Genomic DNA, 113141 nt, shown 5'->3' on the forward strand with positions numbered 1-113141 from the left:
GAAGGTAAGCTTCGTACCTCTCCACGGGGTGATGCCAATTCCGTGATAGCCACCCCCTTTCTCTATGCCGGGATTGATGCTCCAATTTTCAGGCCACGCTGTCGAAAAAGCCAGGCGTTGCGCCATCACTTCTCGCACGTCATTCATCGCAGCCTCGATATCGAGCGCCGCCCCTATTGACCGGCCCCCTGCGTCACAGATCGCGTCGATCAAATCGCCCTTTTGTGACATTGGCATCCCTTCCGACAGTATCGTTCGACGGCAGTAGGCCGCGAGATCGAAGAGCGTCGATCGCACCTTCTCGGGTCGCGCGATCTGGGCACACGCTTCCAGCCACGACACCACTTCGTGGTAGCCGACGCCAACGATCTCGTTAGGGCAAGCGTCGTTCCCAGCGTGCTGGCGCCAATGCTCCTTAACTGACGCGGATGCATCGGCAGCACCACCCACGAGTGCAACGACGATCCCTCTCCGGTCACGTCGGCCCAAATCCTCCCAATAGCGCCCCAACTGCCGTGCCTGCCACCCTGCCCAAGGCTTGTTCTCGATCACGATGCTAAAGCCGTCGAGGCGATCGAAAAGCAGATCTATACGACCCGTCGAACAAATCGTCGGAACTTCACATCGAGTCACCGCACCAGTCCAGTCGCCAAGCAGATGCTCGCGTTGGTCCCGCAGAACATGCTCGAAGAACGCCTGGCGAAACCGGCCCCCTTGGCCATGGGTTCCGCAGTCGTCCAGCAGCCAGCAAAAAGCTCGGGACAATGTTGTTTCGCCCGGCCGGTAAATATCGTCGGCGGCATTGAACGCCGGAGCGTGATTAACCGCATGAAACGCATCCGCCCGCTCGCGGGCGACACGCAGCGTCGCCACCTCATCCAAGAGCTTGGCGGCGTCGCTTCCCATATCGGCCTCCAGCTTCGAGGAAATCCAACTGTCTTCTCAACTCTCCTCCTCGCGATCAAGCTCTAGGCTCCCTCTTGCGACGGCCGCAAGCCACAAGCCGGTTTCATGAAGGGCGCGGAGCCTCTATCCCGTTCCCGATGGCGACAAAGGTCAAAGAAGCGGCATCCGCGCCGACGCCCATGATGGCGCAATATCTGGCGCTGAAGGCCGAGGTGGCGGATTGCCTGCTCTTCTACCGGATGGGCGACTTCTTTGAGATGTTCTTCGAGGACGCCCGCGCCGCCGCCTTATGCCTCGACATCGCGCTGACCGCGCGGGGCGAGCATGAAGGCGAGCCGATTCCGATGTGCGGCGTGCCGATCCACGCCGCCGAAGCCTATCTCGCGCGGCTCATCAAGGCCGGGCACCGCGTCGCCATCGCCGAGCAGACCGAGAGCCCGGCCGAGGCGAAGAAGCGCGGTTCGAAGTCGGTCGTCGCCCGCGCCATCGTGAGGGTGGTGACCGCCGGCACGCTGACCGAGGAGGCCTTGCTCGATTCGCGCGCCGCCAACTGGCTGGTCGCGGTGGCCAGAGCGGGCGAGCTTTACGGCCTCGCCGCCGCCGACGTCTCGACCGGCCGCTTCGAGCTGACCTCCGTGGCGGCGCCCGCGCTGGACGCGGAACTCGCCCGGCTGTCGGCGGCCGAGATCGTCGCGCCCGAGCCGTTCGACGCGCTCCAAGGCCAGCCGCTGCGGCAGCGGTGCGACGGTTTCGACAGCCTCTCGGCGGAACGGAGACTTAAGGAGCGCTTCGGCGTGGCGACCCTCGACGGCTTCGGCGGGTTCGACCGCGCCGCCCTCGCCGCCGCCGGTGGCCTCCTCGCTTATCTCGACGAGGTCGCGCGCGAGACCTTGCCGTTCCTCCAGCCGCCGCTCGGCCGCGCCGCCGACGGCCACATGATGATCGACGCGGCGACCCGCGAGAGCCTGGAGCTCAGCGTCTCGGCGTCGGGCACACGCGCGGGGAGCCTGCTCGCCGCCGTCGACCGCACCGTCACCGGGGCCGGCGCCCGCCTGCTCGCCGCCGACATAGGCGCGCCTTTGCTCGGCCGGCCGCTCATCGAGGCGCGGCTCGACCTGGTGTCGCTGTTCGCCGGCGACGCCGGCCTGCGGGACGGGCTCAGGCGGCAGCTCAAGGCCCTGCCCGACATCGGCCGCGCGCTCGGGCGGCTGGCGGCGGGCCGGGGGACTCCGCGCGACCTCGGCCAGCTGCGCGACGGACTCGACGAGGCCCGCCGCCTGCACGATCGGCTCGCTGCGCGGGCCGATCCGCCCATGCTCTTCGCCGAACTCCTCCCCACCCTCGTCGGCCATGGCGCGCTGGTCGATCTCCTCTCCCGCGCGCTCGTCCCGTCGCCGCCGATCGACACCGCGCAGGGCGGCTACATCGCCGAAGGCTATGATTCCGCTTTGGACGATCTTCGTGCCACCGGCGGCGAAGGGCGGCGGGCGATCGCGGGACTGGAAGCGCGCTTCCGGCAGCAGACCGGCATCCCCACATTGAAGATCCGCCACAATGGGGTGCTCGGCTACCATATCGAAGTGCCGGCCAAACATGCCGACCGGCTGATGGCGGCGGATTCGGGCTTCACCCATCGCCAGACCCTCGCCGGCGTCGTCCGCTTCAACGCGCCGGACCTGCACGAGCAGGCGCTGCGGGTCGGGCAGGCCGGCGCCCACGCGCTCGCCGCCGAGGCCGCTCACCTGGAGGAGCTGGTCGCCGCCGCGCTGGCGCGCGCCCATGCCATCGCCGCGGCCGCCGACGCGCTGGCCCGGCTCGACGTGGCGGCGGCGCTGGCCGAGCGGGCGGCGGAGGGCGGCTGGTGCCGGCCGCATTTCGTCGACCATAATTGCTTCGAGATCGAGGCCGGGCGCCATCCGGTGGTCGAGGATGCGCTGCGGGCGAGCGGCGAACGCTTCGTCGCTAACGATTGCGGACTTTCCGAGGACGGGCGGCTCTGGCTGGTCACCGGACCCAATATGGGCGGCAAGTCCACCTTCCTCCGTCAGAACGCCCTGATTGCCCTGCTCGCCCAGGCCGGGTCGTTCGTGCCCGCGGCGAAGGCGACGCTCGGTTTGGTAGACCGCCTGTTCAGCCGGGTCGGCGCGTCGGACAATCTGGCGCGCGGCCGCTCGACATTCATGGTCGAGATGGTCGAGACCGCCGCCATCATCGCCCAGGCGACGGAGCGCAGCTTCGTCATATTGGACGAGGTCGGGCGCGGCACCTCCACTTATGACGGCCTCGCCATCGCCTGGGCGGTGGTCGAGGCGATCCACGACCGCAACCGCTGCCGCTGTCTGTTCGCGACGCACTATCACGAGCTGACGCGGCTGGCCGAGCGGCTCGACGCCCTCTCCCTCCACCACGTCCGCGCGCGCGAATGGAAGGGCGAGCTGGTGTTCCTCCACGAGGTCGCGACCGGCCCCGCCGACCGCAGCTACGGTCTCGCCGTCGCCAAGCTCGCCGGCCTGCCGCCGCCGGTCCTCGCCCGCGCCCGCTCGGTGCTGGCCAAGCTGGAAGAAGGCCGCGCCGCCACCGGCGGTATCGCCGCCGGCCTCGACGACCTGCCCCTGTTCGCCGCCGCCTTGACGCAGGAGGAAGCCGCGCCCGACCCCCTGCTCGCGGCGCTGGCGGAGATCGACGCCGATGCGCTCAGCCCGCGCGAGGCGCTCGACGCGGTCTACCGGCTGAAACGGCTGGCGGCCGAGCAAAGCGGGCCCTAGGCGAGCCCATGGCGGAGCGCCTCTCTTCCGTTCCGAACCGACGCGCCATCGTCGATCGCCGCGCTCTGGCCGACGCGATCGAGGCGCTGCGCGAAATCTCCAATCCGCCGCGCAGGAAGCAGGCCGCCACCGGATTGCTGAAACAGGCGCTCGGCGACGGCCGCGCCGAGATCGCCCGCCGCCTCGCCGAAAAGCCCTGGCAGGGCAGCGAGACCGCGTCCGCTTACGCCTTCCTGACCGACCAGATCATGCGGCTTGCCTATGATTTCGTCACCGGCCAGCTCTATCCGCTCGGCAATCCGACGGCCGGGCAGCGGCTGACCCTGGCGGCGGTGGGCGGCTATGGACGCGGCGAGATGGCGCTCCACTCCGATGTCGACATCGCCTTCGTCTGCCCCTGGAAGCCGACCGGATGGACCGAGCAGGTCATCGAGGCGATGCTCTATCTGCTGTGGGACCTGGGGCTGAAGGTCGGCCACTCCGTCCGCTCGGTCGACGACATGGTCCGCATCGCTGCTTCCGACCACACGGTGCGGACCGCGATACTGGAATCGCGCTATTTGTGGGGCGACGAGCGGCTTTACGACGAAGCGCAGGCCCGCTTCTTCAACGACGTCGTCGCCGGCAACGCCAAGGCCTTCGTCACCGAGAAACTGGAGGAGAGGAACGAGCGCCACGAACGGATGGGCGACAGCCGCTACCTCGTCGAGCCCAATGTCAAGGAGGGCAAGGGCGGCCTTCGCGATCTCCACACGCTCTTCTGGATCGGCAAATATGCCTATCGTGTGCGGTCGCTCCCCGAACTGGTCGAAAAGGGCCTGCTCACCCAGCCCGAGCTCAGGCAGTTCCAGAAGGCGGAACGGTTCCTGTGGGCGGTCCGCTGCCACCTCCACCTCATCACCGACCGCGCGGAGGACCGGCTGACCTTCGATTACCAGCGCGAGATAGCCGCCCGGATGAACTATGCCGACCGGCCGGGCAAATCGCCGGTCGAGCGGTTCATGCAGCATTATTTCCTGCACGCCAAATCGGTCGGCGACCTGACCGGAGTCTTCCTCGCCCATCTCGACGAGCAGTTCGCGCGGAGCGGACGGCGGTTCGGGCTTCCCGCGCTCCGCCGCCGCCCGCGCCGGCTTGAGGGCTTCGTCCTCGACCGCGGGCGGCTGGCGCTCCCGAGCGACGATTTCTTCCACGAAGACCCGATCCGGCTCATCCAGATCTTCGCGCTCGCCGACAAATATGAGCTGGAAATCCATCCCCTCGCGATACGGGCGGCGAGCCGCGATTCGAAGCTGATCGACAACGACATCCGCGACGATCCGCGCGCCAACGCGCTGTTCCTCGACGTGCTGGCATCCCCGCGCGATCCGGAGACGGTGCTGAGATGGATGAACGAGGCCGGCATCTTCGGCCGTTTCGTTCCCGATTTCGGCCGCGTCGTCGCGCAGATGCAGTTCGACATGTACCATCATTATACGGTCGACGAGCATTCGATCCGGGCGATCGGCCTGCTCGCGAAGATCGAGCGCGGCGAGCTTCGCGAGGATCATCCCATCTCATCCGCGATCATCCATCAGATCTCGTCCAGGCGCGTGCTCTACGCCGCCGTGCTGCTGCACGACATCGCCAAGGGTCGGGGCGGCGATCACAGCGTGCTGGGGGCGGAGGTGGCGCACGATCTGTGCCCGCGCCTCGGCCTGACCGATGCCGAGACCGAGACCGTGGCCTGGCTGGTGCGCTGGCACCTGCTGATGTCGGCGACCGCGTTCAAGCGCGACTTGAGCGACATCAAGACGATCGCGGATTTCGTCGGCCGGGTGAAGAGCCTGGAGCGGCTGCGCCTGCTCCTGATGCTCACCGTCGTCGATATCCGCGCCGTCGGCCCGGGCGTCTGGAACAGCTGGAAGCGGCAACTGCTCCGCGACCTCTTCGAATCGGCGGAGGAGATGCTCCGCCTCGGCCACAAGCAGAAGGGACGGCGGCAGCGTATCGAGGCGACCCAGGGAGAGCTGGCGGGCCGCCTCGGCTGGGACGAGAGCCGCTTCGCGCGCCTCGCCTGGCGGCTTCCCGATTCCTACTGGCTGGCCGAACCGATCGAGGTGCTGCTCTGCAACGCCCGCTTCGTCGACACCGCCGATCGCAAGCCGGCCGCGACCGCGCCGCTCTGGACCGGCGTCCAGGAGGAGCGCGGCGGCACCCTCGTCACCGTCTATGCCAGGGACCAGCCGGGCCTGTTCTACAGGGTGGCGGGCGCGATCAGCCTCGCCGGCGGCAACATCATCGACGCGCGCATCCACACCACCAACGACGGCATGGCGCTCGACAATTTCCTGGTCCAGGACGCCGCCGGCGCCCCCTTCGACGATCCGCACCAGCTGGAGCGGCTGGAACAAGCGGTGAAGGGCGCCGCCGCCGGACAGGAACCGCAGATCGCGCGGCTCGAGGCGAAAGCGCTGCCGCTCGCGCGCGCCGAGGCGTTCCGGATTCGCCCCGCCGTGTTCATCGATAACAAGGCGTCGAACCGCTATACCGTCATCGAGGTCAACGCCCGCGACCGGGCGGCCTTGCTGAGCGGCCTCGCTCAGGCTCTGTCCCAGTCGAAGACGACCATCCATTCGGCGCACGTCGCCACTTATGGCGAGCGCGCGGTGGACGTCTTCTACCTGACCGACCTCCATGGCGCCAAGATCGAGCGCCCGGCGCGGCTGAAGGCGATCCGCGACCGGCTGCTCAAGGCCGCGGACTATTCCGGCGAGGCCGGGCGCTCCGCCGCCTGAACGGCCTTCTTGTCGCGCCGCGTCATCGCGGCCTCCGGCGGCGCGTAGCTGATGACGACGTCGCCCGCCTCGGTGACCGGGCGGGCGTCCGTCGAGAAGAAGAGCAATCGGTTGTCGGGCTTCAGCACCGCCAGGCTCTCGGCATCGTCGGGACGCGAGGCCAGATGGTCCTTCAGGCTATATTCCTCGGTGATCCTGGTCCGGCTGAACTGCCAGCCGGCGAGCTGGCGGGTCACCAATTCCTCGATCGACGGGCCGCCCGGCATCAGCACCCGTCCCCTGACCGGCGCGCGCTCCCGATCGGCGCCGATCTGGCTGACCGATTCATAGCCGATCTCGGGGCCGAGGTCGGCGCAGACGAGCGCGTTGTAGGCATCATTGTCGGTCGCGGCGACGAGCTGCTGGAAATCCTTCAGGTCGAGCCGGTCGTGGGTGACCTCGTCCAATATGTCGCCCCGATAGATTTCGAGCTCGCGCTTGCGGGCGGCGCGGAGCGCGAGCTTGCTCGAATCGGCGACGGTGACCGGGAGGTCGAGGGACTTGAGCAATGCGCCGAAATCGATCGTCCAGTTGTTGGCGCCGATCAGCAGGATGCCGCGGCCGGGCCCCTTGTCGAGCCCGAGCCGCTCCGAGAGCCTCTGGGCGGTGAAGCCGTGCGCGAAGATGGTCGCGACGACGACGCCGAAGGAGAGCGGGATCAGCGCGTCGGCGTCGGGCACGCCATTTTCGGTTAGGCGAAGCGCGAACAGGCCGGTGATGGCGACGGCGACCACGCCTCGCGGCGCGATCCAGGCGATGAACAGCCGCTCCTTCCATGGCACCTTGGAGAGGAACAGGCTGACGAGCACGGTCAGCGGCCGGACGACGAACAGCAGCAGCAGCAGGAAGATGATGAATCGCGCCTCGAAGGCCCGTATCGTCTCCCAGTCGAGCGTCGCCGGCAGGATGATGAACACGCCCGAGACCAGCAGCACGCCCAGATCCTCCTTGAACCGCCTGAGCGCCTGGAAGGAGTAGAATGGCCGGTTGGCCAGGGTGATCCCCATCACGGTGACGGTGACGAGACCGGTTTCGTGCTGGATGAAGTCGGCGATGATGAAGCCGGAGATGACGAAGACGAGAAGGACCGGCGCCTTCAGGAATTCGGGCACCAGGCCGCGCGGGAAGAGCCAAGTGATGGCATAGCCGAGGCCGAAGCCGAGGAAGCCGGCGAGCAGCGAGGAGAGGAGCACGTCGAGGCCGATGGCGGCGACGCTCACCTGCTGGCCTTCATAGGTGATGTAGGCGAAGATGAACACGGCGAGCAAAGCGCCGATGGGATCGTTGACGATGCCTTCCCATTTGAGGATGTGCGCCGGTCGCTGGCCGATGCGCAAGGTGCGCAGCATCGGCCCGATCACCGTCGGACCGGTCACCACCATGATGCCGCCGAACAGCGCGGAGACGGGAAGCGACAGACCGGCGCCGTAATAAGCGGCGGCGGTGCCGAGCGCCCAGCCGATCGGCACGCCCAGGATGACCAGCCGCAAGACCGCCGGGCCGGCGTGGCGAAGCTCGCGGAAGTTGAGGCTGAGACCGCCGTCGAACAGGATGACGGCCACGGCGAGCTTGATGATGGGCTCCTGCAGAGCGCCGAAGTCGCGTTCCGGATCGATGATGCCCAGCACCGGGCCGGCGATAAGGCCGGTCAGCAGCATCAGCGCGATGGCCGGCTTGCCGGTGCGCCACGCGATCCACTGCGCGCCGACGCCGAGCACGCCGATCAAAGCGATCTTCACCATCAGCGAGTCGACGAATATCATTCCGCCTTCATGCCGGGCGGACGCGGCGAGGGCAAACAAGAAGGGCCCCCGCCGTCGCCGGCGGAGGCCCTCTTTTTCACCGGTCCGCCGATCAGAAGCGGGTGCGGACGGTCACGCCGTAGGTGCGCGGCTCGGCCAGGAACGAGCCGAACAGCTGGTTGGCCCGCGGGTAGAAACCCTGCTGGATGCCGCGGATCGTGCCCGAGCCCTGGATCGGGGCGTCGAACGCGATCTGCTGGTAATCCTCGTCGAGCAGATTCTGCGCCCAGAGCTCGATGCCCCAGCGGTCGTCGCGGCCGCGCACGCCTACGCGGGCGTTCATGACGAAATATTCGTCCTGCAGCTTCTCCAGATCGAGGTCGGAGCCGGTGTTGAGCTGGCTCTGATATCGGGCATCGACGTAGAAGAGGCCGGTCAGGCCGCTGTCGCCCAGAGGCGGCGTGTAGGTGAGCGATCCGGTGAGCGTCCACAGCGACGAGTTGGAAAGGCGGCGGCCGGGCAGCTGGAACAGGGCGTTGGACAGCGGCTGTCCGTCGATCCCCACCAGGTTGCGGCGATATTTGGTATCGACCACGGTCGCGCCGAGATTGACGCCGAGATTGTCGATCGGGCGCATGAACGCCTCGACCTCGACGCCCTTGCTCTTGACGCCACCCTTGACGCCGCCCGGGCACGCGCCGGTCGCCGGGTCGTTATCCGTATCGGCGCCGCCCAGATCGTCCTTGCAGGCGTTCACGTTCGCGACCTCGAAAAACAGGCCGTTGAAGGTGTTGAGCTGGAAATCGTCGAACACCTGGTGGAAGGCGGTGACGTTGAGGTCGAAGCCGGGCCCGTTATATTTCGCGCCGATCTCGAAGGCGTCGACATTCTCGGGCTCGAAGATCAAGCCTTCGAGGCTCGCCGTGCCGGTCACCGGGCCTATTCCGCCCTGCCGCATCAGCGCCGACCTGTCGAGGTTGAAGCCGCCGGCCTTATAGCCGCGCGAGTAGCTGATATAGGTCAGCAGATCGTCGTTCGGCTTGAAGCTCAGCACGGCGGTGCCGCTGAGCGCGTCCTCCTTGTTGCGCACATTCTCCTGCGTGAAGCTGCCGCCGGGCACACTCGGGACGACGCAGGGCAGTTGCGCCAGCGCCGCGAACGGCGACGCCGCCAAAACCCGGCAGAAGAGGTTGTTGTCGGTGAGCGTCGCGTCGAGAGTCTTGCGCTCGTTGGTGTAGCGCAGGCCCAATGTCAGATCGACGCGATCGGTGATCTCGATGATATTGTGGGTGAAGAAGGCGAAGTTGCGGCTCTTCTGGTCGTAGCGGTCGTTCGCGCCGACATTGTTGATGGTGAGCGGCGGCAGGCCGAGCCCGGCGCCGAGCACCGCGCCGACGGCGTCGAAGCCGCCCAGCGGCACGCCCGGCACGAGGCCACCGAGCAGCGCCAGCAATCCGCGCCGCGGATCCTCGGCCGGGATGAGCGGGAGGAGGCCGCCGATCGTCGCCTGGTTGAAGCAGCCGACGCCGCCGACCGGCTGGACGAGGTTGATCGGCGTGCCGAACGCGGCGCTCAATTGCTGGCTGAGGCCGCCCGCCAGCACGCAATTGGCGTAGCGCTGATAATCGTTGCCGAAGCTCAGATTGTCGATGACGGTGAGCTTCTCATGGGCGTAATAGCCGCCGACCAACCAGTCGAGCCGGCCGTCGAACGCCTCGCCCTGGAGCCGCAGTTCCTGGGTGAAGGTCCGGAACCGTTGCTGCGATCCGCCGTCGTCATCGCGGAAGAGGATGTCGAGATTGTTGTAGTCGGCGTCTTGGCCGCGCACATAATCGTTGCTTCGATAGGCGCTGATCGAGGTGAGTTCGGCACCTCCGAAATCGTAGACGGCCTCGGCCGACACGCCCCAATCCTCGACGTCCTGGCGATAGTTGCGGCCGGGTGTGATAGCGACATCGCGCTCGAATGGATCATCGAGGATAGTGGCCCCGAGCGCGCGCTCGAGCGCGGCGATCGAGGACGGCTCGAACAGGACGCCGCCGCTGCCGTCCGACACGGAATCGCGCGCGGGAAGGTAGACGGCGCCGCAGCATTCTTCGTCGCGCTTGGCGTAATCGCCGATCAGCCGCACCGACAGGGCGTCGCTCGGCTCGAACAGGAGCTGGCCGCGGATGAGATAGCGATCACGGTCGTTGACTCGGCGTTCGGAAATGACGTCCTTGAGATAGCCGTCGCGCTCCAGATAGACGCCGTCGAGGCGATAGGCGACGCTCTCCGAGATCGGCCCGGTGACGCCGAGTTCGGCGCGCATGAAGTCGTAATTGCCGTAGGTGAACTCGGCGCGCCCTTCGTGCTCGAACTTGGGACGGGCGGTGATGACCGAGATGATGCCGGCCGACGCGTTGCGGCCGAACAGGGTGCCCTGCGGCCCGCGCAGCACCTCGACCCGCTCGACCGGACCGAGCTCGGTCAGCGCGGTGCCGTTGCGCGACCGGTAGACGCCGTCGATGAACACGGCGACCGAGCTTTCCAGGCCCGGATTGTCGCCCACCGTGCCGACGCCACGGATGCGCGCGCTGCTGGCGCCGGCTTCCGACTGGGTGGAGGAGACGAGGAGGGAGGGCGACAATTGCTGGAGCTGGCGGATGTCGGCGGCGCCGGAATTCTGCATCGACTCGCCGCTGACCGCCGAGACGGCGAGGGGCACGTCCGACAGCGCCTGATTGCGGCGGGTGGCGGTGACGATGATGTCGCCATCGTCCCGGACGGCCGTCTCGGTCTGCGCGATGCCGGTGTCGTCGACGGCGCCGGACTGGGCGGTGGGGCTGACTTCATCCTCGGCGGGCTGCGCATAAGCGGGCGACGCGAGCGCGAGGACACCGGCCGAGACCAACCAAAAGGACTTCCGCATAATAACCCTCCCCGTTTTTTGGATTACGTTTGCGTCAAGCTACCCAAAAGGAACAGCCGCCTCCAGCCCAAAAACCGCAGTTTCCCGGTAGTTTCCACAGGTCATTGCATTAAGGCAACAAACCCGTTGCGGTTTGAAACGGAGGCTGGGGCGCGGCTGGTCGATGCCGTTACGGAATGCTGACTTCAGGGAAGCGGGCCGCAAGCCGAGCTTGACCGACGTTTGGCCCGGAGGGCGGAGAGCAGGCGACGTCCACGCGTCGATTTGAACCGAATCGGCTCGCCGCCGGCGCCGGCGCCTTATTTGGGCGCCAGCACCATCAGCATCTGCCGCCCTTCCATGCGCGGATGCTGTTCGACCTTGGCGGTCTCGGCGACATCCTCTTGGACGCGCTGGAGCAGGTTCATGCCGAGCTGGCCGTGGGCGAGCTCGCGGCCGCGGAAGCGCAGGGTGACCTTCACCTTGTCGCCCTCCTCGATGAAGGCGAAAACCTTCTTCATCTTGGTGTCGTAATCATGGTCGTCGATGTTGGGACGCATCTTGATCTCCTTGATCTCCTGCGTCTTCTGCGACTTCCGCGCGAGGTTCGCCTTTTTCTGCGCCTCATATTTATATTTGCCGACATCGAGATATTTGGCGACCGGCGGATCGGCGTTCGGGGACACCTCGACCAGGTCGAGCCCCACTTCGGCGGCCTGTTCGATCGCTTCGGCGGTCAGCATGACGCCCAGATTCTCGCCATTCTCATCGATCACCCGCACCTTCGGCGAGGAGATGAATTCGTTGAAGCGGGGGCCGTTCATCGGCGGCGTCTGAGGGCGCCGGGTCATAGGGGGACGTATAACAGCTTCTCCTTGAGTGCCTGATTGCGCCCTTCACCTAGTGAATCGCGGGCGCAATTGAAAGACGGGCCGGCGACGAAGCGCCGCTTTTCGGAACTCTGTTGCGGATCGGACGCGCGACTTAGGAAATAAGCGCGAGCGCCGCCGCCCCTTCGGTGGTCAGCCGCCGGTCGAACGTGGCGAACTGGCCGCCTCGAAAGACGGCCAAAGCAAGCAGATAGGTGTCGGTCACCTGCGCCGAAGCGGCGATCGCGTCGGCACGCGCCGGATCGCTTCGTCGCCCAGCTCGTTGATGAGTTCGAGCGTGACCACCACCCCTCGGCGAGGCAAAACCGCGAAGTCGCTAAGGGATTTAACGGTAGGAAACTGGCTCTTCATTCCCTTTCTCGCGAGTTCGGACACGACCTGCCCGACCGAGCGCCGCTCCGCGCTCCGCTATGGCTCGCGCCGCCGCGAGAATGTCGTCGTCTATCGCCAAGGTTGTGCGCATATGCGGCAAAATAAGGCATCAGGCATCAAGCATCAAATCCGGCGGCGTCGCTTCCCGTTTCAGCCGTTCGACCAGGGCATCAAGGCCCAGCACCTCCTGCCGCGCGTCGCCGCCGAGCGGGCGCAGGGCAACCGTCCGTTCCTCCGCCTCGCGCTTGCCGAGCACGAGCAAATTGGGGACCTTGGCGAGGCTGTGCTCGCGCACCTTGTAGTTGATCTTCTCGTTCCTGAGGTCGGCCTCGACCCGGATGCCGGCGGCCTTCAACGCCTCGACGACCTCATGCGCATAATCGTCGGCGTCCGAGACGATCGTCGCCACCACCGCTTGCACCGGCGCCAGCCACAAGGGAAAGCGGCCGGCATGATGCTCGATCAATATGCCGATGAAGCGCTCGAACGTGCCCAATATCGCGCGGTGGAGCATCACCGGCCGGTGGCGCGCGCCGTCCTCGCCGACATAGGATGCGTCGAGCCGCTCCGGCAGCACCGTGTCGGCCTGGATCGTGCCCACCTGCCAGGTCCGGCCGATCGCGTCGGTCAGATGGAATTCCAGCTTGGGCGCATAGAAGGCGCCTTCTCCCGGCAGCTCCTCCCAGCCGAATTCGGCCGTGGCGCGCCCGGCCGCGGCCACCGCCTCGCGCAATATCTGTTCCGACCGGTCCCATTCGGCGTCCGACCCGAAACGCTGCTCGGGCCGCAGCGCCAGCTTGATCGCATAGGTGTCAAAGCCGAGGTCGCGATAGACCGTGTCGAGCAGGTCGCAAAAGGCGACGATCTCGTCGACCAGCTGGTCCTCGCGGCAGAAGATATGGGCGTCGTCCTGGGTGAATTGCCGGACCCGCATGATGCCGTGCAGCGCCCCGTGCGGCTCGTTGCGGTGGCAGCAGCCGAATTCCGCCATCCGGATCGGCAGCTCGCGATAGGAAGTGATGCCCTGCTTGAAGATGAGGACGTGCGCCGGGCAGTTCATCGGCTTCAGCGCCATCAGGTCGCCCGTGCCCGAAAGCACCGGCGCGTCGTCGTCGGTCGACGGGATCTCGTCCGGCACGACGAACATATTCTCGCGATATTTGCCCCAATGACCCGAGCGCTCCCACTGGCGCGCGTCCATCAATTGCGGCGTCTTCACCTCGTCATAGCCAGCCGCGTCCAGGCGCCGGCGCATATAGGATTCGAGCTGGCGCCAGACGAGGAAGCCCTTGGGGTGCCAGAAGACGCTCCCCTGCGCCTCGCTCTGCAGGTGGAACAGGTCCATGTCCTGGCCGATCCGCCGATGGTCGCGCTTGGCGGCTTCCTCCAGCCGCACGAGATGGGCGTCGAGCTGCTTCCTGTTGAGCCAGCCGGTGCCGTAGATGCGGCTCAGCATCGCGTTCTTCTGGTCGCCGCGCCAGTAAGCGCCGGACACGCGCGTCAGCTTGAACGCGTTGGGATCGAGCTTCCCGGTCGAGGCGAGGTGCGGCCCGCGGCACAAATCCATCCAGCCGCCGGAACGGTACATCGTGATCGGCTCGCCCTCCGGCAGCTCCATCACCCATTCGGCCTTGAACGTCTCGCCGTGCTTCTCGAAGAAGGCGCGGACGTCGTCGCGGCTCCAGACTTCGCGCACCAGCGGCTCGTCGCGCGCGATCACGCGGCGCATCTCCTCCTCGATCGCGGGAAGATCCTCGTCGGTGAACGGCCCGCGCTCGGCGGCCGGCGCGAAATCGTAATAGAAACCGTCGTCGGTCGCCGGGCCGAACGTGATCTGCGTGCCGGGAAACAGATTCTGCACGGCTTCCGCCAGCACATGGGCATAATCGTGCCGCACCAGCTCGAGCGCGTCCGCTTCGTCGCGGCTGGTGATCAAGGCGAGCTCCGCATCGCCCTCGAACGGCCGCATGATGTCGCGCACTTCGCCATTGACCCGCGCCGCCATCGCCGCCTTGGCGAGCCCCGGCCCGATCGCCGCCGCGACATCGGCCGGCGTCGTCCCCGGCGCCACCTCGCGCACCGAGCCGTCGGGAAGGGCGATCTTGAAATGCTGCGTCATGGAACGCGCATGTAGCGAGCGAGGACGCCAATCTCCAGCCCCCGCGCGCGCTCCGCCGTAGTGCGAGGCTGAAGGGGTGAAGACGCGCCCGGATCGTCGCCGGGCTGCATGGAGGCCTCGATCAGGCCGCGGCCGTCGCTCACGGCGGGGAGCCCCCCCCTTCGGAGATCGTCGCGCGGCTGGTGGCGCTCAACGCGTCGCGCGCCGCCGAGGAAGCCGCCGGCACGATCCGCTGGCTCCGTCCCAATTATCAGCGCCCACGCTTTGGCGACTGATCCACCATTTTCCTACAGGCCCTTCGCCATGCTAGGGGGCGCTGCATGATCCTGGACCCGCCAAAAGCGCCGCGCGCGCACCGACCCACCCTCGCCCGGCGCAAGATGCGCATGAGTGCGAACATTGGGACCTTTGCCCGCTCATGACCGCCATTGCCCATCTCGAAATCGGCGAGGATCTCCGCCTCGCTTATCGCCACCGCCCCGGGCGCGGGCCGACCATCCTGTTCCTGCCGGGCTATGCGTCCGATATGGAAGGGACCAAGGCGGTCGCGCTCGACGCCTGGGCGGAGTGCGAAGGGCGGGCGATGCTGCGCTTCGATTATGCCGGCTGCGGGGCGAGCGACGGCGCCTTCGAAGCGCAGACCCTCGCCACATGGCGCGGCGACGTGCTGGCGATGATCGACGAGGTGATCGAGGGGCCGGTGCTGCTGGTCGGTTCGTCGATGGGCGGCTGGCTGATGCTGCTCGCCGCGCTCGCCCGGCCGGACCGGGTGGCGGGGCTGGTCGGGATCGCGGCCGCGCCCGATTTCACCTTCTGGGGCTTCAGCCAGGATCAGAAGATGGAGATATTGCGCGAGGGCCGGATCGAGGAGCCCTCGCCTTATGGCGACCCCGTGGTCACCACCCGCGCCTTCTGGGAAAGCGGCGAGGCCCTGCGCCTGCTCCACGGGCCGATCGCGATCGACTGCCCCGTCCGCCTTCTCCACGGCCAGGCCGATGCCGACGTGCCCTGGCAATATTCGCTGGAACTGATGAAGCTGCTGCGTTCAGCCGACGTGCAGACGGCGTTCGTCAAGGACGGCGACCACCGCCTGTCGCGCGGGCGCGACGTCGCGCTCCTGATCGCGGCCGTCAACGGACTGCTGGAGGAATCGTGATCGCATTGCTGATGGCGCTCGCCGCCGCTCAGGTCGGGCCATTCCCCACGCCGAATGCCGATGCGCCCATTCCCGAGCTGGAGAAACGCCCGCCGGCGCCGTCGGCCGAACCTCGGGCGACGCCGGTGTCGGACCAGGACGGCTATGCCCAATGCGCGGCCCTGGTGCGGAGCGACGCCGAGCGGGCCTTGACCGTCGCCAACGAATGGCTGGTGCGCGGCGGGGGCATATTCGCGCGCCAGTGCGCCGGCTTGGCTTATGTCGAACTGGGCCGCTGGGACGCGGCCGCCGCCGCTTTCGCGCAGGCCGCGGAACAAGCCGAGACGACGGTCGATCCGCGCCGCGCCGATTTCTGGGTGCAGGCCGGCAATAGCTGGCTGGCCGCCGGCGACGCCCTCCAGGCGCGCCGGGCGTTCGATTCGGCGCTGGCCACCGCCTTGCTGGCGCCGCAGCTGCGCGGCGAGGTCCATCTCGACCGCGCTCGCGCCGGAGTCGCGCTCGACGACTTGGCCGGCGCCCGCGTCGATCTCGACAAGGGGCTGGAGCTGGTTCCGCAAGATCCGTTCGGCTGGTATCTCTCCTCGGCGCTGGCGCTCAAGGAGAAGGATCTGGCGCGCGCCCAGGACGACATCGCCGAGGCGGTGCGACTGGCCCCGGACGATGCCAACCTGCTGGTCCATGCCGGCAACGTCGCCGGCATCTCCGGCGAGGTCGAAGCGGCGAAAGGCCTCTATACGAGGGCGATCAGGCTCGCCCCCGGCACCGACGCGGCCAAGGCGGCTGAAGCGGCGCTCGCCGCGAATCGATAGGCAGGATGTGAATGATACCGCTCATCCTGAGGAGGGATTGAGCTTGGCGAAGGCCCGTCTCGAAGGACCGGCCCCAGTGCGTCCTTCGAGACGCCGCTTCGACAAGCTCAGCGGCTCCTCAGGATGAGCGGGGAGGAGTGCATCAGATGCTCAGCTCTTCTCGGCCTGGCCAACCCCGCTCAATCGAGGTAGAAATCGATCGTCGTCACCACCCGCACCTTCTGGAACGGCGAATCGTTGCCCGATCCGCTATCCTCGCCGTCGCGGGCGCCGATCGAGAAATAGCCCTGGGTCGCCTGCTTGATGCCGCCGACATCCGCGCCCGAATCCTCGGCGAATTGTTCGGCACCCTTGCGGGCATCCTTGGTCGCCTCGGCGATCATCGCCGGTTTGACGTCGTTCAATTTGGTGAAGTTGTAGGTCATCCCCGATCCTTCCTCGACCGCGACGCCGTCGCGGATGAGGTCGAACTGCCGGGCATAGGCCTGGCGGGCTTTCATCACGTCGTTGGTGCGAAGCAGCAGGCGGCGGCGGACCGTGACGCTGTCGACGCCGCGGTTGCTGTCATAATATTGGCTGACGCTGACCCCGGCCGTGCTGACCTCCTCATCCTTGAAGCCGGCGGCCCGAAGGAAGTCGGTGATGGCGCGCGTATCCTGGTCGATCGCGGTCTGGACGGGGCCGAGCTCGGTGCCCTGCTCGGTATAGGCGATCGACCAGGTGGCGAGATCGGCGGTGACGTCGCGCTCGGCGAGTCCGCGCACCGTCACCGACCGGTCCGCCATGCGGGCGCGGCGGAGGCCGTCGCCGAGCAGATAGCCGCCGATGATGATGCCGAGCGCGACGATGCCCGCGGCGATGAAGCTGTTCCGGTCCCACGTCATGAAAACACCCCCCAACGAGGTGGCGGGAACGCCGCCTCGCCCCCATAATAAGCGCATCGGGAGCCGCCGCATAGAATGATTGAGGAAGCGTTATGAAATATTTGCACACGATGGTCCGCGTCTCGGATCCGGCCGAGAGCCTGCGCTTCTTCGAGCTGCTCGGCCTCCGCGAATTGCGGCGCCACGATCATGAACAGGGCCGCTTCACGCTCATCTTCCTCGCCGCTCCGGGGGATGAGGACGCGCAGGTCGAGCTTACCCACAATTGGGACCATGAGGGCGGCTATGAAGGCGGCCGCAATTTCGGCCATCTCGCCTATCGCGTCGGCGACATATATGAAGTCTGCCGGCGGCTGATGGACCAGGGCGTCACCATCAACCGCCCGCCGCGCGACGGCCGCATGGCCTTCGTCCGATCGCCCGACGGCATCTCGGTCGAACTGCTCCAGGAGGGCGAGGCGCTGCCGCCGGCCGAGCCGTGGGCGTCGATGGAGAATGTCGGCACATGGTAGAGATCGTCCGCATCCCCGCCTTGAGCGACAATTATATCTGGCTGGTCCACGAGCCGGGCTCCGGCGAGACATTGGTGATCGACCCCGCCGTCGCCGACCCCGTCCTCGCCGAGGCGGACGCGCGGGGCTGGCGGATCACCCAGGTCTGGAACACGCATTGGCATCCCGATCACACCGGTGGCAACGGAGCGATAAAGGCGGCGACCAGCTGCCGAATCACCGGCCCCGCCGCCGAAGCGGAGCGGATCCCAACGCTGGATCGATGGGTGGCGGAGGGCGACAGGGTGGCGCTCGGCGCGATCGAGGCAATCGTGATGGAGACTCCCGCCCATACCGCCGGGCACATTTCCTATCATCTCCCGTCGGAAGGGCTGATCTTCGTCGGCGACACATTGTTCGCGATGGGCTGCGGCCGCCTGTTCGAAGGTGAGGCCGACCAGATGCACGCCAACCTCCAGCGTTTCGCCGCCCTCCCGCCGGAGACCTTTGTCTATTGCGCCCACGAATATACGCTCGCCAACGGCCGCTTCGCATTGTCGGTCGAGCCGGACAACCGGGCGCTGGTCGAACGGATGGAGCAAGTCGAGGTAATGCGAGCGGCGGGCGAGGCGACCTTGCCCACCACGATCGCCCTCGAACGGGCGACCAATCCGTTCATGCGCGCCCCCTCCGCCGAAGAACTGGCCGAAAGGCGGCGCGCCAAGGATGCATTTCGGGGCTGAAGCGTTTATGATCCGCAAGCGGGGCGCCAAATGATGGAGGCGATCATGCCGAAAATGGTTCTGGTTCCGCTCGTCGCGCTGGCCGCCGGCTGCGCGGCCTATGCCGGCGGCCCGGCGAGCGCCGAAGACTCCGCCGAGACGCAGGCCAAGATGGAGGCGGCGCTCAGCGGCAGAGTGGCCGGCCCGCCGGTCAATTGCGTGCCCTCGCGTGAGATCGAAGGGAACACGCCGCTCGGCTCGGACCTCATCCTGTTCAAGGCGCGCGGGAATCTCGTCTACCTCAACCAGACGCGCGGCGCGTGCAACCTCAAGCCGTGGGCGGCCTACAAAAGGCAGACGATCAGCTCCAACATGTGCCGGGGCGAGATTATCGACGTCTTCGATCCGCGCAGCGGCGTGCCGCTCGGCAGCTGCTCGCTCGGCGACTTCACGCCCTACCGGCGCGCCGATTAGCGCTTGTAGAGCGCGTCGAGGCGGGCGCCGTATTTTTCCTTGAGCACGTGGCGCCGGATCTTGATCGATGGCGTCAATTGCTGATTCTCGACCGTGAACGGCTCGTCGGCGACGATGAAGCGGCGCACCTTCTCGATCACCGAGAGGTCCGCATTGACCCGGTCGACGGCGGCCGACAAAGCGCGCAGATATTCCGGATCGCGGCCGAGCTCGACGAAATCGACCCTCTTGCCGTTGGCCAGCGCCCATTCGGCGGTCCAGTCGCAATCCGGCACCAGCAGGCCGACGAGATAGGGCCTTTTGTCTCCCGCTACCATCGCCTGGACGATTTCGGGCTGGAGGGTGAGCATTCCCTCCACCTTCTGGGGCGCGACATTGTCGCCCTTGTCGTTGACGATGATGTCCTTCTTGCGATCGGTGATGACGATCCGGCCCTTGTCGTCGAGATGCCCGACATCCCCGGTGTGGAGCCAGCCGTCGACCACGGTCCGTTCGCTGAGCGCCGGGTTGCGCCAATAGCCCTTCATCACCAGCTCGCCGCGCACCAATATTTCGCCATCCCCGGCGATGCGTACCTCGGTATTCATCATCGGCGGCCCGACCGTGTCCATCCTGATGCCGGCGCTGGGCCGGTTGCAGCTGATCACCGGCGCCGCCTCGGTCTGGCCGTAACCCTGGAGCAGGGTGAGGCCGATCGAATGGAAGAAGATGCCGACCTCGGGATTGAGCGGTGCCCCGCCCGACACCATCGCCTTGATCCGGCCGCCGAAGCGCGCGCTGATCTTGGGCCGCAGCGTCCGGCCCAGCAGGAGGTCCATCGGCCGATCCCACAAGGGCACCGATCCCGCATAATCCTTGGCGCCGATGTCGAGGGCGCGGCGCATCAGGTAGTTAGTGACCTTGCCCTGCTTCTCGACATTCTTGAGGATGCGCTGGCGGAGCACCTCGAACAGGCGCGGGACCACGACCATGATGGTCGGCCGCACCTCCTCGATATTGGAGGCGAGCTTCTCCAGCCCTTCGGAATAATAGATTTGCGCGCCGAGGCCGATCGGGAAAAACTGCCCGCCGCTATGTTCGTAGGCGTGGCTGGCGGGGAGGAAGGAGAGGAATATTTCGTCGTCCCAGCCAAAATCCTCCGAGATGATGTCGGTGCATCCCTCGACATTGTGGAGGATGGCGCCGTGATGCTGCATCACGCCGCGCGGCGCACCGCCGGTGCCCGACGTGTAGATGATGCAGGCGAGGTCATCGCGGCCGAACGCGGCGCCGGCCGCGCAGGCCTCGACGTCGGCGGCTTCCGATCCGATCAGCCCTTGCCAATCGTGGAATCGCACGGTGCCGCTCTGGCCGACCGGGATCGGCTCGATGCCGATGACATGTTCGCAGGCCGAGCTGCGCAGCACCGCCGGCAGCAGCGGCTTCGCGAGCTTGTTGGTGGAGACGATGACCGCGCGGGCGCCGCTGTCGTCGAGGATATGCTGGTGGTCGCGCTCGCTGTTGGTGACGTAGGTGGGCACTGTGACGCAACCCGCCGCCATGATGGCGAGATCGGCGATGCACCATTCCGGCCGGTTCTCCGACACCAGCATCACCGTGTCGCCGGGATTGAGCCCAATCCGCTTCAGCGCCGCCGCCAGCGCGGCCACGGTCTCGGCGGCCTCGCGCCAGCTGGTCGAGCGCCACTCTCCGTCCTTTTTCGCCCACAGGAACGGCGCGTCGCCCTTCTCCGCCGCGCGCGCGAAGAACATCGCGACCAGGTTCGGGAAATGTTCGAGCTGCCGGGCCATGGCTATTCCTTCAGCGCCACGCCTTCGCTACGCGGATCGGCCGCGCCGCGCCAGCCGTTCGGCGTCCATTCGATGGCATTGGCCTTGAACCCGGCGGGCCGGGCAATGGGCTTGAGACCCAGAGCGGCCAGCTCCGGGATCATGGCTTCGAGCCAGCTGCCCTGCTCCACCGACACCCGGTCGCCCATGCCGATGATCTGCGGGAGGGCGATCGCCTCCTGGGCCGTCAGCTTCCAGTCGATGACACCGATCAGCGCCTTCGCCACCTGGGCGATGATGGTGACGCCGCCCGCCGCGCCGATGGCGATGCGGATCTCGCCGTCGGGGCCATAGACGATAGTCGGCGCCATCGAGCTGCGCGGTCTCTTGCCGCCTTCGACGCGGTTCCCGACCGGCCGGCCGTCCACCTCGGGCACGATCGTGAAGTCGGTGAGCTCGTTGTTGAGGAAATAGCCGTTCGACGTGAGCCCGGAGCCGAACGCCCCCTCGATCGTCGAGGTGACGTTGGCGACGTTCCCTTCACCATCGGCCGCCACCATGTGCGATGTCGAAGGCACCTCCCCGTCCGCGACGGCCGGCATCGGCCTGGCGCCCGGGGGGTGGCCCGCGGTGACGTGCGGGATCGAGCCTTCGGGCAAGATCAGCCGCGCGCGCTCGGAAAGATAGCCGGGGTCGATCAGGCCGCCGACCGGCACGTCCACATAATCGGCATCGGCCTGATAGGCTTCGCGGTCGGCGTAAGCGAGCCGCATCGATTCGGCGATGAGGTGCCAGGCGACCGGATTGTTCTTGCCGAGCGCGGAAAGGTCGAAGCCTTCCAATTGCTTCAGGATCGCGAACACGGTCGTCCCTCCCGAAGACGGCGGGCCCATGCCGCAGATCCGATACTCGCGGTACATGCCGCAGACCGGCGCGCGCTCCTTCGCGTCGTAGGTGGCGAGATCGCCCAAGGTCATCGGTGAAGGGTTATGCGAGGCGGTGCGGACGGTCTGGACCAGATCCTGGGCAGGAGGTCCCACGTAGAAATGATCCGCCCCGTGTGCCGCCAGCGCGTCCAGAAGGCTCGCCAGCTCGGGATTCTTGAGCATGGTCCCGACCGGCTTGGGCGCACCATTGGCGTCGAAGAACTGCCCGCGCGCCCAAGGCGAGGCGATATGGCCGCTCCGCGCCAGCGAATTGTGAAGCCGGGGCGTGATCGCGAAGCCGTCGCGGGCGAGGCGGATCGCCGGCTCGAACAGCTTCGCCCAGGGCAGCTTCCCCTGCTCTTCATGGACGAGCGCCATCATGCGAAGATTTCCGGGCACGCCGACGCTCTTGCCGCCCGGCACCGCCTCCGAACGGGACATCGGCTCGCCATTCTCGAAGAAATAGGTCGGCGTGGCGGCCGCCGGCGCGGTCTCGCGCCCGTCATAGGTTTCGAATTCGCCGCTCCCCGCGTCGTGATGGACGAAGAAGCCGCCGCCGCCGATGCCCGAGGATTGCGGTTCGACCACGGTCAGCGCCAGCATCATCGCGATGGCGGCGTCTGCCGCGCTTCCGCCCGCCCGCAATATCTCGCGGCCCGCCTCGCTGGCGCGCGGATCGGCGGACGAAACGGCGCCGCGCTGGTCGGAAGACGTTTCCGGCGAACGGATCGCGGCCGAAGGCGCGGCGCAGGCCGAAAGAAGCAACAGCGGCAGCGCCAGCCGAGTCAGGACGTTGAGCATGGACGGCGACACTAGCCAGCTTTGCCCCGCCCGCAAGCGTCAAGCGCCGACGGCGTCCGCCAACCGCGCGAAGCCGTCGCGCCTCAGCAGCCGTTTCAGCTCGCTGGCGATCGAGCGGGCCAGGCCCGGCCCCTGATAGACAAGGGCCGAATAGACCTGGACGAGACTCGCCCCCGCGCGGATGCGGTCATAGGCGTCGACGCCATTCTCGATGCCGCCGGCGGCGATGAGCGGCATGGACGGCCCGGAGGCGGCGCGGAAATCCTTGAGCCGCTGCAACGCCAGCGCCTTCAGCGGCGCGCCGGACAGGCCGCCGCCCTCGCCTCGGAATTTCGAGCGCAGATGCGGCCGCGAGATCGTGGTGTTGGAGACGATCAGCGCGTCGATCTTCCGCCGCGTCGCCACGGCGACGATGTCGTCGATCTCCGCCGGCTCGAGGTCCGGCGCGACCTTCAAGAAGATGGGCGGCCCGGCGCCGCGCGCCTCGGCCACCGCCGCCAGCAATTCGTCGAGCGCCGCCTTGTCCTGCAGCGCGCGCAGCCCCGGCGTGTTGGGCGACGAGATGTTGACGGTGAGATAGTCCGCAACTCCCGTCATCGCGGCGACGCCGGCCGAATAGTCGACGATCCGGTTTGCGCTGTCCTTATTGGCGCCGATATTGACGCCGACGATCCCATTCCGCGCGCGCCGCTGGAGCCGGACGAGCGCCGCCTGCTGGCCTTCATTGTTGAAGCCCATCCGGTTGATTACGGCCCGGTCTTCGACAAGGCGGAAGAGGCGCGGTTTGGGATTGCCCACCTGGGGCAGTGGAGTCAGGGTGCCGACCTCGGCGAAGCCGAAGCCCAGGCGCAAAACTTGCGCGAACACTTCGGCATTCTTGTCGAAACCGGCGGCGAGGCCGACCGGGTTGGGGAAATCGAGCCCCGCCACCTTGATCGCCAGCGCCGGGTCGGGACCCGCCGCCTTGCCGGCCGGGAGCGCCTTCAACGCCCTGAGGGTCAAACCGTGCGCGCGCTCGGCGTCGAGGCCGAAGACGAGCGGGCGAAGCAGAGGGTAGAGCGCCATGGCGGCGCTATGGCACCGGTCGCAAGGGTGGTCAAAGCGGGGTTCGTTTCCTTAAGGGTGGCCCCATAACGATTCCCGGAACAGGATGCCTTGCCTCATGACCCGACTGATTTTGCTCGCCTCCACCGCCCTCGTCGCCGCCTGCGCGACGGTGCCGCAAGCTCCTCCGGCCGAAGCCGCGCCGGCCGCCGCACCGGCCGCGCCCGCCCAGGACAGCGCCGAGCTCGCCGCTTTCTTCGAAGCCTATGACCAGGCCCAGCTGGAGCTGTCGCCGCTGTCCAAGGCCTATCGAGGCATCGTCGACGAGGATTACGGCATTTGGGGCGACTTCACCGACGCCGCCGCCATCGCGGAGCATGACCTGGACGGGCGCACACTCGCCGCGATGAAGAGCCAGTTCGACCGCGCCGACCTTTCCGCTGCCGACCAGCTTTCCTACGACCTGTTTGAGAATATGGTGATGCGCGGCGAAGGCGCCTTCACCTTCCGCAAGAACGGCTACATCTTCGACCAGATGAATGGGGCGCAGTCGCAGCTGCCGGCCTTCCTGATCAATATCCATCGCGTGACCGACCTCGCCACCGCCGAGGCCTATGTCAGCCGCCTCGAGGGCATCGACGACGTGATGGACCAGCTGCTCGTCCAGGCCAGGGAGCGGCAGGCGATGGGCGTTCTGCCCCCCAAATGGGTCTATCCGTACGTCATCAGCGACGCGCGCAACGTCATCACCGGCGCGCCCTTCGGCCCGGGCAAGGATTCCGCCTTGTTCGAGGATCTGAAGAAGAAGGTGAACGCGGCGCCGATCACGGAGGCCGACAAGACGCGCCTGATCGCGCAGGGCGGCAAGGCCCTGGTCGAGCAGATGAAGCCCGCCTACGAGCGCGTCATCGCCCTGATGGAAGCGCAGCAGAAGATCGCTCCCACCGACGACGGCATCTGGCGCTTCGCCGACGGCGCCGATTATTACAACGAGCGCCTCGGCTATTACACGACCACCGACTACACGGCCGAGCAGATCCACGACATCGGCTTGCGCGAGGTCGAGCGCATCCACGGCGAGATGCGCGGGATCATGAAGCGGGTCGGCTTCGAAGGCACCCTCCAGGACTTCTTCGAGCATCTGCGCACCGAGGATCGTTATTATTACGACACGCGCGAAGCCTATCTCGCCGAGGTGCAGATCAAGGTGGACGCGATGGAGAAGGCACTTCCGCGCTACTTCAACACGCTTCCCAAGGCGGCGCTGGTGGTGAAGCCGGTCGAGCCCTTCCGCGAGAAGTCCGCCGGCAAGGCTTTCTACAACAGCCCCGCGCCGGACGGCTCGCGCCCCGGCACTTATTATGTGAACCTCTACAATTTGCGCGACATGTCGAAGACCGAGCTGGAGGCTTTGGTCTACCACGAAGGCATTCCCGGCCACCATCTCCAGCGCACGATCCAGACCGAATTGGGTGGCAAGGTCCCGCCCTTCCGCCAGTTCGGCGGCGTCACCGCTTACACCGAAGGCTGGGGCCTCTATGCCGAGGAACTGGGCAAGGACATGGGCTTCTACCAGGATCCCTATTCCGATTTCGGCCGGCTCGGCATGGAGCTGTGGCGCGCCGCGCGGCTGGTGGTCGATACCGGCATCCACCACAAGCGCTGGAGCCGCGAGCAGGCGATCGAATGGCTGAAGCAGAACACGCCCAACCCCATCGGCGACATCGAAAAGGGCATCGAGCGCTACATCGTCTATCCCGGCCAGGCGACCGCCTACATGATCGGCAAATTGAAGATCATGGAGCTGCGCGAGGAGGCGCGGGCGAAGCTGGGCGACCGGTTCGACATCAAGGCGTTCCACGACGCGGTGCTGCTGAGCGGACCCGTCCCGCTGGATGTGCTGGAGGCGAACATTGACGCATGGGTCGAGACGCAGACGTAAACGGGGAGAGCCGCTCAGTCCGTCATGCTGAACTTGTTTCAGCATCCATCTTCGCCCCGCCGCGAATGTGTCGATATGGACCCTGAAACAAGTTCAGAGTGACTGCGGAGGGTTGATTCCTTTGGCGCCGCGGCCCACATGCCCAATCGGAACGAATCAGTCCGATTGGAGCTTATGCGCCTTACGTCTCTCGCCGATTATGCCGTCGTCATGATGGCCGCCGCCGCCCGGCATACCGAGGCGGGGGGCGGCGAGGCGCGGCTGTCGGCGGCGCTGCTGGCGGAGGAGACGGGCGTGCCCCTCCCCACCGCGCAGAAATTGATGGGACGGCTCGCCGGCGCGGGCCTGCTCAGCTCCGCGCGCGGCACCGGCGGCGGCTTCCGCCTCGCGCGCGGCGCGGGCGGGATTACGCTTGCGGACATCATCGAGGCGGTCGAAGGGCCGATCGCCATGACCAACTGCATCGACGGCGGCGGCCACGAATGCGCCATCGAAGGACATTGCCAGGTGAAGCCGCATCTCCACGCCGTGAACGGCGCCGTGCGCGGCGCGCTCGCAGGTGTGAGCCTCGCCAGCCTCGCCTCTTCCCCCGCTCACCCTGAGCCTGTCGAAGGGCTGCCCTTTTCTTCCCGACCCGAAAGGGAAGGTCAGGGCTTCGACAAGCTCAGCCTGAGCGGTGTGGGTACAGAACGGATTTCGTCATGACCGACGTGCGTAACAAGGAAGCCCATGAGGCCGCCGAGCGCGCCTCCAAGTATGAATGGGGCTTCTCCTCCGACATCGAGCAGGATTTCGCGCCCAAGGGCCTCAATGAGGACACGGTCCGCTTCATCTCGGCCAAGAAGAATGAGCCGGAGTGGATGCTGGAATGGCGGCTCAAGGCCTATCGCGCCTGGCTGACGATGGAGGAGGTGACATGGGCTAAGCTCGACATTCCGCCCATCGATTTCCAGGACGCTTATTATTACGCCGAGCCCAGGGCGAAGGAGAAACTGGGCTCGCTGGACGAGGTCGATCCCGAGATTTTGCGCGTCTATGAAAAGCTCGGCATCCCGATCGAGGAGCAGAAGGTGCTCGCCGGCGTCGAGGGCGCGCGCAAGGTGGCGGTGGACGCCGTGTTCGACAGCGTCTCGGTCGCGACCACCTTCCGCGAGGAGCTGAAGAAGGCCGGCGTCATCTTCCTCTCGATCTCGGAGGCCATTCGCGAGCATCCCGAGCTGGTCCGAAAATATCTCGGCTCCGTGGTGCCGCAGCGCGACAATTATTTCGCCTGCCTCAACGCCGCGGTCTTCTCCGACGGCACCTTCGTCTACATCCCCGAGGGCGTGCGCTGCCCGATGGAATTGTCGACCTATTTCCGCATCAACGCCGAGAATACCGGCCAGTTCGAGCGGACGCTCATTGTGGCCGATAAGGGCGCTTACGTATCCTATCTGGAGGGCTGCACCGCGCCGATGCGCGACGAAAACCAGCTCCACGCCGCCGTGGTCGAGCTGGTCGCGCTGGACGATGCCGAGATCAAGTACAGCACCGTCCAGAACTGGTATCCGGGCGATGCCGAGGGCAAGGGCGGCATCTACAATTTCGTTACCAAGCGCGGCATCTGCAAAGGCGACCGCTCCAAGATATCGTGGACGCAGGTCGAGACCGGCTCCGCCATCACCTGGAAATACCCGTCCTGCATCCTGAAGGGCGAGGGCAGCGTCGGCGAATTCTATTCGGTCGCGCTCACCAACAACCGCCAGCAGGCCGATACCGGCACCAAGATGATCCACATCGGCGCGGGCAGCACGTCGACCATCGTCTCCAAGGGCATCAGCGCCGGCAAGTCCAACAACACCTATCGCGGCCTCGTCCGGGTCAACGCCGGCGCCGAGAATGTCCGCAATTTCACCCAGTGCGACAGCCTGCTCTTGGGCGACCAATGCGGCGCCCACACCGTCCCCTATATCGAGGTCAGGAACCCCTCCGCCCAGATCGAGCATGAGGCCACCACGTCGAAGATCAGCGACGACCAGATGTTCTACGCCCAGCAGCGCGGCCTCAACGCCGAGGACGCCGTCGCCCTCATCGTCAACGGCTTCGCCAAGGAAGTGCTGCAGCAACTCCCGATGGAGTTCGCGGTAGAGGCGCAGAAGCTTTTGGGGATCAGTCTGGAGGGTTCCGTTGGCTAGATACCCTCACTCCGTTCGTCCCGAGCGAAGTCGAGGGGCGCCCACACGAACTCATCACATACGCCCCTCGACTACGCTCGGGACGAACGAATTCTGGAATGGCATTGATGCTCAAGATTGAAAACCTCCACGCCGAAGTCGACGGCAAGCCCATCCTGAAGGGCTTGAGCCTCACCGTGAACGCGGGCGAGGTGCATGCGATCATGGGTCCGAACGGCGCCGGCAAGTCGACGCTTGGCTATGTGCTGGGCGGGCGGCCCGGCTATGAGGTGACCGAGGGTTCGGTCAGCTTCAACGCAAACCCCGTTCGGGCTGAGCCTGTCGAAGCCCTTTGTTCCTCTTCCGGCATGGATGAAGGGAAGGAAAGCCCTTCGACAAGCTCAGGGCGAACGGAGGAGGGGTGGACCGACCTCCTCGCTCTGGCCCCCGACGAGCGCGCTGCCGCCGGCCTGTTCCTCGGCTTCCAGTATCCGGTCGAGATTCCCGGCGTCTCCAACGTCCAGTTCCTGCGCACCGCCCTCAACGCCCAGCGCCGCGCGCGGGGCGAGGCGGAGATTTCGGCCGGCGATTTCCTCCGCCTCGCCCGCGAGCAGGCGGATGCGCTCGACATCTCGATGGACATGATGAAGCGCAACGTGAACGTCGGCTTTTCGGGCGGCGAGAAGAAGCGCAACGAGATGGTCCAGATGGGCATTATCGGCCCGCGCCTCGCCGTCCTCGACGAGACCGACTCCGGCCTCGACATCGACGCGCTGCGCATCGTCGGCGACGGCATCAACCGCATCATGCGCGCGCCCGACAAGGCGGTTTTGCTCATCACCCACTATCAGCGCCTGCTCGACATCGTCGAGCCGGACCAGGTCCATGTCCTCGCCGACGGCCGCATCGTGAAGTCGGGCGGCCCCGAGCTCGCGCTTGAGCTCGAACGTGAGGGCTATGCGCAGGTGGCGGCATGATGCGCACTGGCCTGCCCTTTTCATTGGCGCTGCTGCTGGCGGCGTGCGGAGAGACCGCCGCACCGCCGGCCGACACGGCCGAGGAGCCCGCGGCGGAGACTGCTGCGGTGGCGCCTTCAGCACCCGCCTCCGCGCCGGCCGCTAACGAGACCGTCGCCATGCCGCCCTTCGCCGAAGTCGAAGGCGCGCATCCTTATGGTCCTCCCGAACCGGCGCCCATCCCTGCGGCGTTCCGCGGCACCTGGGCCGAGAGCAAGGCGCTGTGCGGCGATCTCGATCACCAGAACAGGCTCGGCATTTCCGGCGCCACCGTGCGTTTTCCCGATTTCATCGTGCGGACGGATGACGTCAGGACGCTCGGACAGCGCGAGATCGAGATCAAGGGCGTCATCGAAGGCACGAACCGGCCGTCCGACCATCATTTCTTCATCGATACGGCGGGTGACACGCTGACCGATGGCGGCGGCGGCGGCATGGTGCGCGTCCGGTGCTCGGGATGAGTCTCCTCTCCCTCCCGTCCGCCCGCGACGAAGCCTGGCGCTGGAGCGATCTTTCGGGGCTCCCCGATCTTGCCGCGCGCCAGCCCTCGGGCGCGGTCCCCGACGCCCTGCCGTGGATCGACTGCGTAAGCGACAGCCCGCGGCTTCTGTTCGTGGACGGCCAGCTCGACGCGGAGCGCAGCAGCCTGGGCGCCGTCACCCTTGGTCATGTCCACGCCGAAGCAGGAGACCACGCTCTGGCCCGCCTCGCCGGGCACGAGGGCTGGAGCCTGAAGCTCGGCCGCGATCATGCGCCGGCCGGGCTGGTCCAGATCGTCCACGTCTCGACCGGCGCCGCCGACCATCTCGCCGCCGAGGTCGTGCTCGATGTCGATGCGCAGGCCTCCATCGTCGAAACCTATGTCGGAGAGGGCTGGGCCAACCGCCTGACCCAGATGTCGCTCGCCAAGGGCGCCCGGCTGATGCTCGCCCGGCGCCTCGTCGGCGCCGGCGGCCCTTCGGCGTCGCTCAGGACAGGCTTCGTCAGCCTCACCGACCGGGCCGAGGTCGGCGAAGGCGCGAGCCTCATCATCACGACGCTGGCCGCCGGAGGCGCCGACAGCCGCCTCGACGCGGAGATCGCCATCACCGGCGAAGCGGCCTTCGTCGAAGCGGGCGGCGCCCTGCTCGCCCGCGAACGGCAGCGTCATGACGCCAACCTCGTCCTCCGCCACGACGCGGTGGGGGGCGTGAGCCGCCAGCTCTGGCGCTCGGTCGCCGACGACAGGGCCACCTGCTCGGTCGCGGCCCGCGTCGAGGTGGCGCGCGGCGCGCAGAAGATCGATGGCGAACAGTCGCTGAAGGGCCTCCTTCTTGCCCGCACCGCCACCGTGAACGCCAAGCCCGAGCTCGAAATCTTCGCCGACGACGTCAAATGCGCCCACGGCGCGACCGTCGGCGAGCTCGACAAGGCCGCCCTCTTCTATCTGGCCAGCCGCGGCGTTCCGGAAGCGGAAGCCAAAGCCCTCCTCACCCGCGCCTTCATCGCCGACGCGATCGACCGCATCGGGGAGGAAGTGGTGCGAGAAGCCTTCCAGGCGGATGCGGAAGCATGGTTCACCCAAACCTCGTTCGTCCCGAGCGAATTCGAGGGGCGCTCATGATGATTCTGTGCCAGCGCGTCTCGACTTCCCTCGGCACGAACGGAGACCCGTGATGGATATCGCCGTCTCCACTCGCCCGCTCGACCGCGTCGCCGACTTTCCGGCGATCCCCTCGGGCTGGTCCTACCTCGACACCGCCGCCACCGCGCAGAAGCCGATGCCGGTGATCGATGCGATGACCCGCGCCTATGCGGAGACCTACGCGACCGTGCATCGCGGCGTCTATCAGCGTTCGGCCGAGATGACGGTGGCGTTCGAGGCTTCGCGGCGGCGCGTGGCGGATTTCATCGGCGCGGCGGCGCCGGAGGAGATCATATTCGTGCGCGGCGCGACCGAGGGCATCAACCTCGTCGCCAACAGCTGGGGCGGGACGAACCTCAAGCCCGGCGACCGCATCATGCTCTCGGTGCTGGAGCATCACAGCAACATCGTCCCCTGGCAGCTCATCGCCGAGCGCACCGGCGCCGAGATCGACGTGGCGCCGCTCACCGAAGACGGCCGCATCGACCTGGACGCGATGGCAGGCATGCTCACCGAGCGGCACAAGCTGGTCGCGCTCGCCCATGTCTCCAACGTCCTCGGTTCGGTCCTCGACGCCCGCCGCGCCGCCGCGCTGGCGCACGATGTGGGCGCGAAGCTATTACTCGACGGCTGCCAGGCCGTGCCGCGCATGCCGGTCGACGTCGCCGCCATCGGCTGCGACTTCTACGTCTTCTCCGGCCACAAGCTTTACGGTCCGACCGGCATCGGCGTGCTCTGGGCGCGGGGCGACATCCTCGGGGCGATGCCGCCCTGGCACGGCGGTGGCGCGATGATCGACAAGGTGACGTTCGAGCGCACCACCTACGCCCCGCCCCCCGCCCGTTTCGAGGCCGGAACGCCGCATGTCGTCGGCGTGATCGGCCTCCACGCCGCCATCGACTATGTCGAGACGATCGGGCTTGATGCGATCCACGCCCACGAAACGGCTTTGGTCCGCGAGACGCGCGATGCCCTTTCTTCGTTGAACAGCCTCAGGCTGTTCGGGCCGGAGGATTCGGCCGGCATCGTCAGCTTCGCGATCGAGGGGGTGCATCCGCACGATGTCGGCACCATATTGGACGAGAGCCATGTGGCGATCCGCGCCGGCCATCATTGCGCCCAGCCTTTGATGGCGCAACTCGGCGTAGACGCCACCGCGCGGGCGAGCTTCGGCGTCTATAACGGCAAACAGGATGTCGAGGCCTTGGTCCGCGGCATCGAGCGAGTGACGAGAATTTTTGGATGAACCAGGAACGCAAGATCGAGATCGAGGAAGTGAGCGACGCGGTGAAGCCCCCAAAGGCGCGCGTCGGCGAGACGTTCGAGCGCAAGCGCGACTATCTGTCCGGCTTCCTGGCGCAACAGCCGGCGCAGGAATCGCCCGCCGAGCCGGGGGGCGACCTCTACGAAGCGGTGATCGAAGCGCTGAAGGAGATTTACGACCCGGAAATCCCGGTCAATATCTATGATCTCGGCCTGATCTACGACGTGCAGATCAGCCCGGAGAACCACGCCAAGGTGTTGATGACGCTGACTACGCCGCACTGCCCGGTGGCCGAATCGATGCCCGGCGAGGTGGAACTCCGCGTCGGCGCCGTGCCGGGGGTGGGAGACGCGGAGGTCGAGCTGGTCTGGGATCCGCCCTGGGACCCGCAGAAGATGTCGGATGAGGCGAAGCTTGAGCTGGGAATGCTGTGATGCAGGCTGAATGCCACCCCTCCCGTTCGTCCCGAGCGAAGTCGAGGGGCGCTGGCACAGACTCATCACACACGCCCCTCGACTTCGCTCGGGACGAACGAGCTTTGGATTTGAACCTATGAGCACGACCGAAACAAAGACCCGCGCCCGCCCCGCCGCCGTCACGCTGACGCCGGCCGCCGAGGCGCGCATCGCCGCGCTGATGGCGCGCGCGCCCGACGGGACGATGGGGGTCAAGCTTTCCACGCCACGACGCGGTTGCTCGGGCCTGGCTTATTCGGTTGATTATGTCAGCGAGGCGAAGCCGTTCGACGAAGCGATCGAGACCCCTGCCGGCACCTTCTACATCGACAGCGCCTCGGTGCTCTATTTGATAGGCAGCCGCATGGATTGGGTGGAAGACGATTTCGCCGCCGGCTTCACCTTCGACAATCCCAACGCCAAGGGCGCCTGCGGCTGCGGCGAGAGCTTTACGGTCTGAGCGTCCCCGACGAAGAATCCCGCTCAGCCGTCATTGCGAGGAGCGTCGCGACGAAGCAATCCAGAGGCCGGCGCTGGATTGCCGCGCTTCGCTCGCAATGACGATCGTTCGGCCTTAAGGCGCGCCTCATGCTCCCCGCCCTCGCCCATATCGACTGCTGGATCTTCGATCTCGACAACAGCCTCTATCCGGCCTCGGCCGACCTGTTCGCCCTCATCGACATCCGCATGGGCGAGTATATCCAGCGCCTGCTCGCCTGCGATCCGGTCGAAGCGCGGCGGGTGCAGAAAAGCTATTTCCACGAGCACGGCACCACGCTCGCCGGCCTAATGGCGGGGCACGGAGTCGCGCCGCGCGACTTTCTCGATTACGTGCACGACATCGATCTTGCCCGGCTGACGGCCGATCCGGCTCTCGTGGCGGCGATGGACCGGTTACCGGGGCGCAAGTTCGTCTTCACCAATGGCGACGAGGCTTATGCGAGCCGGGTGCTCGACAAGATCGGCCTCGCCAACGCGTTTGACGGGATGCACGACATCCACGCCATGGATTATGTGCCCAAGCCCAATCCCGCCGCTTATGCCGCCTTGTGCTCGGCCCACGCCATCGCGCCGGAAACCGCCCTCTTCGTCGAGGACATGGCGCGCAATTTGGAACCGGCCAAGGCGCTCGGCATGACCACCGTCTGGGTCGACAACGGTTCGGAGCGCGGCGGCCACGGCGCCGATCCGGCCTTTATCGATTACCGCATCGCCGATATCGGCTTATGGCTCACCGAGATTCTGGGGAACGAAGAATGACGCAGGCGACCATCGAGCAGGCATGGGAAGAGCGCGACTCCATCGGCCCCGGGACAAAGGGCGCGGTGCGGCAGGCGGTCGATTCGGCGCTTGCCGCGCTCGATGCGGGCACCGCGCGGGTCGCCGAGAAAGGCGCGGGCGGCTGGACCGTCAACCAGTGGCTGAAGAAGGCGGTTCTCCTCTCCTTCCGCCTCAACCCGATGGAGACCATCTCCGGCGCGCCGGGCGCGGCCCATTGGTGGGACAAGGTGCCGTCCAAGTTCAGCGGCTGGGACGCATCCGATTTCACCAAGGCGGGCTTTCGCGCGGTTCCGGGCGCCATCGTCCGCCGTGGCGCCTTTATCGGCAAGAACGCTGTGCTGATGCCCAGCTTCGTCAATATCGGCGCTTTTGTCGGCGAGGGGACGATGGTCGACACCTGGGCGACGGTCGGAAGCTGCGCCCAGATCGGTAGCAACGTCCACATTTCGGGCGGCACGGGCATCGGCGGCGTGCTCGAGCCGTTGCAGGCCGGGCCCGTCATCATCGAGGACAATTGCTTTATCGGCGCCCGCTCCGAGGTGGCCGAAGGCGTGGTGATCGAGGAAGGCGCCGTCCTCTCGATGGGCGTATTCCTCGGCGCCTCGACGAAGATCGTCGACCGGGAAAGCGGCGAAATCTTCATCGGCCGCGTCCCCGCTTATTCGGTCGTCGTCCCCGGCACGCTGCCGCCGAGCACCGGCTCCGGCCCGAGCCTCGCCTGCGCGGTGATCGTCAAGCGCGTCGACGCGAAGACGCGGTCCAAGACCAGCATCAACGAGTTGCTGCGGGACTAGATTTGAAGCCCGTGCCGGGGAACACCATCCTCGCGTCACAAGGAGTCCTTGTGACTTTCGCCGCATGTTTCGTGACGCGCCGGCGCTGAAACGGCGTAAGGCGACGCCATGACGGGCCACATGACGAGCATGAGTGGGCGAGACTGGGCGATCCTGCTCATCCTGTCCGTCCTGTGGGGCGGGTCGTTCTTCTTCATCGAGATCGCGGTCGAGACGGTGCGGCCGCTCACTCTGGTGCTGATCCGGGTCAGCATCGCGGCGGCGGCCTTGTGGCTCTTCCTGCTTGCGCGGCGGCAGCGGCTGCCGGTGCCGCCGGGCGCCTTGCTCGCCTTCCTGATTCTGGCTTTGCTCAACAATGTCCTCCCTTTCGTCCTGTTCGCCTGGGCGCAGAAGGAGATTGCAGGCGGCCTCGCCTCGATCCTCAACGCGACCACCCCGATCTGGGGCGTGATCGTCGCTCACCTCTTCACGCGCGACGAGCGGATGACGCCGGCCAAGGTGGCGGGCGTGCTGCTCGGCTTCGGCGGCGTCGCGCTGATGATCGGGCCTGACTTCCTCAAGGAGATCGGCACCGGCGTCTGGGCACAGCTCGCCTGCCTCGTCGCCACCCTCAGCTACGCGCTGGCCGGCGTCTACGCGCGCCGATTCCGCGCCATGGGCATCGCGCCGGTCGCCGTCTCGACCGGCCAGCTCACCGCCTCGGCGCTGGTGATGCTGCCGCTGGTCCTGCTGTTCGAGCCGCCCTGGCAAGGCTCGGCGCCCGCTCCGGAGGCCTGGGTGGCGCTGATCGCGCTGGCGCTCGTCTCCACCAGCCTCGCCTACATCCTCTATTTCCATCTGCTCGCCTCGGCCGGCGCTACCAATTCGCTGCTCGTCACCTTCCTCGTCCCGATCACCGCGATCCTGCTCGGCGCCTTGTTGCTCGGCGAGGTGCTGGAGCCGCGCCATTTCGCCGGCATGGCGCTGATCGGCGTGGGGCTCGCGGCGATCGACGGGCGGCTGCTGCGCGGCCGTTTCAGGCGGCTGGGCTCGCTTCCGCGATAAGCTCCGCCGCGCGCGCGCCCTGCCAATCCTCGATGCCGGTCATCCGCCACACCTCCTTGCCCTCGGAATCGTAGAGGATGGTGGTCGGCAGCGTGTCGACGCCCAGCGCGGTCATCAGCTCCATATTGGGATCGATATAAGGCTGGAGCGTCGAGAATTTCCGCTCGGCGAAGAAGGCGTCGACCTTGGCCTGGCCCTCCAGATCCTGGCTGACGACGAGCACCTGGAGCGTATCCTCGCGCGCCGCCAGCGCATCGAGGGTGGGCATTTCGGCGATGCAGGGGGCGCACCAGGTCGCCCAGAGGTTGACCAGCAGGGGCTTGCCCCGGAAATCGGCCAGCGTCGCCGGCCCGCCTTCCGGGTTCTCGAACGCGGAGGCGGGGGCCGGAGCGCCGGCGTGGGAGCGATCGAGCCGGCCGGCGGACTCGCCCTGCCCGAGGCGCGGCCCGGCCCAGTCGCTGGGCGCGCCGCCGCCTTGCGGGCCGTCGGGCTTTTGCCTATCGCAGCCCGCCAGCAGCAGGCCGAGGCCGAGGAGACAGGCGATCAGCCGCAAGGACAACTCCAATAGCATGTGGGGCGGGCGCTTCGCCGAGGGCCCGTCGGCGTTGATGCGGGAGATAAATGCCTCGATCAGCTTCGACAAGCGACTTTGGCGCCAGGACATACAAGCGTCGAAGGCGCATGTCGCGATGCTGGCGGCGCAACGGATCGTTTCCGGCGAGGACGCGGCCGCCATCGCGGACGGGCTGGACCGCATCGCGGCGGAATATGAAGCGGGCGGCCTATCCGAGGATCCGGCGCTCGAGGACATCCACATGCATGTCGAGCATCGGCTCGCCGAACTGGTCGGGCCGGCCGCGGGGAGGCTCCACACCGCCCGCTCGCGCAACGACCAGGTGGCGACCGACTTCCGTCTGTGGGTCCGCGACGCGATCGACGAGGTGCTGGACGGGCTCAGCGGCCTGCGACGGGCGCTGGTCCGCCGCGCCGGCGACCATGTGGAAACGGTGATGCCCGGCTTCACCCATTTGCAGGTCGCCCAGCCGGTGACGCTCGGTCACCACCTCATGGCCTATTACGAGATGGCCCGGCGCGACATGTCCCGCTTCGCCGATGCACGGGCGCGGATGAACGAATGCCCGCTCGGCGCCGCGGCGCTGGCGGGAACAGGCTTCCCGATCGACCGGCGGGCGACGGCGCAAACGCTCGGCTTCGACCGGCCGACGGCCAATTCGCTCGACAGCGTCTCCGACAGAGACTTCGCGCTCGATTATCTGATGGCCGCGACCCAATGCGCGCTGCATCTGTCGCGGCTGGCCGAGGAGTTCATCCTCTGGGCGAGCCAGCCGTTCGGTTTCGTCACTCTGCCCGACGCTTATTCGACCGGCTCGTCGATCATGCCGCAGAAGCGCAACCCCGACGCGGCCGAGCTGGTGCGCGGCCATTCGGGACGGATCGCGGGGGCGATGGTGGCGCTGGTCATGACGATGAAGGGCCTTCCGCTCGCTTATTCCAAAGACATGCAGGACGACAAACCGCCGGTCTTCGAAGCGCACGACCTTCTCGCGCTGTCGATCGCGGCGATGACGGGCATGGTGGAGAGCGTGACCTTCAACGCGGATCGGATGCGCATCGCGGCGGAAGCCGGCCATTCGACGGCGACCGACCTCGCCGACTGGCTGGTGCAGGTCGCCGGTATCCCGTTCCGCGAGGCGCATCATATTACAGGCCGCGCGGTGCGGCTTGCCGAGGAGCGAAACGTCCGCCTCTGGGAGCTTCCGCTCGACGCGCTGGTCTCGATCGATCCCCGTATCGACGCCTCGATTTTCGATGTCCTCTCGGTCGATGCCTCTGTACAAAGCCGGACGAGCCATGGCGGCACCGCCCCGAGCGCGGTTCGGGAGCGAATAGCAGAAGCACAGAAGGCGCTGGAGATGGATCGGTGAAGCAGATCGCGTTGGCGGCCCTGGCCCTCATCCTCCTCGCCGGCTGCGGCGGGCGCGAGCCGCTTCGTCCGGCGCCTGGCGATACCATGCCCCCCGCGCCCGCGGCGGCGTCGGAGCCGCCGACCACCGACGAGCTTCTGGAGCCGACGCCGATCGCCCGGCCCGAGCGGGTCGACGAGCTCCTCACGCGGTCCGAGGAGCGCGAGGACGACCGCTTCGACCTGCCGCCTCAATAGCCTACCCACCGGAGTCAGAATGAAACCCGTCCGCAAGGCCGTCTTCCCCGTCGCGGGCCTCGGCACCCGCTTCCTCCCCGCCACCAAGGCCTTCGCCAAGGAGATGCTCCCAGTCGTCGATCGGCCGCTCATCCAATATGCGGTCGACGAGGCGCGCGAGGCCGGGATCGAGCAGATGATCTTCGTCACCGGTCGCGGCAAAAGCGCGCTCGAAGACTATTTCGACATCGCCTACGAGCTGGAATCAACGATGCGCGGGCGCGGCAAGTCGCTCGAGCCGCTGGAGTCCACGCGTCTCCCGGCCGGCGCCCTCGTCTCTGTGCGGCAGCAGGAGCCGTTGGGCCTCGGCCACGCCGTCTGGTGCGCGCGCGACATCGTCGGCGACGAGCCCTTCGCCGTTTTGCTCCCCGACGACCTGATGTGGGGGAAGCCCGGCTGCCTTCGCCAGATGGTCGATGCTTACGAGAAAGTCGGCGGCAACATCATCTGCGCGATGGACGTGCCGCGCGAGAAGACGTCGAGCTACGGCATCATCACGCCGGGCGCGGCCGACGGGTCGCTGACGCAAGTCAAGGGAATGGTCGAGAAACCCAAGCCCGAGGATTCGCCCTCCACCCTCGGAATCGTCGGCCGGTACATCCTCCAGCCGGAGGTGATGCGCGTCCTCGATACGCAGGAACGCGGCGCCGGGGGCGAGATCCAGCTGACCGACGCCATGGCGGCATTGATCGGCACCCAGCCCTTCCATGGCCTCACCGTCGACGCGGTTCGCTACGATTGCGGCGACAAGGCCGGCTTCGTCACCGCCAATATCGCGCTCGCCCTGGAGCGGGACGATGTCGGCCCGGCGGTGCGCGCCTTCATCGCCGACCTGTGAGCTGCACCGCCTATCTGGTCGCGGACGGGCCGGTGCGGACGATCGGCCCCGACGAAGCCTTTGCCTATCAGGGGCCGGGTTTCGTCTGGACCCATATCGAAGGACGCGACGAGGTCGAGCTGGCCCGACTCAAGAGTGGCAGGGATCCGGTGCCGGGCGTGGCGGCGAGCGCTCTTGTCGCGCACGAGACCCGTCCCCGCTGCGATCGGATCGGGGATGGAGCGCTCATCAACCTGCGCGGCCCGGCCGCGGCGGAGTTGGACGACAGCGACCGGCTGGTCTCGATCCGCTTCTGGGTGCGCGAACGGCGTGTCGTCTCGGTCTCCCGCCGGCCGCTTCTCGCGACCGCGGACGTGGCCGGCCATGCGGAGGCCGATAGGATTAGAGACCCGGGGGATCTCATCGCCGCCTTCGCCCGCGCCATATCCAAGCAGCTCGATCCGGAAGTCGCCGGCCTCGGCGACGCGCTGGATGAAGTCGAAACCGATCTCGAGCCGCGCACCGTCTACCGCTTCCGGTCCCGGATCGCCGGCATCCGGTCGGACGCCATCGCCTATCGCCGCTTCGTGGCGCCGGATCGGGACGCGCTCGTCACTCTGGCCCATCTGGAGGTCGAATGGCTGCACGAGGATGACCGTCTCCACATACGCGAAGCCGCCGATCGCTTCGCCCGGATGACGGAGGAATTGGAGGCGGTGCGCGAGCGCGCGGCCTTGCTGCACGAGCAGGTTACCGACATGCGCGCCGAGGTCCTCGACCAACGCTCGCTGATGCTGGCCATCGTCGCCCTCATCTTCCTGCCGCTGACCTTCGTCACCGGGCTGCTCGGCATGAACGTCGAAGGCATTCCTTATGCGCAGGAGCCCTGGGCCTTCTGGGCCGTCACCGCTTTCTGCCTCGTCATCGCCCTGACGATCGCCGCCTTCTTCGCCTGGAGGAACTGGCTCAGCCGCTGACGACGAAGGTGCGGCCCTAGCCTTACGCCTCCAGCTCGATGTCCCAATAGAGATAGTCGCGCCAGCTATCGTGCAGGAAATTGGGGGGAAAGGCGCGGCCATGGTCCTGGAGCTGCCAGCTGGTCGGCCGAATCGGGCGCCGATTGAGGTTCATATGCGCCTCGGCCGGCGTGCGGCCGCCTTTTCGCAAGTTGCACGGCGCGCAGGCGGTGGCGACATTCTCCCATGTCGTGCGCCCGCCCTGGGCGCGCGGGACGACATGGTCGAAGGTCAATTCCCTGGGGTCGCCGCAATATTGGCAGACGAAACGGTCGCGCAGGAACAGGTTGAACCGGGTGAAGGCCGGATATTCGGACGGCCGCACATATTGGCGGAGCGCGATCACGCTTGGGATATGCATCGTCCGCGTCGGGCTGTGGACCTCGCGCACATAATTGGCGACGATGTCGACCCGCTCCAGAAACACCGCCTTGACGGCGGTCTGCCACGGCCACAGGCTCAATGGATAATAACTGAGCGGCGTGTAATCGGCGTTCAAAACGAGCGCGGGGCAGCTGTCGGGATGCCGGATGAGATCGGGATGGTACATGAACCGACAGGGCCTTTCGTTTCATGGAGGAAGACCCTCCCGAAACGCGCCCCCGTCGCTGTCGCACCCAGAACGTGGGAGATTCGGGCTACGCCTTCTTCTCCTGTTCGATCACGCCCGTGGCTGATTTGCGTGACGGCGTCATGACACCACAAGTCGCGACTCGCGGTCAAGAGCGCTTTCCAGCAAAAGTGGTTTCCGGTTTTGCGTCCGGAAAGCGCGTCGATCGAATAATCCGGCTTTCATGAAAAATGTCGTCACGCGATTCGCGCCCTCGCCGACGGGCCGGCTGCACCTCGGCCACGCTTATTCGGCGCTGCTGGCGCATGATCATGCGCGGGCGCATGACGGTATCATGCTGCTGAGGATCGAGGACATCGACCCCGGCCGCGCCCGTTCGGCCCATATCGACGGCATCATCGAGGATTTGCTCTGGCTCGGCATCGAGCCCGACGGAGAGATCGCCTACCAGTCGGAACGGCTTGCGCTCTACGCCGAGGCGCTGGGCCGGCTGAAGGGGCTGGGCCTTGTCTACCCATGCTTCTGCACGCGCGCCGGGATAGCGGCCGAGATCGCGGCCAGCGTGTCAGCGCCCCATGGGCCGGACGGGCTGGTCTATCCGGGAACGTGCCGGCGCCTGTCGGTGGAAGAGCGCGAACGCCGGCTGCGCGACGAACCCCATGCCTGGCGGCTCGACGTGGGGAAGGCGCTGGAGTTCCCCGGCGAAAGCCGGGGAGCGCTAAGCTGGCATGACTCCACCGCCGGCGAAATAATTGCCCACCCGGAGCGCTTCGGCGACGTCGTCCTGGCGCGCAAGGACGCGCCGACCAGCTATCATCTCGCGGTCACGGTCGACGACGCGGCGCAGGGCGTGACCGACGTGATCCGGGGAACGGACCTCTTCGCCTCGACCGACATTCATCGGCTGCTCCAGGCGCTGCTCGGCCTGCCGACCCCTCATTACCACCATCATCCCTTGCTGACGGACGGGGAAGGCCGGCGGCTCGCCAAGCGCAACGGCGCGCCAGCGATCGCCGACCTCCGCGGCGCCGGCGCGAATCCGGAAGAACTGGCGGCGAATCTTCGCGCCGGCATTTTGCCCGCTGGATATTCCGTGGCCGGGGCCTAGATAGGGGCCATGCAGACCCTCCTCATCATCCTCATCGTGCTGGCCGCTGGCGCGACCCTTTTCGTCCTTGTGAAGGGCGTCATCGGCATGGCGCAGGGCCGGGACGTGACCGGCCAGCGCAGCCAGGATCTGATGCGCAAGCGGGTGATGTTCCAGGCGCTGGCGATCATCCTGGTCGTTCTGCTGCTCATGTTAGCCGGCACGAGCGGGAACTGAGCGCTGGTCAGGCTCAACAAGATCTACACCCGCACCGGCGATGCCGGCGAAACGGGGCTGGTCGACGGCTCCCGCATTTCCAAGGCGGACGCGCGCATGGCCGCGATCGGTGATGTCGATGAGGCCAACAGCGCCATCGGAATCGCCTTGCTTCATGTCCGCGACGCTGAGCACGGCGCGATGTTGTCGCGCATCCAGAACGAGCTGTTCGATCTCGGCGCGGATATCGCCACGCCGGGCGAAGATTTCGCGCCGAGCGAGATGACGCTGCGCATCATCCAGGACCAGGTCGACCGGCTCGAGCGCGAGATCGACGCGATGAACGCCGGGCTCGACCCGCTGAGGAGCTTCATCCTTCCCGGCGGTGGCGCCGCGGCGGCGCACATCCATCTCGCCCGCGGCATAGTCCGCCGCGCCGAGCGGTCGGCGGTGGCGGCCGCGCGCGAGGTCCCGCTGAACCCGCTCGCGCTGGCCTATATCAATCGCCTGTCGGACCATCTGTTCGTGCTCGCACGCCTCCTCGCCAAATCCGAAGGCGGCGACCTGCTGTGGAAACCGGGCGCGACCAGAGGCGTATAGAAGTGAGCGGCGTCGGGTCGCGAGGAAAAGGCATGGCGACTCAGGCACTCGATGTAGCGGTGGACGATCTGGCGTTGCGCTTTCGCAAGGTGCGGGCGCTGAGCCGCGCCATCGCCGCGCCGCTCTCCGACGCCGACGCTACGATCCAGCCGCATCCCGACGCCTCGCCCGCCAAGTGGCATCTGGCGCACACCTCCTGGTTCTTCGAAACCTTCGTGCTCCGCGACCACATGTCCGGCTACCGCGCCTATGATGAGCGCTGGGGATTCCTGTTCAACAGCTATTATGACGGCGAAGGCGAGCGACATGCCCGTCCCCGGCGTGGAATGCTCAGCCGGCCCTCGCTGGACGACGTGCTGGCGTGGCGCGACCATGTCGATGCGACGCTGGAAAGCGCTTTGCCGGGCCTTTCCGAGCCCGCGCTCCGCCTCGTCGAGCTCGGACTCAATCACGAGGAGCAGCATCAGGAGCTGATGCTCACCGACATCCTCGCGACCTTCGCCGAAAATCCGCTGCTCCCGGCCATGTGGGACGCGACCCCGGCGCCGCCCGCGCCGGTGCCGCCGCCCGTCCGCTGGATCGAGGGAAAGAGCGGGATCGTCCTGACCGGCCATGCTGGCCACGGCTTCGCCTTCGATTGCGAGTCGCCGCGGCACGAGGTGCTGTTGCATCCCCACGCGCTCGCCGATCGGCTCGTCACCAACGGCGAATGGCAGCTTTTCATGGAAGAGGGCGGCTACGCCTCGGCCGCGCACTGGTTGTCGGATGGGTGGACCTGGGTCCGCGAGAACAGGATAGAGGCGCCGCTCTACTGGCGCCGCTCGGAAGGCGGTTGGGAGCGCTTCGGCCTCGATGGTTCGCGCCCGGTCGAGCCTGGCGAGCCGGTCTGCCACATCAGCTATTACGAGGCAGACGCCTTTGCCCGCTGGGCTGGAGCGCGGCTGCCGACCGAGGCGGAATGGGAATCGGCGGCGGACGGGGCGGATGCCGCCGCCGGGCGGCAGCTCGACGAAGCCGGCCCGGTGCGTCCGCTGGGCGGCGCCAGCCTGTTCGGCGACGTCTGGCAATGGACGATGAGCGCTTTCCTTCCCTATCCGGGCTTCGAATCCGCCAGCGGGACGGTCGGCGAGTATAACGGCAAGTTCATGTCGGGGCAGATGGTGTTGAAGGGCGCCAGTTGCGCGACGCCCCGTGGCCATTCGCGCGCCAGCTATCGCAATTTCTTCTATCCTCACCAACGCTGGCAATTCACCGGTCTCAGGCTCGCGCGCAATGGCTGAAATGGAGGTAGACCCCGCCTTCCGAGCCGACGTCCTGTCCGGGCTCGCCGCGCCGATCCGAGCCGTGCCCGCGCGCTGGCTCTACGACCGGCGCGGCTCCGAGCTGTTCGAGCGGATCACCGAGCTTCCCGAATATTATCCGACCCGCGTCGAACGCGGCCTGCTCGAACGCTATAGTGCTGATGTGGCGCGGATCGCCGGCACCGGAGACGCGGTGGTCGAATTCGGCTCCGGCTCCTCGGCCAAGACCCCGATCCTGCTGAGGGCGGTCGCGCCCTCGGCCTATGTGCCGATCGACATATCCGGCAATTTCCTGCGCGATTCGTCGGCCGCCCTGCAAAAGGACTTTCCGGAGCTTCCGATCTACCCGGTGGAAGGCGATTTCATGAAGCCGATCGTCCTGCCGCCCGAAGTGGCGCGGGCGACCAAGCTCGGCTTCTTCCCGGGCTCGACCATCGGCAACATGGTCGCGCGCACCTCCGTCGACCTCCTCCGCGCGATGAAGGACACGCTCGGCGTTGGCGCCTTCCTTCTGATCGGCATGGACAGGTTGAAGGACGTGGACACGCTGATCCGCGCCTATGACGACGCGCAGGGCGTGACGGCCGCGTTCAACATGAACCTTCTTCACCGCATCAACGCCGAGCTGAACGGCGATATTCCGCTCGACGCATTCCGCCACCGCGCGATCTGGAACGACAGGATGGCCCGGATCGAAATGCATCTGGAGGCGGTTCGGAACGTCGCTTTCGCCGTTGAAGGGCAAAGCTTCGCTTTCAAGGCCGGCGAGACCATCCACACCGAGAACAGCCACAAATACGGCCTCCGCGACTCCCGCCTCCTCCTTCGCGCCGCCGGCTGGGGCCTCTGCCGGGAATGGACCGACGAGGACGACCAGTTCGCCCTCATACTCGCCGAGGCCGAGGCCCCGAGGTTCGCGCCTTAGTCGCTCTTCACCACTTCGCCGCCCTTGATCACCACGTCGACATTTTCGAGCTGGCGCACGTCGGCGAGCGGATCGCCATCGACCGCGATGATATCGCCGTAGCGCCCGGCCGCGATGGCTCCGACATCGCGCTCCCGTCCCAGCGCCTGGGCGGCGTTCCGTGTCGCCGCCTGGATGGCTTCCATGGGCGTCATCCCATATTCGGTCATGATCCGGAACTGGCCGCCGGCGGTGCCGTGCGGCATCACGCCGGCGTCGGTGGCGAAGACCATCTTCGCGCCCGCTTCATGCGCCGCGCGGAAATTGTCGCGCTGCAATTGGGCGATCTCGCGGTCCTTGCGGAGATTGTCCTCCATGACGCCGTTCCTCGCGCCCTCGGCTTGCGTATATTCGGTGTTGAAAATGTCCATCGCCAGCCAGGTGCCATGTTCCTTGGCGAGGCGGATGCCTTCGGCGTCGATAAGCGACGCATGCTCGATCGTGTCGATGCCGGCGCGGATGGCCGCCTTGATGCCCGCCGCGCCATGGGCGTGGGCGGCGACCTTGAGCCCCCATTGATGCGCCTCGTCGGCGATGGCGCGCAATTCCTCCTCGGAAAGCTGCTGCTGCCCCGGCTCGGTGTTGCGCGAGAAGACGCCGCCGGTCGCGCAGACCTTGATGACCTCGGCGCCATATTTGCGCTGCTCGCGGACGCGCTTCCTCAATTCCTGCGCCCCGTCGCCCACCGCCTTGCCGACCGCCTCGAAGGACGGGGGAAGATATGTGCTGTCGCAATGGCCGCCGGTGGCCGAAAGGGCGTGGGCGGCCGGCACGATGCGCGGCCCTTCCATCAAGCCCTCCTCGATCGCCTGCTTGTAGGCGACGTCCGAATAGCCTTCGGAGCCGACGTTGCGGACGGTGGTGAAGCCCGCGTGGAGCATGTCACGGGCATTGCCGACGCCTTGGACCGGCCAGAAGAGATCGGTGAACTGGAGGCTCGAATAACCGCCGTAGCGAGGATTGCTGTCGAGATGGACATGCATGTCGATAAGGCCGGGAAGCAAGGTCTTGCCGGGCAGGTCGATGCGCTCGGCGCCTTCCGGCAGCGCCGTCGCCGCGCCCGTCTCGACCTTGGTTATCCGGCCGTCGACGATCGTGACGACCGGCTGCTCGATCACTCGCCCGGCGAGCACGTCGACCATCCTGTCGGCCGTGACGACCACGGTCTCGGCCTGCGCGCCGGCGGCCATCGCGGCTAGCACTGCCGCACCAACATATCGGATCATCATTCCCCCCCCTCGTTCCAACGAAAGCCGGAACCTCATTTCACCTTCCGGAGCGGCAGGGAAGAGAGATTCCGGCCTTCGACCGAATGACGCGGGACGGACGCCTTATTGCGGCGCCTGTTGTGACAACTCCCGCGCCCGGTTGAGGTGCTGCTGGATCGGCCCGGCGACGGCGGTGGCGTGTTGCTGCAGCTCGGGCACATCGCCGCTCTGGGCATAGCCCTGCACCATCGCCAGCGCCTTCTGATGCGCCGCGATCTGCTGCATCAGATAGGTCTGGTCGAACGTCGCGGCCTCGGCCGCCCGGAGCGCCTCCATGTTCGCCTGCTGCTCCGCGCTCATCTCGGGCGTCACCGTGATCGGCGGCTGTGCCTGCTGGGCGGCGGTCATCAGGTCCGCGGTCGCTTTCTCATGGTCGGTGACGATCATCTGGGCCAGCGCATCGATGTCGGCATTCTCCGATCTCTCCATGGCGAGGCGCGCGCTTTCGATCTCGTACAGGTCGCTCGCCGCGGCCATCGCGGCATATTCCTGGCCCGATGCCGGCACGGCCCCGTCGGCGGGCGCCATGTCGTTCATCGCCATATCGTCGGCCATCGCCAGATTGTCGGCGGCCGTCATATTGTCGGACTCCGCGCCACTCCCGCCGCAAGCCGTCAGCGCGAGCGCGGCGCCCGACGCCATCAGGATCGTGAGTTTCATGATCTCTCTCCCTCATCCGTGACGGATGATCCCGGCGACAACGACAAAGCGCCTCACTCCGTTCCGTGCTCGCCGTTCAGGCGGGGCGAGGCGGATCGGTCATCTCCATGAAGGCGCGCGCCGCCTCCCGGTCCGCCCGATCCTCGAATATGGCGTCGAGATCGGGCGCGGCCCCGAGCATGTGGAGCAATGCCCACAGAGCGAACCGGTGCCCTCGATCCGTCTCCAGGCCCAGGTCCACCTGCATCCGCTCGATCCCGGCCGCGAGCGCGGACGACGGCACCGCGGCCAGGTCGACGGTCCCGAAATAGCGGCGCAACTGATCGTCGAAATTCATGTGTCGCAGCCCTTCCGCGGCCTTGCCCCGCCGCCATTCCTTGTCCGCCGGCGAGTTTCAATTGTCGGACCGCTTGCCTGGAAACTCTTTCCCACGTGACTTCTTGCCGTATTATGTATATAATACACTGACATCAGGAGGTAGAAACGATGTTCGAGGATCCCGTTGCCAAACGAACGGCGATCGCGGCCGCGATCGGTGCGGTGATCGCGATTCCGGTCCCATTCGTGGGTCCGATATTCGGCGCGATCGTCGGCGCGGGCGTCGGCTATCTGTCGGCCAAGCGGCGCGGCTGACGCAGGGATCGTGCTTCGAACCGGACAGGCTCCGAGATTCCTTGCCTCAATAATGCAGCGCCCGGCCATAGGCGTCGAGGACGCTCTCGTGCATCATCTCAGAGAGGGTCGGGTGCGGGAAGACGGTGTGCATCAAATCTTCCTCGGTGGTTTCGAGCTGGCGGGCGATGGCGTAGCCCTGGATGAGCTCGGTCACTTCCGCGCCGACCATGTGCGCGCCCAATAGCTCTCCCGTGGTCTCGTCGAACACCGTCTTGATGAAGCCCTCCGCCTCGCCCAGCGCGATCGCCTTGCCGTTGCCGATGAAGGGGAATTTGCCGACCTTCACCTTGCGGCCCTCCTCCTTGGCTTTCGCTTCGGTCAGGCCGATGCTGGCGACCTGCGGGCGGGAATAGGTGCAGCCCGGGATGTTCCAGGTTTCGAACGGGTGCGGCTTGTTGCCGGCAATCGCCTCGACGCAAACCACGCCCTCATGGCTCGCTTTGTGCGCCAGCCAGGGCGGGCCGGTTACGTCGCCGATCGCGTAGATCCCTTCCACATTGGTGCGGGCATAGCCGTCGACGACGATATGGCCGCGCTCCGTCTTCACGCCCAGCGCCTCGAGGCCGATAGCCTCGCTGTTGGGCGCGATGCCGATGGCGACGATGGCGTGGGAGAAGTCGTCAGCCGAGACTTTGCCGTCCTTGCCCTTGATCGAGGCTTTGACGCCCTTGCCCGAAGCCTCCAACTTCTCGACTCCCGCGCCGACATGGATTTTCATGCCCTGCTTGGTGAGCGCCTTGAGCATGAACGCCGAGACCTCCTCGTCCTCCACCGGCAGGATGCGGTCGAGCATTTCGACGATGGTCACCTCCGCGCCCATGTCCGAATAGAAGCTGGCGAACTCGACCCCGATCGCGCCCGAGCCGATGACGAGCAATTTGGTCGGCATCTCCTTCGGCACCATCGCGTGGCGATAGGTCCAGATCCGCTCCCCGTCCGCCTTGGCGAACGGCAGATCCCGCGCCCGCGCGCCGGTGGCGATGATGATATGCTTGGCGGCCAGCTCCGTCGTCTTCCCGTCCTTGACGACGCTCAGCGTCCCCTTGCCCGTGATCTTCCCGTCGCCCTCGACGACGGCGATCTTGTTCTTCTTCATCAGCCCCTTCACGCCCATGTTGAGCTGCCCCGCCACCTTGCGGCTGCGATCGACGATCTTGGCGAGATCGAACCCCGTCTTCTCCGCGCTGAGGCCGTAGGTGGAGGCATGGGTCAGATAATGGTTGATCTCCGAGGTGCGCAGCAGCGCCTTGGTCGGAATGCACCCCCAGTTGAGGCAGATGCCCCCCAGCTTCTCCCGCTCGACGATGGCGACTTTCATGCCAAGCTGCGACGCGCGAATAGCGGCGACATAGCCGCCTGGCCCCGAGCCAAGGACGATGAGGTCGTAAGTGTCAGCCATCTAGTGAGCCTTCCGAGGATGAAGAACAATCAGACGATGCAATGCTGCCCATGCGAGGGCGGTCAAAAGAGCGAAGATGAAGCCGATGAAAGCGAGTTCCAAAATGAGTCCGAATGCGAATAACGTCATCGCAACTCCGAGGGGTGCGGCAACGAAGGCGACGACGCCGTAGTCTGACCAAGTCTCGAACTGAAACCTGGAGAATGTCCAGAATAACGAAAGCAGCACTGATCCGACGAGGGTGAAAGGGAAGGAAACAGCGAAAACAAGGAAGAAGCCTTGGAGAATCCCTTCGATGGCAGCGATAAAAAGTGATCCTGCAAACGAGCCGGCGACCGCAGGCGCAAAACTAAGGAAGAGGAACCATCCAAGCCTCAAGCCAGCATCCCCAACGGGTTCTCCGCCAGCCGCTTGAACGCCTGCATCAGCTTCGCTCCATCCGCCCCGTCGATGGCGCGGTGGTCGAAGCTGCCGGTGGCGCTCATCACGGTGGCGATCTGGAGCGAGTCGTTGACCACGTAGGGCCGCTTCTCGCCGGCGCCGATCGCCATGATCATCGCCTGGGGCGGGTTGATGACGGCGTCAAAGGCCTTGATGCCGAACATGCCCATGTTGGAGATGGACGCGGTGCCGCCCTGATATTCGTGGGGCGCAAGCTTACCCTCCTTGGCGCGGCCGGCGAGGTCCTTCATCTCGGTGGCGATGGCGGACAGCGCCTTGGTGTCGGCCTGCGTGATGATCGGCGTGATGAGGCCGTTCGGGATCGACACGGCGACCGAGATGTCGGCGCGGCTGTATTTCAGGAGCTGGTCGCCGGCGAAGGAGACGTTGCACTCCGGCACTTCCATCAGCGAGACGGCGAGCGCCTTGATCAGCATGTCGTTGACGCTGAGCTTGACGCCGCGGCTCTGAAGGCTCGCGTTCAATTCGCCGCGGAGCTTTAGCAGCGCGTCGAGCTGGATGTCGACCGTCAGATAGATATGCGGGATCTGCTGCTTCGACTCGGTCAGGCGGCGCGCGATCGTCTTGCGCATGTTGGAGAGCTTGACCGCTTCGTGCGGGATTTCAGACAGCCCTTCGACAGGCTCAGGGCGAGCGGGTGCCGGGGCAGGTGTCTTTTCCGGGACCCGCTCAGGCGGAGCTTGTCGAGACGTAGTCGACCGAAGGTCAACCCCTGCCTTTCCTCCGGCCGAGTCGATATCCGCCTTCACGATCCGTCCGCCGGGGCCGGAGCCCGTGAGGCTGGACAAATCCACGCCCTTCTGCTCGGCCAGCCGCCGCGCGAGCGGGCTCGCCTTCACGCGGTCGCCGGTGTCGGCCCTCAGCGCGGCCTTTGCTTCCGCCTGGGAAGCTGCCACGGCTTCTTCCTTGGCAGGCTGACCCGCTCCGGTCTCGCCGCCCTCCTTCGCAACCGGCTCTTTCGCGGCCTTCGGCGCTTCTATCGCCGCGCCGGCGTCTTCGCCCTCGCCGGCGATCAGCGCGATCACTTCGCCGACCTTCACACCATCGGTGCCCTCCGGAACAACGATCTTGGAAATCGTGCCCTCGTCGACCGCTTCAAACTCCATCGTCGCCTTGTCGGTCTCAATTTCGGCGAGGAGATCGCCGGCCGCGACATTGTCGCCCTCCTTCACCAGCCATTTGGCGAGCGTCCCCTCCTCCATCGTGGGGGACAAAGCGGGCATCTTGAGCTCGATGGGCATGGGAAGCGGCTTTCCTCTGCTGTGCTGCGCGCCCGTCCAAACAGCAGGCGCGGGGCCGGGTCAAGGCCTGTCCTCGGCCGAGCACCGGCGGACCCGACGGCCGGGGTTGCGTGACGGGCGGTTCTGGCGCACCGTCTCCTCCAGCAGGAGGGGTTCATGCGCTCGTATCTCGTCGTCATGGACGAAAGCCAGGAATCGCGCGCGGCCTTACGCTACGCGGCCCGGCGCGCGGCGCGAACCGGCGGCGTCATCGAGCTGCTGGCGCTCATCCCGCCGCAGGAATTCGTCCAGTGGGGCGGCGTCCAGGCGGCAATGGAGGAGGAAGCGAAGCTGCGGGCCGAGGCGATGGTCGTCCAGGCCTCGAGCGCGATCGTCGAGGAAGCCGGCCTCACCCCCTCGATCACCGTCCGCCAGGGCGATCCCGTCAAGGCGGTCGCCGAATTGCTGAAGGAACGCGAGGATATCGCCGCTCTGGTGCTCGGCGCCGCGGCCGAGGGCGGACCCGGCCCGCTGGTCACGCATTTTTCCGGCAATGCGGCCAGCACCCTGCCCTGCCCGCTGGTGATCGTGCCGGGCCAGCTCAGCGACGAGATGCTCGACCGGCTGAGCTAACCCCGCTCGCCCCGGATTCTGGGCTTGGCCTTGCGGTATTTCCGCTTGACGGTCCGCTTGGCCGGCGCGGCGACCGGCTCATCGACATAATAGGTATGGGTGGTGACGGTCCCCGGCGTGGTGACGGTGGTCTCGGTGACCGTCATCACTCCCCAGCCATATCCGCAATGGCCGCAGGGCGGCGGCGGCGGCGGGGAGCAGCTATAGGCCTGCTGGCAGCCGCCATAAGAGACGGTCGGCATCGGGTGGCCATAACCTTGCCGATGCTCCTGCGGCCGATAGTCGCCGGCATAAACCTCCTCGTCCCGATACCGATCGTCATAATAATCGTCGGCATAGGTTTCGCCGTCATAGCCCTCGACATAGGCATAATCCTCGTCGCCGGGATGGAAATCGCCGTCGCCGACGTAAGCCGGGATGCCGCGCCCGTCATCGTCCCAGCGCTCGCCATATTCGTCCCAGTCGAGGCCGTAGCGCCCGTCATGGACGCGGCCGTCGCGGTCGATCAGATAGGCATCGTCATAATAACGGACCCAGCGGCGGTCTCCGCCCGGTGGCGGAAAGCCGTAGAGCCCCCAATTCTGGACGTGGAATTGCGGGCCGAACCAGAAAGGCGGGACCACCGTCCCGCGGACGAAGCGATGGCCGCGGCGATGCTCGATACGGTCGCGGTCGTGCCGGACGATCACCCGGTCGCGCCCGTGCCGCATCGCGGCTTGCGGCGCGACGACCGATGGCGGCGGCATCCGCCTTTCGATTCGCGGGGCGACGGGAGCGGGCGCGCGCTGCCGCCAGCTGACCCCAGGGGCGGGCATCGCCGGGCGAGGGCTGCCGGGGACGTTGAGCCGCGCCGCCGGCACGTCCTGCCACGGCACGGGCGGGGTTACGGTCTGCGCCGCGAGACTCGCCGGAATCAGGGCGCTCGCCGCCAGGAAATAGGTCGCCAGCTTCGTCATGGTGCGTCCCCTGCTTGGCCAAAGCCGCCGCCCACGAGGCGCGGGAGACGCTTCAGTCTTTTTTAACCATCCACCGACGCTTTTGCCACCTCCGCCAGCCGCGGCGCGATTATCCGTGCCAGTTTGAGACAGCCGTCTTTGTCCTCCGTGTCGAATCGCGCACGCCGGGGACTGTCCAGATCGAGCACGCCGATCAGCCGGTCCTCGTGGACGATCGGCACGACAAGTTCGGACGCGGACGCGCTGTCGCAGGCGATATGGCCGGGAAAGGCGTCGACGTCCTCGACGAGCTGGGGCTCGAGCGTCGCCGCGGCGGTCCCGCACACGCCCTTGCCGAACGGGATGCGGATGCAGGCGGCGCGGCCCTGGAACGGCCCGAGCACCAGCTCGCCGTCGATGTTGCGGTAGAAGCCGGCCCAATTGAGGTCCGGCAGCGCTTCCCAGAGCAGGGATGCGACGTTCGCCATGTTGGCGATGGCGTCCGGTTCGCCCGCCGTCAGCGCATCCGCCGCGTCGCAGAGCTGACGGTAAAGCTCGGCCTTGTCCTCGGCGGCGATCCTGAAATCGAACATTGACGCATCCTCGTCATCCCAGCGGAAGCCGGGATCTCACTTTTTTGTCTAGGTGGGTAACAGACAAGCGAGATTCCAGCTTTCGCTGGAATGACGGAGCTAATCCAGCCCCGGCTTGCCCCGCGCCGCCTTGACGGCGCCGCGCTTGGTCTTGGTATCGACGCGCCTCGCCTTGGCGGCGCGGCTGGCCTTGGTCTTGATCCGCTTCGGCTGTCGGATGTGGGCCCTGGCGACGAGTTCCGCCAGCCTCGCCCGCGCATCTTCGCGATTGGCTTCCTGCGTACGGTAGCTGCGCGCGGTGATGACGATCTCGCCGCCGGACGTCATCCGGCTCCCCGCCAGCTCCTTCAGGCGCGCATAGACCGGCGGCGCCAGGCCGAGTTTGAGGACGTCGCACCGAAGTTGCACCGCGGTCGCGACCTTGTTGACGTTCTGGCCGCCGGGACCGCTGGACGCGATGAATCTCTCCGAAAGCGCGTCCTCGGGAATGACGAAGGGTTCAGAGCCGGACATCGCCGAAACCGGCCTGGACGAAGGTCGGCGGCAGCGGCGCGGTCGCCTCGACCGGCGGCTTACCGTCGCGCTCCACCCGGATCGACAAAGCGTGGAGCAGCATCGGCCCCCTGCCCGCGCCATAGACGGGATCGCCCGAGATCGGGATGCCGAGCCCCGCCGAAGCGTGGACGCGAATTTGGTGCGTCCGCCCGGTCTCGGGCGAGAAGACGATGACGGCCCGCCCGTCGCGCACGTCGGCCATCTTCCAGTGCGACACCGACGGCCGTCCTCTCGGATCGTGGATCATCCGCCAGCCTTCCTCGGCGGACGAGACCTTGCCGAGCGGCATGTCGATAATGCCCGCTTGCGTCTCCGGCACGCCGTCCAGCACCGCGACATAGGTCTTGCTCACCTTCTTGTCCTCGAAGGCGCGCTGGAAGCGCTTGTGCGCTTTGGGGTTGCGCGCGAGGAGCAGGCAGCCGGACGTGTCGCGATCGAGCCGGTGGACGGGAAGCGGGGTGCGCTGAAAACCGAAACGGAAATGGTGAAGATAATCCTCCAGGCTCTCGCGGGTTCGCGAACCGGGATGGACGGCGAGCCCGGCCGGCTTGTCGATCACGATCGCCTCGCCGTCGATGAACAGGACGTATTTCTCCCACATGGCGCCATTTTCCTGCATGTCCCGGCCCTGCCACGGCTGTTGCAGCGGCGCAACGGACCCGGCCTCGCGGAGCCGCGCAAAGGACGTTTACGCGGAATTAACCTTTTAACTTCATTTATCGCGTGGTTAATCAAGATTACCGGGTTCCGAAGGCCAAGAGGCGGGAGCCGCGACAAGGGGGTTTCACTCATGCGTGTGCTGCTGATCGAAGACGAGCCGACCACCGCCAAGAGCATCGAGCTGATGCTGACGACGGAAGGCTTCAACGTCTATACGACCGATCTGGGCGAAGAGGGCTTGGACCTCGGCAAGCTCTACGATTACGACATCATCTGCCTCGATCTCAACCTGCCGGACATGCATGGCTATGACGTGCTGAAGAAGCTGCGCGTCGCCAAGGTCGGCACGCCGGTGCTGATCCTGTCGGGCATCAGCGAGATGGATTCGAAGGTGCGGGCCCTGGGCTTCGGCGCCGACGATTACGTCACCAAGCCTTTCCACCGCGACGAGCTGGTCGCCCGCATCCACGCCGTCGTGCGCCGCTCGAAGGGCCACAGCCAGTCGGTCATCAAGACCGGCAAGCTGGCCGTCAATCTCGACGCCAAGACGGTCGAGGTCGATGGCAGCCGCGTGCATCTCACCGGCAAGGAATATGCGATGCTGGAGCTCCTGTCGCTCCGCAAGGGCACGACTCTCACAAAGGAAATGTTCCTCAACCACCTTTATGGCGGCATGGACGAGCCCGAATTGAAGATCATCGACGTCTTCATCTGCAAGCTGCGCAAGAAACTGAGCCTCGCCTGCGGCGGCGACAATTATATCGAGACCGTCTGGGGGCGCGGCTATGTGCTGCGCGATCCCGAGGAGGTCGAGCAGGCCCAGGTCGCCTGACCCGAATTCATCGCTGGAGCAGGGACCGGCGCCGCAGCGATGCGGCGCCGGTTTGCTTTGGAGCCCCAGGCCCGTTCATGCATTGATGGCCCGTCGCACATGAACGCGCGGGGAGGCTGGGCATGACCTATTGCATCGGATTGCTGCTCGAGGCGGGCCTGGTGATGATCGCCGACACCCGCACCAATGCGGGCGTCGACAATTTCTCCTGCTACAAGAAGCTGCATCGGCTGGTCGATGGCCCCGACCGCCAGATATTCGCCGCCACTTCGGGAAGCCTGTCGGTCAGCCAGTCGGTCATCGCCCTGCTCCAGGAGGGGCTGCCGCCCGAGGATAGCGACGACACGCCCCGATCCCTTGCCGGCGTCACCTCCATGTTTCGCGCGGCCCAGCTCGTCGGCGAGGCGGTTCAGGCCATCAACCGCAAGGTCGGCGCCGCGCTGGAGGCAGTCAACATCAGCAGCGCGGTCTCGCTGCTCATCGGCGGCCGCATCGGCGCGGAGCGGCCGCACCTCTTCCTCGTCTACGCCGCCGGCAATTTCATCGAATGCCAAGCCGATTCGCCCTTCCTCCAGATCGGCGAGACCAAATATGGCCGACCGATCCTCGACCGGAGCATCGACGTGGCGACGCCCCTCGACGAGGCGGTGAAAATCGGCTTCCTCTCCTTCGATTCGGCGATGCGCTCCAATCTCGGCGTGGCGCGTCCGCTCGACATGATGGTGATGCCCGCCGACCGCGCCGCGCCGCTCCTCACCCGCCGGATCGAGCCGGACGACGATTATTTCAACGAAATGTCGCTGAGCTGGTCCCACATGCTCCACCAGGCGACCCAAACCATCCCCAACCCGCCGTTCATGCAAGGCCATGGGGACAAGCGGCCGGGCCGATAGCTGCGGCACCTCCGCACGCCGCATTACCGGCTGAGCGGTAATTCCTTCTGCTCCGGCTCGAAGCGCCGCCAGCCGTCGGGGCCGAGCCGCTCCAGCGGCCGGAACTTCGCCTTGTAGGCCATGCGTTTCGCATCCTCGACCCAATAGCCGAGATAGACGTAGGGAAGGCCGGCGCGCGCGGCGCGGACGATATGGTCGAGGATGATGTAGGTGCCGAGGCCGGATCGCTCCGAATCGTCGGGCTCGAAGAAGCTGTAGATCATCGACAGGCCGTCGGCCTGCTGGTCCGTCAGGCAGGCGCCGACCAGCTTGCCGGGGCGCCCGTCAAGCGAAGGCTCGCGATACTCGACGACATAGGTCTTGACCGGGCTCTGCTCGACCATGTCGGAAAAGTCGCTCTCGTCCATGTCGGCCATGCCGCCGCCGGGATGCCGGGCGCGCAGATAGCGGCGAAGCAGCTCATATTGCTCCTCCGTCGTCCACGGCTTGCAGGCGGTGACTTCGAGATCGGCGTGGCGGCGGATCATCTTGCGCTGGGAGGCGCTCGGACGGAATTCGCGAGCGACGACCCGCACAGAGACGCAGGCCGAACAATCGGCGCAGCTCGGCCGGTAGGCGACGCCCTGGCTGCGGCGAAACCCTATCCGCCCCAACGCATCGTTGAGGTCGGTGGCATGCTGACCGTTCAGCTCGGTGAAGACCTTCCGCTCCGTCTTGCCCGGAAGATAGGGGCATGGCGACGGCGTCGTCACGAAAAAGCGTGGGAAGCGGAAAGGTGCGCTCACCGAGACTCCAGCCACAAGGAGGGATCAGATGGTAACTGGAATCTTTATGCGCACTCGAAGTTCCGTTGGGAAGAGCGACGCGCGCCGAATTGAAGGTTAATCGGCGAGCCGTGCCGGTGCGGGACGGGCGGCTTAGTGAATCTCTACCGGGTGGACCTGGAAGCCCTCGCCGTGAAGGTCGTCGATCAGCCGCTCGATATGTTCGGCGCCCCGCGCCTCGCACTCGACATCGATGAAGGCGTCCTTGGCGGGCAGCGGCGTGAAGATGCGCTGGTGATAGATTTCGACGATGTTGATGCGGTGCTTCTCGAACAGCTTCACCACCGAGAAGAGCGCGCCCGGCCGGTCCTGGAGCTGGATGCGGAGCCGCGCCATCCGGCCGGAGCGGGCCAGGTCGCGCAGCAATACGGTGGCGAGGAGGCGGGTGTCGATATTGCCTCCGGTGAGGATGAGGCCGACCGTCCGGCCGGCGAATCGCTCCTTGTGGGTGAGGAGGGCGGCGAGGCCGGCCGCGCCGGCGCCCTCGGCGACCGTCTTCTCGATCTGGAGATACAGGCTGACGGCGGTCTCGATGTCGCGCTCGGGCACGAGGAGGATTTCGTCGACCAAAGCCGCGACGATTTCGGCGGTGAGCTTCCCCGGCTCCTTGACGGCAATTCCCTCAGCAATCGTGTCACCGGCCGTCGGCAGATGGCGGCCCGTCGTCTTGCAGTACATCGATGGATAGAGTTCGGCCTGGACGCCGACCAGGTCGATGTCCGGCTTCAGCGCCTTCGCCGCCGTGGCGATACCCGAGATCAGTCCTCCGCCGCCGATCGGAACCACGAGCGTCTCGATCTCCGGGGCATCGGCCAGCATCTCCAGGGCCACGGTTCCCTGGCCGGCGATGATCTCGGGGTCGTCGAACGGATGGACGAAGGTGAGGCCGCGCGCCTCCGCCAACTCCAGGGCGCGGGCATAGGCTTCGTCGAACAGCTCGCCGAGGAGGACCACCGCCGCCCCGTGCCCTTCGGTCTGCATGACCTTGATGGTCGGCGTGCCGGTCGGCATGACGATGGTGACCGGCACGCCGAGCCGGGCACCATGATAAGCGAGCGCCTGGGCGTGATTGCCGGCGGACGCGGCGATCACGCCCCGGGCGCGGGTCGCCTCGTCCATCAGCAGCAATTTGTTGAGCGCGCCGCGCTCCTTGTAGGCGGCGGTGAACTGGAGGTTCTCGAACTTGACGTAGACAACGGCCCCGGTCGCCTCCGACAGGGTGCGGCTGAGCATGGTCGGGGTGCGCACCACCGCACCTTCGATCCGTCGGGCGGCGGCACGGATGTCGTCGAGACTCAAAGGAGGATCGGTCTGTTCCGTACGGGCGGCCATGGCCCCGACTAGACCATCTGGCGCGGCAGGCAAACACGCCTTATGCGCTTGTCGCCATGGCAAGGATCGCATTTATCGGCCTCGGCGTGATGGGCGCCCCCATGGCCCGTCATCTCGCCGCCGCGGGCCACAGCCTCGCCGTCTACAATCGGAGCCCCGGCAAGGCGCGGGAATGGGTGACGCGGCATGGCGGCAGTTTCGCCCCCACGCCCGCGGCGGCGGCCGGCGGCGCCGACGCGATCATCTCCTGCGTCGGCACCGACCGGGACGTGGAGGACATCACCATCGGCCCGGACGGCGTCTTCAGGAACATGAGGGACGGCGCCCTGTTCATCGACCATACGACGGTCTCGGCCAGGATCGCGCGCCGCGTCGCCGAAGAGGGGCGCGCGCGCGGCATCTTCTGTGTCGACGCGCCGGTGTCGGGCGGGCAGGCAGGCGCGGAGAATGGCCAGCTCTCCATCATGTGCGGCGGTACCGAGGCGGCGATGGCGGCGGCCGAGCCGCTGATGCAGGCCTATGCCGCGCGTATCGTCCATGTCGGGCCGGACGGGGCGGGGCAACTCACCAAGATGGTCAACCAGATCGCCATCGCCGGGGTGGTTCAGGGACTGTCGGAGGCGCTGCACTTCGCCAAGACCTCCGGACTCGACACGGAGAAGGTCTTCGAGGCGGTTTCCGGCGGCGCGGCGCAGAGTTGGCAGATGGTCAACCGCTGGAAGACGATGGATTCGGGCGAATTCGATTTCGGCTTCGCGGTCGACTGGATGCGCAAGGATCTCGGGCTCGCGCTCGACGAGGCGCGGGCGAACGGGGCGCGGATTCCGGTGGCGGCGCTGGTCGACCAGTTCTACGCGGACGTGCAGGCGATGGGCGGGCAGCGTCAGGATACATCGTCGCTGATCAGAAGGCTCACCGAATGAAGAAAATGCTGGCCGCCGTCGCGGCCCTGTTCGTGGCACAAGCCGCGCCGGCCGATACGCTCATCGACAACGTCAACGGCTACACGCTCGACGGCGACAGGGACGTCGTCCGTTTCACCGGCATAGTCGTCGGCGACGACGGCCGGGTGAAGGAACTGCTGTCCCGTCGCGAGAAGAGGCCCGAGCGGCCCGATTACCGGCTCGACGGCAAGGGGCGGACGCTCATCCCCGGCCTGATCGACGCTCATGGCCATGTCATGGGCTTGGGCCTCGGCGCGTTGACGCTCGACCTCAGCGATACCAATTCGCTCCAGGAGGCGCAGGCGAAGATCGCCGCCTACGCCGCCGCTAATCCGAGCCCGCGCTGGATCGTCGGGCGCGGCTGGAACCAGGAGAAATGGGGCCTCGGTCGCTTCCCGACCGCCGCCGACATCGACTCCGTCGTCTCAGACCGTCCGGTCTGGCTGGAGCGGGTCGACGGCCATGCCGGCTGGGCCAACAGCCTGGCGATGAAGGAAGCGGGCGTGACCGCCGAAACGCCATCCCCCGCCGGGGGGATCGTCGAGAAGCTGGACGGCCAGCCTTCCGGCATCTTCGTCGACGCGGCCTCGGAGCTTGTCGGCAGGATCGTGCCGCCGCCGCTCCCCGTCGTCCGCGACCGTGCCTTCGCGACGGCGCAGGACATCCTCCTGTCCCACGGCATCACCACCGTCGCCGACATGGGCACCAGCGGCGAAGACTGGACGGTGATCCGCCGCGCCGGGGACAGCGGCCGCCTGCGCCTCCGCATCCTCTCCTACGCTTCCGGGATCGAGCCTCTGCTGGCCGTCGCCGGCACCCAGCCGACCCCCTGGCTCTACGACAGCAAGCTGCGCATGGTGGGGGTCAAGCTCTACAGCGACGGTGCTCTCGGCTCGCGCGGAGCCTGGCTCAAGCAGCCTTATGCCGACGCGGCGGGCGAGCGCGGCCTCGCCTTCCTCAGCGACGCCGAAATCCGCAATCTGATGAGCCGCGCCGCGATGGACGGCTTCCAGGTCGCGGTCCATGCCATCGGCGACGCCGCCAACGCGCAATTGCTCGACGCGATCGACGAACTGTCCGGAACCTATGAGGGCGACCGGCGCTGGCGGGTCGAACATGCCCAGATCGTCGATCCCGCCGACCTGCCGCGCTTCGCCCAGCATGGCACCATCGCCTCGATGCAGCCGGTCCACCAGGCCTCCGACTGGCGAATGGCGGAGGCGCGGATGGGGATCGACAGGCTCGGCGGCGCTTATGCCTGGCGGAGCATGATCGACAATGACGTGCCGCTCGCCTTCGGCTCCGACTTCCCGGTCGAATCGCCCAATCCGTTTCACGGGCTGGCGGTGGCGATCAGCCGCGAGGATGCGCAAGGCCAGCCGCCGGGCGGCTGGATGCCCGAGCAGACCCTGATCCTTGCCGAGGCGCTCGCCGCTTTCACCCAGGGCGCCGCCTTCGCAGGCTTCGCCGAGGATCGTCTGGGAAGCCTCGAAAAGGGCAAGCTCGCCGATTTCATCTTCATCGACCGCGACATCTTCCAGGCCACGCCCGAGCAGATACGCGACACGCAGGTGCTGGAGACCTGGCTCGCCGGCCGCAAGGTGTGGGAGCGCGACTAGGGCGCCAGCCCGACGAGCCGTCCGGTCGTCAGCACCTGCGGCAGGATTTGCGCCGGCTTGCCTGGCGCATAATAAAGGTAAAGCGGCACGCCGCTGCGGCCGTGCTTTTCCAGGAAGCGGCCGATCGCCGCGTCACCGCGCGTCCAGTCGCCGACGAGGACCGCCACATTTCCGCGCGCAAACGCCTCGGCCACGTCGCGGCGGTCGAGCGCGGCTTTCTCGTTGACCTTGCAGGTGACGCACCAGTCGGCGGTGAAATAGACGAAGACCGGCCGCCCCTCGGCGCGCAGTGCCGCCAGCCGCGCCTCGCTGAACGGCTCGGCCTTCAACGCATCCTGCGACCGGGCGACGGCCGGCGCGTTCGCGCTCGGCACGAGCAGCAGCGCCGTCAGGCCCGCCACAGCGGCCGGCGCCAGCGGCAGCCAAGCGCGGCCGGTCCCCTGCCTCCGCCCCAGCGACCAGAGCGCGAGCGCCAGCACCAGCGCCGCGGCCAGGCCCAGGGCCATGCCATCGACTCCGGACTGGCGCCCCAATATCCAGGCGAGGCCGAGCGCGGTCAGGAACATCGGTACCGACAGGATGCGCCGGAAGCTGCCCATCCACGGCCCCGCCTTCGGCAGCCGGCGGCGAAGAGCGGGAACGAATCCGATCGCCAGGAAAGGCAAAGCGAGGCCGAGGCCGAGCCCCCCGAACACCGCCAGCGCGGCGGCGATCGGCAGTACCAGGGCCGCGCCCAGCGCCGCGCCCATGAACGGGCCGGTGCAGGGCGTCGCGACGAAGGCGGCGAGAGCGCCGGTCCAGAAGGAACCCGCATGGCCGCCGCGCGCCGCCAGCCGATTACCCCCGCCGAACGAGGGCAGGTCGAACAGCCCGGCGAGGTTGAGCGCGATCCCCGTCACCAGCAGCAGCAGGAACAGGATGACCCGGGGGTCCTGGAGCTGGAAGGCCCAGCCTATCCCCGCCCCTCCGGCCCGCAGCGCCAGCAGCGCGCCGCCGAGCGCGAGGCAAACGAGAATGGCGCCCGCCGCATAAGCGAGCGCCTCGCGCCTCGCGCCGGATTCGTCGCGGCCCGTTTTGGCGAGGCTCAGCGCCTTCAGGCTCAGGATCGGGAAGACGCAGGGCATGATGTTGAGCAGCAATCCGCCGATCAGCGCGCCGGCGAGCGCGGCGAGGACGGTGCCGCCGCCATAGGCCTCGCTCTGGCGCGCCAGCGGAGCGCCCGCCGCCGGCACCGTGCCCTGCTTGGCCGTCAACGACAGCCCGACGCCGTCGCCGATACCGAGGACCCCCTCGACCGCAACCGGCCCCCCGGATCGCCCGGCCTTGGTTTCGACGATGAGCGTATCGCCGCGTCGCGTCACGTCCTGCGCGGCGGCATAATCCACCGCGCCGTCGGTCAGCGGATAAAAATAGGCCTGCGGCACATCCATCGACGCCGGGATGGGAATGGCGAGGCGGAAGCGCCCGTCCGCCGTCTCGTACCGCCCCTCGGCGCCGAGCGGCCTGGGCAGCGCCTGCCGGTAAAGGTCGAATTCGGCGCGCAGCGCGGGTGCCGTCCCCGCTTGGCCCACCTTCAGGTCGAGCGCGACGTTCGCGGTCTCGGGCACGCAGATCTCATCGGTGCAGGCGAGATAATCGAGCTTCGCGCGGATCGGGAGCGGCGTGCCGGGCGCCAGGCCTTCCGGCACCTTCATCTCGACGAGCTGCGCATAGGGGCCTTCATAAACGTAGTTCATGAGGCCCGAAATGATCAGGCGCTCGGGCACCGGATATTGCAGCGGGCCGGCTGCCGCCCCTTGCGGAAGGTCCCAGGCCACCCGCGTCTCGACTCCCGCGTCGCCCGGATTCTTCCAATATCCGTGCCAGCCCGCCTTGGGCGTCATCACCAATGCGAGCGTCACAGTCCCGCCCGCCGCGGGCGCGTCGGTCTCCGCCACCAGGCGCGAGGCGATGGCGTTGCGGCCGGGCTCCGGCAATTGCGCTTGCGCGGCCGCCGGCAGCAACGCCACCAGCGCGATCCAGAGCGCCAGCTCCAAAGCCCGCATTGTCGATCCGTCCCGATTCATGGACGCGTCTATAGCATTGTTTTGAGTCCGGTCATGGTCCCGGCGCTTCTACCTTTTCTCGAAGCGCGCGATGCCGGCGCCCAGCCGGTTGTCCTCGATCCGCAGCGTCCCGCCGCTCTCGTCCGCGACAAAGGCGGTCGACCGTTCGACGCCGGAGGCGAGAGCGGCGCTGTTGCCGGTGACGGCCAGACCCGCGCTGTCATGCTCGGCCCCCTCGGCGGCGACCATGATGAAGGCGCTGTAATTCTCCTTGTCCCGGCCCTGGACGAAGACGTTGCCGGAAATCGCGCCGGTGGCGCCGTTGGACAGGTCGATCATGTAATTGGTGGCGCGCCCTTGCGTGTCGTCGAAGCTCGATCCGGTTACCTCGATTCGCGGCGCGCGGCTCTTCACATAATGGCCGCCGGTGCCGCGCTCGAAGCGCGAGCGGGTGACGATGAGCTCGCCATAATCGCCGATGTAGAGGCCGTGGGAGCAGCCATGATCCTCCTCGCAGCCGCCGAGGCCGGAGAAGGTCGACCGGTCGATGCGCACCGTGCCCGACGGATCCTCTGCGGAAAGGATGCCATTCTCGCTGTCGCGGAACAGGGATTCGGAGACGATGAGGTCGCCTTGCTCGATGCGGATGCCGGCGCCGTTCCGGTCCGGAACGCGCATATTCTGGAAAACCAGACCCTCGACCCGCGCCGCGCGCCCGCCCAGCACCAGGGCCGCCTTGCCCTCGCAGATGCCGCCATCGAAGACGACGCTGCCCGGCTCGCGCGCCACATAGGCGACCTGCCCCGCCTCCTGGACGGCGCATTGGCGATAGGTGCCGGGCGCGATGAGGATGGTTCCGCTGCCGCCGCCGATCGCATCGACGGCGCCCTGCAGGCTCGCATAGCCCTTGCCTTTCTCCTGCACGAAGAAGGGCGCGTCGCCGGCCTGGGCTGCGAGCGGCGCGGCCAGCGCCAGCCCGGCAAGTGCGATTGCGGCTTTCATACGCAAAGGGTGACCCGGCAAACGCCGGGGAGTCGAGAGCGAATGACGGTTAATGCGGGCACTGCCCCGAACCGGCACAGGGGAACGATCAATCCAGATTCGGCCGCAGCCAGCGTTCCGCTTCGGCGAGAGTGAAGCCGCGCCGGTCCGCATATTCCTCGAGCTGGTCGCGATCGATGCGGGCGACTCCGAAATATTCGGCGTCGCGGTGGCCGAAATAGAAACCGGAAACCGCAGCCGTCGGCACCATGGCGAGACCGCTGGTCAGCACGATGCCTGCCGGTCCCTCGCCATCGACTCCGCCGAGCATGTCGAACAGGATCGGCTTCAGGCTGTGGTCCGGGCAGGCGGGGTAGCCGGGCGCCGGACGGATGCCCTTATATTCCTCGCGGATCAGTTGCTCGTTGGTCAGCGTCTCGTCGGCCGCATAGCCCCAAAGGTCGGTCCGGACGTGCTGATGGAGCCGCTCCGCGAACGCCTCGGCGAGGCGGTCGGCCAGCGCCTTCAGGAGGATGTCGGAATAGACGTCATTGTCCGCCTTGAATCGGGCAAGATGCTGGTCGATGCCGTGGATGCCGACCGCGAACCCGCCGATCCAGTCCTCGCCCTGCGGCGCGATGAAATCGGCGAGGCACATGTTCGGCCGGCCCTCACGCTTCTTCACCTGCTGACGCAGCATCGGCAACCGCACCTCTTCGTTGCGGGCGGTGACGAGGATGTCGTCGCCCTCCCGCCGGCAGCGCCACAAGGCGGCGGCGCCCCGGGCGGTCAGCCATTTTTCGGCGATAATCCTGTCGAACATCGCCTGCGCGTCCGCGAACAGCCCGGTCGCGCTCTCGCCGACGATCGGATCGTCGAGGATCGCCGGATAATTGCCGGCCAGCTCCCACGCGCGAAAGAAGGGCGTCCAGTCGATGCAGGCACGCAGATCCTCCAGTGACCAGTCGTCGAAGCGGTGGACACCTGGCTGCCGGGGCGCCGGCGCGATTCCTTCGGGATCGAACGGGAAGGCGTTGGCGCGCGCTTCCTCGAGCGTCGAGAGCTTGTTCTGTCCCTTGCTGGCGCGGGCTTCGCGGATGACCTGATAATCCTTCGCCGTCGTCTCGACGAGCGGATCGCGCTGATTGTCCGAGACCAAAGCCGAGGCGACGCCGACCGCGCGGCTGGCGTCGAGGACATGGATCACCGGCCCCTCATAAGCGGGCGCGATTCGGATCGCCGTGTGGACCCGGCTGGTCGTGGCGCCGCCGATCAGCAGCGGCAGCGTCATTTCCGTCCGCTGCATCTCGGCGGCGACCGTCACCATCTCGTCGAGCGAGGGCGTGATGAGGCCCGAGAGGCCGATCATGTCGGCCTGATTCTCGTTGGCCGCGGTCAATATGTCCTGCCAGGGCACCATGACGCCGAGGTCGATCACCTCGAACCCGTTGCACTGAAGAACGACGCCGACGATGTTCTTGCCGATATCGTGGACGTCGCCCTTGACGGTGGCCATCACGATCCGGCCCTTGCCCTTGGCGTTCTCGTCCTTCTCCGCCTCGATGAACGGGAAGAGGTGGGCGACTGCCTTCTTCATCACCCGCGCGGACTTCACCACCTGCGGCAGGAACATCTTGCCGGATCCGAACAGGTCGCCGACGACGTTCATGCCGTCCATCAACGGGCCTTCGATCACGTCGATCGGCCGCTTCGCCTTGAGGCGCGCTTCCTCGGTATCGGCGACGACATGGGCGTCGATGCCCTTGACGAGCGCGTGCTCCAGCCGCTTCGCGACCGGCCAGCCGCGCCATTCGGCCGCGGCCTTTTCCTGTACCGGATCGGACCCGCGATAGCGCTCGGCCAGCGCGACCAGCCGCTCGGTGGCATCGTCCCGCCGGTCGAGCACGACGTCCTCGCAGGCTTCGCGCAGCTCCGGATCGATCGTGTCGTAGACATCGAGCTGGCCGGCATTGACGATCGCCATGTCGAGCCCGGCGGGAATGGCGTGGAGGAGAAAGACCGAGTGCATCGCGCGCCGCACCGGCTCGTTGCCGCGGAACGAGAAGCTAAGGTTCGACAAGCCTCCCGAAATATGGACGTGCGGACAGCGGGCGCGAATCTCTCGGGCCGCCTCGATGAAGTCGAGCGCGTAGCGGCGATGCTCGTCGATCCCGGTCGCGATGGCGAAGATGTTGGGATCGAAGATGATGTCCTCGGGCGGGAAGCCGTCGGCGACGAGCAATTTATAGGCCCGCTCGCAAATCTCGACCTTGCGTTCCTTGGTGTCCGCCTGGCCGACCTCGTCGAAGGCCATGACGACGATTGCGGCGCCATAATCCCGGCACAGCCGCGCATGGGCGAGGAATTCGGCCTCGCCCTCCTTCATGCTGATCGAATTGACGATCGGCTTGCCCGACACGCATTTGAGGCCGGCCTCGATCACGCTCCATTTGGAGCTGTCGATCATGAAAGGGACGCGCGCGATGTCGGGCTCGGCGGCGATCAGCTTCAGGAAGGTGACCATCGCCTCTTCGGAATCGAGCAGGCCCTCGTCCATGTTGATGTCGATGATCTGCGCGCCATTCTCGACCTGCTGGCGCGCCACCTCGACGGCGGCGGCATAATCGCCGGCCATGATCAGCTTCTTGAAGGCGGCGGAGCCGGTGACGTTGGTGCGCTCGCCGATATTGACGAAAGAGGCGGTCTGCTGGGTCATAATGTGTGGATCAGTTCCATTCTCCGTTCGGGCTGAGCCTGTCGAAGCCCTGCTCTGCTCCGATCTGGAAGGAGAAGAGCAGCCCTTCGACAGGCTCAGGGCGAGCGGCGGTTTGCGTGCATTGTTCTATGCGGCGAGGATCATCGGCTCGATGCCGGCAAGACGCGTCCGCTGTTGCGGGGGGGGAAGCTGGCGGGGGGCGAAAGGACGCACCGCCTCGGCGATCGCGCGAATATGCTCCGGGGTCGTGCCGCAGCAGCCGCCGACGATGTTGACGATTCCCTGGCTCGCCCATTCGCGGACCTGGCTGGAGGTCGTATGCGGGCATTCGTCATATTCGCCGAGATCGTTGGGCAGGCCTGCATTGGGATAGGCCATGATCAGGGTGTCGGCGACCGCCGACAGGGTGGCGACATGGGCGCGGAGCTGGGCCGCGCCGAACGAGCAGTTGAGCCCGATCGACAGCGGCTTGGCATGGCGAACCGACGCCCAGAAGGCTTCGATCGAATGGCCAGAGAGGTTGCGACCGCTCAGGTCGGTGATCGTCATCGACAGCATGATCGGCAGGTCCGGATCGACGCGGCGGGCGGCATGGATCGCCGCCTTGGCGTTGAGCGTGTCGAACACCGTCTCGATCAGCGCGATCTCGGCGCCGCCCTCTACCAGGGCCTCGATCTGCTCGACATAGACGTCGCTCAACGTGTCGAAGTCGATCTCGCGGAAACCGGGATCGTTGACGTCGGGGGACAAAGACAAGGTCTTGTTGGTCGGCCCGAGCGCGCCGGCGACATAGCGCTTGCGGCCGTCCTTTTGCGCGAGCCGGTCGGCCGTCTCGCGAACGATCCGCGCGGCGGCGACGTTGATCTCGCCGACCAGAGCCTCGGCGCCGTAATCGGCCTGGCTGATGCGGTTGGCGTTGAAGCTGTTGGTGGCGAGGATATCGGCTCCGGCCAGCGCGAAATTGTCGACGATCTCCCCGATCAGCTCCGGCCGGGTGAGGTTGAGAAGATCGTTATTGCCCTTCTGGTCGCGGCCGAGCGCGAACGCGCCGCGATAATCGGCCTCCTTCAGCCTGCGGTCCTGGATCTGGGTGCCGAAGGCGCCGTCCTTGATGAGGATGCGGTCGGCCGCGGCTGCCCTAAGCTGTTCGGCGAGTGTCACTCGTCTGTTCCTTCGGCCGGAGCCCGAGCAGATGGCAGATCGCATAAGCGAGCTCGGCGCGGTTCAATGTGTAGAAGTGGAAATGGCGGATGCCGCCGGCGTAGAGCTGGCCGCACAATTCGGCGGCGACCGTGGCGGCGACGAGCGCCCTCGCCGACGGGAGGTTATCGAGCCCCTCGAACAATCGGTCCATCCAGGCCGGGATGGTGGCGCCGCACATCGCTGCGAACTTGCGGGTCTGGGCGACGTTGGAGACGGGGAGGATTCCGGGCACGATCTCGGCGTCGATGCCCATCGCCGCCGCCTGATCGCGGAAGCGTAGGAAGCAGTCGGGCGAGAAGAAGAATTGGGTGATCGCCCGGTCGGCGCCGGCGTCGATCTTGCGCCACAGATTGTCGAGATCGGCCGCCCTGTTGCGCGATTCGGGATGGCATTCGGGGTAAGCCGCGACCGAAATCTCGAACGGGGCGATGGCTTTCAGGCCCTTCACCAGTTCGACCGCGCTGGCATAGCCGTCCGGCCGCGCCTCGAAGCTCTTGCCCTGCTCGGGCGGGTCTCCGCGCAGGGCGACGATATGCCGGATGCCCGCCGCCCAATAAGAGCGCGCGACCTCGTTTATCTCGTCGCGGCTGGCCTCGACGCAGGTGAGATGCGCGGCGGCATCGAGCGAGGTTTCGCGGACGATTCGCTCGACCGTGGCATGGGTGCGCTCGCGGGTCGAGCCGCCGGCACCGTAGGTGACCGAGACGAAGCGCGGCGCCAGCGGCTCCAGCGTCTTGACCGATTCCCAGAGCGTCTGCTCCATCTTCTCGGTCTTGGGCGGGAAGAATTCGAACGAGACGGCGATGTCGCCGGCGACGTTCTCGAACAAAGGCCTGCCGGTGCGTTCCAGAGCGGGCGCGAGATCGTTCATGCCACCACCTTGAGCCGGGCCTCGGCGAGCATGCCTTCCCAGATGGTGACGGTGAGCTCCCCGCCCTCCAGATTCTCGACCACGCGCCCGACCAGTCCGGCGGCGTCCATCCATTTCAGCACGGCGTCGTCGGCGAAGCCCAGCCGCGTATGAGCATCGCGGGTCCGCAGCTCCTCGCGGTCGTGGGGCGCGAAATCGATGACGAGCAGCCGCCCGCCCGGCGCGAGCAGCCGCGCCGCCTCGGCGATGGCAGCAGCCGGCTGCTGCGCATAATGGAGGACTTGGTGGATAATGACCGTGTCCGCGCATTGGGAGGGGAGCGGCAGGGCGTACATGTCGCCCTGACGCAGCTCGGTCGCGGGGATTCCGGCCTCGCCCAGCTTGACGCGGGCGAGGCGGAGCATCTCGGGAGAGCGGTCGATGCCGAGCGCGCTGTTGGCGGCGGGGCCGAACAATTCTATCATCCGGCCGGTCCCGGTGCCGATGTCGACCAGCCGGCCGACCGGCCGTTTCCCGAGCGCGCGCGCGATCGCCGCCTCCACCTCGCTCTCGGCGATGTGCAGCGAACGAAGCTCGTCCCACTCCGAAGCGTGCTGGGCGAAATAGCGCTCCGCCGCGGCGGCGCGGTCGGCCTTGACCGCCGTCAGCCGCGCCTTGTCGGCCAGCGCCCAAGGGTCCTCCCCGTCAATGGCGGACCAGCCGTCGAGCAAAGCGAACAAAGGATCGATTCGCTCCGCCGCGCCCAGACTCAGGAACACCCAGCTCCCCTCCTTGCGGCGCTCGGCGAGGCCGGCGTCGATCAATATCTTCACATGGCGCGAGACCCGGGGTTGGCTCTGCCCCAGCACCTGCGCCAACTCGCCCACCGACAGCTCCATCGCGCGCAGCAGGCCGAGGATCCGGAGGCGCGTCGGATCGGCCAGCGAGCGGAAGGTTTCGGGCGCCTTGGACATCGAGTTAAGGATATAAAGATATCTTTATATGACGGTCAAGCTGCTTGTGACCTTGCTGCACTTTGGCCGCTGTGGCACGGCTTTAGCTCCCCGCCGACGCGAGAAAGGTGCCCAATATGCGCGCGATCCTAGCTCTTCTTATGGTGGCGACGCTGAGCGCCTGCGCCACAACGGGGAGCGGCGGGCCGCTTGCCGAAAGAGATCCCTACGAAGGATTCAATCGCGGCATGTGGGCGTTCAACCAGGCCGTCGACACGGTCGCCATCAAGCCGGCGACGACCGTCTATCGGACAGTCACGCCGAAACCGGCGCGGCGCGGACTCGGCCGGGTGCTCGCCAATCTGTCGGAACCCTTCTCGTTCATCAATAATCTGCTCCAGGGCAAGCCGGATCGCGCCTTCAACTCGCTCGGCCGGTTCCTCATCAACTCGACCATCGGGGTGGGCGGCCTGGCCGATCATGCGACCGATCTCGGCCTGCCGGCGACGCCAGAGGATTTCGGCCAGACGCTCGCGGTCGCCGGCGCCAAGGAAAGTCCCTATCTCGTCCTCCCCCTGCTCGGACCGTCGACGGTGCGCGACGCGGTCGGGACCGCCGTTCAGCTGGTCGCTGACCCCGCGAGAATCGTCCTCAATCAGGAATTGTCGAGCACCCAGGAATATGCCGTCACCGGCGCCCGGGTCCTGGACGGGCGATCGGGGCTGATCGAAGGCGGCGCGGATGCGGTGCTCGAAACCAGTGCCGATCCTTATGCAACCGCGCGGTCGGCCTATTTCCAGCGGCGCGACGCGGAGATACGCGACGAGGAAGGGGGAGACGCCACCCTGTCGCCTGAGGAGGAAGACCGGTTGCTGAACGAGGCGCTGGAGCAGGATTCGATCCAGCCGGAGGCGGCGCCGGAACAGGAAGATCAGGTTCCCAAGGACAGCATCCGGCCGGAGGAAAGCCCTTCCGGGCCCGAAACGGCCTTACTGGACATCTTTCCTTCAAATGTGCTTAGGGAGGATTCGGTAAGCGGAGGGGATTAACAACTAAAACAGTAGACATACTGCTGTGCCTCCACTAGACCGCCCCACCGCTGGAATGCATGGAGGACAGTCCTCCGGCGCCTCGCCCAGCATGAACGATTACCCCAATAGGGAGGGAAATTGCCCGTGAAGAAAATTGCTCTGACGATCGCCGCCGTTGCCACGCTCGGTCTCGCCGCCTGCAATGGCGCCTCGGACGAAGTCGCCAACGACACCAACACCGCCGTGACCGACATGGACGCGACCACCGACGCCGCGCTGACCGACGTCAACGGCGCCGCCACCGATGCGGCCGCGATGAACGCCGCCGACGCCGCGCTCGACAATGCTGCCGCTGCCGCCGAGAACACGGTTGAGGCCGTCGAGAACGCCGCCGATGCGGTCGAAGCGAACGCTCAGTAAGCTTCTCTCTCGCAGCGATAGAATCGGGGTCGCGCGCCATGAGGCGCGCGGCCCCTTTCTTTTGTCCGTGTTCGGCTTAGGCTTGCGCGCCTGAATCGAGCGGAGGGCTGGAATGAGACTGGTGGCGGGATGGGCGGCGCTGGCGCTGCTGGTGGCATGCGACAGCGACGCGGGAAGCGGCCTCAGCGCCGAGGAGAATGAAGCGCTGAACGAGGCCGCCGCGATGCTCGACGCCGCCGCGGCCGGCGAAGGAAACATGGCGGCTCCCGAGTCCGCCGCGGAGACTGGTGACGTGTTGGTCGCGGACGAGGCTGCGACCAACAGCCAGTAAAACGAGCAAAAAAAGGGCCGGGGAGTCGCCTCCCCGGCCCTTCTTGCGTGGGTCTGGTCGGCGGGACTTAGAAGTCCATGCCGCCCATGCCGCCCATGCCGCCGCCGCCGCCCATGGGCATGGCCGGCTTGTCTTCGGGCAGCTCGCTCACCGCCGCTTCGGTGGTGATGAGCAGGCCCGCGACCGACGCCGCGTCCTGGAGCGCGGTGCGGACGACCTTGGTCGGGTCTATGACGCCGGACTGGACGAGATTCTCGTAGACCTCGGTCTGGGCGTTGAAGCCGAGCGTCTGGTCCTCGCCGTCGATCAGCTTGCCGGCGACGACGGCGCCGTCATGGCCCGCATTCTCGGCGATCTGGCGCAACGGCGCCTGAAGCGAGCGACGGACGATGTCGATGCCCCGGGTCTGGTCGTCGTTGAGGCCGTTGAGGCCGTGCAGCGCCTTGGTGGCGTAAAGGAGAGCCGTGCCGCCGCCGGGGACAATGCCCTCTTCGACCGCCGCGCGGGTGGCGTGGAGAGCGTCGTCGACGCGGTCCTTGCGCTCCTTGACCTCGACCTCGGACGAGCCGCCGACCTTGATCACGGCGACGCCGCCGGCGAGCTTGGCAAGGCGCTCCTGGAGCTTCTCCTTGTCATAGTCGCTGGTGGTGTTCTCGATCTGCTGGCGGATCGCCTCGACCCGGCCCTTGATGGCGTCGGCTTCGCCGGCACCGTCGACAATGATCGTGTTGTCCTTGTCGATGGTGATCCGCTTGGCCTGGCCGAGCATGCCGACGGTGACGGTCTCGAGCTTGATGCCCAGATCCTCGGAGATCATCTCGCCCTTGGTCAGGATCGCGATGTCCTCGAGCATCGCCTTGCGGCGATCACCGAAGCCCGGCGCCTTGACCGCCGCGACCTTGAGGCCGCCGCGCAGCTTGTTGACGACGAGCGTGGCGAGAGCCTCGCCCTCGATGTCCTCGGCGATGATGAGCAAAGGACGACCCGACTGCACCACGGCTTCCAGGATCGGGAGCATCGCCTGCAGGTTGGAGAGCTTCTTCTCGTGGATCAGGATGTAGGGATCCTGAAGCTCGACCTGCATCTTCTCCGGGTTGGTGATGAAGTAGGGCGAGAGGTAGCCGCGGTCGAACTGCATGCCCTCGACGACGTCGAGCTCGAATTCGAGGCCCTTGGCCTCCTCGACGGTGATGACACCTTCCTTGCCGACCTTCTCCATCGCCTCGGCGATCTTCTCGCCGACGACGGTGTCGCCATTGGCCGAGATGATGCCGACCTGAGCGATCTCGTTGGATCCGGAGACGGGCTTGGAGCGGGCCTTGAGATCCTCGACCACCTTGGCGACGGCGATGTCGATGCCGCGCTTCAGGTCCATCGGGTTCATGCCGGCCGCGACCGACTTCATGCCCTCACGGACGATCGACTGGGCGAGCACAGTGGCGGTGGTGGTGCCGTCGCCGGCGAGGTCGTTGGTCTTCGATGCGACCTCGCGCAGCATCTGCGCGCCCATATTCTCGAACTTGTCCTTGAGCTCGATCTCCTTGGCGACGGTGACGCCGTCCTTGGTGATGCGGGGGCTGCCATAGCTCTTGTCGAGGACGACGTTGCGGCCCTTGGGCCCCAGGGTCACCTTGACCGCGTCGGCGAGGATGTCGACGCCGCGCATGATACGCTCACGGGCATCGCGCGAAAAGCGAACGTCTTTCGCTGCCATTTGTTTTCTTCCTTCTGTTTTGAAGCGTCATCCCAGCGAAAGCTGGGATCTCACTTCCTTGACTGTTGAATAGAAAAGAGATTCCAGCTTCCGCTGGAATGACGGTTGGTCAGCCGACGATCCCGAGAATGTCGCTTTCCTTCATGATGAGAAGATCCTCGCCGTCGATCTTGACCTCGGTGCCCGACCATTTGCCGAACAGGATCTTGTCGCCGGCCTTGACCTCGAGCGGGTGGATTTCCCCCTGCTCGTTGCGCGCGCCGGTGCCGACGGAGATCACTTCGCCTTCCTGCGGCTTTTCCTTGGCGGTGTCGGGAATGATGATCCCGCCGGCCGTCTTTTCCTCGGCCTCTACGCGGCGGACGAGCACCCTGTCATGGAGCGGACGAAAATTCATGCGTCACCTTTCTGCTGTGGACGGCCGCCGCCGCTCGAAGGAGCAGCCGGGCCGGTCGCGGATTAAATACCCTGTTAGCACTCAATAAGGGCGAGTGCCAATGACGCGGATTTAGTCCGGGGCCGTCGGGGGTCAAGGGCCTCCCAGACAGATTTTTCCTCCGACGCGCAACCGCGTCTCGCCGGAGCGACGCATTTACAGGCTCCCGCGAGTGGCCTAGCTGCCGGGTAACGGAATCTCGGACGGGACAAACATGCGTTTTCTGGGCAAGGCGTGGCGGCTGCTGGTGGGCGTGAAGGACGGGCTGGTGCTCGTTTTCATGCTGCTCTTCTTCGGCCTGCTCTATGCCTTGCTCTCCGCCACGCCTTATGCCGGCAGTGCCGACGAGGGCGCCCTTTTGCTCGACCTCGGTGGCGCGATCGTCGAGCAGCCGGTCGAGACCGATCCGCTGGAAATCGTGTCGGGATCCTCGCTGATACGCGAATATAGGCTCCGCGACGTCGTCCACGCGCTGGAGACGGCGGCGACCGACGACCGGGTGAAGGCCGTCGCCCTCGATCTCGACATCTTCCTGGGCGGCGGCCAGGCCGGCCTGGCGCGGATCGGCGACGCGATCGATGCCGTTCGCAGGGCCGACAAGCCGGTCATCGCCTACGCCACCGGCTATAGCGACGATGCCTATCAGATCGCCGCCCACGCCTCCGAAATCTGGCTCAACCCACTGGGCGGCGTCCTCATCACCGGTCCGGGCGGAGCCAATCTTTATTATAAGGGCCTGCTCGACAAATTGGGGGTCACCGCCAATGTCTACAAAGCCGGAACCTACAAGGCGGCGGTCGAGCCGTACACGCGCACCGACATGTCGCCCGAAGCGCGCGAGGCCGCCGCGGCGGTGGCCGGGGCGCTGTGGGAGAATTGGCAGGACGATGTCCGGCGCGCGCGTCCCGGGGCGCGGCTGACCGATTATGTGAGCGCCCCGGTCGACCGCATCGCCGCCGCCGACGGAGACATGGCCAAGGCGGCGCTGGCGGCCGGGCTGATCGACAGGATCGGCGACCGCACGGCCTTCGGCAGGCGCATGGCCGAACTGGTCGGGGCCGATGAGGAAGACCTTCCCGGCAGCTACAAGGCGATCGACTATGACGCCTGGGTGAGCGCGAATCCGGCGGGGAGCCCGAGCGGCCAGATCGGAGTCGTCACGGTCGCCGGCAGCATCATCGACGGCCCGGCCGAGCTCGGCACTGCGGGCGCCGAGACCATCGTGGAGAATCTGTACGGAGGCCTCACCGAGAACGACCTGAAGGCGCTGGTCGTGCGGATCGATTCGCCGGGGGGATCGACCCTGGCATCGGAGCGCATCCGGCAGGCAGTGCTCGACGCCAAGGCGAAGGGGCTGCCCGTGGTCGTCTCGATGGGATCGGTCGCGGCGAGCGGCGGCTACTGGATCGCCACGGCCGGCGACCATATCCTCGCCGAGCCCGAGACCCTTACCGGCTCGATCGGCGTGTTCGGCATCCTGCCGAGCTTCGAGGGCGCGCTCCAAAAGCTTGGGCTCGGCGTCGACGGCGTCCAGACCACGCCGCTCACCGGCGAACCCGACCTATTGCGCGGGCCGTCCGACAATGCCGACCGGCTCGTCCAGATCGGCGTCGACAGCACGTATCGCCGCTTCATCGGTCTGGTCGCGGCGGCGCGAAACATGCCGGTGGAGCGGGTCGACGCGATCGCGCAAGGGCGGGTGTGGGACGGCGGCAGCGCGCGCCAGCTCGGCTTGATCGACGGCTTCGGCTCATTGGACGACGCCATCGCCGAGGCGGCGCGGCGCGCGAAGCTCGATCCGGAATCCGCCGAAGCTGTGTGGCTCGAGCGCGAGCCGAGCTTCTTCGAATCCCTGTTCACCAGCACCGCCGGCGGCGGCGAGGTCGCCGGCGCGCGCGATATGTTCAGCCGTCACGCCGCGACGCCCGAATGGCGGCTGATGCGCGCGCTAAGGGATATGCGGCAGATCCTCGCCGGGTCCGCCATCCAGGCGCGCTGCCTGGAATGCCCGGCGACGATGACCCCGCTGCCGCCGGCCGAGCGGGCGACGCTCGGCGGATGGCTGGCGGGCCTCCTCGCCGGCTGAGCGTCAGCGGCGGTAGGAGGGGAGCGACCAGCCCTTGCGGATCGCCGCGCCGCGCACGGCGAAACCGGCGACCGCCGCGAGCGCGCCTGCGATCGGGCTGGGCAGGCCGAGCAGCAGCAACCCCACCATGAGCGCCGCCGAAAGCGCCGCGGCGGTCACATAGAGTTCGGGCCGCATCAGGATCGACGGCTCGCCGCTCAGCACGTCGCGGATGATGCCGCCGACGCAGGCGGTGAGCACTCCCATCCCCAGCGCCGGCAGCGGCGCGATGCCGTAAGCGAGGCCCTTGGCGGCGCCGAACGTGGCGTAGGCGGCGATGCCGAAGGCGTCGAGCCAGAGCAGTGCGCTGCCGCGCCACACGCGCTCGGGCAGGAACCAGACGATCAGCCCCGCCGTGATGCAGATGAGCAGGATGACGTTGCTCCCGACCCAGAAGACCGGCGCCCCGATCAGGAGATCGCGCACCGTGCCGCCGCCGACGCCGGTGATGACCGCGAAGAAGAGGAAGGTGACGAGCGTCTGCCGCTTCGCTGCGGCCGCCAGCGCCCCCGACAGGGCGAAGACGGCGATGCCGGCCAGATCGAGATATCCGAGCAGCGGCCCGACGGCGGCGATGCTATTGTTCATCGGCCGGCCGTACCGCGCATTCCGTGCTTATCCTCAAGCGATCTCTCCGCCCAATCCCGAAGTCCGACGGCAAGCCTTTCCATCCGCGGCAGTCAAGCCTCGGAGGGATTAAATCGCGCCACGGCGATGTCCGGCCAAGCGGACTGATCGTGGTTAAGCAAATATATTTGGCCGTGAGGGCTTCGGTTCGTCGCCCTCGGGAAACGGCTGATCGCCGCGGCTCGGGATGGTGAACGAGAGGGTCAGCGAAGGGGCAAACGCCGTCGTCGAGCGCCCCGCCCCCTCAGTGTCATGAAACTTATGCGAAACATCGCACGTTGTGCCTTCAAGTAGTATGAAAGGAGCCAGTCAATGGCGACCAGCATAATGGAAGCGCGCGGCGAGTGCATCGTCCATCGGGCCCAAGAGCGGGGCTACCATATCGTCTATCGCGAACAGGAGACCAATCATTGTCCGGGCTGCGGGCGCACCCATTGGTATATCGGACGGATGCTCGCGGAGTGCGCGTTCTGTCAGACTGCCTTGCCGCTGGACAGTTCGTCCATGGTGGCGGGCGGCCAGATCGTGCGCACCATCAGGCGTCCCGTCTTCGGCGCCCCGGAGCACGCCTTCGCGGCATAGCTATTCATCGGCTTGGGCGGAGTTGAACAGGCTCCAGCCCGCGCGCGCGCCGGCCTGTCCCCCGCCCCCCCAAAGCGGCCGGCGCGCGCAACGGGTCCCCGAAAGGGAAGGAGAAGGAGGCTTAGCGGCCTCCTTCTTTTCATTTTAACCCGCGATTAGGCGAGCGGCGTTAGGCTTCGCCCCATGGCTGAGAAGGGCCTCTTCGCGATCGTGCTGCTGGGGCTGGTCGGTTTCGCCCAGGTCGGCGAACGCATGGTCGCCATCCCGGCCCCGCCGGACGCCCTCCCGACCGCGACCGCGCCAGCCGAAACGGCGCCGGCTCCGGCCGCGATCGAACACATGCCTGGAGCCGTCACCCTTGCACGGGCGGCCGACGGACATTTCTATGTGGAGGCGCAGGTCAACGCGGCGCGCATCCGCTTCCTCGTCGATACCGGCGCGAGCGGGCTCGTGCTGACCCGTGCCGACGCGCTGCGGGCCGGCATCGGCGCGGGCGATTACGACGCATTGGCGATGGGCGCCGGCGGGCCGGTGAAGCTGATGCCGGCGACGCTGGACCGGGTCGCGCTCGGGCCGTTCGTCACCCATCATGTGGATGCCTATGTGGCGGAGGCCGGACTTCCCGTCTCATTGCTCGGGCAGAGCTATTTGCGGCGCCTCGGCTCGGTCACCATGAAGGGCGACCAGATGATCCTCGGCGATTGAGGGACTAGGTCCGCCTCGCTCGCAGCGCGATGAAAAGGCCGACGAGAGCCAGCCCGCCCCCCGCGACCGCGAGCATGGACCAGCCATAATCCTCGAACGCGGTTGAAAACCCCATCGCGATAATGGGAACAAGAAGGCTGGAATAAGCGGCCCTGCCCGGCCCAACCGCCCGGATGATCCCGAAATAGAAGGTGAAGGCGAGGGCCGAGGCGATGAGGCCGAGATAGAGAAGGCCCAGCCAGTAGCCGAGCCGGTATTCGATCACCGGCGGCCCGTAGGTCGCAAAGGCGAACAGCCCGTTGGCGATGACTCCATAGACCATGCCCCAGGCGAGCATGCTCGTGATCGGGCGCGCGCGCAGCCTTTGCGTCGCCTGCATGATGTTGGCGACGGAGGCGGAGAGAACGCCCAGGAGGGTGAGCCCGATGCCGAGAAGCACCGCGCCGGGCTCGGCGCTGCTGGCCCGCATCTCCTGCACGAACAGCAAGGCCACGCCGACCGTGGCGATGGCCGAGCCGATGAGGAAGCGGGCCGTGATCCGGTGCTTGAGGAACAGCCAGGCGAGCGCGCTGTTGGGCACCAGCAGCAGGGCGAAAACCACGGCGACGAGGCCGGAGGTGATATGCTGCTCCGCCGCATAGACGAAGTTGAAGTTGAGGAAGAATTGCGGAACGCCGAACAAGGCGGCGAGGGCGTGGCCCTCCCGCCCGATGCGCAGCGAGGTCCCCGTCGCGGCGGCCACGACGAACATCGCGGCGCCGGCGATGACGAAGCGGTACGTGACCGACCATGGCGGCGGCACCGTCCCCAGCTGATCCTTGATGACGATCCAGGTCGAACCCCAGATCAGGGTGATGACGAGGAAGGGGATGATGACGCGCGGCTGGAGAAAGGCGCTGTCGTGATCGGTCACAGCGCCGAGATCGCCTCCGCGAGCGCCTCGACATGGGCGGAATCGCTGTCCCAGCTCGTCACCAGCCGTGCCTCGCCGGGGCCCCAGGCGTAAAAGTCGAAGCCGCGCGCCCGCAGCGCCGCCGCTTCCTGGGGCGTGACTTTGAGGAACAGCTCGTTGGCCTCGACAGGCAGGACGAGACGCTCGCCCGCCGCGGCCGCCAGCCTGGCGGCGGCATCGTTGGCGGCGCGCGCGTTCCGGAGCCAGGCATCGTCCTTGAGCATCGCCAGCAATTGCGCCGCCAGGTAGCGGCCCTTGGACAGCAGATGCCCGGCCCGCTTGCGGCGGTAGAGCGTGGCGTCGGCGAGCTTTGTGTCGAAGAAGATCAGCGCCTCCGCCGAGAGCCCGCCATTCTTGACGAACCCGAAGCTCAGCGCCCTCACCCCCGCGCGCCAGGTGAGGTCGGCAGGCGCGCAGCCCAGCCGCGCCGCCGCGTTGGCGAAGCGCGCGCCGTCCATATGGAAACCGAGACCGCGTTCCTCGCAGAGCCGCCCGAGCGCCGCCACTTCGTCGGGCGTATAGACCAGGCCATATTCGGTGGCCTGGGTAATCGACAGCGCATGGGGCTGGACTTGGTGGACGTCGTTTCGAACCGTCGCCAGCAGCGCCTCGACGGTCTCCGGCGTCAGCTTCGCCCCGGCGCCCTCGGCGAGGAGCAATTTCGCGCCATGGGTGTAGAATTCGGGCGCGCCGCATTCGTCATTCTGGATATGGGCGTCGCGGTGGCAGACGATGCTGCCATGCGGCGGGCACAAGGCGGCGAGAGCGAGGGAGTTGGCGGCCGTCCCGGTCGTCACCCACAGCGCCCTGACCTGGGTTTCGAAAAGCCGGGAGAAGGCGTCGTCGAGCCGCGCGCTCCAGGCATCGCCGTCATAAGCGGTGTCGATCCGGTTGGCCTCGTCGAGAGCCTTCATCACCTCCGGACAGGCGGCGGCGGCATTGTCGGAAAAGAAGCGCATGGCCGCGCCATAGAGCCCGGCGGCGGCGCGTCAACGGGGTTGTGATCCCGCCCGGCGGCGGGCCGCTGTTTACCTCCGGTTAGTCCCCATGGTCTATTCCGACAACAAGGCTTCGACAGGGACAAAGAAACATAATGGGCGCGGAAACCTTCGGCGACGTCACGGGTAGGCGAAGCGTCAGGCGTGCCCGCGTGCTGCTGGCGGCGCGCCTGAAAACCGATAGCGGGGATGTGGACGCGCGCCTGCGGGATCTGTCGCGCAAAGGCGCGCTGATCGAGTGCAAGCAGAAGATGTCGGTCGGCGACGAGGTCGTTTTCGCGCGCGGGTCGACGGTGGTGCCGGCACGCGTCGCCTGGGTCGGCGGCGATCGGCTCGGCCTCGAATTCCTGCGCATGATCGACGAGAGCGAGGTGCTGATCCACGTCTCGCGCGTTCCGCCGCCCCAGCAGCAGCGTTTTCGCCGGCCGCGCGTGCTGAGCGAGGATCTTACCGAACAGGAACGACAGCTGGCCAGGGTCTGGGCGGTATCGGTCGGGATCAACGTGTAGGGGATAGAGGATGCTGCAAGCCAACATTCCCGGGCTGATCGGCGAACTCGCGACCACCGCGCAGCCGACGGGGCGCAAGGCGCAGCGCACCAATGTCGAGATCGGTGCCGGCCTCCGGCAACGGGGCGCGACCGGCGTGACCGTGCAGATACTCGATCTCTCGACCCACGGCTTCCGGGCGTCGACCCACCTTCAGCTGCATCCGGGCACCGATGTCTGGCTGAAGCTGCCCGGGCTGGAGGCGCTGCATGCGCGCATCGCGTGGATGGAGGGGCCCATGGCCGGCTGCGAATTCGTCCGGCCGCTGCACCCGGCGGTGCTGGACATGGTCGTGCGCCGGCCTTCCTGACGCGGGAGCCTCAGCTCCTGAAAAGGCGAGGAGCGGTTCGGTCGCTCAGTTGCTCTTGGCTTTTTTGGGTCCGACTTCCCATTCGCTGCCATAGCTGCGCATCTCGACGCCGCATTCGGCGCAGGCGCTGACATGATAGCCGCGCTTCCAGTTCGAATAATCCTTGATCGCGCGATGGCGTCCGAGCAGGCACTTGATCTTCATTCTTCACTCACCAGTGACAGGCCCCCCACGGGCGACGCTAATTGATCAAGACTCGGGCTGGCCATCGCCTGAAAAAGAGGGCGATCCTCGAGGTCTCGTACCGCCGACAGGATCCTCGTCGCTCGCAGACGACACAGCCATGTCCCTGTCTTTTGGCGGAATTCAGATGGCGACGGTTGGCACGAATGTCCAGTCTTAAACCGCCCCCGGGGCTGCATTCGACCGATCGGGGGCGATGGTGCTGCCGGTGAGGATTGAACTCACGACCTCAGCCTTACCAAGGATGCGCTCTACCACTGAGCTACGGCAGCATGCCCGGACCGCTTGGAGTGTCGGAGGGACGGGCGGCGCTATGGCCGCACGGCCGATGCAATGTCAAGGCGGCTTGCGGCAAGAGGGCGTGAACGCCTAGTCCCGGACATATGAGCAAGGCCGATGAGGAACGCGCGAGGCGCTTGGCCGAGGCGCTCCGCCAGAACCTGCGGCGCCGCAAGGCGCAGGCGCGGGGGGACAAGGCGGGTGAACCTGAAAATCGTCATTCCGGCGAAGGCCAGAACCCAAGAACACCAGATTCCTAATCTGTCCGGATACGGCTGCGTTCTTGGGTCCCGGATCAAGTCCAGGATGACGACCGATAGGCGTGGGATAACTAGAGGGGGCGGCAGACCTCCTTCAGCCATTCGAGGGCCTCGCCTTCAACGAGCGCTCCCACGATCTGGACCACCTGCTCGTGATAATCGTCGATCCAGCCGCGCTCGACATCGGTGAGCAAGGCGGTGTCGATGAGGCTGCGGTCGATCGGCGCGAAGGTGAGGGTTTCGAAGCCGAGCACGGGCTTTTCGGCGCCGGCGACGTCCAGCTCGACGACCAGCACCAGATTCTCGATGCGGATGCCATATTCGCCGGTCTTGTAATAACCGGGCTCGTTCGAACAGATCATGCCGGCGCGAAGCGGCTCGTCGCCGCCGGCCTGGCTGCTGCCGGCTGGAGAGATGCGTTGCGGCCCTTCGTGGACGGCGAGATAAGAGCCGACGCCATGGCCGGTGCCGTGGGCGTAATCGAGCCCCGCCTGCCACAGATATTGGCGCGCGAAAGCGTCGAGCTGCGTACCGCGCGTACCTTCTGGGAAGCGGGCGGCGGAAAGCGCGATATGGCCCTTGAGGACGCGGGTGAAGCGGTCGCGCATCTCGGCGGTCGGCTCGCCGACGGCAATTGTGCGCGTAACGTCGGTGGTGCCGTCGGGATATTGCCCGCCCGAATCGACCAGATAGAGCGAGTTCATCTCCAGCGGACGGTTGGTCTCCTCGGTGACTCGATAATGGACGATGGCGCCGTTGGGGCCCGCGCCCGATATCGTGTCGAAGCTGATGTCGCGCAGGTCACCGCCCTGGCGGCGAAAGTCGAGCAGCTTCGCGGCGGCCGAGAGTTCGTCGACACCCCCTTTGCGCGCCTCGACCGAAAGCCAGTGAAGGAAGCGGACAAGGGCCGCGCCGTCCCGCGCCTGGGCCGCCCGATGGCCGGCGATCTCGGCCTCGTTCTTGATCGCCTTGGGCAGGATGGACGGGTCACGTTTCTGGAGGATCTTGGCGCCCGCTTGCTCCAGCGCTTCGAAAATGGCGGCTACGGCGCGCTCGGGGTCGGCGGCGACCGTCTTCCCCTTCATCGCCGCGAGGTGGGATTCGAAATCGCGGCGTTCGTGGACGCGGACGCCGTTGCCGAGATGCTGACGGACGTCGTCGCCAAGCTTCTCCGAGGCGACGAACAGGTCGGCGGTGCCGTCGTCGTGAACGAGCGCGAAGGAGAGGGCGACGGGAGTATGATCGACGTCCTGGCCGCGGACGTTGAACGTCCAGGCGATGGAGTCGAGCGCCGAGAGGACGGCGGCGTCCGCTTTCTCCTCCTTCAGCCAGTCCGCCATCTCCTGCCGCTTGGCGGCCGACGATCGCCCCGCCAGTTCCTCGGGATGGGCGACCAGCCGCGCCTTGGAGGGCTCGGGCTGCCCGTCCCAGATTTGATCGATGGGATTGCGGCCGACCGCGACCAGCTCGGCGCCCTTGTCGGCCAGCGCCTCGCGCGCCTTCTTCACCCAGTCCCTTGTGTGCAGCCACGGATCGTAGCCGATACGGCCGCCCTCGGGCGCGCGGTCCTTCAGCCAGTCGGCGATGCTCGTGCCCGGCACCGACTGGTAGCTCCAATGCGTCCCGTCAACCTGGTCGCGGACCTGGAGTGTGTAGCGACCATCGGTGAAGATCGCCGCCTCTTGCGGAAGCACCACCGCTGAGCCCGCCGAGCCCTGGAAGCCGGTCAGCCAGGCCAGGCGCTGGGCGTAGGTGCCAACATATTCGCTCATATGTTCATCGGTCAGCGGCACGACGAAGCCGTCGAGCCGGTCGGCCTTCAGCTGTTCGCGGAGGGCGGCGAGGCGGGCTTCGTGGGTCGACATGGCAAAATCTCCGGAGGAACCTATGTGGGGAGGGCAGATAGACCAGCAGGCCGAGCACCGGAAGAGAGAGCATGACCCGAAACCCAGCCCCGCCCGTCGCCGCCCAGCGCCCCTACAGTTACGAGCAGCACGGGGTGACCATCGAGGACCCGTATCACTGGCTGCGCGACCAGAGCTATCCCAAGGTCGATGATGCCGACGTGCTCGATTATCTGAAGGCCGAGAATGCCTATTTCGAGGCGATGATGGCGCCGCATGCGGAGCTGGTCGAGACCTTGTTCCAGGAGATGAAGGGCCGGATTAAGGAGGACGACCGCTCGGTGCCCGTCAAGGACGGCGAATGGCTCTATTGGTGGGCGTTCGACGCGGGCGCGCAATATCGCAAATGGTATCGCCGGCCCGTCGCGGGCGGCGACGATCGGCTCATCTTCGACGAGCCCGCGGAAGCCGAAAGCAAGGATTATTTCCGCCTCGGCGCGATCGAGGTGAGCCCCGACGGCCGCCATGCCGCGATCATGGTCGATGATGACGGGTCGGAGCGGTTCAAGCTTCGCATCCGCGATCTGGAGACGGGCAGGGACATCGAGACGGTGACCGAAGTCGGCATTGGCGGCCCCGTCTGGAGCGCCGATTCGCGCGGAATCGTTTTTACCGAGGTCAACGAGAATTGGCGCAGCTACCGCGCCCGCTATCACCGCCTCGGCGATCCGCTCAAGGATGACATCACCCTCTATGAGGAGACGGAGGATAAGGGCTTCTCGGTCGGCGTCGGCAAGAGCCACGACCGCCGCCTCATCCTGATCGCCACGGGCGACAACAGCTCCACAGAGGTCCGCTTCGTCTTCGCCGAAGATCCGGCGGCGCCGCTCACCCTCGTCTCGCGCCGCCGTCCCGACCGCATCTATTCGGTCGATGCGGCGCACGGGAAATTGTGGGTGCTCGCCAATGACGAGCATATCAACTTCCGCCTCGCCGAGGCCGATCCCGCCGCGCCCGGCGAATGGACGACGGTCGTCCCCGGCTCCGACAGCGTCTACATGCGCGGAGTCACGCCGTTCCGCGACCATCTCGTCATCGAGGAGCGCGTCCACGGCCTCGACCAGATCCGCCTCCGCCGCTATTCAGGCGAAGAGCAGCGCGTCGCCTTTCCGGAGGCGAGCTACACCGCTTCGCTCGGCTCAAACCCGGAATTCGCCCCCGCCGCCTACCGGATCGGCTATACGTCGATGGTAACGCCTGTCACCGTTTACGACTATCACCCCGCCGACGGCCGGCTGGAGACGCTCAAGGTCCAGGGAATCCCCTCGGGCTACGACGCTTCGCTCTACGAGACCGAGCGGCTGATGCTCCCCACCCGCGACGGCAAGCTGGTCCCCGTATCTGTGGTTTCCAGGAAGGGCTTCCGGAAGGACGGCAAGGGCAAGCTCTACCTCTACGCTTACGGGGCCTATGGCCATGCCATCCCGCCCAGCTTCTCGACCGCGCGACTCAGCCTTGTCGACCGCGGCTTCGCCTGCGCCATCGCCCACATAAGGGGCGGCGACGATCTGGGCTATGGCTGGTTCCTGGAAGGCAAGCTCGCCAAGCGGACCAATACGTTCAACGATTTCGTGGACGCCGCCCAAGGCCTTGTGGCCGAAGGCTATGCGAGCCCCGGCCGCATCGCCATCCAGGGCGGCTCGGCGGGCGGCAAGCTGATGGGGGTTGTCGCCAATTCCGACCCGCATCTGTGGGGCGCGGTGGTCGCCGACGTGCCCTTCGTCGACGTCCTCGCCACGATGCTCGACGATACCTTGCCGCTGACACCGGGCGAATGGCCGGAATGGGGCAATCCGATCCTCGACCGGGCGGCCTTCGACCTCATCCGCTCCTACAGCCCCTACGACAATGTGAAGGCGCAGGATTATCCGCCGATGCTGATCACCGGCGGCCTCAACGACCCGCGCGTCACCTATTGGGAGCCGGCCAAATGGGCGGCGAAGCTCCGCGCCGCCAAGACCGACGACAATTTGCTGCTCCTCAAGATCAACATGGGCGCCGGCCATGGCGGCAAGTCTGGCCGCTGGGAAAGCTTGCGCGAAGTGGCGGAAGCCTATGCCTTCATCGTCACTCAGGTCGAAGGGTGACCCCCTTCGAAAAGCGGATCACCGCCGGTCCGGGCGACATCGACGAGCTCGGCCATGTCAACAACGCCGCCTGGGTGCGCTGGATACAGGATATGGCGACGGCGCATTGGAACGCCATCGCGCCGCCCGCGCATCGCGAAGCCTATATCTGGGTCGTGACCCGGCACGAGATCGACTATCTGAGGAGCGTCGGCCCCGGCGAGACGGTGACCGGGCGGACCTGGGTCGGCGGCGCGCCCAAGGGCGCCCGCTTCGACCGTCATGTCGAGTTCGTCGGCGACGATGGCAAGCCGCGCGTCAGGGCGCGCACCACATGGGCGATCATAGACAAAGCGACCGGCCGCCCGATCCGCGTGCCGCGCGCGCTGGCGGAGCCGTTCCTGGTTTAGGCATCGCCGTCATTGCGAGCGTAGCGCTCGCGCTCCTCGCAATGACGTTTATTCCTGGAACGTGCGTATCGCCTCGACGACTTTCGGATAGGCCCTGGCGCTGACCGCGAAGCCCATATGGCTGCAATCGAGCTCGATCCGGTCGTCGCTCTCGCCTTCGTCTCCGCGCGCGCAGACCGGTGCGACGATGCCGTCCCGTCGCGACCAGACCGCCAGTGTCGGCACCGGCGGCTTGAGCTCGGTCCTGACCTGGACCGGCGGTTGATCGACGGGATGGCCGGCGACCGCTTCGTAGAGCCGCCAGACATTGTTGTTGCGCGGATCCCCGGAGAAGGGCGCGCCGAGGGTCACCACCTTGGCGACGAGCTCGGGCCTGATCTTGGCGGCCTCGCGGGCGTAGATGCCGCCAAGGCTCCAGCCGACCAGGACGACCGGCCGCCCCCGGCCGAACGCCTCGATCCGGGCCGCGAGCCGCTCCAGCGTGTCTTCGCGGACGCCGCGATTCCAGCCCATACCCCAGCCGGCGACGCGGTAGCCCGCTTCGGCCAATGCGCGCTGCAGGCCCAAGGTTGTCCGGTCGGTGGCGAGAAAGCCGGGGACCACCATCAGCGGCGGGCCGTCCGCCGGTCCCCGCTCCTCCAGATGACCGAATGCGCGATAGAAGCGCGAGGCCAGCGCCACGCCCTCCCAGAGGAGCAGCCTCAGCGCGGGCGGCCGATCGTCAGAGATAATCGCCCCCCATCAGGCTCCGCAGCGCCACCGGCAATTTCACCCGTCCGTCGGCCTGCTGGTGATTTTCCAGCAGCGGCACGAGGATGCGGGGGCTGGCCAGCGCGGTGTTGTTGAGCGTGTGGACGAACCGCACCTTGCGTTCGCCGTCGCGCCAGCGGAGGTTCGCGCGGCGCGCCTGCCAGTCGTGGAGGGTCGAGCAGCTGTGGGTCTCGCGATATTTGCTCAAGGACGGCACCCAGCTTTCGATGTCGTTCATGCGATACTTGCCCAGGCCCATGTCGCCGGTCGAGGTCTCGACCACCTGATAGGGAATTTCGAGGTCGTTCAGCAGCATCTCGGCATTGGCGAGCAGCTTCGCATGCCATTCGGCCGAGACCGCGTCGTCATCCTCGCAAATCACATATTGCTCGAGCTTGTAGAATTGATGGACGCGCAGCAGGCCGCGCACGTCCCGGCCCGCGCTTCCGGCCTCGCGGCGGAAGCAGGGCGAATAGCCGGCATAGAGGATGGGAAGCGTGTCCGCCTCGATGATCTCGCCCGAATGGAGGCTGGTCAGCGCGATCTCGCCGGTGCCGGCAAGGTACAACTCGTCCTTGGGGATTTCGTACGCTTCTTCCTCATGGCCGGGGAAGTGGCCGGTGGCGACGAACGCGCTCGGCCGCGCCAGCGCCGGAACCGTCATCGTCGTGAAACCCTCGGCCGCGAGCTTTTGCTGCGCCCAGAACATGAGCCCCTGTTCCAGCAGCGCAAGCCGGCCCTTCAGGCAATATTGGCGCGAGCCCGACACCTGCGTGATGCGGCCAAGGTCAGCCCAGTCGTTCATCTCGATCAGCGCCACATGGTCGCGCGGCTCGAAATCGAACTTTGGGACCTCCCCTTCCTGCCGCACCACCGTGTTGAAGCTCTCGTCCGGCCCGACCGGCGCGCCCTCCCATGGAATGCCGGGCAGGCGCAGCATCAGCGCCTCCAGCGCGGCCGACTTCTCGGCCAGCGCCGCCTCGATCTCGCCGGCGCGGGCGCCCATCTTCTTGGCCCGGGCGCCGAGCGCCGGCCGCTCCGAAGGATCGGCGGTCTTGAAGCTGGCGCTGATTTCGTTGCGCTGGCGGCGAAGCTCGTCGACTTCGGTCTTCATCGCCCGCACCTCGCCGTCGAGGGCGAGGAGCGCGTCGACATCGACGGCCACATTCTTGTCGGCGATCGCCTTGCGGACGATGTCGCCATTCTCGCGGATGAAATTGAGGCTCAGCATGGCGCCCGCCCTAGCTTCGTCAGTAGGCGAGCGCCAGTCCATCGGCGCGCATCTCGCTCGACGCGCCATAGACGCGCTCGTCGCCATCCATGCGCCGCTCGACGCACTGGTAGCGGCCGAAGCCGCCGTCGGATTCGCCGATCGTCCAGCCCATCGCCGCCAGCGCCGCCGCCGTCCTGTCGGGCACGCCCGTCTCCAGCCGCAGCAGCCCGCGCGGCCCGAGCGTCGGATCGTCCTCGCCCATCGCCTGCGACGAGCCTTCATGGTGCCAGCGCGGCGAATCCCCCGCCGCCTGCGCGTCGAGGCCATAGTCCGCGCGGTTGATGATGATCTGCGCCTGGCCCTGCGGCTGCATGTCGCCGCCCATCACGCCGAAGGACAGCCAGGGCTGGCCGTCCTTCGTCGCGAAGCCGGGAATGATGGTCTGGAAGGGCCGCTTGCCGGGCGCATAGATGTTGGGGTGGCCCTCCACCGTCGTGAAGAGCTGGCCGCGATCCTGGAACATGAAGCCGAGCCCGTCGGCGACGAGGCCGGAGCCCATGCCGCGGAAGTTGGACTGGATCATCGACACCATCATCCCGTCCCTGTCGGCGACGGAGAAATAGGTGGTGTCGCCGCGCGACGGCGCGTCGCCCGGACGGACCTGATCGTTGATGCGATCGGGCCGGATCAGCTTCGCCCGCTCTGCGGCATAGGCCTTGGAAACCAGCCAGTCCGCGGGCACGTCGAAGAAGTCCGGGTCGGCATAATAGCGGCCGCGATCCTCATAAGCGAGCCGCTTGGCCTCGGCCTGGAGGTGGATGGAGAGCGCGGACTGGAAGCCGGCGCCCTTCAGATCGAAGTGCTCGAGGATGTTGAGCATCTGCAGGGTCGCGAGCCCCTGCGTGTTCTCGCCGATCGCATGGACGCCGACGCCGCGATAATCGGTCGAATGAGGCTGGGTCCATTTGGATTTGTGGGCGGCGAGATCGGCATAAGAGAGCCAGCCGCCGATCCGCCTGAAATAGGCGTCGATGGTGCGGGCGATGTCTCCTTCATAGAAGGCGTCGCGGCCGCCTTCGGCGATCATGCGATAGGTGCGGGCGAGGTCCGGATTACGGAAAATCTCGCCGACGCCGGGCGTCTCTCCGCCCGGCGCGAAGGTGGCGCGGGCATTGTCGAACTCCTCGATGCCCATGTTCGGCCGCGCGAAGTTCGTCATGCCGCGATTCATATAATAAGCGACGACCGGCGAGACCGGCACGCCGCCTGCGGCATAAGCGATGGCCGGCTCGAACAATTCGGCCCATTTGAGCTTCCCGTATCGGCCGTGGAGCGTCCACCACATGTCGACCGTGCCCGGCACCGAGACCGGCAGCGCGCCATAAGGCGGAATGAAGCCGTTCCTGAGGCGGCCGCGCACCGTCTCCAGAGTCAGAGAATTGGGCGAGCGCCCGGACCCGGCGATGCCGACGACTTTGGCGGCCTTTGGATCCCACAGCATCGCATAGCCGTCGCCGCCGATGCCGCAGGCGGTGGGCTCGAGAAAGCCGAGACAGGCATTGATCGCGATCGCCGCGTCGACCGCAGATCCGCCCTTGCGAAGAATGTCGATGCCGGCCAGCGTCGCCAGCGGATGCGATGTTCCCGCCGCTCCCGACCGGCCGAACACCTCGGAGCGGGAAGCGAAGCTGGCGCCGACCGGCCGATCGCCGGCCTGAACATCGGATCGCTCCCAGCGGTCGATGCCGGGCGGCTGGAAGCCGGGAAACGGCTCCGCCTCGGTCTGCGCCCCCGCCGAGCCCGCCAGCGAAAGCCCGACCGCGGCGGCCGGCAAGGTGGCCAGAAATTCCCGTCTTTCCATCACAGCCTCGCGCTCCCTGTCTGCCGTTGCGACAGGAGGTTAGCGAGATTGTCGCCCGAGGGAAGGGATGGGCGCAAAAGACTGGCGGAGACGGAGCCGCCAGCGAGATGATCTACTCCTCAGTCACACCCGATGCGAGCCGCAGATAGTCGATCGCCGTGCGATCCTGCGCTTGCTCCCAAGCGACCGTTTCTCTATGCTGACAGCGTCTCGAGCCCCAGCTTAGTCACCGGGATCGACAGTCCCAACATGATCGCGAGCAGCAGCATCGCCGCGATGCTCCGGGCTGACGCGCGCCCCCATTCTCGCGCATCGCCTGCGGAATAGAAGGTTCGGTCTGGGGGTCCCCACCCCGCCCGCTCCGCGCGGTGGAGTTCGATCTCCCGCCGATCGGCTCGGTTCAGAGATCCGAGGTTACCGAGCTTCTTGCAAAGCCCCACAGCAGCTTCAGCCAGATGTGCGGCGCGGCCGCCTGCGCGCGCGTGAACTTCAAGAGCTCGTCCAGACCCTGGCGATCGTAGAGGCGGCCGTTGAGGAAAACCGCCCGAATGCGCCGTGTGTTCGCGATGTCGACAAGGGGGTTGGCGTCGAGCAGCACAAGGTCGGCTCGCTTTCCGATCGCGATGGACCCGGAAGTCCGGTCGAGCCGGGCATAGCGCGCCGCCTCGATCGTGGCGGCCCGCAGCACCGCCGCGGGATTCAGACCCGCAGACACCATATGACCCATTTCATCGTGATAGCGAAAGCCGCCAATCGCGGTGTCCGTGCCTACAAGAACCGGCACGCCCGCCCGATACGCCTCGCCCGTCAGCCGCAAGCCATGGGCGAAATAGCCAAGAAGCGCCCTTTGCCCCCGCTGGCCTGGATATTGGGCAAGCGTGCCAGTCAGATCGTCTCGAAAGGCCCATCGCGACAATGGATCGAGATAGTCGAGACGCGGATCCTTCACGAAGGACGGATCACCGGCACGCGCGTCCTCCTCCCGGGTGACGTGGGTCGGCACGTACCAGGATCCTGCCCGGCGCATCGCGGCGAAGCTCGCCTGGCACGCGGACCGATCATGCTCGGCCACGATCGCCTCGGCAAGGCGCGTGGGCGGGACCCGATCGAGCTTCCCCCCGCGCCAGTCGGCCGCACGCCGAAAGCAGTGGCGCGCAAAGACATGGGCATGCTCGAAGCTCGATTGTCCAGCTGCATTCGCCTCGTCGAGGCTGACGGCCTTGGGCAAGTGGCCGACGAGGCGCATGTTTAGCGAGCGTGCCTCGGTGGCGGCGCGAAAATAGGCCGCGCGGGGCAGACGATTATAGACCTTCAACGCATCGATGCCGCGGCCGCGATAGTCGCGGGCGCGGGTCGAAACCTCGTCTGGCGTAAGAGCCGGGTCTTCCAGATAATAGCTCGCCACTTCCACGAAACGCGGCGCGGCCATTAACCCCCGTTCGGTGTCGGCGGACCATCGGCGCTTGTCGGCCGCACAAGCTATGAGGCTGTCACGGGGTTGAGGGCAGTCCATCATGTCGCGGACATTCGTGACGCCGTTCGCCACGAAGAGCGGGAGGTGCATCTGCGGCGACATCTGGAAGCTATGCACGTGCATGTCCCAAAAACCCGGAGTCAGGTATCGGCCTCGACCATCCACCCGGACCAGACCCGTGGTCGTCAAACGCTCGCCTATCGCTGCAATGACTCCCTCGCGAACGACGACGTCCATGGGCGGGCCGAGGGCTCCCGCTGCAACGTCGATGATCCGAACCCCTTCGATAATGTAGCCGTCCCGCCGATCGGGGAGCGGCGCCGACTTTGTCGGCCAGACCAGCGCGAAAAGAATAAGCAGCAGCAGCACACACAGGAAGCCGCCGAAGGCCTTTCCAATCGCCTTAAGCATCCAAGGTGGCCATCATATCCAGTCCGCTGACCTTTTTTCGCAATCTTGCCGCGGACCCAGGGCGGTTCGCAAACCCCATCTACGGCATTTGGCTCAACTTGCAGGCTATCATTGCGGCGCAGGCATCGGCACCTCTTTGTGGGCGGGCGTATATATCCGGCCATCCTGTAGCATCAGCCGCCCGTTGACGAAGGCAGTACGCACCTTCCTAAGCGCGTTGAAATCCTCGTCGGGATTGCCGTCCACCACGATGATGTCGGCCAGTTTTCCGGCCTCGACCGTGCCGAGCCGATCCCCCATATGCATGATCTCTGCGCTCGTCTTGGTCGCGGCGACCAAAGCCTCGGTCTTGCTGAAGCCGATCTGGGTGAAGGTTTCGAGCTCGTTGATATAGGCGCCAGGCATATGTTGGGGCCAGTTGACGACGAGGTCGAGGCCAATCCCCATCTTCACGCCGGCGCGCCGCATCTTCTGCGCCATTTCAAGGATGGTCCTCTCGTTGAGCTCAAACCGCCTAGAGGTGGAACCGAAATAGCCGCCGCTCGAGCGCGTGATGATGCGATAGGGTACCAAGGTCGGCACCGATGCGATGCCGCGCTTGGCCATCAACGCTATCGCTCCGTCGCTCCGCGGCAACGGATGTTCTATCGAGTCCACGCCCGCCTTGATCGCCATGTCGATATATTGCGTCTCGGAATCGACGGTCACCGGCAGGCCCAGCGAATGCGCCTCGTCAACGGCGGCGGTGATCTCCTCCTGCGTATATTCGCTGGCCAGCTTGATGAGGTCGGCGCCCTTGGCAAACTGGATGCGCACCGCCTCGCGCCACTCGTCGGGGCCGGATGCGATCCGGACCATCGAATTGGGATTGTCGTTGGCCCTTTCGGGATAGCCGGGCATCATCGCATGCAAGGCTGCGTGCCCGCCCGTCTGCGTGATCAGCTGGCCAGCCGTAAAGATGCGAGGCCCGGGTATTTCGCCTGCCGCCTGCAGCCTTTTGAGAACGAAGGGGGCATCGCCATGTGACGCCACATCGCGGACGCTGGTAACGCCGGACTGGAGATGGATCCCCATGCGCCGCAACCCGCGCATCGCCGACTCGGCGCCGCTGAGATGGGCGGTCGAATAGATGGTCGAGTCCGCCAAGTCCAAAAAGGTCAGGTGGGTGTGCAGGTCGATCAGGCCTGGCATCACCGTCTTGCCGGCGACGTCATAAACGAGCGCGTCGACAGGCCAGCTCGTGTCTCCCGGCTTCAGCACGGCGGTGATAGTCTTGCCCTCTACCACGACCGTCGCCGGCCGAGCGGGCGCGCCGGTACCGTCGAACAGCCGTCCGCCGACCAGCACGAACGAACCTTTGGGCGCATTGTGATCGGCAGGCACCGGGATGCGGAGCACATCGTCCGAGGTCGGGACCGACTTCGGCAGCCACTGGTCGCGGTTGTAGATGGGGCGCGAATCGGAGCCGCCGTCCTGAGCAGCGGCCGGCAAAGCGGTCATGACAGTGGCGAGCAGAAATCCTGAAAGCAATGCGGCGAATTTCATCATATCCCCTTCGTGGAAAAGGCCCGCGGCCCTGGGCCGAACGCCACTGAAAATGTGGATTGGTCAGCCCGTCTTCTGCGTCACGATCCATCGGTCGATGCGGCGTTCCAGGATGCCGAGCGGCATCTGGCCGGCGCCCAGGATCGTGTCATGGAAGCCCCGGATGTCGAATGCGCCACCGAGCTCCGCTTCCGCCTTCTCGCGCAGCTCGAGGATCTTCAGCATGCCGATCTTATAGCCTGTCGCCTGCCCGGGCATCACGATGTAGCGCTGCACCTCGGCGCGGATCTGTCCTTCGGCGGCTGGCGAGTTCGCAGTGAAATATTCGACCGCTTGCTGCTCGGTCCAGCCCTTGGAATGAAGGCCGGTATCGACGACCAGCCGGATCGCGCGCCAGATCTCGGTCGTCAGGCGGCCGAAGTCGGAATAGGGATCCTTGTAGCCGCCCATCTCCTTGGCCAGCTTCTCGGTATAGAGCCCCCATCCCTCCTGCGTGGCATTGTAGAAGAGCATCGTTCGAAACTTCGGTACGCTGGTCAGCTCCTGCGAGATCGAAAACTGCATGTGATGGCCGGGATTGCCTTCATGATAGGCGATGACCTCCAGCTGCGGGATGGGCATGGCCCGCATGTCCAGCAGATGCGCGTAGAAAACGCCCGGACGCGAGCCGTCTTTCGAGGCAAGCAGATAATGTTGAGGCGCGCCCGCTATTTCCCGGTAGGGTTCGACGCGTTTGACGATGACGTCAGCCTTCGGCAGAATTCCGAAATATTCGGGAAGCCTCTCCTTCATGAAGGCAAGATGCTCCGTCGCCGCATCGATATAGGCTTGGCGACCTTCGTCTGTGTTCGGATAATAGAAGCGGTCGTCTTCGCGGACGAATGTGAAAAATTCGTCCAGCGATCCTTCGAAACCGACCTTGTCCTTGATCGCCTCCATCTCGCCCTTGATTCGAGCAACCTCGGACAGGCCGATCTGGTGGATCTGTTCGGCGGTCAGGTCCGTCGTCGTGGAATAGGCCAGTCGCTCGGCATAATAAGCTTCGCCGTTCGGGTTTTTGCCGACACCGGTCGCGATGGCGTCTGCATTGCGCCGATTCGCCTCCGACCATGCGATGACCTTCTTATAAGCAGGTCCCCAATCCTCGACGAGCGCCTTGCGCGCCGCTGCCTTGTATCGATCGGCCCTGCCCTGGTCGATCTTGCCTGCCGCGACCAGGGCGTCGGCCTTGGCCTGCGCATCGGCCCAGACCGGGTGGTCTCCGGCATTGTCGAACGGCGCGCCAGAGATCAGCGCGCGCGATTGCTCGATGACCTTGTCATAGGAGAATTGGGGCGGTCGCGAACCGGCGGCGGCGTTCAGCTTCGCGCTCTCCAGGACCTGCCCCAGCGCGCGCGCCAACTCGCTGATACGCGCGACATAGGCGTCCATGTCCGACGGTTCTTCGACCTTGTGGATGGAGATCAGGAACTGCGGAAAGGACGTATGCGGACTGAACATGTGGTTGAGGGGATAGGTATTACGACGAAACGCGTCGGCCGCCGCCGCTTGTTCATATTGGTTGATCCAGAGATCGTAGGAAATCTGGCCGTCTTCCGTCAGTTTCGCTCGGTCGAAGTTCGACTTCATCTCCTCGACGGACTTGCGGCGCCATTCGAGCGCTTCGGAAATCCCTTGTTCCGACATATCGTCGATTTCGTCGTAATCCTCTTTGTCACCCATGTAGGACCGCGTCATGGGGCTGAAATTCAGCTCTTCCTCATATTTCGCGTCGAACCACGCATTGATCCGTGCCGTCTCGGCCGTCTGCATCGCCGAAGAGACGGCGGACGGCGGAGCAGCATTGGCCGGCATCCCGCCGTGGCCGGCAAGAAGAAGAGTTCCAGCCGCGAGGAGGTGAAGCGCCTTTCGTGTGCTGCGCGTACGCATCGGTTTGGTTGCTACGTCCGTCGGCGCGAAATTGTTCATTCTAACCCCCTCATAATCCTTGCTCTTCGAAGCGGCTCACAAACTGCGGGCCATTCTGCGATCACGCGCCCCACACTTTTCCGTACACGCGCAGCCAGTTCTCACCGAGCACCTTGCGGATTTCCGCGTCCGTCCAGCCGCGCTGCATCAATCCTCCCGTGACATTGGGAAGATCGCTGATGGTCTCGAAGTCCTTCACCATGAACCAGGGCGGGTTGTTGCTGTAGACCTCGGGAGGCCAGAGCTCGGGGATGATGACCGTCAGGTCCTTCCGTCCGTACATGAAGTCCGGGCCGAGACCGATATGGTCGACCCCCACCAGGCGCTTGAGACGATCATATTGGTCGAGATGCGTTTCCAGACCGACCTGCGGCGTGACCGGGATCCTCTCATCCTTCCTGCTGCGGGCATGGAAATCGTTGACCGTCGTCAATCCGATGACGCCGCCCGTGGCCGCCACTTTTTCGATGAGCCGGTCGGTCATGTTTCTGGGATTATCGACCAGAGAGCGCAGGTTCGTATGCGAACAAATGATCGGCACGCCCTGCGAAATCTCGATCGCGTCGAACGAGGTCTGCTCCGCCGTATGCCCTCCGACATCGAGCACGATCTTCTGCGCGTGGATTTCTTCCACCAGACGGTGGCCGGCGCGCGTAAGCCCGACCATCGGATCCAGCGCCCCGCCGCCGAACGCATTGGCAACGTTGTAGACCAGCCCACAGATTCGGAGCCCCAACTCCCTGTACGCCCGCAGGTTCTTGATCGCAGGCAATACCGGGTCGCCATCCGAGATCAGCACACCGGCCGACTGCCAGCCAGACAGGTGCCCGATCTTGCCATCCTTCTGCGCCTGCCGAATCTCGCTCACGCTTCCAACCTGGACGATGCGATCTGAAAATTGGTCACAGAAATGCAGGACGTTGGCGAAATAGCCGAAGCCGCCCATGCTCTGATGCAGACAGTCGACCCCCGCGGCCTCGAGCATGCCGAGATACTCCTCGGTGAGCGCGGAGCCGTCCAGGCCGTCGACCACCAGGGTCGAATCCTGGAGCCGGACCGCGTCGCTTCTTTGGGCAGTCTGTCGCAGGGCTCCTATTTGCGCGAGCGCCCCGGATGCCGAAGCGGTTGCCGCCGCGCCGAAGGCGGAGAGGAGATATTCCCTACGGTTCAATTCACATCTCCGGCCGGACACGTATAAGTGATCCGCACAGGCAAAGCGCGTGACCTAGAAATTCTATTGGCGGGCTCGGAATTTTGTTCATAGGCTCGGCTACCTAACGATGTTCTCGCTCTTCTGGCGGCTGGCCCCGCATAGCAGCATGGCACACGAACGGGAGGAAGCATGCAAATGACTTATCTTAAGTCTGAGGCGGAGATTTCCTAATGGCGCGCGGACTGCCCAATCTGGATTGGCTCCGCGTGTTCGCGGCGGCCGCCGAAACCGAGAGTTTTGCGCTCGCGGCATCGCGGTTGGGCGTCACGCCGGGCGCGGTCAGTCAACGAATCAAAGCGCTCGAAGCGTTCCTCGGTGTCAGCCTGTTCCAGCGCCACCCCCAAGGCGTGCGATTGACGGACACAGGCCGACGATATGGTCAGCGGGTGGCTCCGGCCCTGGAGCTGCTTGCCGAGGCCACGAATCAGATCAGGGCCGCCCAGGGTCCGAAGGCGGTTCGCCTCACCATCTTGCCGGCTTTGGCCCAGCTGTGGCTCGGGTCGCGCATGGACCGTTTCCACAAGCTCCATTCCAACACGAGCGTCGAGATCTGGGCAGAAGCCCCCGTCATTGACCTGCGCACGTCGAATTTCGACATCGCCATACGCTATGGCCGGCCGCCCTTTCCCGGCTGCGACCATCGCCCCTTGTTCTTCGACGAGCTCGTCCCCGTCGCCAGCCCGGCGCTCATCTCGGAGGCGGAGACCGACGAGATCGGGCTGCCGGCTGGCGCTCCGCTGATGCTCGACACCTATTGGCAGAGCGATTTCGACGACTGGCTGGCGAGCACCGGCGAGAAGCGCCCGGCGCGGCTCGCTACCCAGACCTTCTCCCTCTATTCCATGGTCGTCGAGGCGACCCTGAACGGCCGGGGGTTCATGATTGGCCACACCTCGCTCATCGGCGACCTGCTGCGGGATGGGCGGCTTCAAGCGCTGTCGGACAAGCGGATGGCGGCCGCCAACCAATTCTACCTGCTGACCAAGGCGGAAGCGCCCCTGTCGGCTGCGGCCGACATCTTCGTCCGCTGGATCCTCGACCAGGCCAATGCCTAGCCGCGGACGAAGTGCAGGGCGCGGAACCGGGACCGAAAGGTGCTGACCCGATCAGCGAGCGAGGCGGGCGTGTCGATCTCCAATGCCTCCCCGATCAGATCGGCCAGTTCGGGCATGTCCGCCTCGGTCATCCCCCAGCGGACGATTTCCGGTGTTCCGAAGCGCAGTCCGTTGAAATCGTCCGCCACGGGTGCGATCGGAAGCCCTATTCCGGAGGCAAGGATGTTGGCCTCGCGGAGACGCTGAGCGACGCGATGCCCACCGCCATAGTTTGCCGCGCGGACGGCGAACTGATGGGAGTCGGTGAAGCCGCCGGATCCGCTCAGGACGGGGACCCCGCGCTGGTGCAGCGCCGCGGCCAGCCCGGACGCAGCCGCGCGCATCTCCCTCGCATAAGCGGGGCCAAACTCCCGCCAGTCGAGCAATGCGACGGCCAGTGACGCGGTCTTGGCCACATCGAAATTGGCGGTGAGGCCGGGATAGGCGATCCGGTCGATCCGCTCGGCCAATTCCGCGTCATTGGTCATGAGCAGGCCCGAAGGCGGCCCGCCGAGGCTTTTATAGGTGCTGCACCCCATCATATGCGCGCCCTCGTCGAGCGGCTGCTGCCACTCTCGGCCGGCTATGAGGCCGCACAGATGCGCGGCGTCGAACAGAACATAGGCCCCGACCTCGTCGGCGATCGCGCGTATCTCCCCGATCGGATGCCGCCACAGATTCAGGCTGCCTCCGATGGTGATCAGCTTCGGCCGGACGCGCCTGGCCTGATCGGCCAGCGCCTCGACGTCGACGGTAAAGGCGTCGGGATCGATCGGAGCGGTGTGGACCTCCAGGCCGTAGAGGCCCGCCGCACCCGCCCGGTGGTGGGTCACATGCCCACCGATCGTGTCCGGCGGCGCGATGATGGCATCGCCCGGCTTACAGGTCGCCATGAAGGCATAGAGGTTCGCCATGGCGCCCGAAGCCAGCCTGAACTCGACATAGCGCGCCTGGAATATCTCCGCCGCCAGTTCCGCCGTGATGGCCTCGATCCGCTCGATCGCTTCGAGGCCCATCTCGTATTTGGCGCCGGGATGTCCCAGCGACGGGCGGCTTCCCAGTCCGCTGGCCAGCACCCGCTCAGCCCGCGGGTTCATCGTGTTGGTCGCAGGATTGAGGTTGACGCAGGCAACCTCGTGGATCCGCCGGTTCTCCTCGATGAGCCGATGGATATGGTCATCCATCTCGTCCGAGGACCGCCCGGCGACGGACGCGGCCAGGGTCTGGACGAGGCCATCGCACTCGTCTCCCATCCAGGGTCGCGGCGCCAGCATGTTCATATCCGATAGTCTCCTGGCATCGGGCTCGCTCAGCTCGCCAGCTCGAGCAGGCAGTCGTCGGAGAGAGGGCGAACCGGCGTGAGGTCGCGGTGGTGCCGGAAATCCTCGCGGCTGATCCGAGTATAGGCATTGTCCACCGGGTTGAGGATCAGGGAGAAGATGCTCCGATTCCAGGGCGACATGTTCGGCGGGGACCCGTGGACGAGGCAGTCGCCGAAGATGAGCGCCGTCCCCGCCGGTCCCGTGGCAGACACGACGGGGCAGGTCTCTGCGATCTCGCGAACCTTGTCCTCTTCGACGACCCACAGCGGATAGCTTGTCGAGACCGTGTCGTGCCGCGTCGCGACGCTGCCGAACTTGTGCGACCCGCGCCAGAAATAGAGCGGTCCGTTGAACTCCGTCACGTCGTCCAGGAAGATGTGGAGGTTGAGCGCCAGCGGCGCCGGCACGCCATCATCCTGGTGGTGCGTCGAAAAGTCCTGGTGCCATTGCCACTGCTCGCCCTCGAACGCGGCCTTCACGTTGATCTTGACCTGCTGGACATAGAGGTTGGGCCCGGCGATCTGCTGCGCCGGCTCCACCAGACGCGGATGCCGAACCAAGCGCGCAAAGGTCTCGTCGCGCAGGTGAAGACCCATCGCCGTGCGCACCACTCCACTCTTTCTCTCCCTGATATTGGCAGCTGCATCTTGCGCGAACACACGTCGCATCGCCCGACGTATTCCCTGCACTTCCTCCGCAGAAAAGAGTTCCGGAATTACCAGAAATCCATTCTCTCGATATTCGTCCAGGAGGTGCTGAAGGAGTTTCATGTTTCCGGTCCCGTAGTCGTGCCCCGCCATCGAAACGGCGGCTTGGACTAGGATGGCTCAACCCATAGCGATCACAAGCCAGTAATGCTGGCCTTAAGCCATAGCTTTTCTGCGCCTCTCCGTTTTCTGCGAAGCTCGAGTGGAACTTGGCTCATGACTGGGCCAGTGTTTGCGGACGAGGCATATGCGCGCAGGCGCGGCAAGGGCTTCGGCGTTGTCGGCAAAGCGACCCGTAGCCAACGAAGGGCGCGGAAACTACGCGATGCGCAGAGCTGAAAGAAAAAAGATACTGTATCAGCAACATAGAAGAATATCGTCGCCCGCCACCATTACATTGCGGTTTTTTCGGGGTTGCGTGCTGCATTCGCGAAAGCATATGCATAAGGAGAACAAGCGGGCCCATGCCCGTTTCTTGGGACGAACAATGCAGCTCAATTCGAAGCCCAGCATTGAAATCAATTCGGTGGCGCCGCGCGCTGCCGCGTCCACCCTCGTGACTGTCCTGCTTACCTGCTGCCATATGGGAGCGATTAACGGCTCTGTCTGACGGTCAAACATAAACGACCAGATACAGGACCCCCCGCTCCCACCGGAGCGGGGGGTTTTTCTTTGTCCAAAGGAGACCCTCGATGGAAATGATCTATGAATGCCGATCCCGACGCTCTCGAGGGTGGGCGGATCGCGATCGGCTATGGCATGCAGGGACGCGGCCGAGCGCTGAACTTTGCGGCAGCGGCTTCGACGTAATCATCGCCATTCACTCCGTTTCTCGCTCCTCGGAGATGGCGGGCGCGGCATGATGGGCCGGGTCGCAATCTTCGACACGACCCTGCGCGACGGCGAGCAGGCACCCGGCTTCTCGATGCGCGAGGACGGCAAGCTGCGCATCGCGCAGGCACTCGCCGCGCTCAAGGTCGACGTGATCGAGGCCGGCTTCGCCGCCGCCTCCCCCGGCGATGCGCGTTCCATCGCGATGATCGCCGGGCGGGTTGAGGGACCCGTCATCTGCTCGCTGGCGCGGGCAACACAAGCCGACATCCGCGCGGCGGCGGCCTCGCTGGCGAACGCGCAGCGGAAGCGCATTCACGTCTTCCTGGGCACCAGCCCGATTCATCGCGAGGCGAAGCTGGGTCTCAGCCCAGCGGACGTGTTGGAACGAATCCGCGTTTCCGTGGCCCTGGCGCGCGACCATTGCGAAGACGTGGAATTTTCGGCCGAGGACGCGATCCGCACCGAGCGGGACTTTCTGGTCGAGGCGCTCTCCGTCGCGGCGGCGAGCGGGGCGACGACGCTCAACGTGCCGGATACGGTCGGCTACACGACGCCGGACGAGATTTACGCGCTGTTCCGCCACCTCGCCGCCCATGTCGATCGGCCGGAGGACGTGATCTTCTCCACCCATTGCCATGACGATCTCGGCATGGCCGTCGCCAATTCGCTGGCGGCGGTGCGCGGCGGCGCGCGGCAGGTGGAGTGCGCCGTCAACGGCATCGGCGAGCGGGCCGGCAATTGCGCGCTGGAGGATGTCGTGATGGCCCTCAAGACCCGCGCCGACGTCTTCGGCGTCTCCACGGGGATCGATACGACGAAGATCCTCGCGGCCAGCCGCACGCTCGCGCAGGTCACCAACAGTCCGCCGCCGCGCAACAAGGCTATCGTCGGCGCCAACGCCTTCGCCCACGAATCGGGCATTCACCAGCACGGCATCCTCAAGAACCGGGAGACCTACGAGATCATGAAGCCCGAGGATATCGGGCTCGCGACCGACGGTATCGTGCTCGGAAAGCATTCGGGCCGCCACGCGCTCGTCGCCCGGGCGAAGGCGCTTGGCTTTACCCTGGAGGGCGAAGCGCTGGAACGGGCCTTCGCCGCCTTCAAGGACGTCGCCGACGAGGTCGGCGTCGTCGACACGGCGCGGCTGATGGCGATCCTGGCCGGTAGCGGACGAGGCGGGCGCTCGTCCTCCTGGAGCCTCAGGAAGATCGACATTCGCTCGCCCGTCTCGGACGAGGCCTGGCCGGTGGCGCGGGTGGAGCTGGAGCATGGCGAGCGCGGCCGGGTGACGGACATCGCCGCGGCGCCTGGCGCTTTGGACGCGGCCTTCGCGGCGGTGAGCCAGATCATGGGCGTACCCGCCTCCGTCGACAAGTTGGAGCTCCAATATATCGCCGCCGATTCCGATGAGGGCACCGCCGATGGACAGGGCGCCAACGTCCTCATCGAGATCACGCTTGAAGTGAGTGGCGAGTTCTTCTCCGGCCGCGCCCGGGCGCGCGACATCCTGCCCTGCTGTCTCGCCGCCTACATCGACGCGGCCAGCAATGCGGAGGCGGTTCGGCGCCTGCGCGATACCCCTTCCGAAAAGGCAGAAGCCGCATGAACGAGGAAGCTGAAATGAAGATCGTGGTGTTGCCCGGGGACGGCGTCGGGCCGGAGGTCGCGGCCGAAGCCGTGAAATGCCTGGAGCTGCTGTCGCGCCATTGCGGCTTGGGACTCCGGTTCGAAACGCATGATTTCGGCGGCGCGGCCATCGATGCGGTCGGCTCCTCCCTCCCGGAATCGACGCTCGCCGCCTGCAAGGGCGCGGACGCGGTGTTGATGGGCGCTGTTGGCGGGCCGCGTTGGGATGAGCGGGCGGAGATGCCCGAGGTGGGTCTGCTCAGGCTGAGACGTGAGCTCGGTCTGTTCGCCAATCTGCGTCCGGCGCGGGTGATTCCAGGTCTGGAATCGCTGTCGCCGCTGCGCGCTGATCTCGCCGAAGGCGCCGACGTACTGGTGGTGCGGGAGCTCACCGGCGGCATCTATTTCGGCGAGCGGAGGGTGGAGGGCGAAACGGCTTCCGATCTCTGCCTCTATTCGCGCGCGGAGATCGAGCGCATTGCCCATATCGCCTTCCGGGCGGCGCGCGGGCGGAGGCGCCGGGTGACCTCGGTCGACAAGGCCAATGTCATGGCGACATCCAAGCTATGGCGTCGAACGGTAGCCGAGGTGGCCGAGGATTATCCGGATGTGACGCTCGATCACTTATATGTCGACGCCGCCGCTATGGCGCTGGTGACTAACCCCCGCCGGTTCGACGTGATCCTGACCGAGAATATGTTCGGCGATATCTTGTCGGACGAGCTTTCCGTGATCGGCGGGTCGATCGGCCTTTTGGGATCGGCGAGCGTCGGCGCCGCGGGTCCCGGTCTGTTCGAGCCGATCCACGGTTCGGCGCCCGATATCGCCGGCCTCGATATCGCCAATCCCTCCGGCGCCATCGCCAGCGCCGCGATGATGCTGGAGGAGCTGGGGTTGGCCCCCATGGGCCACATCCTGAGCGAAGCGCTGCAAAAGACGCTGCTGGCCGGTTGCCGCACCGCGGATTTTGGCGGCAATGCGCGCTGCTCGGAATTTGGCGAGACCGTGCGGGAGTCTCTGCGGCGGCGCCTCGCCCGCTACGACGCCCATCTGGAGCTCGTCACGATGAATCGGGGATGCTGCGGATGAGCCGGCGGCCTCGCACCCTCTATGAGAAGATCTGGGACGCGCATGTGGTGGAGCGCCGCGACGACAGCACCTGCCTGATCTACATTGATCGCCATCTCGTCCATGAAGTGACATCGCCGCAGGCGTTTGAGGGCCTGCGCCTGGCGGGGCGCAAGGTGCGCAGGCCGGACCTGACGCTCGCGGTTCCCGACCATAATGTGCCGACCACGGCGCGGGTGGACGCGAACGGCGCCCGCCTTCCCATCGCCGATGCGGCGAGCGCCGGGCAACTGGCGGCGCTTGAGGCCAATGTCGCGGAATTCGGCGTTCCTTACATTGCCGACACGGCGGAAGCACAAGGCATCGTCCATGTCGTGGGTCCCGAGCAGGGCTTCACTTTACCGGGCACGACCGTCGTCTGCGGCGACAGCCATACGGCCGCGCACGGCGCGCTGGGTGCGCTTGCGTTCGGCATCGGCACCAGCGAGGTCGAGCATGTGCTGGCCACGCAGACCCTGCTGCTGAAGCAGTCGAAGTCAATGGAAGTCCGGGTCGAGGGCAGCCTCGGCTTCGGCGTCTCGCCCAAGGACGTGATCCTGGCCGTGGTCGGCCGCCTGGGCGCCGCCGGCGGCACCGGCTATGTCCTCGAATATCGCGGCGACACGTTCGAGGCGATGTCGATCGAGGGCCGGCTGACCGTCGCCAACATGTCGATCGAGGCGGGCGCCCGCTCGGGCCTGTTCGCCCCGGACGAGAAGGCCTACGCTTATTTGAAGGGCCGGCCGATGGCGCCGTCCGGTGAGGATTGGGAGAAGAAGCTCGCCTGGTGGCGCACGCTTCCGACCGACGAAGGCGCGCGCTTCGACGCGAGTCTCCGCCTCGACGCGCAGGACATCGCGCCCAACGTCACCTGGGGCACCAGTCCCGAGGACGTGGTGCCGATCACCGGCATCATCCCGGACCCCGAGAGCTTCGCCGACCCCGCCAAGCAGGCGGCGGCGCGCAAGTCGCTCGATTATATGGGGCTCACCGCCGGGACGGCGCTCCAGGACGTCGCCGTCCAGCACATCTTCATCGGCAGCTGCACCAACAGCCGTATCGAGGATCTGCGCGCCGCCGCCGACGTGGTCCGGGGCCGCAAGATCAGCGACGGCGTCAAGCAGGCGCTGATCGTGCCGGGCTCGGGGCTGGTCAAGCGCCAGGCGGAAGCCGAAGGGCTCGACCGTATCTTCGTCGAGGCCGGCTTCGAATGGCGCGAGCCCGGATGCTCGATGTGCCTCGCCATGAATCCGGACAAGGTGCCGGCGGGCGAGCGCTGCGCCTCGACCTCGAACCGCAATTTCGTCGGCCGCCAGGGGCCGGGGGCGCGCACTCATCTGGTCTCGCCCGCGATGGCGGCGGCGGCGGCGGTGACCGGCCGGCTGGCCGATGTCAGGGAGCTGGTGCGATGAACCCGGTCCGCAAGGTCGAAGGCCGCGCCATCCCGTTCGGCCGCAAGAATGTCGACACCGACGTCATCATCGGCGCCGAGCATCTGAAGACGATCGCGCGCGCGGGCCTCGGCGCCCACGCCTTCGAGAGCGTCCGGCGCGAGCCCGGCAACGTCTTCGACGACCCGGCCTATGCCGGCGCGCCGATCCTCGTCGCCGGCGACAATTTCGGCTGCGGGTCGAGCCGCGAGCATGCCGCCTGGGCGCTCGCCGACATGGGCGTCGAGGCCGTGATTGCGCCGAGCTTCTCGGACATCTTTTCGGGCAATGCCTTCAAGAACGGCATTGTCACCGTTGCGCTGGCACAACCCAAGGTCGATCGACTGTGTGAAGTCGCCCGCGATCATTCGATTGCCATCGATCTTGAAGTCATGGCCGTGACGACGACGCGAGGAGACGTTTTCCACTTCGAAATGGACCCATTCAGGCGCGGATGCCTGATGGAGGGCCTCGACGAGATCGCCCTCACGCTGTCGAGCGAGGCGGCGATCCGCGCCTATGAGCTGAAAACCGGAATCTAGGATGCGAGCGCCGGCTACGCAGGAAACCCGGCGCCCCTCGCCACGAAAAAGACGCGTGCGGCCTTGGCTCCGTGCCCATATCCCCTTGCCAAGCCTCTCGACATCTCCTCGCGCTCAGCAAGTCCCACCACTCTGCGCAAGCGCCGTCGTGGCGCCGGCCTGATGCGACAAATCGACCAGCCTATTGTCGCGCGATGCTATAATCGATCCTGATCCTGACCCAACTGCCGACCAGTGGCCGTCCACCAAGTCGCGGAGGCTGAACCTTGAACTCCCACGCCGCGGCGAGCACCGCGCGAGTGATTTGCGACCCCTCCGGATATTCGGCGAGCCCCACACAATCCTCGACGCGATAGTCCGGCGCGGTGCGGCATGCGATCAGTCCCCAGCCTGGCCCCCGGGCGGTAGACAAATACGCGCGCAAAGCGTCTTCCTTCGGCTCGCGATACCAGGCCGCCGCATAAAGCGGCTCGCCATTTGGAGCTGTTCCCACACGCTGGGTGTCGCGGGAGGAGGAACCACCTCTATCCGGTGGCCCATAAAGTCGCCTGCCCGATGGAACTGGCCGAGGGGAGTTCGATGGAATAGCGGCGGACGGTGGCAGTTGGTGCGGCGTCGGCATGACGGCGCGCGCGATCGGCGGAGCTTTCGGTTCAGCGGGTTGCGGAGGCAGTGGTTCCTCTGTTGCCGGGCGTTGCGGCACAGGCTCCGCCGCCGGCTGCTCGGGCTCCGGATCGCTGGGTTCGGGCGCTTCCTCCGAAACGTCGTTGGCGCTGAGGTTCACCACGGTGATGCCCTCCTCCTTTTTGCCAGACGGCTCTTCCGAGCTAAGCGTGAGCAATAGGAGCAGCAGAAGCCCTTCGATCAGTGCGGCTAAGCTTATGGCGAGTGTGCGGCGTCCAGCCCCGGTGCGGAGCCGTTCGACGAAGGGACTGGCTGGAACAGGGCTCGGCTGAAGCACGGGTCTTCGATGGTGGTGCCCGCGGGACAAGGTCCCCGAGGCTGCATAGGCGAGGATAGTCGGGCGCCGGACCTATGACAAGTGAAGGCCGGGCAAGCCGAATGTCCGCAAGCGTGAGCGCCGTCGCTGATGAAAGACAGCTTTCGTAGCTCGGGCCCACAATCCGTCGTTCAGATGTCGGCCAGCTCCGGTCGTTGCCAAGACACGCGCACGCTAACAAGCACGAAGAGAAGCTGGGTCGCTACCCGAGCATCGTAGACGACCTTCCACAGGACCACTGTGCGGGCATTGCGTCCTGACTGACCCGGCGGCGACCGAGGAAGACAGCGCGGGATCGGCCACTTCGATGTGTCCAGCCGATACCCCATCGGATTTTCCGGACCAGCTGATCACGGCGGTCGCGAGCGCGGCTGCGGCGGCGGCGCCGATCGCGAGCTGCGGCGCCATGCTGAGCGGAGCAATCGCCAGAATCCAGGCGACGAGCAATGCGCCGGCGGTCTGACCGGCCAGCCGCGCCGTTCCCTGCAGCCCGCCCGCCGCGGCGCTGCGATGCGGTGGGGCGGACAGAAACATGTTTCGGTTGTTCGGAACCTGGAACAGCCCGAAGCCTATTCCGCAGACCATCATGCAGACGGCTAACGGCGCCAGGCGCCAGCCGGGCGGAATCAATACTGTTGCCGCCAGACCTGCAGCGAGCACGCTGCCGCCGAGCGCACAAACAGATGACACGGACAACTTGTCCGCCATCCGTCCCGCTATGCGGCTCGTTGCCGCAACGGCGAGGGGCCACAGGGCGATCATCATACCGGCGGTGAGGGGGCTGCGGCTGAGCGACATCTGGAGATGGAAGGGCAGCGCCAAAAGACCTGCCGACTGGCCGGCAAACAACAGGACCGACGCCGCCACCGATCTGCGGAATGACCGAAGAGCAAGGAGGTCGAACGGCACGATCGGAGCATTCTGGCGCCGCTCCCGGAAGAACAGCCACCAAGCGGCTGCCAGCCCGACGAGGAGGAGCAAAACAGCTTCTACAGGTTGTGAGCGCGCCGCTTCGACCGCCATCACCATCGCGCCAATGGCCAGCCCATAAAGGGCGATCGTCAGCAGATTAATAGAGCGGATGTTCGCGGGCACCGGAGGAAGTGCGCGAGCGGCGATCAGCGCGGCGGCCGCAAGAGGAAGGCCCGCCACGAAGATCCAGCGCCAGCCGAACCAGGAGATGATGAGGGCGCCCACCACCGGCGCCGCCGCCGCGCAGACGGCGACCACCAGCGCGTTCCAGGCAATGGCGCTGCCGAGGCGCTCCGCGCCCAGAGTGAAGCGGAGCAGGGCTATCCCAAGCGCCATGATCGCAGCTCCACCGAACCCTTGCAGCGCTCGGGCCGCAACGAGCAGCGGCAACGTCGGGGCCATTACCGATGCCGCGGCGGCGGCGGCGAAGACCAGGACGCCGGCAGCGAAGAGTGTCCGATAGCCGATGCGGTCCGCGAGGTGCGCGCCAGGAAGAAGGCCCATGAGCAAGGTTAGCTGGTAGGCGGTAACGACGAGCATGGACTCTGCCGGGCTCCGCGAGAAGGCGAGCGAGATGGTCGGGAGTGCGACATTGACCATTCCAAAGTCGAGAACGACGAGAGCCATCGCCGCGAGAACCGCGGCCGTGCCTAATCTCTCGCGCGCCATATTCCGGCTCATGGCCGGGGCGCCGTCCAATAGCCGTCCTGCTCGACGAAGCGGCTCAGCTTATGCTCGACCTGATCCTCGTGACGCAAATCGCGCTCGGTGAACCGGAACAGCAAAGCGTTTTCGGTGGGGCACCTGGTGTCGTGAATGTCTCCGGGGAGAAAAGCTTTGGCCTCGCCGGCGCGGAGCAGGCTGGTGTCGCGCAGCACGAGCCGGTCCTCGGCTCCAGCCGCCTGCACCCTGGCATAGGTGCGTAGCTCGAGTTCACCAGATTGAACGCCGTAAACGACCCACGCGCGGCCGTGATCGTGGGGCGGTCTGAAGAGCCCCTCATTCTCATTGTGCGCGAGCAGCATGAAGCCGCTGGGATCGCGGTGCAGCTGCCGGGAGGCGGGGCGTTCGGCGAGGAGCGAAGCGAGCCAGTCCTCCGCGGGATCAGCCCGCACCAGTTCCTCCAACCGAAGCCGGCACATGGTCACCAGCTCGCTGCTGATCGGGCCCCAAGCCGAGCGTATCGCAGCGGTAAACGCATCGAGGGAATTGTGAGCCATGACGCAGTCCTTTCCTGTTCTGGAGGAGCGACATGGAAGCTACGCCGTGGAAGTGGCATGCGGTAGGCGCACTGATTGCATCCTATCATTGCATCTGACGCCATGTGTTGGATCGTGCTAAGGCTCGGTCATGGCTTCGCCCGATCTCAATCTTCTCTACACGCTGGACGTTCTCCTGAACGAGGGGAGCGTTGCGCGCGCCGCTCGCCGGTTGCGCCTGAGCCCTTCGGCGATGAGCCGTGCGCTCGCCCGCCTCCGCTCCGTGATGGGCGATCAGCTGCTGGTTCGGGCTGGGCGCAACCTGGTGCCGACGCCACGAGCGATCGAGATGCGCGAGCAGGTCCGCGAACTGGTTCAGGATGCCCAAGCGCTGCTGCGCCCGGCGGCGGGGCTCAACCTCTCCGCGCTGAAGCGAAGCTTCACCTTACGCGCGAGCGATGGCTTCGCCGAGACGTTCGGCGCCTCTCTCATAGGGAGAATGCAGGAGGAGGCGCCCGGAGTGCGGCTTCGCTGCATCCGCAAGCTGGACAAGGACAGTGAGGGCCTGCGGGACGGCTCGATCGATCTCGAGACCGGCGTTGTCGCCGGATCCATCGGACCGGAGGTTCGGGCGCAGGCGTTGTTTGCCGATCGCTATGTGGGTGTGGTTCGGCGTGAGCATCCTCTCGCCGCCGACGAGGTCACGCCCGCGAACTATGCCGAGTTTGGCCATGTGATCGCTTGGAGGCAGGGGCTCGAGCTGGGCAGGATCGACGAGCTTCTCCTGGCCGCCGGCCTCAAGCGCGAGATCGTCGTAAGTGTAGACGGGTTCGCCGCCGCTTTGACGCTGGCGCGAGGATCGGACCTCGTGGCGACGGTGCCGGAGCGGCACACCGCCGGTCTGCGCGAGGGCATGCACAGCTTCTCCCTTCCGATCCCCACGGAACCGTTCACCATCTCGCTGCTGTGGCATCCGCGTCTGGACGGAGACCCCGCTCATCGATGGCTTCGGGACTGTATCCGCGGTGTCTGCAACTCGCGGCAATCCACAAGGTGAGTGACTGAAGTCTAGTCCGCCAGCCTTCGATCCGCTGGACGTCCGCTATCCCACCGTCCCACGCGTGAGCCGCCGGTCCGCTTTCGGCCCAATTTCGGCCGCGGGTGACCATCTTCATCCTGTCGGGTGAATTCGAAAAGCAACTGAAAACCGTCGGCTGGGGAGTGGTGCGCCCGGCATGAATATGATGGGCACTCAGATCATTGGGAACTTTCGGTGGATAGGTGCCGCGGACGTTTGGGTTAGCATCAGGTATCGAATGCTCCCGAAAGCGACCGTTCGTTCTTAGCCGCCTACGGACAGCGATGCCTTCCGACCAAAGTTAATGACACCTTCGGTTGAGCAGGGACGGGTTCGGCACCAGTTAGAGCTCAATGTGCCAGGTCAAAAGAACAGCTTGCGGAATTCCAGGCGCACGGACCGGCCCAGTGGATCGAGGAGGTCGGGTTGGTAGCCAACCGGGACGGCGCCCATGCTGTCTCGGACGTCGAGGCGCTGGTCGAAGAGGTTGTCGATTGCCAATGTGAGACGGGAGCCCCGGACAAAGGGCATTGAGCGGACGAGGGCGCGTTGCTGCGCGAGATCGGCGAACAGGCGGAGATTGACGGTGGCGAGCGCGCCGAAGCGGAGATCCCGCGGCGAGGACGCGCCGCTCGTCTGACCGGTGCGGACGCGGGTAGCGCTCTGCCAGTCGGCCTGGAGGCGGGCGCCGAGGCCGTTGCGGCTGTAGCCGGCGCGCAACTGCACCTCGTGGCGCGGTCGCCCTCCCCGATCGCCGGCGGCGGAGCCGCCCAGCAGGTCGAGCTCCGGTACGCCGCGGCGGATGAGGATCGTGTCCGTCAACCGCCAGGTGTGGAAGAGGCTGAGGGTCACGCGGCCCTCGCGTCCGCTCCCGGAGCCGCGTCCGCCGCCGCGCCGGCCGTCGCGCTCCGTTCCCGTTCCGCGCGCGGCGTCGCGCTGCTCCCGGCGCGCGGCGCGGAGCTCCTCGATCTGTTCCTCGCTAAGCGGCCGGCCATCGGCGCCTGTCGGGGGCGGGGCTTCCAGCGTTTCGGACCAGTTGAGCCCCCAGCGCAGCTGACGCTGGCGGACGCGCTGGAAAGCGACCGGGCGGCTGTCGATCCGGAACAAGGCGCCGTCGGCATCGCGCTCGAACCGATCGGGAAAGGCCGCCTCGATCTCGGGCGCAGGGGTGGGGAAGCTCGCGACGGCGTTCCTGATCCGCGTGTCGGCATAATTGACGAGAAGGGCGAGGTCGTCGATCGGCTCCACCGTCAGGCCGAGCTTCATCACGCGGCGATTGTCGGCAAGGAGGTCGGGATTCCCACCCTCGATGCGGGTGACGTCGACCGTCTGCCCGGTGGCGATGTCGAAGACACGGACATTGGGCGTGGCGAGCAGGGGATCGCCAAGTTGCTGGATGCTGGGCGCGCCATCCTCGCGCGTCATCGAACCGATCAGGCGGACCTCGTCGGCGGGCTCCCAGTTGAAGCCATAGCCCAAGGCCGAGAGGGTGCCGAAATCGGAGAGCTGCTCGACCTGGCCATTGGCGTTGACGGAAAGCGAGCCGACCGGGCCGTCTTCGAACAGGGGGAAATCCAGGTTGAGCTGGGCGTTCGCCTGATCGCGCGAAAGGTCGGTTTCGGTAAGGCGGCCGCCGCGCGTCGATTTGCTGGCGATGTCGCGCAGCTTGAACCCGACCTTGGCCGTCGCGGCGACCGCGCCTGCCGGGAGCCCGAACACATCGCCGCTTGCGGTGGCCTCGGTCTCGATCGTCTCGGCAACGGATTTCGCCCGGTCACGGCCGAGGCCGGTCTCGGTCTCGCGATCGGTGAGCCTGTTCGATCGCTCGCGCGCATATCCGCCGTCCAGGGACCAGCGCCAGCCGACGCGGTCGCCGTTCAGCGCATAGCCGAGGCTGGCATTGCGGTTGCGGCGATCGCGCAGCAGCCGTCGCGAGCCGCTCTCGGCGCGGCCGAGCGCCGCCTCGATATTCTCGCCTTCGAGTTCGGCGCTGAGCGTCGCCGAGACATTGCCGAAAATGGTGCGGTTATAGGTGCCGTTCAGCTCGACCGCGTCCGACGCGGAGAGGAGCGAGCGATCGGGGTCCGGGTCGATCACGTCCCGCTCGGTCTCGAACAGCGGCGTGGAGCGCTTATATTCCGCGTCGATGCTGAGCCGGCTGCCCTCGGCGATGCGCAAATAGTTGACGTCGCCCTCATAGGCCGCGTGCCCGCCGGCCGTGGCCTGGGTCGTCTCGAGCTCCGCTGTTACCGCCTCGAAACGGCGCCGGAGGACGAAATTGACCACCTTCTGATCGGCGCGATAGCCGTATTTGAGCGCGACCTCCTCGGGCAGGATGTCGACCCGGCTGACGGCTTCGGGGGGAAGGTCGCGGATCTCACGAAAGCCGCTGATCCGGCGGCCGCCCAGCAGGACGACGGGCTGGCCGCCGCCGCGACCCTGTATGCTGCCGGCAAGGGGGCTGAGCTCCTCCAGCAGCTCGCCAAGGTCGCCAACGCCATATGCACGTATGTCCCGGGCATCGAGGGTTATTTCGGGCGCGATGTCGCCGATCACCGATCCGCGCGGGACCGCCCTGCTGCCCGTGACGACGATCGCCTCCTCTTCCTCCTCCTCGTCATAGCCCCCCTGTTCGGGGTCGCCGGCTTCCGTGTCCGTTTCGGCGGGGGGCAAAGGCGGCGCGGTTTGGGCGAGCGCGGGCCAAGAGGTGGAAAGAAACATGAGAACGCCAACGATACGCATGGATCACTTTGCCTGGGCAGCGTTCACGGAGTGTCGCCGACGCTCTCATAGGGCATCGTCTCGTCGAACAGGCGCGTCTTCATGGTCGATGCGTTGCCGGCCTCGATGCGCTTGCGGCCGGCCTCGTCCTTCACGATCACGACGCTGTCGTAGAGCTGGCCGTCGGCGGTGTAGGCGCGATAGTCGAGCCTGCCGCCGTCGATGTCGATCACCTGGAAGAATTGCGAATTCTCGGCGAAACGCTCGAGCCCGACGCCGGTCGGCTTATAGGCATTCCAGCGGTCGTCCTTGAACTTGTACTGCTTGGGTCCGGACACGGAGTTGACGAACATCACGGCCAGCTCGTCGCCTTCCGCAAGCGCGCTGCGCTCGGGGCTCTGCTCTCCCGATCCGATCATGCCCCGCGCATAAGTATGGTCGTGGCCCTGGAGGACGAGGTCGACGCGATGCCCGGTCAGCACCGGGAGGAGCATTTCGCGCAGGGTCTTGTTGTCGCGGTCGCGGCCCGACGAATAGACCGGGTGGTGCATGGTAACGACCCGCCAGCGGGCGTCGGAGGCGGCGAGCTTGCGGTCCAGCCACTCGGCCTGCACCGCATAATCCTTGAGATTGCTGTCGAGCACGAAGACATGGAGGTCGGGCGAATAGCGGACGTCATATACGGTCTCGCGCATCGCCGCGGGCAGCGGCGGATCGGCCGGCAGCCGGAACTGCGGACGCCACAGCGCCGAAAGGACGCGCTGCTTCGAATCTTCGGTGAGGCCCAGTTTCTCATATTCGTGGTTGCCGGCCACGGGAATGGCCGGGATCATGCCGTGGATGAAACCCGACGCCTTGAACCATTCGGCCCATTCATAATCGCGCGAGCCCTTGTTCACGAGGTCGCCCGCGTGGAGGATGAAGCGCGCGTCGGGCGCTGCCTGGAAGGCGGCACGGATCACCCGCGACCAGTGCGACGTGATCCCGTTCTGCGCATCGCCGACATAAATGAAGCGCAGCGGTCCGGAAAGCGGCGCGGTTCGCGCCTGGAACCACTCGCTCCAGATCCCGTCCGCGCCCTGCACGCGATAGGCGTAGAGGGTGTCCGGCTCGAGGCCGTCGAAGCGGACCGAATGATAATGGGTGGAGGGGAGGCCCGCATTGCGGGGCATGGGCAGCCTGACGCCCTCATGCTCGATGCCCTGCAGGTCGAGCGTCTCCGTCTCGGCGGCGACGGTGCGGGCGGCAAGATCGAACCGGGCATCGGGGGTGGCGAGCGCGATCTGGGCGATGGTCGCCGTCACGTCCGACGAGGTCCGCCAGCTGACGGCCAGCGAACGCGCCGGATCGGTCTCGAAGGTCAGCACGATCCGGTCGGGCCATTTCGTCGCCGCCTGCCATGGGGCGACGTCATGCACGCCGGGGTGAGCATAAGACGAAGCGGCAAAGCCCAGCGCGCATGTGACGGCAAGCGCCGCCCGGTAAACAAGCTGTTTCAAGTTAACCACCTATCCCGATATATGTCTTGAGAGGCCGATAGGCCCGGTCCGTGTCAGTTGGGTTTCACGGCAGAGGAAGAAGAGAGAACCGGCCTCGGCGCGGCCGCCAGGATGCGTCCGAGACCGGCCGCCGCAGCCGGGAACAGGCTTACTTCATTCTCCATCGAGCGGCACTTCCGCGTAGCGATTGAGGCCCGCGCCGCCTTGGGAGCCGGCATCGTAGACAAACCCATAGACCCGGCTTCCGTCCGGCTTGCGGATGATATTGCCGCGGACCCAGGAACCCTCGATGCCGTCGATCAGAAGAACCGGCGGCTGCCAGCCGGCCTCGTCACGGGTGCTGAAGAGGCTTCGCGAACCCTCGTCGGCGAACAGCAGGTGCGCCGTGTCGCCGTCATTGACGAGATCGGCAGCCGGCTGCTGCGAGTCGACCGCATCGGTCATCACGCGGTGCCCGGATATCATGACCGGCCCGGCCGGCGCGGAGCCGCCCCGCAGCTTCCGTTCCCACAAGGTGCCGTCGGCCAGCCGATAGACGATGAACAGCGTGTCGGTCGCCTCGTCGAAAGCCAGTGGAAGCACGGCGCCATATTCGGCCCGGCTGGTCCCGGCCCCGCTGGCCAGTTGCCGGCGCGCGGTCAGCGTCCCGTCCGGCAGCAGGCGGCGATACCAGATGCTCCCGTCAGCACTGAAATAAGCGAGGTGCACGATGTCGTCGCGGCCGAGGATCGCCTGGGGTCCCGCCGTGACCTCCGCCGCTTCGGGGTCGATCTCGACCGGCAGGCTCCAGCGGCCGTCGGCGGCGCGGATCGCGTAGTGCAAGCGGTCTGCGAGGAACACCGTGACCATGCTGCCGTCCGAGCGGACGGCCAGCGTGGCCATCTGCGCCACCGCTTCCGCTTCCGCCGCGAGTTCGTCGCGAATGGCCCAGCTGTCGGGGTGCGTCGGATGATCCGACGTCCGGAAGACATGGTGACGCACGGAATGGGTAACCTGGTGGATGATGTGGATGCGGTCTCCGACCTGGCGGCCGTCCACCGATTCCAGATCGCGGGTGTCGGGACGGTTCGCTCCGTCGACCTCGCTCCAACTGCGCCCGCCATCGGCCGACTTCATCATCATGAACTTGTTGTCGGTCTCGGTCGGCTCCATGATGAAATAGAGATCGCCGTTCGTCGCCTGCCAGGGGCCGATGCGCCCCGGTGTCTCGACGAATGTCCCACCCAGATGACCGGCCGGAACCGACAGCCGGACTTTCGCGACCGGACCGGCGGGAACCGCCTCGCCGGCGCTGTCGACCATCCGGAACTCGAAGTGGTCCCCGGCTTCGTTGACTGCCGGGCCATCGGCGTGACGGCGGATCACGATTGGCCATTCGAACTCCCCATGGCGCCCTGTGCCCGCCGCCCAGCGGGGCGTCCGCTTCCGGAGCGAGAG

The 113141-nt window shown here is 66.4% G+C and carries 99 protein-coding genes, 1 tRNA gene and 2 pseudogenes (2 of these 102 running past the window's edge); 50 read left to right on the plus strand and 52 right to left on the minus strand.

The genetic code is table 11. From position 1 onward, the window contains the following. Positions 1 to 906 carry the 5' portion of a PD-(D/E)XK nuclease family protein gene (locus ACFQRC_RS07835; RefSeq protein ID WP_379959730.1) on the minus strand. It extends 246 nt beyond the left edge of the window, so the window shows 906 of its 1152 coding nt (coding positions 1-906); its start codon is at positions 904 to 906; its stop codon lies beyond the left edge, outside the window. A gap of 179 nt (positions 907 to 1085) precedes the next feature. Here ACFQRC_RS07835 and mutS point away from each other — a divergent pair, with 179 nt between their 5' ends. Next, the gene (gene mutS / locus ACFQRC_RS07840) at positions 1086 to 3671 is read left to right on the plus strand and encodes a DNA mismatch repair protein MutS (protein WP_379959733.1); all 2586 of its coding nucleotides are present in this window, start codon (positions 1086 to 1088) and stop codon (positions 3669 to 3671) included. An 8-nt stretch (positions 3672 to 3679) separates the two neighbouring features. Continuing rightward, entirely contained in the window at positions 3680 to 6448 is a 2769-nt protein-coding gene (locus tag ACFQRC_RS07845) for a [protein-PII] uridylyltransferase (RefSeq protein WP_379959735.1), read from the plus strand. On the opposite strand, the gene ACFQRC_RS07850 is transcribed toward ACFQRC_RS07845, so the two are convergent. The 5 genes and pseudogenes from ACFQRC_RS07850 to thrS form a co-directional block, all read right to left on the minus strand. After that, positions 6415 to 8250 (minus strand): cation:proton antiporter, encoded by a 1836-nt coding sequence (locus ACFQRC_RS07850; RefSeq protein WP_379959737.1) that lies wholly within the window; start codon positions 8248 to 8250, stop codon positions 6415 to 6417. The two genes, ACFQRC_RS07845 and ACFQRC_RS07850, sit on opposite strands and share 34 nt — an antisense overlap. Before the next feature lie 91 nt (positions 8251 to 8341). Then, positions 8342 to 11140, minus strand: coding sequence for a TonB-dependent receptor (locus ACFQRC_RS07855; RefSeq protein WP_379959739.1), 2799 nt, complete (start codon positions 11138 to 11140; stop codon positions 8342 to 8344). Positions 11141 to 11439: 299 nt separating this feature from the next. After that, positions 11440 to 11970: a translation initiation factor IF-3 gene (gene infC, locus ACFQRC_RS07860; protein WP_379959741.1), complete on the minus strand. Its 531-nt coding sequence runs from the start codon at positions 11968 to 11970 to the stop codon at positions 11440 to 11442. 133 nt (positions 11971 to 12103) lie between these two features. Beyond that, positions 12104 to 12232, minus strand: a pseudogene (locus tag ACFQRC_RS07865) (VapC toxin family PIN domain ribonuclease); the annotation flags it as partial. 258 nt (positions 12233 to 12490) lie between these two features. Then, entirely contained in the window at positions 12491 to 14500 is a 2010-nt protein-coding gene (gene thrS / locus ACFQRC_RS07870; protein WP_379959744.1) for a threonine--tRNA ligase, read from the minus strand. Between the two features lie 418 nt (positions 14501 to 14918). On the opposite strand from thrS, the gene ACFQRC_RS07875 reads away from it, so the two are divergent. Then, on the plus strand, positions 14919 to 15656 hold the full coding sequence (locus ACFQRC_RS07875) for an alpha/beta fold hydrolase (RefSeq protein WP_379959746.1): 738 nt from the start codon (positions 14919 to 14921) through the stop codon (positions 15654 to 15656). Beyond that, a complete protein-coding gene (locus ACFQRC_RS07880) occupies positions 15653 to 16465 on the plus strand; it encodes a tetratricopeptide repeat protein (RefSeq protein ID WP_379959748.1) in 813 nt (270 codons plus the stop codon). Before ACFQRC_RS07875 ends, ACFQRC_RS07880 begins: the two co-directional genes overlap by 4 nt. A 179-nt stretch (positions 16466 to 16644) precedes the next feature. Here the strand turns inward: ACFQRC_RS07880 and ACFQRC_RS07885 are convergent, their stop codons facing one another. Next, positions 16645 to 17349, minus strand: coding sequence for an SIMPL domain-containing protein (locus ACFQRC_RS07885; protein WP_379959750.1), 705 nt, complete (start codon positions 17347 to 17349; stop codon positions 16645 to 16647). Between the two features lie 92 nt (positions 17350 to 17441). Here ACFQRC_RS07885 and ACFQRC_RS07890 point away from each other — a divergent pair, with 92 nt between their 5' ends. From ACFQRC_RS07890 to ACFQRC_RS07900, 3 genes are read left to right on the plus strand one after another with little or no spacing between them, the layout of a single operon-like run. After that, positions 17442 to 17861: a VOC family protein gene (locus ACFQRC_RS07890; RefSeq protein WP_379959752.1), complete on the plus strand. Its 420-nt coding sequence runs from the start codon at positions 17442 to 17444 to the stop codon at positions 17859 to 17861. Then, the gene (gene gloB, locus ACFQRC_RS07895; protein ID WP_379959754.1) at positions 17855 to 18583 is read left to right on the plus strand and encodes a hydroxyacylglutathione hydrolase; all 729 of its coding nucleotides are present in this window, start codon (positions 17855 to 17857) and stop codon (positions 18581 to 18583) included. The genes ACFQRC_RS07890 and gloB overlap by 7 nt, the downstream gene beginning before the upstream one ends. A 45-nt stretch (positions 18584 to 18628) precedes the next feature. After that, positions 18629 to 19036, plus strand: a complete 408-nt coding sequence (locus ACFQRC_RS07900; protein WP_379959756.1) for a hypothetical protein — start codon at positions 18629 to 18631, stop codon at positions 19034 to 19036. Here ACFQRC_RS07900 and ACFQRC_RS07905 read toward each other — a convergent pair. The 3 genes from ACFQRC_RS07905 to ACFQRC_RS07915 are packed head-to-tail and all read right to left on the minus strand — an operon-like array spanning position 19033 to position 23597. Next, positions 19033 to 20826, minus strand: coding sequence for an AMP-dependent synthetase/ligase (locus ACFQRC_RS07905; RefSeq protein ID WP_379959758.1), 1794 nt, complete (start codon positions 20824 to 20826; stop codon positions 19033 to 19035). The two genes, ACFQRC_RS07900 and ACFQRC_RS07905, sit on opposite strands and share 4 nt — an antisense overlap. Positions 20827 to 20828: 2 nt before the next feature. After that, positions 20829 to 22544: a gamma-glutamyltransferase gene (gene ggt, locus ACFQRC_RS07910; RefSeq protein WP_379959761.1), complete on the minus strand. Its 1716-nt coding sequence runs from the start codon at positions 22542 to 22544 to the stop codon at positions 20829 to 20831. Between the two features lie 27 nt (positions 22545 to 22571). Continuing rightward, positions 22572 to 23597, minus strand: a complete 1026-nt coding sequence (locus tag ACFQRC_RS07915; RefSeq protein WP_379959764.1) for a quinone-dependent dihydroorotate dehydrogenase — start codon at positions 23595 to 23597, stop codon at positions 22572 to 22574. Between the two features lie 97 nt (positions 23598 to 23694). On the opposite strand from ACFQRC_RS07915, the gene ACFQRC_RS07920 reads away from it, so the two are divergent. The 12 genes from ACFQRC_RS07920 to ACFQRC_RS07975 all read left to right on the plus strand — a co-directional run bounded on the left by ACFQRC_RS07920 (position 23695) and on the right by ACFQRC_RS07975 (position 35149). Continuing rightward, positions 23695 to 25518 carry a DUF885 domain-containing protein gene (locus ACFQRC_RS07920; RefSeq protein ID WP_379959766.1) on the plus strand — a complete coding sequence of 608 codons (1824 nt, stop codon included), beginning with the start codon at positions 23695 to 23697 and terminating at the stop codon, positions 25516 to 25518. 174 nt (positions 25519 to 25692) lie between these two features. Beyond that, a complete protein-coding gene (locus tag ACFQRC_RS07925; RefSeq protein WP_379959768.1) occupies positions 25693 to 26223 on the plus strand; it encodes an RrF2 family transcriptional regulator in 531 nt (176 codons plus the stop codon). Beyond that, the gene (gene sufB / locus ACFQRC_RS07930) at positions 26220 to 27692 is read left to right on the plus strand and encodes a Fe-S cluster assembly protein SufB (RefSeq protein ID WP_379959770.1); all 1473 of its coding nucleotides are present in this window, start codon (positions 26220 to 26222) and stop codon (positions 27690 to 27692) included. The genes ACFQRC_RS07925 and sufB overlap by 4 nt, the downstream gene beginning before the upstream one ends. A 107-nt stretch (positions 27693 to 27799) precedes the next feature. Continuing rightward, entirely contained in the window at positions 27800 to 28648 is an 849-nt protein-coding gene (gene sufC / locus ACFQRC_RS07935; protein WP_379959773.1) for a Fe-S cluster assembly ATPase SufC, read from the plus strand. After that, positions 28645 to 29148: a hypothetical protein gene (locus ACFQRC_RS07940; RefSeq protein ID WP_379959776.1), complete on the plus strand. Its 504-nt coding sequence runs from the start codon at positions 28645 to 28647 to the stop codon at positions 29146 to 29148. The genes sufC and ACFQRC_RS07940 overlap by 4 nt, the downstream gene beginning before the upstream one ends. After that, a complete protein-coding gene (locus ACFQRC_RS07945; RefSeq protein WP_379960415.1) occupies positions 29145 to 30290 on the plus strand; it encodes a SufD family Fe-S cluster assembly protein in 1146 nt (381 codons plus the stop codon). Before ACFQRC_RS07940 ends, ACFQRC_RS07945 begins: the two co-directional genes overlap by 4 nt. A 52-nt stretch (positions 30291 to 30342) precedes the next feature. Beyond that, the gene (locus ACFQRC_RS07950) at positions 30343 to 31557 is read left to right on the plus strand and encodes a cysteine desulfurase (protein ID WP_379959778.1); all 1215 of its coding nucleotides are present in this window, start codon (positions 30343 to 30345) and stop codon (positions 31555 to 31557) included. Continuing rightward, a complete protein-coding gene (locus tag ACFQRC_RS07955; protein WP_379959780.1) occupies positions 31554 to 32009 on the plus strand; it encodes an SUF system Fe-S cluster assembly protein in 456 nt (151 codons plus the stop codon). Before ACFQRC_RS07950 ends, ACFQRC_RS07955 begins: the two co-directional genes overlap by 4 nt. A 118-nt stretch (positions 32010 to 32127) precedes the next feature. Beyond that, positions 32128 to 32490, plus strand: coding sequence for a HesB/IscA family protein (locus tag ACFQRC_RS07960; RefSeq protein ID WP_379959782.1), 363 nt, complete (start codon positions 32128 to 32130; stop codon positions 32488 to 32490). A 128-nt stretch (positions 32491 to 32618) separates the two neighbouring features. Next, entirely contained in the window at positions 32619 to 33290 is a 672-nt protein-coding gene (locus tag ACFQRC_RS07965) for a pyrimidine 5'-nucleotidase (RefSeq protein WP_379959784.1), read from the plus strand. Then, entirely contained in the window at positions 33287 to 34105 is an 819-nt protein-coding gene (gene dapD, locus ACFQRC_RS07970; protein ID WP_379959786.1) for a 2,3,4,5-tetrahydropyridine-2,6-dicarboxylate N-succinyltransferase, read from the plus strand. The genes ACFQRC_RS07965 and dapD overlap by 4 nt, the downstream gene beginning before the upstream one ends. A gap of 120 nt (positions 34106 to 34225) precedes the next feature. Beyond that, entirely contained in the window at positions 34226 to 35149 is a 924-nt protein-coding gene (locus ACFQRC_RS07975) for a DMT family transporter (RefSeq protein WP_379959788.1), read from the plus strand. On the opposite strand, the gene ACFQRC_RS07980 is transcribed toward ACFQRC_RS07975, so the two are convergent. Further along, the gene (locus ACFQRC_RS07980) at positions 35121 to 35702 is read right to left on the minus strand and encodes a TlpA family protein disulfide reductase (protein WP_379959791.1); all 582 of its coding nucleotides are present in this window, start codon (positions 35700 to 35702) and stop codon (positions 35121 to 35123) included. The two genes, ACFQRC_RS07975 and ACFQRC_RS07980, sit on opposite strands and share 29 nt — an antisense overlap. Here ACFQRC_RS07980 and argH point away from each other — a divergent pair. Genes argH through ACFQRC_RS08000 form a run of 4 tightly spaced genes read left to right on the plus strand, consistent with a single transcriptional unit; the run spans position 35692 to position 39164 of the window. Beyond that, the gene (argH, locus tag ACFQRC_RS07985) at positions 35692 to 37095 is read left to right on the plus strand and encodes an argininosuccinate lyase (RefSeq protein WP_379960417.1); all 1404 of its coding nucleotides are present in this window, start codon (positions 35692 to 35694) and stop codon (positions 37093 to 37095) included. The two genes, ACFQRC_RS07980 and argH, sit on opposite strands and share 11 nt — an antisense overlap. After that, positions 37092 to 37331: a hypothetical protein gene (locus ACFQRC_RS07990; protein ID WP_379959794.1), complete on the plus strand. Its 240-nt coding sequence runs from the start codon at positions 37092 to 37094 to the stop codon at positions 37329 to 37331. The genes argH and ACFQRC_RS07990 overlap by 4 nt, the downstream gene beginning before the upstream one ends. Positions 37332 to 37350: 19 nt before the next feature. Beyond that, a complete protein-coding gene (gene galU, locus ACFQRC_RS07995; protein WP_379959796.1) occupies positions 37351 to 38208 on the plus strand; it encodes a UTP--glucose-1-phosphate uridylyltransferase GalU in 858 nt (285 codons plus the stop codon). Further along, positions 38205 to 39164 (plus strand): zinc transporter ZntB, encoded by a 960-nt coding sequence (locus ACFQRC_RS08000; RefSeq protein WP_379959798.1) that lies wholly within the window; start codon positions 38205 to 38207, stop codon positions 39162 to 39164. Before galU ends, ACFQRC_RS08000 begins: the two co-directional genes overlap by 4 nt. 22 nt (positions 39165 to 39186) lie before the next feature. Here the strand turns inward: ACFQRC_RS08000 and ACFQRC_RS08005 are convergent, their stop codons facing one another. Then, the gene (locus ACFQRC_RS08005; RefSeq protein WP_379959801.1) at positions 39187 to 39753 is read right to left on the minus strand and encodes an HNH endonuclease; all 567 of its coding nucleotides are present in this window, start codon (positions 39751 to 39753) and stop codon (positions 39187 to 39189) included. Positions 39754 to 39997: 244 nt separating this feature from the next. Here ACFQRC_RS08005 and gluQRS point away from each other — a divergent pair, with 244 nt between their 5' ends. The 5 genes from gluQRS to egtD are packed head-to-tail and all read left to right on the plus strand — an operon-like array spanning position 39998 to position 43903. Then, positions 39998 to 40882, plus strand: coding sequence for a tRNA glutamyl-Q(34) synthetase GluQRS (gene gluQRS / locus ACFQRC_RS08010; RefSeq protein ID WP_379959803.1), 885 nt, complete (start codon positions 39998 to 40000; stop codon positions 40880 to 40882). A 9-nt stretch (positions 40883 to 40891) separates the two neighbouring features. After that, positions 40892 to 41098, plus strand: a complete 207-nt coding sequence (locus ACFQRC_RS08015) for a twin transmembrane helix small protein (protein ID WP_379959805.1) — start codon at positions 40892 to 40894, stop codon at positions 41096 to 41098. A 3-nt stretch (positions 41099 to 41101) separates the two neighbouring features. Next, positions 41102 to 41677, plus strand: a complete 576-nt coding sequence (locus ACFQRC_RS08020) for a cob(I)yrinic acid a,c-diamide adenosyltransferase (RefSeq protein WP_379960419.1) — start codon at positions 41102 to 41104, stop codon at positions 41675 to 41677. Positions 41678 to 41709: 32 nt separating this feature from the next. After that, positions 41710 to 42957, plus strand: coding sequence for an ergothioneine biosynthesis protein EgtB (egtB, locus tag ACFQRC_RS08025; RefSeq protein ID WP_379959807.1), 1248 nt, complete (start codon positions 41710 to 41712; stop codon positions 42955 to 42957). Next, positions 42950 to 43903 carry an L-histidine N(alpha)-methyltransferase gene (egtD, locus tag ACFQRC_RS08030; protein WP_379959809.1) on the plus strand — a complete coding sequence of 318 codons (954 nt, stop codon included), beginning with the start codon at positions 42950 to 42952 and terminating at the stop codon, positions 43901 to 43903. The genes egtB and egtD overlap by 8 nt, the downstream gene beginning before the upstream one ends. On the opposite strand, the gene ACFQRC_RS08035 is transcribed toward egtD, so the two are convergent. From ACFQRC_RS08035 to ACFQRC_RS08045, 3 genes are all read right to left on the minus strand, one after another. Further along, positions 43900 to 45171 carry an amidohydrolase family protein gene (locus tag ACFQRC_RS08035; RefSeq protein ID WP_379959811.1) on the minus strand — a complete coding sequence of 424 codons (1272 nt, stop codon included), beginning with the start codon at positions 45169 to 45171 and terminating at the stop codon, positions 43900 to 43902. The two genes, egtD and ACFQRC_RS08035, sit on opposite strands and share 4 nt — an antisense overlap. Positions 45172 to 45273: 102 nt before the next feature. Then, positions 45274 to 45870, minus strand: coding sequence for a DUF4142 domain-containing protein (locus ACFQRC_RS08040; protein WP_379959813.1), 597 nt, complete (start codon positions 45868 to 45870; stop codon positions 45274 to 45276). 76 nt (positions 45871 to 45946) lie between these two features. Beyond that, entirely contained in the window at positions 45947 to 46207 is a 261-nt protein-coding gene (locus ACFQRC_RS08045; RefSeq protein WP_379959815.1) for a hypothetical protein, read from the minus strand. Between the two features lie 149 nt (positions 46208 to 46356). On the opposite strand from ACFQRC_RS08045, the gene ACFQRC_RS08050 reads away from it, so the two are divergent. Continuing rightward, the gene (locus ACFQRC_RS08050; protein WP_379959817.1) at positions 46357 to 46503 is read left to right on the plus strand and encodes a YtxH domain-containing protein; all 147 of its coding nucleotides are present in this window, start codon (positions 46357 to 46359) and stop codon (positions 46501 to 46503) included. A 46-nt stretch (positions 46504 to 46549) separates the two neighbouring features. Here ACFQRC_RS08050 and lpdA read toward each other — a convergent pair whose 3' ends face one another. From lpdA to ACFQRC_RS08065, 3 genes are read right to left on the minus strand one after another with little or no spacing between them, the layout of a single operon-like run. After that, complete coding sequence (lpdA, locus tag ACFQRC_RS08055; RefSeq protein ID WP_379959819.1) at positions 46550 to 47944, minus strand: dihydrolipoyl dehydrogenase; 1395 nt, start codon at positions 47942 to 47944, stop codon at positions 46550 to 46552. Beyond that, on the minus strand, positions 47945 to 48322 hold the full coding sequence (locus ACFQRC_RS08060; protein ID WP_379959821.1) for a hypothetical protein: 378 nt from the start codon (positions 48320 to 48322) through the stop codon (positions 47945 to 47947). After that, positions 48319 to 49647 (minus strand): pyruvate dehydrogenase complex dihydrolipoamide acetyltransferase, encoded by a 1329-nt coding sequence (locus tag ACFQRC_RS08065; protein ID WP_379959823.1) that lies wholly within the window; start codon positions 49645 to 49647, stop codon positions 48319 to 48321. The genes ACFQRC_RS08060 and ACFQRC_RS08065 overlap by 4 nt, the downstream gene beginning before the upstream one ends. 156 nt (positions 49648 to 49803) lie before the next feature. Here ACFQRC_RS08065 and ACFQRC_RS08070 point away from each other — a divergent pair, with 156 nt between their 5' ends. Continuing rightward, positions 49804 to 50259 carry a universal stress protein gene (locus ACFQRC_RS08070; RefSeq protein ID WP_379959825.1) on the plus strand — a complete coding sequence of 152 codons (456 nt, stop codon included), beginning with the start codon at positions 49804 to 49806 and terminating at the stop codon, positions 50257 to 50259. Here ACFQRC_RS08070 and ACFQRC_RS08075 read toward each other — a convergent pair. The 4 genes from ACFQRC_RS08075 to ACFQRC_RS08090 all read right to left on the minus strand — a co-directional run bounded on the left by ACFQRC_RS08075 (position 50256) and on the right by ACFQRC_RS08090 (position 52943). After that, the gene (locus ACFQRC_RS08075) at positions 50256 to 51215 is read right to left on the minus strand and encodes an RcnB family protein (RefSeq protein ID WP_379959827.1); all 960 of its coding nucleotides are present in this window, start codon (positions 51213 to 51215) and stop codon (positions 50256 to 50258) included. The genes ACFQRC_RS08070 and ACFQRC_RS08075 overlap by 4 nt on opposite strands. Positions 51216 to 51277: 62 nt before the next feature. Beyond that, complete coding sequence (locus tag ACFQRC_RS08080; RefSeq protein ID WP_379959830.1) at positions 51278 to 51787, minus strand: GAF domain-containing protein; 510 nt, start codon at positions 51785 to 51787, stop codon at positions 51278 to 51280. 99 nt (positions 51788 to 51886) lie between these two features. Beyond that, the gene (gene arfB, locus ACFQRC_RS08085) at positions 51887 to 52300 is read right to left on the minus strand and encodes an alternative ribosome rescue aminoacyl-tRNA hydrolase ArfB (protein ID WP_379959833.1); all 414 of its coding nucleotides are present in this window, start codon (positions 52298 to 52300) and stop codon (positions 51887 to 51889) included. Next, positions 52287 to 52943 carry an RluA family pseudouridine synthase gene (locus tag ACFQRC_RS08090; RefSeq protein WP_379959836.1) on the minus strand — a complete coding sequence of 219 codons (657 nt, stop codon included), beginning with the start codon at positions 52941 to 52943 and terminating at the stop codon, positions 52287 to 52289. Before ACFQRC_RS08090 ends, arfB begins: the two co-directional genes overlap by 14 nt. 189 nt (positions 52944 to 53132) lie before the next feature. Here ACFQRC_RS08090 and ctrA point away from each other — a divergent pair, with 189 nt between their 5' ends. Together ctrA and ACFQRC_RS08100 are read left to right on the plus strand one after the other, a co-directional pair. Then, complete coding sequence (gene ctrA / locus ACFQRC_RS08095) at positions 53133 to 53834, plus strand: response regulator transcription factor CtrA (RefSeq protein ID WP_379959838.1); 702 nt, start codon at positions 53133 to 53135, stop codon at positions 53832 to 53834. A gap of 122 nt (positions 53835 to 53956) precedes the next feature. Beyond that, positions 53957 to 54727: a peptidase gene (locus ACFQRC_RS08100; protein ID WP_379959840.1), complete on the plus strand. Its 771-nt coding sequence runs from the start codon at positions 53957 to 53959 to the stop codon at positions 54725 to 54727. Between the two features lie 23 nt (positions 54728 to 54750). On the opposite strand, the gene ACFQRC_RS08105 is transcribed toward ACFQRC_RS08100, so the two are convergent. Both ACFQRC_RS08105 and ACFQRC_RS08110 read right to left on the minus strand, forming a co-directional pair. Then, complete coding sequence (locus ACFQRC_RS08105) at positions 54751 to 55512, minus strand: arginyltransferase (RefSeq protein ID WP_379959843.1); 762 nt, start codon at positions 55510 to 55512, stop codon at positions 54751 to 54753. 132 nt (positions 55513 to 55644) lie between these two features. Continuing rightward, positions 55645 to 56883, minus strand: a complete 1239-nt coding sequence (locus ACFQRC_RS08110; RefSeq protein WP_379959846.1) for a threonine ammonia-lyase — start codon at positions 56881 to 56883, stop codon at positions 55645 to 55647. Positions 56884 to 56939: 56 nt separating this feature from the next. On the opposite strand from ACFQRC_RS08110, the gene ACFQRC_RS08115 reads away from it, so the two are divergent. Both ACFQRC_RS08115 and ACFQRC_RS08120 read left to right on the plus strand, forming a co-directional pair. Beyond that, entirely contained in the window at positions 56940 to 57806 is an 867-nt protein-coding gene (locus tag ACFQRC_RS08115) for an NAD(P)-dependent oxidoreductase (protein ID WP_379959848.1), read from the plus strand. Beyond that, positions 57803 to 59446, plus strand: coding sequence for an amidohydrolase (locus ACFQRC_RS08120; protein WP_379959850.1), 1644 nt, complete (start codon positions 57803 to 57805; stop codon positions 59444 to 59446). The genes ACFQRC_RS08115 and ACFQRC_RS08120 overlap by 4 nt, the downstream gene beginning before the upstream one ends. On the opposite strand, the gene ACFQRC_RS08125 is transcribed toward ACFQRC_RS08120, so the two are convergent. The 6 genes and pseudogenes from ACFQRC_RS08125 to ACFQRC_RS08150 form a co-directional block, all read right to left on the minus strand. Continuing rightward, positions 59443 to 61491 (minus strand): protein-disulfide reductase DsbD family protein, encoded by a 2049-nt coding sequence (locus ACFQRC_RS08125; protein ID WP_379959853.1) that lies wholly within the window; start codon positions 61489 to 61491, stop codon positions 59443 to 59445. The two genes, ACFQRC_RS08120 and ACFQRC_RS08125, sit on opposite strands and share 4 nt — an antisense overlap. Before the next feature lie 69 nt (positions 61492 to 61560). Further along, positions 61561 to 62493, minus strand: coding sequence for a right-handed parallel beta-helix repeat-containing protein (locus tag ACFQRC_RS08130; protein ID WP_379959856.1), 933 nt, complete (start codon positions 62491 to 62493; stop codon positions 61561 to 61563). Positions 62494 to 62581: 88 nt separating this feature from the next. Next, positions 62582 to 65179, minus strand: a pseudogene (gene metH / locus ACFQRC_RS08135) (methionine synthase); the annotation flags it as partial. 135 nt (positions 65180 to 65314) lie between these two features. Next, the gene (locus tag ACFQRC_RS08140) at positions 65315 to 66349 is read right to left on the minus strand and encodes a homocysteine S-methyltransferase family protein (protein WP_379959859.1); all 1035 of its coding nucleotides are present in this window, start codon (positions 66347 to 66349) and stop codon (positions 65315 to 65317) included. After that, a complete protein-coding gene (metF, locus tag ACFQRC_RS08145) occupies positions 66327 to 67262 on the minus strand; it encodes a methylenetetrahydrofolate reductase (protein WP_379959861.1) in 936 nt (311 codons plus the stop codon). Before metF ends, ACFQRC_RS08140 begins: the two co-directional genes overlap by 23 nt. Continuing rightward, positions 67259 to 68215 carry an ArsR/SmtB family transcription factor gene (locus ACFQRC_RS08150; protein WP_379959863.1) on the minus strand — a complete coding sequence of 319 codons (957 nt, stop codon included), beginning with the start codon at positions 68213 to 68215 and terminating at the stop codon, positions 67259 to 67261. Before ACFQRC_RS08150 ends, metF begins: the two co-directional genes overlap by 4 nt. Positions 68216 to 68331: 116 nt before the next feature. Between ACFQRC_RS08150 and ACFQRC_RS08155 the strand changes: the two genes are divergently transcribed. The 3 genes from ACFQRC_RS08155 (at position 68332) to ACFQRC_RS08165 (ending at position 69976) form a co-directional block, all read left to right on the plus strand. Next, a complete protein-coding gene (locus tag ACFQRC_RS08155) occupies positions 68332 to 69243 on the plus strand; it encodes a VacJ family lipoprotein (protein WP_379959865.1) in 912 nt (303 codons plus the stop codon). A gap of 126 nt (positions 69244 to 69369) precedes the next feature. Further along, a complete protein-coding gene (locus tag ACFQRC_RS08160; protein WP_379959868.1) occupies positions 69370 to 69645 on the plus strand; it encodes a hypothetical protein in 276 nt (91 codons plus the stop codon). A 112-nt stretch (positions 69646 to 69757) separates the two neighbouring features. Continuing rightward, the gene (locus ACFQRC_RS08165; protein ID WP_379959871.1) at positions 69758 to 69976 is read left to right on the plus strand and encodes a hypothetical protein; all 219 of its coding nucleotides are present in this window, start codon (positions 69758 to 69760) and stop codon (positions 69974 to 69976) included. Positions 69977 to 70043: 67 nt separating this feature from the next. On the opposite strand, the gene groL is transcribed toward ACFQRC_RS08165, so the two are convergent. Continuing rightward, positions 70044 to 71690 (minus strand): chaperonin GroEL, encoded by a 1647-nt coding sequence (groL, locus tag ACFQRC_RS08170; RefSeq protein WP_379959873.1) that lies wholly within the window; start codon positions 71688 to 71690, stop codon positions 70044 to 70046. Between the two features lie 109 nt (positions 71691 to 71799). After that, a complete protein-coding gene (gene groES, locus ACFQRC_RS08175; protein ID WP_379959876.1) occupies positions 71800 to 72087 on the minus strand; it encodes a co-chaperone GroES in 288 nt (95 codons plus the stop codon). Positions 72088 to 72340: 253 nt separating this feature from the next. On the opposite strand from groES, the gene sppA reads away from it, so the two are divergent. Beyond that, positions 72341 to 74212, plus strand: coding sequence for a signal peptide peptidase SppA (sppA, locus tag ACFQRC_RS08180; protein WP_379959879.1), 1872 nt, complete (start codon positions 72341 to 72343; stop codon positions 74210 to 74212). Between the two features lie 3 nt (positions 74213 to 74215). On the opposite strand, the gene ACFQRC_RS08185 is transcribed toward sppA, so the two are convergent. Next, complete coding sequence (locus ACFQRC_RS08185) at positions 74216 to 74839, minus strand: trimeric intracellular cation channel family protein (RefSeq protein WP_379959881.1); 624 nt, start codon at positions 74837 to 74839, stop codon at positions 74216 to 74218. 351 nt (positions 74840 to 75190) lie between these two features. Here ACFQRC_RS08185 and ACFQRC_RS08190 point away from each other — a divergent pair, with 351 nt between their 5' ends. Together ACFQRC_RS08190 and ACFQRC_RS08195 are read left to right on the plus strand one after the other, a co-directional pair. Further along, positions 75191 to 75460, plus strand: a complete 270-nt coding sequence (locus ACFQRC_RS08190) for a hypothetical protein (RefSeq protein WP_379959883.1) — start codon at positions 75191 to 75193, stop codon at positions 75458 to 75460. Between the two features lie 183 nt (positions 75461 to 75643). Beyond that, positions 75644 to 76165 carry a TIGR02281 family clan AA aspartic protease gene (locus tag ACFQRC_RS08195; protein WP_379959885.1) on the plus strand — a complete coding sequence of 174 codons (522 nt, stop codon included), beginning with the start codon at positions 75644 to 75646 and terminating at the stop codon, positions 76163 to 76165. A gap of 4 nt (positions 76166 to 76169) precedes the next feature. Here the strand turns inward: ACFQRC_RS08195 and ACFQRC_RS08200 are convergent, their stop codons facing one another. Together ACFQRC_RS08200 and ACFQRC_RS08205 are read right to left on the minus strand one after the other, a co-directional pair. After that, positions 76170 to 77078, minus strand: a complete 909-nt coding sequence (locus ACFQRC_RS08200; RefSeq protein WP_379959887.1) for a DMT family transporter — start codon at positions 77076 to 77078, stop codon at positions 76170 to 76172. After that, positions 77075 to 78076 (minus strand): threonine aldolase family protein, encoded by a 1002-nt coding sequence (locus ACFQRC_RS08205; RefSeq protein ID WP_379959889.1) that lies wholly within the window; start codon positions 78074 to 78076, stop codon positions 77075 to 77077. The genes ACFQRC_RS08200 and ACFQRC_RS08205 overlap by 4 nt, the downstream gene beginning before the upstream one ends. A gap of 134 nt (positions 78077 to 78210) precedes the next feature. Between ACFQRC_RS08205 and ACFQRC_RS08210 the strand changes: the two genes are divergently transcribed. Both ACFQRC_RS08210 and ACFQRC_RS08215 read left to right on the plus strand, forming a co-directional pair. Then, positions 78211 to 78624, plus strand: a complete 414-nt coding sequence (locus ACFQRC_RS08210; RefSeq protein WP_379959891.1) for a PilZ domain-containing protein — start codon at positions 78211 to 78213, stop codon at positions 78622 to 78624. A 10-nt stretch (positions 78625 to 78634) separates the two neighbouring features. Further along, the gene (locus tag ACFQRC_RS08215) at positions 78635 to 78973 is read left to right on the plus strand and encodes a PilZ domain-containing protein (protein WP_379959894.1); all 339 of its coding nucleotides are present in this window, start codon (positions 78635 to 78637) and stop codon (positions 78971 to 78973) included. A gap of 45 nt (positions 78974 to 79018) precedes the next feature. Here ACFQRC_RS08215 and ACFQRC_RS08220 read toward each other — a convergent pair whose 3' ends face one another. From ACFQRC_RS08220 to ACFQRC_RS08230, 3 genes are all read right to left on the minus strand, one after another. Further along, a complete protein-coding gene (locus tag ACFQRC_RS08220) occupies positions 79019 to 79177 on the minus strand; it encodes a hypothetical protein (protein ID WP_379959897.1) in 159 nt (52 codons plus the stop codon). 236 nt (positions 79178 to 79413) lie between these two features. After that, a tRNA-Thr gene (locus tag ACFQRC_RS08225) sits at positions 79414 to 79488 on the minus strand. A gap of 338 nt (positions 79489 to 79826) precedes the next feature. Continuing rightward, positions 79827 to 81620 carry an aminopeptidase P family protein gene (locus ACFQRC_RS08230; RefSeq protein ID WP_379959900.1) on the minus strand — a complete coding sequence of 598 codons (1794 nt, stop codon included), beginning with the start codon at positions 81618 to 81620 and terminating at the stop codon, positions 79827 to 79829. Positions 81621 to 81691: 71 nt separating this feature from the next. On the opposite strand from ACFQRC_RS08230, the gene ACFQRC_RS08235 reads away from it, so the two are divergent. Both ACFQRC_RS08235 and ACFQRC_RS08240 read left to right on the plus strand, forming a co-directional pair. Further along, on the plus strand, positions 81692 to 83746 hold the full coding sequence (locus ACFQRC_RS08235; RefSeq protein ID WP_379959903.1) for a S9 family peptidase: 2055 nt from the start codon (positions 81692 to 81694) through the stop codon (positions 83744 to 83746). Continuing rightward, positions 83743 to 84135 (plus strand): acyl-CoA thioesterase, encoded by a 393-nt coding sequence (locus ACFQRC_RS08240; protein ID WP_379959905.1) that lies wholly within the window; start codon positions 83743 to 83745, stop codon positions 84133 to 84135. Before ACFQRC_RS08235 ends, ACFQRC_RS08240 begins: the two co-directional genes overlap by 4 nt. Before the next feature lie 48 nt (positions 84136 to 84183). Here ACFQRC_RS08240 and ACFQRC_RS08245 read toward each other — a convergent pair whose 3' ends face one another. From ACFQRC_RS08245 to ACFQRC_RS08275, 7 genes are all read right to left on the minus strand, one after another. Continuing rightward, positions 84184 to 84816: an esterase/lipase family protein gene (locus ACFQRC_RS08245; protein ID WP_379959908.1), complete on the minus strand. Its 633-nt coding sequence runs from the start codon at positions 84814 to 84816 to the stop codon at positions 84184 to 84186. A gap of 40 nt (positions 84817 to 84856) precedes the next feature. Beyond that, positions 84857 to 86116 carry a serine--tRNA ligase gene (gene serS / locus ACFQRC_RS08250; protein WP_379959910.1) on the minus strand — a complete coding sequence of 420 codons (1260 nt, stop codon included), beginning with the start codon at positions 86114 to 86116 and terminating at the stop codon, positions 84857 to 84859. Positions 86117 to 86135: 19 nt separating this feature from the next. Beyond that, the gene (locus ACFQRC_RS08255; RefSeq protein WP_379959912.1) at positions 86136 to 87959 is read right to left on the minus strand and encodes a gamma-glutamyltransferase family protein; all 1824 of its coding nucleotides are present in this window, start codon (positions 87957 to 87959) and stop codon (positions 86136 to 86138) included. A 400-nt stretch (positions 87960 to 88359) separates the two neighbouring features. Then, positions 88360 to 89844 (minus strand): amidohydrolase family protein, encoded by a 1485-nt coding sequence (locus ACFQRC_RS08260; RefSeq protein ID WP_379959914.1) that lies wholly within the window; start codon positions 89842 to 89844, stop codon positions 88360 to 88362. Between the two features lie 108 nt (positions 89845 to 89952). Then, positions 89953 to 91389, minus strand: coding sequence for an amidohydrolase family protein (locus ACFQRC_RS08265; RefSeq protein ID WP_379959916.1), 1437 nt, complete (start codon positions 91387 to 91389; stop codon positions 89953 to 89955). A 63-nt stretch (positions 91390 to 91452) separates the two neighbouring features. Beyond that, complete coding sequence (locus tag ACFQRC_RS08270) at positions 91453 to 93318, minus strand: DUF885 domain-containing protein (protein WP_379959918.1); 1866 nt, start codon at positions 93316 to 93318, stop codon at positions 91453 to 91455. A 100-nt stretch (positions 93319 to 93418) separates the two neighbouring features. Next, positions 93419 to 94528, minus strand: coding sequence for a dipeptidase (locus ACFQRC_RS08275; RefSeq protein WP_379959920.1), 1110 nt, complete (start codon positions 94526 to 94528; stop codon positions 93419 to 93421). A gap of 212 nt (positions 94529 to 94740) precedes the next feature. Here ACFQRC_RS08275 and ACFQRC_RS08280 point away from each other — a divergent pair, with 212 nt between their 5' ends. Beyond that, complete coding sequence (locus ACFQRC_RS08280) at positions 94741 to 95625, plus strand: LysR substrate-binding domain-containing protein (RefSeq protein WP_379959922.1); 885 nt, start codon at positions 94741 to 94743, stop codon at positions 95623 to 95625. Here the strand turns inward: ACFQRC_RS08280 and glyA are convergent. Further along, positions 95622 to 96944: a serine hydroxymethyltransferase gene (glyA, locus tag ACFQRC_RS08285; protein ID WP_379959925.1), complete on the minus strand. Its 1323-nt coding sequence runs from the start codon at positions 96942 to 96944 to the stop codon at positions 95622 to 95624. The genes ACFQRC_RS08280 and glyA overlap by 4 nt on opposite strands. Positions 96945 to 96973: 29 nt before the next feature. After that, complete coding sequence (locus ACFQRC_RS08290) at positions 96974 to 97786, minus strand: phytanoyl-CoA dioxygenase family protein (protein WP_379959928.1); 813 nt, start codon at positions 97784 to 97786, stop codon at positions 96974 to 96976. Positions 97787 to 98555: 769 nt separating this feature from the next. On the opposite strand from ACFQRC_RS08290, the gene ACFQRC_RS08295 reads away from it, so the two are divergent. Genes ACFQRC_RS08295 through leuD form a run of 4 tightly spaced genes read left to right on the plus strand, consistent with a single transcriptional unit; the run spans position 98556 to position 103235 of the window. Beyond that, positions 98556 to 100136, plus strand: coding sequence for a 2-isopropylmalate synthase (locus tag ACFQRC_RS08295; protein ID WP_379959930.1), 1581 nt, complete (start codon positions 98556 to 98558; stop codon positions 100134 to 100136). Then, complete coding sequence (gene leuB / locus ACFQRC_RS08300) at positions 100133 to 101245, plus strand: 3-isopropylmalate dehydrogenase (protein ID WP_379959933.1); 1113 nt, start codon at positions 100133 to 100135, stop codon at positions 101243 to 101245. The genes ACFQRC_RS08295 and leuB overlap by 4 nt, the downstream gene beginning before the upstream one ends. Then, the gene (leuC, locus tag ACFQRC_RS08305; RefSeq protein ID WP_379959935.1) at positions 101242 to 102675 is read left to right on the plus strand and encodes a 3-isopropylmalate dehydratase large subunit; all 1434 of its coding nucleotides are present in this window, start codon (positions 101242 to 101244) and stop codon (positions 102673 to 102675) included. Before leuB ends, leuC begins: the two co-directional genes overlap by 4 nt. After that, positions 102672 to 103235, plus strand: coding sequence for a 3-isopropylmalate dehydratase small subunit (leuD, locus tag ACFQRC_RS08310; RefSeq protein WP_379959937.1), 564 nt, complete (start codon positions 102672 to 102674; stop codon positions 103233 to 103235). Before leuC ends, leuD begins: the two co-directional genes overlap by 4 nt. A gap of 1174 nt (positions 103236 to 104409) precedes the next feature. On the opposite strand, the gene ACFQRC_RS08315 is transcribed toward leuD, so the two are convergent. Beyond that, positions 104410 to 105888, minus strand: a complete 1479-nt coding sequence (locus tag ACFQRC_RS08315) for an MFS transporter (RefSeq protein WP_379959939.1) — start codon at positions 105886 to 105888, stop codon at positions 104410 to 104412. Beyond that, positions 105885 to 106427 carry a hypothetical protein gene (locus ACFQRC_RS08320; protein WP_379959941.1) on the minus strand — a complete coding sequence of 181 codons (543 nt, stop codon included), beginning with the start codon at positions 106425 to 106427 and terminating at the stop codon, positions 105885 to 105887. Before ACFQRC_RS08320 ends, ACFQRC_RS08315 begins: the two co-directional genes overlap by 4 nt. A 130-nt stretch (positions 106428 to 106557) precedes the next feature. Here ACFQRC_RS08320 and ACFQRC_RS08325 point away from each other — a divergent pair, with 130 nt between their 5' ends. Continuing rightward, positions 106558 to 107463: a LysR family transcriptional regulator gene (locus tag ACFQRC_RS08325; RefSeq protein WP_379959943.1), complete on the plus strand. Its 906-nt coding sequence runs from the start codon at positions 106558 to 106560 to the stop codon at positions 107461 to 107463. Between the two features lie 384 nt (positions 107464 to 107847). On the opposite strand, the gene ACFQRC_RS08330 is transcribed toward ACFQRC_RS08325, so the two are convergent. The 3 genes from ACFQRC_RS08330 to ACFQRC_RS08340 form a co-directional block, all read right to left on the minus strand. Beyond that, on the minus strand, positions 107848 to 110205 hold the full coding sequence (locus ACFQRC_RS08330) for a hypothetical protein (protein ID WP_379959946.1): 2358 nt from the start codon (positions 110203 to 110205) through the stop codon (positions 107848 to 107850). Positions 110206 to 110249: 44 nt separating this feature from the next. Further along, positions 110250 to 111704 carry a metallophosphoesterase gene (locus tag ACFQRC_RS08335; protein ID WP_379959949.1) on the minus strand — a complete coding sequence of 485 codons (1455 nt, stop codon included), beginning with the start codon at positions 111702 to 111704 and terminating at the stop codon, positions 110250 to 110252. 153 nt (positions 111705 to 111857) lie between these two features. Beyond that, positions 111858 to 113141 carry the 3' portion of a hypothetical protein gene (locus ACFQRC_RS08340; RefSeq protein ID WP_379959952.1) on the minus strand. Its footprint extends 975 nt past the window's final position, so 1284 of the gene's 2259 nt are visible here — the last part of the coding sequence; its start codon lies off the right edge, out of view — the gene reads right to left on this strand; its stop codon occupies positions 111858 to 111860.

This window comes from Enterovirga sp. GCM10030262, assembly GCF_042666435.1.
Classification (GTDB): domain Bacteria; phylum Pseudomonadota; class Alphaproteobacteria; order Sphingomonadales; family Sphingomonadaceae; genus Allosphingosinicella.

What these genes read in the sequence shown, in the direction of transcription:
- mutS (WP_379959733.1), top strand. Translation starts at nt 1,086, where the DNA reads ATGATGGCGCAATATCTGGCGCTGAAGGCCGAGGTGGCGGATTGCCTG.
- ACFQRC_RS07845 (WP_379959735.1), top strand. Translation starts at nt 3,680, where the DNA reads ATGGCGGAGCGCCTCTCTTCCGTTCCGAACCGACGCGCCATCGTCGAT.
- ACFQRC_RS07850 (WP_379959737.1), bottom strand. Translation starts at nt 8,250, where the DNA reads ATGATATTCGTCGACTCGCTGATGGTGAAGATCGCTTTGATCGGCGTG.
- ACFQRC_RS07855 (WP_379959739.1), bottom strand. Translation starts at nt 11,140, where the DNA reads ATGCGGAAGTCCTTTTGGTTGGTCTCGGCCGGTGTCCTCGCGCTCGCG.
- infC (WP_379959741.1), bottom strand. Translation starts at nt 11,970, where the DNA reads ATGACCCGGCGCCCTCAGACGCCGCCGATGAACGGCCCCCGCTTCAAC.
- thrS (WP_379959744.1), bottom strand. Translation starts at nt 14,500, where the DNA reads ATGACGCAGCATTTCAAGATCGCCCTTCCCGACGGCTCGGTGCGCGAG.
- ACFQRC_RS07875 (WP_379959746.1), top strand. Translation starts at nt 14,919, where the DNA reads ATGACCGCCATTGCCCATCTCGAAATCGGCGAGGATCTCCGCCTCGCT.
- ACFQRC_RS07885 (WP_379959750.1), bottom strand. Translation starts at nt 17,349, where the DNA reads ATGACGTGGGACCGGAACAGCTTCATCGCCGCGGGCATCGTCGCGCTC.
- ACFQRC_RS07890 (WP_379959752.1), top strand. Translation starts at nt 17,442, where the DNA reads ATGAAATATTTGCACACGATGGTCCGCGTCTCGGATCCGGCCGAGAGC.
- gloB (WP_379959754.1), top strand. Translation starts at nt 17,855, where the DNA reads ATGGTAGAGATCGTCCGCATCCCCGCCTTGAGCGACAATTATATCTGG.
- ACFQRC_RS07900 (WP_379959756.1), top strand. Translation starts at nt 18,629, where the DNA reads ATGCCGAAAATGGTTCTGGTTCCGCTCGTCGCGCTGGCCGCCGGCTGC.
- ACFQRC_RS07905 (WP_379959758.1), bottom strand. Translation starts at nt 20,826, where the DNA reads ATGGCCCGGCAGCTCGAACATTTCCCGAACCTGGTCGCGATGTTCTTC.
- ACFQRC_RS07915 (WP_379959764.1), bottom strand. Translation starts at nt 23,597, where the DNA reads ATGGCGCTCTACCCTCTGCTTCGCCCGCTCGTCTTCGGCCTCGACGCC.
- ACFQRC_RS07920 (WP_379959766.1), top strand. Translation starts at nt 23,695, where the DNA reads ATGACCCGACTGATTTTGCTCGCCTCCACCGCCCTCGTCGCCGCCTGC.
- ACFQRC_RS07925 (WP_379959768.1), top strand. Translation starts at nt 25,693, where the DNA reads ATGCGCCTTACGTCTCTCGCCGATTATGCCGTCGTCATGATGGCCGCC.
- sufB (WP_379959770.1), top strand. Translation starts at nt 26,220, where the DNA reads ATGACCGACGTGCGTAACAAGGAAGCCCATGAGGCCGCCGAGCGCGCC.
- sufC (WP_379959773.1), top strand. Translation starts at nt 27,800, where the DNA reads ATGCTCAAGATTGAAAACCTCCACGCCGAAGTCGACGGCAAGCCCATC.
- ACFQRC_RS07940 (WP_379959776.1), top strand. Translation starts at nt 28,645, where the DNA reads ATGATGCGCACTGGCCTGCCCTTTTCATTGGCGCTGCTGCTGGCGGCG.
- ACFQRC_RS07945 (WP_379960415.1), top strand. Translation starts at nt 29,145, where the DNA reads ATGAGTCTCCTCTCCCTCCCGTCCGCCCGCGACGAAGCCTGGCGCTGG.
- ACFQRC_RS07950 (WP_379959778.1), top strand. Translation starts at nt 30,343, where the DNA reads ATGGATATCGCCGTCTCCACTCGCCCGCTCGACCGCGTCGCCGACTTT.
- ACFQRC_RS07955 (WP_379959780.1), top strand. Translation starts at nt 31,554, where the DNA reads ATGAACCAGGAACGCAAGATCGAGATCGAGGAAGTGAGCGACGCGGTG.
- ACFQRC_RS07960 (WP_379959782.1), top strand. Translation starts at nt 32,128, where the DNA reads ATGAGCACGACCGAAACAAAGACCCGCGCCCGCCCCGCCGCCGTCACG.
- ACFQRC_RS07965 (WP_379959784.1), top strand. Translation starts at nt 32,619, where the DNA reads ATGCTCCCCGCCCTCGCCCATATCGACTGCTGGATCTTCGATCTCGAC.
- dapD (WP_379959786.1), top strand. Translation starts at nt 33,287, where the DNA reads ATGACGCAGGCGACCATCGAGCAGGCATGGGAAGAGCGCGACTCCATC.
- ACFQRC_RS07975 (WP_379959788.1), top strand. Translation starts at nt 34,226, where the DNA reads ATGACGAGCATGAGTGGGCGAGACTGGGCGATCCTGCTCATCCTGTCC.
- galU (WP_379959796.1), top strand. Translation starts at nt 37,351, where the DNA reads ATGAAACCCGTCCGCAAGGCCGTCTTCCCCGTCGCGGGCCTCGGCACC.
- ACFQRC_RS08005 (WP_379959801.1), bottom strand. Translation starts at nt 39,753, where the DNA reads ATGTACCATCCCGATCTCATCCGGCATCCCGACAGCTGCCCCGCGCTC.
- gluQRS (WP_379959803.1), top strand. Translation starts at nt 39,998, where the DNA reads ATGAAAAATGTCGTCACGCGATTCGCGCCCTCGCCGACGGGCCGGCTG.
- ACFQRC_RS08015 (WP_379959805.1), top strand. Translation starts at nt 40,892, where the DNA reads ATGCAGACCCTCCTCATCATCCTCATCGTGCTGGCCGCTGGCGCGACC.
- egtB (WP_379959807.1), top strand. Translation starts at nt 41,710, where the DNA reads ATGGCGACTCAGGCACTCGATGTAGCGGTGGACGATCTGGCGTTGCGC.
- egtD (WP_379959809.1), top strand. Translation starts at nt 42,950, where the DNA reads ATGGCTGAAATGGAGGTAGACCCCGCCTTCCGAGCCGACGTCCTGTCC.
- ACFQRC_RS08035 (WP_379959811.1), bottom strand. Translation starts at nt 45,171, where the DNA reads ATGATGATCCGATATGTTGGTGCGGCAGTGCTAGCCGCGATGGCCGCC.
- ACFQRC_RS08040 (WP_379959813.1), bottom strand. Translation starts at nt 45,870, where the DNA reads ATGAAACTCACGATCCTGATGGCGTCGGGCGCCGCGCTCGCGCTGACG.
- ACFQRC_RS08045 (WP_379959815.1), bottom strand. Translation starts at nt 46,207, where the DNA reads ATGAATTTCGACGATCAGTTGCGCCGCTATTTCGGGACCGTCGACCTG.
- ACFQRC_RS08050 (WP_379959817.1), top strand. Translation starts at nt 46,357, where the DNA reads ATGTTCGAGGATCCCGTTGCCAAACGAACGGCGATCGCGGCCGCGATC.
- lpdA (WP_379959819.1), bottom strand. Translation starts at nt 47,944, where the DNA reads ATGGCTGACACTTACGACCTCATCGTCCTTGGCTCGGGGCCAGGCGGC.
- ACFQRC_RS08065 (WP_379959823.1), bottom strand. Translation starts at nt 49,647, where the DNA reads ATGCCCATCGAGCTCAAGATGCCCGCTTTGTCCCCCACGATGGAGGAG.
- ACFQRC_RS08070 (WP_379959825.1), top strand. Translation starts at nt 49,804, where the DNA reads ATGCGCTCGTATCTCGTCGTCATGGACGAAAGCCAGGAATCGCGCGCG.
- ACFQRC_RS08075 (WP_379959827.1), bottom strand. Translation starts at nt 51,215, where the DNA reads ATGACGAAGCTGGCGACCTATTTCCTGGCGGCGAGCGCCCTGATTCCG.
- ACFQRC_RS08080 (WP_379959830.1), bottom strand. Translation starts at nt 51,787, where the DNA reads ATGTTCGATTTCAGGATCGCCGCCGAGGACAAGGCCGAGCTTTACCGT.
- arfB (WP_379959833.1), bottom strand. Translation starts at nt 52,300, where the DNA reads ATGTCCGGCTCTGAACCCTTCGTCATTCCCGAGGACGCGCTTTCGGAG.
- ACFQRC_RS08090 (WP_379959836.1), bottom strand. Translation starts at nt 52,943, where the DNA reads ATGTGGGAGAAATACGTCCTGTTCATCGACGGCGAGGCGATCGTGATC.
- ctrA (WP_379959838.1), top strand. Translation starts at nt 53,133, where the DNA reads ATGCGTGTGCTGCTGATCGAAGACGAGCCGACCACCGCCAAGAGCATC.
- ACFQRC_RS08100 (WP_379959840.1), top strand. Translation starts at nt 53,957, where the DNA reads ATGACCTATTGCATCGGATTGCTGCTCGAGGCGGGCCTGGTGATGATC.
- ACFQRC_RS08110 (WP_379959846.1), bottom strand. Translation starts at nt 56,883, where the DNA reads ATGGCCGCCCGTACGGAACAGACCGATCCTCCTTTGAGTCTCGACGAC.
- ACFQRC_RS08115 (WP_379959848.1), top strand. Translation starts at nt 56,940, where the DNA reads ATGGCAAGGATCGCATTTATCGGCCTCGGCGTGATGGGCGCCCCCATG.
- ACFQRC_RS08120 (WP_379959850.1), top strand. Translation starts at nt 57,803, where the DNA reads ATGAAGAAAATGCTGGCCGCCGTCGCGGCCCTGTTCGTGGCACAAGCC.
- ACFQRC_RS08125 (WP_379959853.1), bottom strand. Translation starts at nt 61,491, where the DNA reads ATGCGGGCTTTGGAGCTGGCGCTCTGGATCGCGCTGGTGGCGTTGCTG.
- ACFQRC_RS08130 (WP_379959856.1), bottom strand. Translation starts at nt 62,493, where the DNA reads ATGAAAGCCGCAATCGCACTTGCCGGGCTGGCGCTGGCCGCGCCGCTC.
- metF (WP_379959861.1), bottom strand. Translation starts at nt 67,262, where the DNA reads ATGAACGATCTCGCGCCCGCTCTGGAACGCACCGGCAGGCCTTTGTTC.
- ACFQRC_RS08150 (WP_379959863.1), bottom strand. Translation starts at nt 68,215, where the DNA reads ATGTCCAAGGCGCCCGAAACCTTCCGCTCGCTGGCCGATCCGACGCGC.
- ACFQRC_RS08155 (WP_379959865.1), top strand. Translation starts at nt 68,332, where the DNA reads ATGCGCGCGATCCTAGCTCTTCTTATGGTGGCGACGCTGAGCGCCTGC.
- ACFQRC_RS08165 (WP_379959871.1), top strand. Translation starts at nt 69,758, where the DNA reads ATGAGACTGGTGGCGGGATGGGCGGCGCTGGCGCTGCTGGTGGCATGC.
- groL (WP_379959873.1), bottom strand. Translation starts at nt 71,690, where the DNA reads ATGGCAGCGAAAGACGTTCGCTTTTCGCGCGATGCCCGTGAGCGTATC.
- groES (WP_379959876.1), bottom strand. Translation starts at nt 72,087, where the DNA reads ATGAATTTTCGTCCGCTCCATGACAGGGTGCTCGTCCGCCGCGTAGAG.
- sppA (WP_379959879.1), top strand. Translation starts at nt 72,341, where the DNA reads ATGCGTTTTCTGGGCAAGGCGTGGCGGCTGCTGGTGGGCGTGAAGGAC.
- ACFQRC_RS08185 (WP_379959881.1), bottom strand. Translation starts at nt 74,839, where the DNA reads ATGAACAATAGCATCGCCGCCGTCGGGCCGCTGCTCGGATATCTCGAT.
- ACFQRC_RS08190 (WP_379959883.1), top strand. Translation starts at nt 75,191, where the DNA reads ATGGCGACCAGCATAATGGAAGCGCGCGGCGAGTGCATCGTCCATCGG.
- ACFQRC_RS08195 (WP_379959885.1), top strand. Translation starts at nt 75,644, where the DNA reads ATGGCTGAGAAGGGCCTCTTCGCGATCGTGCTGCTGGGGCTGGTCGGT.
- ACFQRC_RS08205 (WP_379959889.1), bottom strand. Translation starts at nt 78,076, where the DNA reads ATGCGCTTCTTTTCCGACAATGCCGCCGCCGCCTGTCCGGAGGTGATG.
- ACFQRC_RS08210 (WP_379959891.1), top strand. Translation starts at nt 78,211, where the DNA reads ATGGGCGCGGAAACCTTCGGCGACGTCACGGGTAGGCGAAGCGTCAGG.
- ACFQRC_RS08215 (WP_379959894.1), top strand. Translation starts at nt 78,635, where the DNA reads ATGCTGCAAGCCAACATTCCCGGGCTGATCGGCGAACTCGCGACCACC.
- ACFQRC_RS08220 (WP_379959897.1), bottom strand. Translation starts at nt 79,177, where the DNA reads ATGAAGATCAAGTGCCTGCTCGGACGCCATCGCGCGATCAAGGATTAT.
- ACFQRC_RS08230 (WP_379959900.1), bottom strand. Translation starts at nt 81,620, where the DNA reads ATGTCGACCCACGAAGCCCGCCTCGCCGCCCTCCGCGAACAGCTGAAG.
- ACFQRC_RS08235 (WP_379959903.1), top strand. Translation starts at nt 81,692, where the DNA reads ATGACCCGAAACCCAGCCCCGCCCGTCGCCGCCCAGCGCCCCTACAGT.
- serS (WP_379959910.1), bottom strand. Translation starts at nt 86,116, where the DNA reads ATGCTGAGCCTCAATTTCATCCGCGAGAATGGCGACATCGTCCGCAAG.
- ACFQRC_RS08255 (WP_379959912.1), bottom strand. Translation starts at nt 87,959, where the DNA reads ATGGAAAGACGGGAATTTCTGGCCACCTTGCCGGCCGCCGCGGTCGGG.
- ACFQRC_RS08260 (WP_379959914.1), bottom strand. Translation starts at nt 89,844, where the DNA reads ATGCTTAAGGCGATTGGAAAGGCCTTCGGCGGCTTCCTGTGTGTGCTG.
- ACFQRC_RS08265 (WP_379959916.1), bottom strand. Translation starts at nt 91,389, where the DNA reads ATGAAATTCGCCGCATTGCTTTCAGGATTTCTGCTCGCCACTGTCATG.
- ACFQRC_RS08270 (WP_379959918.1), bottom strand. Translation starts at nt 93,318, where the DNA reads ATGCGTACGCGCAGCACACGAAAGGCGCTTCACCTCCTCGCGGCTGGA.
- ACFQRC_RS08280 (WP_379959922.1), top strand. Translation starts at nt 94,741, where the DNA reads ATGGCGCGCGGACTGCCCAATCTGGATTGGCTCCGCGTGTTCGCGGCG.
- glyA (WP_379959925.1), bottom strand. Translation starts at nt 96,944, where the DNA reads ATGAACATGCTGGCGCCGCGACCCTGGATGGGAGACGAGTGCGATGGC.
- ACFQRC_RS08290 (WP_379959928.1), bottom strand. Translation starts at nt 97,786, where the DNA reads ATGGCGGGGCACGACTACGGGACCGGAAACATGAAACTCCTTCAGCAC.
- ACFQRC_RS08295 (WP_379959930.1), top strand. Translation starts at nt 98,556, where the DNA reads ATGGGCCGGGTCGCAATCTTCGACACGACCCTGCGCGACGGCGAGCAG.
- leuB (WP_379959933.1), top strand. Translation starts at nt 100,133, where the DNA reads ATGAACGAGGAAGCTGAAATGAAGATCGTGGTGTTGCCCGGGGACGGC.
- leuC (WP_379959935.1), top strand. Translation starts at nt 101,242, where the DNA reads ATGAGCCGGCGGCCTCGCACCCTCTATGAGAAGATCTGGGACGCGCAT.
- leuD (WP_379959937.1), top strand. Translation starts at nt 102,672, where the DNA reads ATGAACCCGGTCCGCAAGGTCGAAGGCCGCGCCATCCCGTTCGGCCGC.
- ACFQRC_RS08315 (WP_379959939.1), bottom strand. Translation starts at nt 105,888, where the DNA reads ATGAGCCGGAATATGGCGCGCGAGAGATTAGGCACGGCCGCGGTTCTC.
- ACFQRC_RS08320 (WP_379959941.1), bottom strand. Translation starts at nt 106,427, where the DNA reads ATGGCTCACAATTCCCTCGATGCGTTTACCGCTGCGATACGCTCGGCT.
- ACFQRC_RS08325 (WP_379959943.1), top strand. Translation starts at nt 106,558, where the DNA reads ATGGCTTCGCCCGATCTCAATCTTCTCTACACGCTGGACGTTCTCCTG.
- ACFQRC_RS08330 (WP_379959946.1), bottom strand. Translation starts at nt 110,205, where the DNA reads ATGTTTCTTTCCACCTCTTGGCCCGCGCTCGCCCAAACCGCGCCGCCT.